General features: G+C 51.4%; 119 protein-coding genes, 4 tRNA genes, 1 rRNA gene, 1 other RNA gene and 9 pseudogenes (1 of these 134 running past the window's edge). 90 read left to right on the top strand and 44 right to left on the bottom strand.

Going from position 1 to position 111793, the window contains the following annotated elements; all coding sequences use genetic code 11:
- Positions 1 to 173: 173 nt before the first annotated feature.
- Both tnpA and VSQ30_RS20030 read right to left on the bottom strand, forming a co-directional pair.
- Positions 174 to 500 (bottom strand): annotated as a pseudogene (gene tnpA / locus VSQ30_RS20035) (IS200/IS605 family transposase); the annotation flags it as partial.
- Positions 501 to 691: 191 nt separating this feature from the next.
- Positions 692 to 925, bottom strand: a complete 234-nt coding sequence (locus VSQ30_RS20030) for a cysteine-rich KTR domain-containing protein (protein WP_160580207.1) — start codon at positions 923 to 925, stop codon at positions 692 to 694.
- A 213-nt stretch (positions 926 to 1138) separates the two neighbouring features.
- On the opposite strand from VSQ30_RS20030, the gene VSQ30_RS20025 reads away from it, so the two are divergent.
- The 3 genes and pseudogenes from VSQ30_RS20025 to VSQ30_RS20015 all read left to right on the top strand — a co-directional run bounded on the left by VSQ30_RS20025 (position 1139) and on the right by VSQ30_RS20015 (position 2321).
- Entirely contained in the window at positions 1139 to 1318 is a 180-nt protein-coding gene (locus VSQ30_RS20025) for a hypothetical protein (RefSeq protein WP_334466937.1), read from the top strand.
- Between the two features lie 269 nt (positions 1319 to 1587).
- Positions 1588 to 2031, top strand: a pseudogene (locus VSQ30_RS20020) (VirD4-like conjugal transfer protein, CD1115 family); the annotation flags it as partial.
- 100 nt (positions 2032 to 2131) lie between these two features.
- Positions 2132 to 2321: pseudogene (locus VSQ30_RS20015) on the top strand (cysteine-rich KTR domain-containing protein).
- A gap of 325 nt (positions 2322 to 2646) precedes the next feature.
- On the opposite strand, the pseudogene VSQ30_RS20010 reads toward VSQ30_RS20015, so the two are convergent.
- The 5 genes and pseudogenes from VSQ30_RS20010 to VSQ30_RS20835 form a co-directional block, all read right to left on the bottom strand.
- Positions 2647 to 2775, bottom strand: a pseudogene (locus tag VSQ30_RS20010) (alanine racemase); the annotation flags it as partial.
- Positions 2775 to 3245, bottom strand: coding sequence for a serine O-acetyltransferase (locus VSQ30_RS20005; protein ID WP_334466934.1), 471 nt, complete (start codon positions 3243 to 3245; stop codon positions 2775 to 2777). The gene VSQ30_RS20005 and the pseudogene VSQ30_RS20010, both read right to left, overlap by 1 nt.
- On the bottom strand, positions 3242 to 3778 hold the full coding sequence (locus VSQ30_RS20000; protein WP_334466931.1) for a M15 family metallopeptidase: 537 nt from the start codon (positions 3776 to 3778) through the stop codon (positions 3242 to 3244). Before VSQ30_RS20000 ends, VSQ30_RS20005 begins: the two co-directional genes overlap by 4 nt.
- Complete coding sequence (vanG, locus tag VSQ30_RS19995; protein WP_502876334.1) at positions 3775 to 4839, bottom strand: D-alanine--D-serine ligase VanG; 1065 nt, start codon at positions 4837 to 4839, stop codon at positions 3775 to 3777. Before vanG ends, VSQ30_RS20000 begins: the two co-directional genes overlap by 4 nt.
- Positions 4825 to 5133 (bottom strand): annotated as a pseudogene (locus tag VSQ30_RS20835) (M15 family metallopeptidase); the annotation flags it as partial. The pseudogene VSQ30_RS20835 and the gene vanG, both read right to left, overlap by 15 nt.
- A 212-nt stretch (positions 5134 to 5345) precedes the next feature.
- Here VSQ30_RS20835 and VSQ30_RS19990 point away from each other — a divergent pair.
- A complete protein-coding gene (locus tag VSQ30_RS19990) occupies positions 5346 to 5759 on the top strand; it encodes a hypothetical protein (RefSeq protein ID WP_334466925.1) in 414 nt (137 codons plus the stop codon).
- A 76-nt stretch (positions 5760 to 5835) separates the two neighbouring features.
- On the opposite strand, the gene VSQ30_RS19985 is transcribed toward VSQ30_RS19990, so the two are convergent.
- From VSQ30_RS19985 to VSQ30_RS19960, 6 genes are all read right to left on the bottom strand, one after another.
- A complete protein-coding gene (locus VSQ30_RS19985) occupies positions 5836 to 5988 on the bottom strand; it encodes a hypothetical protein (RefSeq protein WP_334466922.1) in 153 nt (50 codons plus the stop codon).
- A gap of 13 nt (positions 5989 to 6001) precedes the next feature.
- Positions 6002 to 6090: hammerhead ribozyme type II (locus VSQ30_RS19980), an RNA gene on the bottom strand.
- Between the two features lie 2 nt (positions 6091 to 6092).
- Positions 6093 to 6248, bottom strand: coding sequence for a hypothetical protein (locus VSQ30_RS19975; protein WP_166542245.1), 156 nt, complete (start codon positions 6246 to 6248; stop codon positions 6093 to 6095).
- A gap of 163 nt (positions 6249 to 6411) precedes the next feature.
- The gene (locus VSQ30_RS19970) at positions 6412 to 6624 is read right to left on the bottom strand and encodes a hypothetical protein (protein ID WP_334466918.1); all 213 of its coding nucleotides are present in this window, start codon (positions 6622 to 6624) and stop codon (positions 6412 to 6414) included.
- Positions 6605 to 7084: a gamma-glutamylcyclotransferase family protein gene (locus VSQ30_RS19965; protein WP_334466916.1), complete on the bottom strand. Its 480-nt coding sequence runs from the start codon at positions 7082 to 7084 to the stop codon at positions 6605 to 6607. The genes VSQ30_RS19970 and VSQ30_RS19965 overlap by 20 nt, the downstream gene beginning before the upstream one ends.
- Before the next feature lie 150 nt (positions 7085 to 7234).
- Positions 7235 to 8188, bottom strand: coding sequence for an amidoligase family protein (locus VSQ30_RS19960; protein ID WP_334466914.1), 954 nt, complete (start codon positions 8186 to 8188; stop codon positions 7235 to 7237).
- A gap of 167 nt (positions 8189 to 8355) precedes the next feature.
- Between VSQ30_RS19960 and VSQ30_RS19955 the strand changes: the two genes are divergently transcribed.
- Positions 8356 to 8604 carry a helix-turn-helix domain-containing protein gene (locus tag VSQ30_RS19955; RefSeq protein ID WP_334466911.1) on the top strand — a complete coding sequence of 83 codons (249 nt, stop codon included), beginning with the start codon at positions 8356 to 8358 and terminating at the stop codon, positions 8602 to 8604.
- 265 nt (positions 8605 to 8869) lie between these two features.
- Here VSQ30_RS19955 and VSQ30_RS19950 read toward each other — a convergent pair whose 3' ends face one another.
- Positions 8870 to 9208 carry a hypothetical protein gene (locus tag VSQ30_RS19950; RefSeq protein WP_334466909.1) on the bottom strand — a complete coding sequence of 113 codons (339 nt, stop codon included), beginning with the start codon at positions 9206 to 9208 and terminating at the stop codon, positions 8870 to 8872.
- Positions 9209 to 9879: 671 nt separating this feature from the next.
- Between VSQ30_RS19950 and VSQ30_RS19945 the strand changes: the two genes are divergently transcribed.
- The 14 genes from VSQ30_RS19945 to rfbC all read left to right on the top strand — a co-directional run bounded on the left by VSQ30_RS19945 (position 9880) and on the right by rfbC (position 22363).
- Entirely contained in the window at positions 9880 to 10437 is a 558-nt protein-coding gene (locus tag VSQ30_RS19945; RefSeq protein ID WP_334466906.1) for a replication initiator protein A, read from the top strand.
- 250 nt (positions 10438 to 10687) lie between these two features.
- Positions 10688 to 11032 carry a plasmid mobilization protein gene (locus tag VSQ30_RS19940; protein WP_334466904.1) on the top strand — a complete coding sequence of 115 codons (345 nt, stop codon included), beginning with the start codon at positions 10688 to 10690 and terminating at the stop codon, positions 11030 to 11032.
- A gap of 87 nt (positions 11033 to 11119) precedes the next feature.
- Positions 11120 to 11734 carry a recombinase family protein gene (locus tag VSQ30_RS19935; protein WP_160580023.1) on the top strand — a complete coding sequence of 205 codons (615 nt, stop codon included), beginning with the start codon at positions 11120 to 11122 and terminating at the stop codon, positions 11732 to 11734.
- A 163-nt stretch (positions 11735 to 11897) separates the two neighbouring features.
- A complete protein-coding gene (locus VSQ30_RS19930) occupies positions 11898 to 12488 on the top strand; it encodes a hypothetical protein (protein WP_334466900.1) in 591 nt (196 codons plus the stop codon).
- 22 nt (positions 12489 to 12510) lie between these two features.
- On the top strand, positions 12511 to 12738 hold the full coding sequence (locus tag VSQ30_RS19925; RefSeq protein ID WP_334466898.1) for a carbon storage regulator: 228 nt from the start codon (positions 12511 to 12513) through the stop codon (positions 12736 to 12738).
- A 142-nt stretch (positions 12739 to 12880) separates the two neighbouring features.
- Positions 12881 to 14593 carry a flagellin N-terminal helical domain-containing protein gene (locus tag VSQ30_RS19920; RefSeq protein ID WP_334466896.1) on the top strand — a complete coding sequence of 571 codons (1713 nt, stop codon included), beginning with the start codon at positions 12881 to 12883 and terminating at the stop codon, positions 14591 to 14593.
- 124 nt (positions 14594 to 14717) lie between these two features.
- The gene (locus tag VSQ30_RS19915) at positions 14718 to 15038 is read left to right on the top strand and encodes a hypothetical protein (RefSeq protein ID WP_334466895.1); all 321 of its coding nucleotides are present in this window, start codon (positions 14718 to 14720) and stop codon (positions 15036 to 15038) included.
- Positions 15023 to 16198, top strand: coding sequence for a glycosyltransferase family 2 protein (locus VSQ30_RS19910; protein WP_334466893.1), 1176 nt, complete (start codon positions 15023 to 15025; stop codon positions 16196 to 16198). Before VSQ30_RS19915 ends, VSQ30_RS19910 begins: the two co-directional genes overlap by 16 nt.
- A gap of 17 nt (positions 16199 to 16215) precedes the next feature.
- The gene (gene rfbF, locus VSQ30_RS19905; protein ID WP_334466891.1) at positions 16216 to 16992 is read left to right on the top strand and encodes a glucose-1-phosphate cytidylyltransferase; all 777 of its coding nucleotides are present in this window, start codon (positions 16216 to 16218) and stop codon (positions 16990 to 16992) included.
- A gap of 1 nt (position 16993) precedes the next feature.
- Positions 16994 to 18064, top strand: a complete 1071-nt coding sequence (gene rfbG, locus VSQ30_RS19900; RefSeq protein WP_334466888.1) for a CDP-glucose 4,6-dehydratase — start codon at positions 16994 to 16996, stop codon at positions 18062 to 18064.
- A 478-nt stretch (positions 18065 to 18542) separates the two neighbouring features.
- Positions 18543 to 19481, top strand: coding sequence for an NAD-dependent epimerase/dehydratase family protein (locus VSQ30_RS19890; RefSeq protein WP_334466885.1), 939 nt, complete (start codon positions 18543 to 18545; stop codon positions 19479 to 19481).
- A gap of 64 nt (positions 19482 to 19545) precedes the next feature.
- Positions 19546 to 20877 (top strand): lipopolysaccharide biosynthesis protein RfbH, encoded by a 1332-nt coding sequence (gene rfbH, locus VSQ30_RS19885; protein WP_334466882.1) that lies wholly within the window; start codon positions 19546 to 19548, stop codon positions 20875 to 20877.
- An 18-nt stretch (positions 20878 to 20895) separates the two neighbouring features.
- A complete protein-coding gene (locus tag VSQ30_RS19880) occupies positions 20896 to 21834 on the top strand; it encodes an NAD-dependent epimerase/dehydratase family protein (protein WP_334466880.1) in 939 nt (312 codons plus the stop codon).
- Entirely contained in the window at positions 21821 to 22363 is a 543-nt protein-coding gene (gene rfbC / locus VSQ30_RS19875; protein WP_334466878.1) for a dTDP-4-dehydrorhamnose 3,5-epimerase, read from the top strand. The genes VSQ30_RS19880 and rfbC overlap by 14 nt, the downstream gene beginning before the upstream one ends.
- Positions 22364 to 22965: 602 nt before the next feature.
- Here the strand turns inward: rfbC and VSQ30_RS19870 are convergent.
- Complete coding sequence (locus tag VSQ30_RS19870) at positions 22966 to 23109, bottom strand: hypothetical protein (RefSeq protein ID WP_334466875.1); 144 nt, start codon at positions 23107 to 23109, stop codon at positions 22966 to 22968.
- Positions 23110 to 23508: 399 nt separating this feature from the next.
- Between VSQ30_RS19870 and VSQ30_RS19865 the strand changes: the two genes are divergently transcribed.
- Entirely contained in the window at positions 23509 to 24264 is a 756-nt protein-coding gene (locus tag VSQ30_RS19865; RefSeq protein WP_334466873.1) for a ParB/RepB/Spo0J family partition protein, read from the top strand.
- A gap of 79 nt (positions 24265 to 24343) precedes the next feature.
- Here VSQ30_RS19865 and VSQ30_RS19860 read toward each other — a convergent pair whose 3' ends face one another.
- The 10 genes from VSQ30_RS19860 to VSQ30_RS19815 all read right to left on the bottom strand — a co-directional run bounded on the left by VSQ30_RS19860 (position 24344) and on the right by VSQ30_RS19815 (position 33729).
- A complete protein-coding gene (locus VSQ30_RS19860) occupies positions 24344 to 24844 on the bottom strand; it encodes a hypothetical protein (protein WP_334466872.1) in 501 nt (166 codons plus the stop codon).
- Positions 24845 to 24911: 67 nt separating this feature from the next.
- The gene (locus tag VSQ30_RS19855) at positions 24912 to 25322 is read right to left on the bottom strand and encodes a hypothetical protein (protein ID WP_334466871.1); all 411 of its coding nucleotides are present in this window, start codon (positions 25320 to 25322) and stop codon (positions 24912 to 24914) included.
- On the bottom strand, positions 25319 to 26023 hold the full coding sequence (locus VSQ30_RS19850; protein WP_334466868.1) for an ABC transporter ATP-binding protein: 705 nt from the start codon (positions 26021 to 26023) through the stop codon (positions 25319 to 25321). The genes VSQ30_RS19855 and VSQ30_RS19850 overlap by 4 nt, the downstream gene beginning before the upstream one ends.
- A gap of 16 nt (positions 26024 to 26039) precedes the next feature.
- Entirely contained in the window at positions 26040 to 26675 is a 636-nt protein-coding gene (locus tag VSQ30_RS19845) for a hypothetical protein (protein WP_334466866.1), read from the bottom strand.
- A 17-nt stretch (positions 26676 to 26692) separates the two neighbouring features.
- Positions 26693 to 28015: an ABC transporter permease gene (locus VSQ30_RS19840; RefSeq protein ID WP_016217827.1), complete on the bottom strand. Its 1323-nt coding sequence runs from the start codon at positions 28013 to 28015 to the stop codon at positions 26693 to 26695.
- An 11-nt stretch (positions 28016 to 28026) separates the two neighbouring features.
- Positions 28027 to 29460: an ABC transporter permease gene (locus tag VSQ30_RS19835; RefSeq protein ID WP_016217826.1), complete on the bottom strand. Its 1434-nt coding sequence runs from the start codon at positions 29458 to 29460 to the stop codon at positions 28027 to 28029.
- A gap of 305 nt (positions 29461 to 29765) precedes the next feature.
- Positions 29766 to 30143: a hypothetical protein gene (locus VSQ30_RS19830; RefSeq protein ID WP_172544024.1), complete on the bottom strand. Its 378-nt coding sequence runs from the start codon at positions 30141 to 30143 to the stop codon at positions 29766 to 29768.
- Between the two features lie 271 nt (positions 30144 to 30414).
- A complete protein-coding gene (locus VSQ30_RS19825; RefSeq protein ID WP_334466862.1) occupies positions 30415 to 31863 on the bottom strand; it encodes a sensor histidine kinase in 1449 nt (482 codons plus the stop codon).
- Positions 31860 to 32525 carry a response regulator transcription factor gene (locus tag VSQ30_RS19820; RefSeq protein ID WP_172544023.1) on the bottom strand — a complete coding sequence of 222 codons (666 nt, stop codon included), beginning with the start codon at positions 32523 to 32525 and terminating at the stop codon, positions 31860 to 31862. Before VSQ30_RS19820 ends, VSQ30_RS19825 begins: the two co-directional genes overlap by 4 nt.
- A 154-nt stretch (positions 32526 to 32679) precedes the next feature.
- Positions 32680 to 33729: a relaxase/mobilization nuclease domain-containing protein gene (locus VSQ30_RS19815; RefSeq protein WP_334466859.1), complete on the bottom strand. Its 1050-nt coding sequence runs from the start codon at positions 33727 to 33729 to the stop codon at positions 32680 to 32682.
- Between the two features lie 264 nt (positions 33730 to 33993).
- Between VSQ30_RS19815 and VSQ30_RS19810 the strand changes: the two genes are divergently transcribed.
- The 3 genes and pseudogenes from VSQ30_RS19810 to VSQ30_RS19800 form a co-directional block, all read left to right on the top strand.
- Complete coding sequence (locus VSQ30_RS19810; RefSeq protein WP_004083357.1) at positions 33994 to 35241, top strand: site-specific integrase; 1248 nt, start codon at positions 33994 to 33996, stop codon at positions 35239 to 35241.
- The gene (locus VSQ30_RS19805; protein ID WP_300850551.1) at positions 35238 to 36212 is read left to right on the top strand and encodes a tyrosine-type recombinase/integrase; all 975 of its coding nucleotides are present in this window, start codon (positions 35238 to 35240) and stop codon (positions 36210 to 36212) included. Before VSQ30_RS19810 ends, VSQ30_RS19805 begins: the two co-directional genes overlap by 4 nt.
- Positions 36200 to 36487 (top strand): annotated as a pseudogene (locus VSQ30_RS19800) (site-specific integrase); the annotation flags it as partial. The gene VSQ30_RS19805 and the pseudogene VSQ30_RS19800, both read left to right, overlap by 13 nt.
- Here VSQ30_RS19800 and VSQ30_RS19795 read toward each other — a convergent pair.
- Both VSQ30_RS19795 and VSQ30_RS19790 read right to left on the bottom strand, forming a co-directional pair.
- A complete protein-coding gene (locus VSQ30_RS19795) occupies positions 36422 to 37003 on the bottom strand; it encodes a DUF3849 domain-containing protein (RefSeq protein ID WP_334467029.1) in 582 nt (193 codons plus the stop codon). The pseudogene VSQ30_RS19800 and the gene VSQ30_RS19795 sit on opposite strands and share 66 nt — an antisense overlap.
- Entirely contained in the window at positions 36943 to 37125 is a 183-nt protein-coding gene (locus VSQ30_RS19790; RefSeq protein ID WP_334466855.1) for a hypothetical protein, read from the bottom strand. Before VSQ30_RS19790 ends, VSQ30_RS19795 begins: the two co-directional genes overlap by 61 nt.
- A 269-nt stretch (positions 37126 to 37394) precedes the next feature.
- On the opposite strand from VSQ30_RS19790, the pseudogene VSQ30_RS20705 reads away from it, so the two are divergent.
- Positions 37395 to 37568, top strand: a pseudogene (locus tag VSQ30_RS20705) (hypothetical protein); the annotation flags it as partial.
- Between the two features lie 82 nt (positions 37569 to 37650).
- Here VSQ30_RS20705 and VSQ30_RS19785 read toward each other — a convergent pair.
- Positions 37651 to 37724, bottom strand: a tRNA-Gly gene (locus VSQ30_RS19785).
- 162 nt (positions 37725 to 37886) lie between these two features.
- On the opposite strand from VSQ30_RS19785, the gene VSQ30_RS19780 reads away from it, so the two are divergent.
- The 4 genes from VSQ30_RS19780 (at position 37887) to VSQ30_RS19765 (ending at position 40159) form a co-directional block, all read left to right on the top strand.
- Complete coding sequence (locus tag VSQ30_RS19780) at positions 37887 to 38279, top strand: helix-turn-helix domain-containing protein (protein WP_334462517.1); 393 nt, start codon at positions 37887 to 37889, stop codon at positions 38277 to 38279.
- Complete coding sequence (locus tag VSQ30_RS19775) at positions 38242 to 38814, top strand: IS630 family transposase (RefSeq protein ID WP_334466852.1); 573 nt, start codon at positions 38242 to 38244, stop codon at positions 38812 to 38814. The genes VSQ30_RS19780 and VSQ30_RS19775 overlap by 38 nt, the downstream gene beginning before the upstream one ends.
- Before the next feature lie 317 nt (positions 38815 to 39131).
- A complete protein-coding gene (locus VSQ30_RS19770) occupies positions 39132 to 39647 on the top strand; it encodes a hypothetical protein (RefSeq protein ID WP_334466849.1) in 516 nt (171 codons plus the stop codon).
- Positions 39648 to 39685: 38 nt separating this feature from the next.
- Positions 39686 to 40159 carry a hypothetical protein gene (locus VSQ30_RS19765; protein WP_334466846.1) on the top strand — a complete coding sequence of 158 codons (474 nt, stop codon included), beginning with the start codon at positions 39686 to 39688 and terminating at the stop codon, positions 40157 to 40159.
- A 409-nt stretch (positions 40160 to 40568) separates the two neighbouring features.
- Here VSQ30_RS19765 and VSQ30_RS19760 read toward each other — a convergent pair whose 3' ends face one another.
- On the bottom strand, positions 40569 to 40997 hold the full coding sequence (locus VSQ30_RS19760) for a GNAT family N-acetyltransferase (protein ID WP_160642920.1): 429 nt from the start codon (positions 40995 to 40997) through the stop codon (positions 40569 to 40571).
- A gap of 244 nt (positions 40998 to 41241) precedes the next feature.
- On the opposite strand from VSQ30_RS19760, the gene VSQ30_RS19755 reads away from it, so the two are divergent.
- From VSQ30_RS19755 to VSQ30_RS19745, 3 genes are all read left to right on the top strand, one after another.
- Positions 41242 to 43149 (top strand): cadherin-like beta sandwich domain-containing protein, encoded by a 1908-nt coding sequence (locus VSQ30_RS19755; protein ID WP_161879981.1) that lies wholly within the window; start codon positions 41242 to 41244, stop codon positions 43147 to 43149.
- Positions 43150 to 43496: 347 nt separating this feature from the next.
- Positions 43497 to 44498 (top strand): glycoside hydrolase family 130 protein, encoded by a 1002-nt coding sequence (locus VSQ30_RS19750; RefSeq protein WP_160641753.1) that lies wholly within the window; start codon positions 43497 to 43499, stop codon positions 44496 to 44498.
- Positions 44499 to 44873: 375 nt separating this feature from the next.
- Positions 44874 to 45260 carry an IS110 family transposase gene (locus VSQ30_RS19745; RefSeq protein WP_334466841.1) on the top strand — a complete coding sequence of 129 codons (387 nt, stop codon included), beginning with the start codon at positions 44874 to 44876 and terminating at the stop codon, positions 45258 to 45260.
- 196 nt (positions 45261 to 45456) lie between these two features.
- Here VSQ30_RS19745 and VSQ30_RS19740 read toward each other — a convergent pair whose 3' ends face one another.
- The 3 genes from VSQ30_RS19740 to VSQ30_RS19730 all read right to left on the bottom strand — a co-directional run bounded on the left by VSQ30_RS19740 (position 45457) and on the right by VSQ30_RS19730 (position 47726).
- Positions 45457 to 45816 (bottom strand): hypothetical protein, encoded by a 360-nt coding sequence (locus VSQ30_RS19740; protein WP_334466838.1) that lies wholly within the window; start codon positions 45814 to 45816, stop codon positions 45457 to 45459.
- Between the two features lie 504 nt (positions 45817 to 46320).
- Entirely contained in the window at positions 46321 to 47295 is a 975-nt protein-coding gene (locus VSQ30_RS19735; protein WP_334466835.1) for a M56 family metallopeptidase, read from the bottom strand.
- Positions 47292 to 47726 (bottom strand): BlaI/MecI/CopY family transcriptional regulator, encoded by a 435-nt coding sequence (locus VSQ30_RS19730; protein ID WP_334466832.1) that lies wholly within the window; start codon positions 47724 to 47726, stop codon positions 47292 to 47294. The genes VSQ30_RS19735 and VSQ30_RS19730 overlap by 4 nt, the downstream gene beginning before the upstream one ends.
- Positions 47727 to 48225: 499 nt before the next feature.
- Here VSQ30_RS19730 and VSQ30_RS19725 point away from each other — a divergent pair, with 499 nt between their 5' ends.
- The 12 genes and pseudogenes from VSQ30_RS19725 (at position 48226) to VSQ30_RS19670 (ending at position 61236) form a co-directional block, all read left to right on the top strand.
- The gene (locus VSQ30_RS19725) at positions 48226 to 48426 is read left to right on the top strand and encodes a hypothetical protein (RefSeq protein ID WP_334466829.1); all 201 of its coding nucleotides are present in this window, start codon (positions 48226 to 48228) and stop codon (positions 48424 to 48426) included.
- 65 nt (positions 48427 to 48491) lie between these two features.
- Positions 48492 to 50000 carry an ABC transporter substrate-binding protein gene (locus VSQ30_RS19720; protein ID WP_334466827.1) on the top strand — a complete coding sequence of 503 codons (1509 nt, stop codon included), beginning with the start codon at positions 48492 to 48494 and terminating at the stop codon, positions 49998 to 50000.
- Positions 50001 to 50824: 824 nt separating this feature from the next.
- Positions 50825 to 52150 carry a radical SAM/SPASM domain-containing protein gene (locus VSQ30_RS19715; protein WP_334466824.1) on the top strand — a complete coding sequence of 442 codons (1326 nt, stop codon included), beginning with the start codon at positions 50825 to 50827 and terminating at the stop codon, positions 52148 to 52150.
- 45 nt (positions 52151 to 52195) lie between these two features.
- Positions 52196 to 53263 carry a TIGR04066 family peptide maturation system protein gene (locus VSQ30_RS19710; protein ID WP_334466821.1) on the top strand — a complete coding sequence of 356 codons (1068 nt, stop codon included), beginning with the start codon at positions 52196 to 52198 and terminating at the stop codon, positions 53261 to 53263.
- A 260-nt stretch (positions 53264 to 53523) separates the two neighbouring features.
- A complete protein-coding gene (locus VSQ30_RS19705; RefSeq protein WP_334466818.1) occupies positions 53524 to 55284 on the top strand; it encodes an ABC transporter ATP-binding protein in 1761 nt (586 codons plus the stop codon).
- Positions 55265 to 55411, top strand: a complete 147-nt coding sequence (locus VSQ30_RS19700; RefSeq protein ID WP_334466815.1) for a hypothetical protein — start codon at positions 55265 to 55267, stop codon at positions 55409 to 55411. The genes VSQ30_RS19705 and VSQ30_RS19700 overlap by 20 nt, the downstream gene beginning before the upstream one ends.
- A 42-nt stretch (positions 55412 to 55453) precedes the next feature.
- Positions 55454 to 56122 (top strand): carbohydrate ABC transporter permease, encoded by a 669-nt coding sequence (locus VSQ30_RS19695; protein WP_334466812.1) that lies wholly within the window; start codon positions 55454 to 55456, stop codon positions 56120 to 56122.
- 12 nt (positions 56123 to 56134) lie between these two features.
- Positions 56135 to 57007: a carbohydrate ABC transporter permease gene (locus VSQ30_RS19690; RefSeq protein ID WP_334466810.1), complete on the top strand. Its 873-nt coding sequence runs from the start codon at positions 56135 to 56137 to the stop codon at positions 57005 to 57007.
- 14 nt (positions 57008 to 57021) lie between these two features.
- Entirely contained in the window at positions 57022 to 57444 is a 423-nt protein-coding gene (locus VSQ30_RS19685) for a hypothetical protein (protein ID WP_334466807.1), read from the top strand.
- Positions 57445 to 57456: 12 nt separating this feature from the next.
- Positions 57457 to 58626 (top strand): annotated as a pseudogene (locus VSQ30_RS19680) (ABC transporter ATP-binding protein).
- Positions 58627 to 58916: 290 nt separating this feature from the next.
- Positions 58917 to 59687, top strand: a complete 771-nt coding sequence (locus VSQ30_RS19675) for a hypothetical protein (protein WP_334466805.1) — start codon at positions 58917 to 58919, stop codon at positions 59685 to 59687.
- 199 nt (positions 59688 to 59886) lie between these two features.
- Positions 59887 to 61236, top strand: a complete 1350-nt coding sequence (locus VSQ30_RS19670) for a relaxase/mobilization nuclease domain-containing protein (RefSeq protein WP_334467025.1) — start codon at positions 59887 to 59889, stop codon at positions 61234 to 61236.
- 169 nt (positions 61237 to 61405) lie between these two features.
- On the opposite strand, the gene VSQ30_RS19665 is transcribed toward VSQ30_RS19670, so the two are convergent.
- The gene (locus tag VSQ30_RS19665; protein WP_202183457.1) at positions 61406 to 61771 is read right to left on the bottom strand and encodes a helix-turn-helix domain-containing protein; all 366 of its coding nucleotides are present in this window, start codon (positions 61769 to 61771) and stop codon (positions 61406 to 61408) included.
- A 321-nt stretch (positions 61772 to 62092) separates the two neighbouring features.
- On the opposite strand from VSQ30_RS19665, the gene VSQ30_RS19660 reads away from it, so the two are divergent.
- The 7 genes from VSQ30_RS19660 to VSQ30_RS19630 all read left to right on the top strand — a co-directional run bounded on the left by VSQ30_RS19660 (position 62093) and on the right by VSQ30_RS19630 (position 67489).
- On the top strand, positions 62093 to 62764 hold the full coding sequence (locus tag VSQ30_RS19660) for a response regulator transcription factor (RefSeq protein ID WP_101871230.1): 672 nt from the start codon (positions 62093 to 62095) through the stop codon (positions 62762 to 62764).
- A complete protein-coding gene (locus VSQ30_RS19655) occupies positions 62761 to 63255 on the top strand; it encodes a HAMP domain-containing protein (RefSeq protein ID WP_334466801.1) in 495 nt (164 codons plus the stop codon). The genes VSQ30_RS19660 and VSQ30_RS19655 overlap by 4 nt, the downstream gene beginning before the upstream one ends.
- A 12-nt stretch (positions 63256 to 63267) precedes the next feature.
- Positions 63268 to 64017, top strand: coding sequence for an ABC transporter permease (locus VSQ30_RS19650; RefSeq protein ID WP_101871227.1), 750 nt, complete (start codon positions 63268 to 63270; stop codon positions 64015 to 64017).
- Between the two features lie 441 nt (positions 64018 to 64458).
- Positions 64459 to 64881: an RNA polymerase sigma factor gene (locus VSQ30_RS19645; protein WP_101871226.1), complete on the top strand. Its 423-nt coding sequence runs from the start codon at positions 64459 to 64461 to the stop codon at positions 64879 to 64881.
- A gap of 492 nt (positions 64882 to 65373) precedes the next feature.
- Positions 65374 to 65577 (top strand): hypothetical protein, encoded by a 204-nt coding sequence (locus VSQ30_RS19640; protein WP_101871225.1) that lies wholly within the window; start codon positions 65374 to 65376, stop codon positions 65575 to 65577.
- Between the two features lie 137 nt (positions 65578 to 65714).
- The gene (locus VSQ30_RS19635; protein ID WP_023348874.1) at positions 65715 to 65891 is read left to right on the top strand and encodes a hypothetical protein; all 177 of its coding nucleotides are present in this window, start codon (positions 65715 to 65717) and stop codon (positions 65889 to 65891) included.
- 89 nt (positions 65892 to 65980) lie between these two features.
- A complete protein-coding gene (locus VSQ30_RS19630; RefSeq protein WP_101871224.1) occupies positions 65981 to 67489 on the top strand; it encodes a recombinase family protein in 1509 nt (502 codons plus the stop codon).
- A 49-nt stretch (positions 67490 to 67538) separates the two neighbouring features.
- On the opposite strand, the gene VSQ30_RS19625 is transcribed toward VSQ30_RS19630, so the two are convergent.
- Complete coding sequence (locus VSQ30_RS19625; RefSeq protein WP_334466794.1) at positions 67539 to 68240, bottom strand: phosphomethylpyrimidine synthase ThiC; 702 nt, start codon at positions 68238 to 68240, stop codon at positions 67539 to 67541.
- Between the two features lie 215 nt (positions 68241 to 68455).
- On the opposite strand from VSQ30_RS19625, the gene VSQ30_RS19620 reads away from it, so the two are divergent.
- From VSQ30_RS19620 to VSQ30_RS19605, 4 genes and pseudogenes are all read left to right on the top strand, one after another.
- On the top strand, positions 68456 to 69592 hold the full coding sequence (locus VSQ30_RS19620) for an AAA family ATPase (protein WP_334466791.1): 1137 nt from the start codon (positions 68456 to 68458) through the stop codon (positions 69590 to 69592).
- 220 nt (positions 69593 to 69812) lie between these two features.
- A pseudogene (locus VSQ30_RS19615) lies at positions 69813 to 70397 on the top strand (VirD4-like conjugal transfer protein, CD1115 family); the annotation flags it as partial.
- Between the two features lie 117 nt (positions 70398 to 70514).
- The gene (locus VSQ30_RS19610) at positions 70515 to 70874 is read left to right on the top strand and encodes a TnpV protein (RefSeq protein ID WP_334466788.1); all 360 of its coding nucleotides are present in this window, start codon (positions 70515 to 70517) and stop codon (positions 70872 to 70874) included.
- Positions 70875 to 70886: 12 nt separating this feature from the next.
- Positions 70887 to 71180, top strand: a complete 294-nt coding sequence (locus tag VSQ30_RS19605) for a hypothetical protein (RefSeq protein WP_120390060.1) — start codon at positions 70887 to 70889, stop codon at positions 71178 to 71180.
- Between the two features lie 43 nt (positions 71181 to 71223).
- Here the strand turns inward: VSQ30_RS19605 and VSQ30_RS19600 are convergent, their stop codons facing one another.
- Complete coding sequence (locus tag VSQ30_RS19600) at positions 71224 to 71583, bottom strand: helix-turn-helix transcriptional regulator (protein ID WP_334466785.1); 360 nt, start codon at positions 71581 to 71583, stop codon at positions 71224 to 71226.
- 175 nt (positions 71584 to 71758) lie between these two features.
- Here VSQ30_RS19600 and VSQ30_RS19595 point away from each other — a divergent pair, with 175 nt between their 5' ends.
- From VSQ30_RS19595 to feoB, 10 genes are all read left to right on the top strand, one after another.
- Positions 71759 to 72424: a response regulator transcription factor gene (locus tag VSQ30_RS19595; protein ID WP_334466783.1), complete on the top strand. Its 666-nt coding sequence runs from the start codon at positions 71759 to 71761 to the stop codon at positions 72422 to 72424.
- Complete coding sequence (locus VSQ30_RS19590; protein WP_334466780.1) at positions 72421 to 73518, top strand: sensor histidine kinase; 1098 nt, start codon at positions 72421 to 72423, stop codon at positions 73516 to 73518. Before VSQ30_RS19595 ends, VSQ30_RS19590 begins: the two co-directional genes overlap by 4 nt.
- 135 nt (positions 73519 to 73653) lie before the next feature.
- Complete coding sequence (locus VSQ30_RS19585; protein WP_334466778.1) at positions 73654 to 75090, top strand: ABC transporter permease; 1437 nt, start codon at positions 73654 to 73656, stop codon at positions 75088 to 75090.
- Between the two features lie 13 nt (positions 75091 to 75103).
- Positions 75104 to 75739 (top strand): ABC transporter ATP-binding protein, encoded by a 636-nt coding sequence (locus tag VSQ30_RS19580; RefSeq protein ID WP_334466775.1) that lies wholly within the window; start codon positions 75104 to 75106, stop codon positions 75737 to 75739.
- Positions 75739 to 76002 (top strand): hypothetical protein, encoded by a 264-nt coding sequence (locus VSQ30_RS19575; protein WP_334466772.1) that lies wholly within the window; start codon positions 75739 to 75741, stop codon positions 76000 to 76002. The genes VSQ30_RS19580 and VSQ30_RS19575 overlap by 1 nt, the downstream gene beginning before the upstream one ends.
- Before the next feature lie 363 nt (positions 76003 to 76365).
- Positions 76366 to 76791: an RNA polymerase sigma factor gene (locus VSQ30_RS19570; protein ID WP_502876327.1), complete on the top strand. Its 426-nt coding sequence runs from the start codon at positions 76366 to 76368 to the stop codon at positions 76789 to 76791.
- Between the two features lie 87 nt (positions 76792 to 76878).
- Positions 76879 to 77160, top strand: a complete 282-nt coding sequence (locus VSQ30_RS19565; protein ID WP_334466769.1) for a DUF3847 domain-containing protein — start codon at positions 76879 to 76881, stop codon at positions 77158 to 77160.
- A gap of 615 nt (positions 77161 to 77775) precedes the next feature.
- Complete coding sequence (locus tag VSQ30_RS19560; protein ID WP_334466766.1) at positions 77776 to 77988, top strand: FeoA family protein; 213 nt, start codon at positions 77776 to 77778, stop codon at positions 77986 to 77988.
- A 32-nt stretch (positions 77989 to 78020) separates the two neighbouring features.
- On the top strand, positions 78021 to 78242 hold the full coding sequence (locus VSQ30_RS19555; RefSeq protein WP_160644551.1) for a FeoA family protein: 222 nt from the start codon (positions 78021 to 78023) through the stop codon (positions 78240 to 78242).
- Between the two features lie 74 nt (positions 78243 to 78316).
- The gene (gene feoB, locus VSQ30_RS19550; RefSeq protein ID WP_334466764.1) at positions 78317 to 80704 is read left to right on the top strand and encodes a ferrous iron transporter B; all 2388 of its coding nucleotides are present in this window, start codon (positions 78317 to 78319) and stop codon (positions 80702 to 80704) included.
- On the opposite strand, the gene VSQ30_RS19545 is transcribed toward feoB, so the two are convergent.
- A complete protein-coding gene (locus VSQ30_RS19545; protein WP_334467019.1) occupies positions 80619 to 81038 on the bottom strand; it encodes a cytidylate kinase-like family protein in 420 nt (139 codons plus the stop codon). The genes feoB and VSQ30_RS19545 overlap by 86 nt on opposite strands.
- A 234-nt stretch (positions 81039 to 81272) precedes the next feature.
- Here VSQ30_RS19545 and VSQ30_RS19540 point away from each other — a divergent pair, with 234 nt between their 5' ends.
- From VSQ30_RS19540 to VSQ30_RS19495, 10 genes are all read left to right on the top strand, one after another.
- Positions 81273 to 82040, top strand: coding sequence for a nucleoside phosphorylase (locus tag VSQ30_RS19540; RefSeq protein ID WP_334466761.1), 768 nt, complete (start codon positions 81273 to 81275; stop codon positions 82038 to 82040).
- Between the two features lie 36 nt (positions 82041 to 82076).
- Entirely contained in the window at positions 82077 to 82901 is an 825-nt protein-coding gene (locus VSQ30_RS19535; RefSeq protein ID WP_334466758.1) for a sugar phosphate isomerase/epimerase family protein, read from the top strand.
- A gap of 289 nt (positions 82902 to 83190) precedes the next feature.
- Entirely contained in the window at positions 83191 to 85491 is a 2301-nt protein-coding gene (locus VSQ30_RS19530) for an ATP-dependent Clp protease ATP-binding subunit (RefSeq protein WP_334467017.1), read from the top strand.
- 316 nt (positions 85492 to 85807) lie between these two features.
- Positions 85808 to 86347: a phosphoribosyltransferase family protein gene (locus tag VSQ30_RS19525; RefSeq protein WP_160642777.1), complete on the top strand. Its 540-nt coding sequence runs from the start codon at positions 85808 to 85810 to the stop codon at positions 86345 to 86347.
- 3 nt (positions 86348 to 86350) lie between these two features.
- Positions 86351 to 88528, top strand: a complete 2178-nt coding sequence (locus VSQ30_RS19520) for a ComEC/Rec2 family competence protein (RefSeq protein WP_334466756.1) — start codon at positions 86351 to 86353, stop codon at positions 88526 to 88528.
- 1 nt (position 88529) lies between these two features.
- Positions 88530 to 89588, top strand: a complete 1059-nt coding sequence (gene holA / locus VSQ30_RS19515) for a DNA polymerase III subunit delta (RefSeq protein WP_334466754.1) — start codon at positions 88530 to 88532, stop codon at positions 89586 to 89588.
- Positions 89585 to 90223 (top strand): ribonuclease M5, encoded by a 639-nt coding sequence (locus VSQ30_RS19510; protein ID WP_334466751.1) that lies wholly within the window; start codon positions 89585 to 89587, stop codon positions 90221 to 90223. The genes holA and VSQ30_RS19510 overlap by 4 nt, the downstream gene beginning before the upstream one ends.
- Positions 90210 to 90572, top strand: coding sequence for a DivIVA domain-containing protein (locus tag VSQ30_RS19505; protein WP_160642781.1), 363 nt, complete (start codon positions 90210 to 90212; stop codon positions 90570 to 90572). The genes VSQ30_RS19510 and VSQ30_RS19505 overlap by 14 nt, the downstream gene beginning before the upstream one ends.
- 12 nt (positions 90573 to 90584) lie before the next feature.
- Positions 90585 to 91157, top strand: a complete 573-nt coding sequence (locus tag VSQ30_RS19500) for a GNAT family N-acetyltransferase (RefSeq protein WP_334466747.1) — start codon at positions 90585 to 90587, stop codon at positions 91155 to 91157.
- Positions 91158 to 91316: 159 nt separating this feature from the next.
- Complete coding sequence (locus VSQ30_RS19495) at positions 91317 to 91886, top strand: uridine kinase family protein (protein ID WP_334466745.1); 570 nt, start codon at positions 91317 to 91319, stop codon at positions 91884 to 91886.
- A 47-nt stretch (positions 91887 to 91933) separates the two neighbouring features.
- On the opposite strand, the gene VSQ30_RS19490 is transcribed toward VSQ30_RS19495, so the two are convergent.
- Positions 91934 to 92554, bottom strand: a complete 621-nt coding sequence (locus VSQ30_RS19490) for a Crp/Fnr family transcriptional regulator (protein WP_334466742.1) — start codon at positions 92552 to 92554, stop codon at positions 91934 to 91936.
- 152 nt (positions 92555 to 92706) lie between these two features.
- Between VSQ30_RS19490 and VSQ30_RS19485 the strand changes: the two genes are divergently transcribed.
- The 15 genes from VSQ30_RS19485 (at position 92707) to VSQ30_RS19415 (ending at position 109154) form a co-directional block, all read left to right on the top strand.
- Entirely contained in the window at positions 92707 to 93813 is a 1107-nt protein-coding gene (locus tag VSQ30_RS19485) for a Gfo/Idh/MocA family protein (protein WP_334466739.1), read from the top strand.
- A 259-nt stretch (positions 93814 to 94072) separates the two neighbouring features.
- The gene (recA, locus tag VSQ30_RS19480) at positions 94073 to 95245 is read left to right on the top strand and encodes a recombinase RecA (RefSeq protein WP_160642786.1); all 1173 of its coding nucleotides are present in this window, start codon (positions 94073 to 94075) and stop codon (positions 95243 to 95245) included.
- Entirely contained in the window at positions 95245 to 95856 is a 612-nt protein-coding gene (locus VSQ30_RS19475; protein ID WP_160642787.1) for a regulatory protein RecX, read from the top strand. The genes recA and VSQ30_RS19475 overlap by 1 nt, the downstream gene beginning before the upstream one ends.
- A 58-nt stretch (positions 95857 to 95914) precedes the next feature.
- Positions 95915 to 96790: a sugar phosphate isomerase/epimerase family protein gene (locus VSQ30_RS19470; RefSeq protein ID WP_334466735.1), complete on the top strand. Its 876-nt coding sequence runs from the start codon at positions 95915 to 95917 to the stop codon at positions 96788 to 96790.
- Between the two features lie 600 nt (positions 96791 to 97390).
- Positions 97391 to 97837: an arsenate reductase/protein-tyrosine-phosphatase family protein gene (locus VSQ30_RS19465; RefSeq protein WP_334466732.1), complete on the top strand. Its 447-nt coding sequence runs from the start codon at positions 97391 to 97393 to the stop codon at positions 97835 to 97837.
- Complete coding sequence (rimI, locus tag VSQ30_RS19460; RefSeq protein ID WP_334466729.1) at positions 97816 to 98286, top strand: ribosomal protein S18-alanine N-acetyltransferase; 471 nt, start codon at positions 97816 to 97818, stop codon at positions 98284 to 98286. Before VSQ30_RS19465 ends, rimI begins: the two co-directional genes overlap by 22 nt.
- 4 nt (positions 98287 to 98290) lie before the next feature.
- Positions 98291 to 99313, top strand: coding sequence for a tRNA (adenosine(37)-N6)-threonylcarbamoyltransferase complex transferase subunit TsaD (gene tsaD, locus VSQ30_RS19455; RefSeq protein WP_334466726.1), 1023 nt, complete (start codon positions 98291 to 98293; stop codon positions 99311 to 99313).
- 220 nt (positions 99314 to 99533) lie between these two features.
- Positions 99534 to 99986: a D-aminoacyl-tRNA deacylase gene (dtd, locus tag VSQ30_RS19450; RefSeq protein WP_160642792.1), complete on the top strand. Its 453-nt coding sequence runs from the start codon at positions 99534 to 99536 to the stop codon at positions 99984 to 99986.
- 21 nt (positions 99987 to 100007) lie between these two features.
- Positions 100008 to 100919, top strand: coding sequence for an acyltransferase domain-containing protein (locus tag VSQ30_RS19445; protein ID WP_334466724.1), 912 nt, complete (start codon positions 100008 to 100010; stop codon positions 100917 to 100919).
- A 246-nt stretch (positions 100920 to 101165) separates the two neighbouring features.
- Positions 101166 to 102023 carry a sugar phosphate isomerase/epimerase family protein gene (locus tag VSQ30_RS19440; RefSeq protein WP_334466722.1) on the top strand — a complete coding sequence of 286 codons (858 nt, stop codon included), beginning with the start codon at positions 101166 to 101168 and terminating at the stop codon, positions 102021 to 102023.
- Positions 102024 to 102045: 22 nt separating this feature from the next.
- Entirely contained in the window at positions 102046 to 103050 is a 1005-nt protein-coding gene (locus VSQ30_RS19435) for a Gfo/Idh/MocA family protein (RefSeq protein ID WP_334466719.1), read from the top strand.
- A 131-nt stretch (positions 103051 to 103181) separates the two neighbouring features.
- Positions 103182 to 104243 (top strand): A/G-specific adenine glycosylase, encoded by a 1062-nt coding sequence (gene mutY, locus VSQ30_RS19430; RefSeq protein WP_334466716.1) that lies wholly within the window; start codon positions 103182 to 103184, stop codon positions 104241 to 104243.
- Between the two features lie 250 nt (positions 104244 to 104493).
- The gene (locus tag VSQ30_RS19425) at positions 104494 to 106167 is read left to right on the top strand and encodes a putative polysaccharide biosynthesis protein (protein ID WP_334466713.1); all 1674 of its coding nucleotides are present in this window, start codon (positions 104494 to 104496) and stop codon (positions 106165 to 106167) included.
- A gap of 213 nt (positions 106168 to 106380) precedes the next feature.
- Positions 106381 to 107892 carry a phosphohexomutase domain-containing protein gene (locus tag VSQ30_RS19420; protein WP_334466710.1) on the top strand — a complete coding sequence of 504 codons (1512 nt, stop codon included), beginning with the start codon at positions 106381 to 106383 and terminating at the stop codon, positions 107890 to 107892.
- Positions 107893 to 107912: 20 nt separating this feature from the next.
- Positions 107913 to 109154, top strand: coding sequence for a glutamate-5-semialdehyde dehydrogenase (locus tag VSQ30_RS19415; RefSeq protein ID WP_334466707.1), 1242 nt, complete (start codon positions 107913 to 107915; stop codon positions 109152 to 109154).
- Positions 109155 to 109271: 117 nt separating this feature from the next.
- On the opposite strand, the gene VSQ30_RS19410 is transcribed toward VSQ30_RS19415, so the two are convergent.
- The 3 genes from VSQ30_RS19410 to VSQ30_RS19400 all read right to left on the bottom strand — a co-directional run bounded on the left by VSQ30_RS19410 (position 109272) and on the right by VSQ30_RS19400 (position 110543).
- Positions 109272 to 109619: a hypothetical protein gene (locus VSQ30_RS19410; RefSeq protein WP_334466704.1), complete on the bottom strand. Its 348-nt coding sequence runs from the start codon at positions 109617 to 109619 to the stop codon at positions 109272 to 109274.
- A gap of 128 nt (positions 109620 to 109747) precedes the next feature.
- Positions 109748 to 110242, bottom strand: coding sequence for a hypothetical protein (locus VSQ30_RS19405; protein ID WP_334466701.1), 495 nt, complete (start codon positions 110240 to 110242; stop codon positions 109748 to 109750).
- Between the two features lie 40 nt (positions 110243 to 110282).
- On the bottom strand, positions 110283 to 110543 hold the full coding sequence (locus VSQ30_RS19400) for a hypothetical protein (protein WP_334466698.1): 261 nt from the start codon (positions 110541 to 110543) through the stop codon (positions 110283 to 110285).
- An 82-nt stretch (positions 110544 to 110625) separates the two neighbouring features.
- Here VSQ30_RS19400 and VSQ30_RS19395 point away from each other — a divergent pair, with 82 nt between their 5' ends.
- Positions 110626 to 111093, top strand: coding sequence for a metallophosphoesterase family protein (locus VSQ30_RS19395; RefSeq protein WP_334466695.1), 468 nt, complete (start codon positions 110626 to 110628; stop codon positions 111091 to 111093).
- 125 nt (positions 111094 to 111218) lie between these two features.
- Here the strand turns inward: VSQ30_RS19395 and VSQ30_RS19390 are convergent.
- From VSQ30_RS19390 to VSQ30_RS19375, 4 genes are all read right to left on the bottom strand, one after another.
- Positions 111219 to 111294, bottom strand: a tRNA-Asn gene (locus VSQ30_RS19390).
- A 6-nt stretch (positions 111295 to 111300) separates the two neighbouring features.
- A tRNA-Glu gene (locus tag VSQ30_RS19385) sits at positions 111301 to 111375 on the bottom strand.
- A gap of 29 nt (positions 111376 to 111404) precedes the next feature.
- Positions 111405 to 111480 (bottom strand) — tRNA-Lys (locus VSQ30_RS19380).
- A gap of 69 nt (positions 111481 to 111549) precedes the next feature.
- Positions 111550 to 111793, bottom strand: a 23S ribosomal RNA gene (locus VSQ30_RS19375) (it continues 2594 nt past the right edge of the window).

Raw genomic sequence — 111793 nt, 5'->3', positions numbered from 1 at the left:
AAATTTCTGTAATTATTTTTTGCCTCCTTCCCATCTATCCACGCAAAAAAGCCGCCCGGTTTTGATGGCCGGACGGCCTTTCAGCGTAATGTGATAGATCAAATATTATTTTTGTTGTTGGTAGGCTCCGAAAAGCCTTGTATTTGCGGTTTTCCTAATTTATATGGCCCTTAATATCCTTTGGCCCAGAATACTCTACGCCCATATTTGTATTTCAAGTTCGCATGTCTCTCAAATATCATCAGGGTACTCTTCCCTTTCAGATATCCCATAAATTCTCCCACGCTCAACTTTGGCGGTATAGAAAGCAGCATGTGGATATGATCGAGCATTGCATGGGCTTCTATGATTTCCACATGCTTGTATTCACATAGCTTCCTCAGGATTTTCCCTATATCTGCCCGCAGTTTCCCATATACTACTTTCCTGCGATACTTTGGTACGATCACAATGTGGTATTGACATTTCCATTTTGTATGTGATAAACTTTGCTCGTCCATTTGGACTGACTTCCTTTGATTTTTGTGCGGTTGGCGTTACCCGCTTCCATTATATCAAAGGAGGTCTTTTTTTATAATCAACGCTATCGCTTTCTTCGGTCTCCGCCGGCATAGCCGGTGGTTGCTCTTATAACAGAAAAGAGCCCGTATCCTCGATAGAGGATGCAGGCTCTCCATATAATACGATTGGCTCATTTTTTAACAATCATCTTGAATTGTACAACATCTATCAGCATTTCTTTCCTGCATTTTGGACAGAATAGGGGGAAGTTCACAAGGACGGTGTCCTGATACACTTTATTGCGTGTTTTGCCTCCACATGAGGGACAATGTATCCATCTCGATTTCTGCTGTTTCTTCTGCAAGTGTACATCCCCACTTTCTCTTTGCGCAGCTCTGCGACTAAGCGACTGGCTTTTGCGCATTACATTTTATTAAAAAATCAAGTAAATGAGCAACTATCCCCGCAAAATAAAGCATTTCCCCGCATTTCTTGAGGATTGCACCCCCTATTTACTACTTATTTACTACTGGGGAATGAGCCTTGATACGGTAAAATACCAAGAAATGCAAAGTTACAGTTTTGACCGAACTTCCCCATAACGGTATAATGAAGCCAAGAAAGGACGGTGGACGGAATGAGGGAAAAGACCACTCACTTATATGTAGACAGCAGGGAGCGGACATTACTTTTACATAGCCTTGTGGAGCTGAAAAACCAGCTCATACAGCAGGGCAGATATGGGGACTGCGTTGACGAGCTTATCTTCAAGGTAGCCAACGCCCCGATAAAGAAAGTGAAAATCGAATATGTCTAAGGCACATCACCATGAAGCCGCTTATTCTTATGGATTTTAAGAGTAAGCGGCTTTTTTGCGTCCTGCGTCCTCTGGTACAGTTACATAGCCGCCTTGACAAAGCGGCTAAATCTATGCGAAAGGAGGACGCACCCTATGTCAAATTGCAAAGTAATCGCTTTAACCAACCAGAAAGGAACGCCCCACCGACCCCGTGGACGAGCTGATTGAAACGGTGGCTACGGCTAAAAGCAAAAAGGTAAAAGTCGCACCCTGCAAGTGCCGATGCCATGAGGAACGGTGACGACCAGAAAACAGCCGTAATCCTTGCCGCCTGCGGCATCATCCCTGTCGTGTGGCTTGCCCTGCTGACCGCACCCTATGTCAGCGGCGGCATCGTGGAGATAATGAACGGTCTGACCGTGGCAATCAATAACCCGTTTTCCATAACGGTGTGCGAGGACAGTTTAAGGACTGTCCTTATTTTTCTGCTTGCCTACGGCATGGGCGTCGGGATTTATCTCTCCACACGCAGGAACTACCGCAAGGGCGAGGAACACGGCTCTGCAAAATGGGGCAATGCAGGTACGCTCAACAAGAAGTACCGAGATAAGGACGCATCGGAAAACAAGCTGCTGACCCAGAATGTCCGCATCGGGCTGAACGGGAAGAAACACAGGAGAAATCTGAATATCCTCGTGTGCGGCGGCAGCGGTGCGGGAAAAACACGCTTTATTGCTTGTATCGTAATGGGACTAATTATTTTAATTATGGCAGCTCTAAATGGATATGTTGGCTTAAAAACTCCTGTTTTGTAATATGGGAGGTGATGTAATGGCAGATACTCAATGGATACTATGTCCAATTTGTAAAAACAAAACCCGCATTATGATACGGAAAGATACAGAGCTTAAAAACTTTCCACTCTTTTGTCCAAAGTGCAAGCAAGAAAGTTTGATACGAGTAAAAAAGTGTCATATTACAGTCATTAAAGAGCCAGACGCATAAGACGCAGAGCCGATGAACAAGTGAGCAATCACAGGTTCATCGGCTCTGTTCTTTATATGAATATAAATTGGACAAGCCCACCGAATAAAAAAAACGATGTTTCGGTGAGCCGTTTTGCTATGCCTTAAGCACTCTCCGACTTCGCTTTTGAAGTTTGGAGGGATTTTTATTGTCTGCAAGCAACAACTTCTACTTACATATACCATACCAAGGATGGGCGGATAACCTGCTAAAAAAATCCTCGTCAACATATGGGGGCTTTGTACCTCGAAAGTAGAAATCAAATCTCTATACAATAGAAATATATTCTCCTTAAACCGTAAAGGTGTGGTAACGGCCCCGTGTCCATATGCGTTGGCCTTGAGGACGGGCATCAGCGCGCAGCCGGGGGGCAGGCGCTTTCTCAGGGCTTCCACGTTGTGGCGCAGGGCGGCGCGGTCGAGCTCTATCCAGGCACGGCTTTTCTCCATCATCGCTTGCCCTCCTTTACAATCACCCTGGCGGGCTGGGCCACCACCGTGGCGCGGCTGGGGATATCGGTACTGACCACCGCACCCGCGCCTATTTTTACATAATCTCCGATTTTAATACTGCCCACCAGCACGGCCCCGGCCCCTATCAGGCAGTGTTCGCCGATCTCTGGCGCTTTGCCGTCCACCTCGCCGATAGTGACGTTGTGGTAGATGCAGCAGCCCCCTCCGATTTTTGCGTACCGGGAGATATACACCCCGTGTAGCCCGTGGGGCAGCAGCGGCTCCTCCCAGAATTTGGCTCCGTTGCCGATATAACCCCCGTGGCGGTGGGCCATCCGGTTCAGGAGAAAGGTCAGGATATCCCGGCAGATTTTGCCTTCGCACCGCTCCCGCCACCAGAACAGCGACCAATAAAAACCCATATAGTCCCCCTTTGACCATGCAGCAATTTTTTCCCGTGTACTCATGCCAGGTATTCCTCCAGGCAGAGCCCCTGTTGGGCCATGCTTTCCGCATGGGGTGCGCCCACATAGCGGAAGTGCCAGGGTTCGTGGGCGATGCCGGTGACGTGTTCCTTCCCCGCCGGGTAGCGCTCAATAAAGCCATAGGCAGGGGCCAGCTCCCGAAAGCGCTGGCAGATACCCTCATAAGGAAAGTCGGGGCGGATGAAATCTACACTTGCTCCCCGCAGGCCCAGGTCGATGGCAAGGCCGGTCTGGTGCTCACTGTGGCCGGGCAGGGCCACGAATTGCCTTGTGAACTCCCGCCCGTTGTCCCGAAGGGAATCCAGGTATATCTTCCGCTGATCCGTAAAGGAGCGCCAGCCGCTTACCGGGACGATATCTCTCCAGCAGCCCAGCTTTTCCATAAGCCGGGAGAGAGCGTTGACTGCCTCCCGCTCCAGGAGGATGTGGGCGAAAGCCGGGAAGACGGGGGCCAGATCCTGCCGGATGCTCATGGTATAGGGGTTCTGCCGGTTTACTAAAATCAGGCTGTTCATTTCCCCACCGCCAATCCAATCACTGTGGAGACTACCTGTCCCAAGTCCAGCCCCACCGCCTCCATCATGCGGGGAAACCGGCTGTGCTCGGTAAAGCCGGGGATAGTGTTCACCTCGTTGAACACTATCTGTCCGTCCGGGGTCAGAAACATATCCACTCTTGCAAAGCCCCGGCACCCCAGGGCCCGGTAGACAGTCTGGGCGGTCTGCTTCACCTGCTCCGCCGTGTCTCTTGGGATGCGCGCTGGGACGTGGATAGCGGAGGTCTTGAGGGTATACTTCTCCGTGTAGTCGAAGAACCCGTCCTCCAGCTCTATCTCATCCACTTCGCCCACGGTGAGGCTGTCATTTCCCATGACGGCGCATCCCACCTCGAAACCGGGAACGGCTTCCTCCAGGATGATTTCCCGGTCGTACTGGCTGGCAAGGGCCACGGCGGCGGGAAGGCTCCCCCTGTCTGCCACCCGCGTAATGCCAAAGGATGACCCAGCCCTCACGGGCTTTACAAACAGCGGGTAGCCGATCTGCTCCGCCAGAGCGTGTGCGGCCTCCATTCCCTGGTCCCTTCCCAGCACCAGGGAGTGGGGAACTTCTATCCCCGCCGCCCGGACTATCTGGTGGGCCCGGTGCTTATCCATGCACAGGGCTGAAGCCAACACCCCGCAGCCCACGATGGGAACGCCCATCAGCTGGGCCAGCCCCTGCACCGTGCCGTCCTCGCCGTTTTTGCCGTGGAGGACGGGGAAGGCCGCGTCTACGTGAATCTCTGTGATATGGTTGTCCGTGCATTTGTAAAGCACAGGCTCCCGGCGGTCTGGAGAGATGGTAACCGGGGCACAGTTCTCCCCAGTATGCCAAGTGTTGGCAGCAATCTCCTGGGCGCTGCCCTCAAAGCAGTACCAGTCCCCCTGCCGGGTGATGCCGATGGGGATGGGTGTGTACCGCTCCCTGTCCATGTTCTTTATCACGGCAAGGGCGGATTGCAGTGACACCTCATACTCCGGCGAGCAGCCGCCGAACAGCACAGCGATGTTTAACTTCCCTACTTCTCCCCCTTTCATTTCCACATATTCCTCCAAACAAAGCCCCTGCTCATACATCTCCGTGGCGGCCTCCACCCCTACATAGCGGTAGTGCCAGACCTCCTCCACCGTGCCGGTAGTATCTGTCTTATCCCCCGGATAGCGGAAGATAAATCCATACTTATAGCTGTTCTCCTGGAGCCAGATGAATACATCATAGGTTGCCCCCTCCACGTCCACCGCCAAGCCAAGCTGATGCTCGCTGGTACCCGGGACAGCCACCCACTTGCCCGCTTCAGCTTTAGCCTCCTCCTCTGAATAGCCCCGGGATTTGTACTTGTTTACCTCGGCGTCATTCCGTGGCTTTCCGCAATGGTGGGACTGCCCTGGACAGCACATGGCGTGGTGTGTTCGTTCTACCTCAACATGGCGAAGTCCGATCATAAGGAGGGCGGCATCACCTTTGAGAGCGCAAAAGCTTCAAGCTTTGCTAATAGCTTTTTGACAGACGAAAACAACAGCCCCGTGGGCTAGGAGGTATCTGTATGAATGAATTTTTGACAACCCTGCTGCAAGCGATCCTGGTGGCCGCCGTGCCGGTGTGCGCGGCGTTCCTGGGCAAAGGGCTCAAGGTCCTTGCCAACTACCTGGGCCAGAAGTCCGAGAGCGACACAGTGAAAATGTACATGGAGGCCATAGCTGACGCGGTGGCCACCGCCGTGACGTACACCAGCCAGATGTATGTGGACAAGCTGAAGGAGACCGGGCAGTTCACCAAAGAGAACCAGCGGGAGGCCCTGGGAATTGCGGTGGCCCAGGCTAAGAACCTGTTGACCGCCGAGGCTGCGGCCTTTCTTGAGAGCGCCTATGGTGATTTGAATGAGTACCTGCAGAGCCGCATCGAGGCGGAAGTACGCAACCAGAAGATGGGCGTGGGCACTTTTACGCTGAGCGCATAAGGACATACGAAAGCCCCCGGCTTTCCCGGGCCGATATTTCGGCGGGGAGGGCCGGGGGCTTTTTTATTTTCCGGGCCTATTTCTCAAAGTAGATGCTATACACGGCCTCGGCTATTTCATTGTAGCAATTCCTCTGGCCGCGCTCAATCGCGTTTTGAAGCATTTTAGTCGCCATCTCGGAAGCCTCTTTGTGCTCACAAATTTTTGTGATTTTTTCATACGTTGTCATGATATTCATCCTTTCTGGCCTGCCATCTTCAGCACCGGGAGGCCGTCCCTCAGTGGACGCCCCTTGACGTTGGCTGCGCCAAGTCGGGGGAGCGTTTCGGCGTTTTATTTTCTATAGGCGAGTTTAAAAAGGTCGTTTTCGTGAAGTTCCCGGTCTTGCTCCTCCTGTTCAAAAAGGATTGCCCTCAGTTCCCGCACGGTTAGATTCTGATTGTCGATTTCGGTAAGGGCCTGCCTCAATTCGCGGATTGTAACTTTCATTCTTTGTGTTCCCCTTTCCTTTAGCTTGTCCCTATATTACCATACACATGCATAGAATGCAAGAGGCTAAGGCGCACAAACATTCGCCGGGTTTCCTGGTGGTAATGGCAGCAAAAAAGGAGCGGCCCACGAGTTGGCTCGCCAACTCGACCGCTCCATGCCTTTACTCCTGCTCCTCCTGATATCGGTGTATATTCCCCAGAATGTGATCCTGCTCCTCTTGGCTCAAGCCCAGCCCCTCCAGGGCCTCGCGGGTGCCGCAGTCCGGGCAGATAAGCTGTGTGCTGTCCCGAGAGATCGCAGGGGCGCCTCGGTAGGGCTTGCCGCATTTGGGGCAGACGGTTAGCTGGAACACGTTATCCATTTCTTCTTTCAAGCGCCATCACCTCCCTTGTGTACGCCCTGGCCTCCAGCAGCGCCTCGGGGTTAAAGCCAAAGTCCCGGTAGCCTACCTCGCAGATGTCCATATACCGGGTGGTAGGCAGTCCCGCCAGATGCCCATCGTTCATGAGATAAACAAAAGCCTCCACTTGCCGCTCCTGCGCCGTTTTAAGACCGGTATAGGCGATGGCAAGGGTTTCTTTGCGGTAGAACACAGGATAGCCCTCGTAGCGGTCCAGAGCCGCCTCGTCGGCCTTTGTGACAGTCCACACGGCCACCGGCACAGTGCAGCCGGGGGCGGGTTCGATGGTGAGGTAGTTCCCGGATCCGCTCCCACGGAAAAGCAGCCGCCAGCCCTCCAGCTTGGCGGTGCCCACAGGCCGGGCATTGGGGCAGCGGTATTCCATCTGCTCCCGGTTCAGATTGCTTCCATAAGCAAGGTAGTATTTTTTCATGATTCAACATTCCTTTCAAGTTTATTATATCATACTTGCCAAAGTTGAAAAACGGAGTTTTTCAATCTTTTTACCACGTCGAAAGCCCGCTCTTAGGCGGGTTCTCGGCATGGGCATAGCAGTTAACTACGTTAACTGCACCTAAGTCCTTCAAGCGGCTGGGCGGCTGGTGTGCCGGAAAGCGGTATCGCCGCTCAAGCGCCGGGTGAGGATTTCCCGGGCCGTTTTGAATTCCTCACCGATGAAGCCCAGGCGGAGCAGCCAAGTCCGCATTGCGTACCGGGGGTTTTCGTTCTGTTGGGGCCGGGGGCTGGCGCTTTTCGCTACCTTAGCCATCTGGCTCAGGGCCAGGCACAGCTGGATGTAGGTCTTTAGCTGGCCGGCGTGGATCCCGCCCTTACGGCCCTCGCCAGGGTTGTCGAACTGGAAAAGCCGGAATTCAACCGTGCCGTGGGTGAAGGTGGCGTGGAGGTTCAGCATATGGTAGCGGCTGTCGTTGTAGTGGGCGCTGCGGCGGTAATCAGCATTCTGGCTTTTATACCACACATCGGACAGAGCTGCCATCGTGCTGGGCTTTTCCCGGTTGAGCCGCTCCAGGAAACGGGGGTCAACCGTTTTGCAGTAGGTGCCCATCCGATAGTGGTCGAGATTCAGGGCGCTGGCCAAGAGGCCCTCGTGGCTGGCCATCAGGTTCGCCAGGTTCCGCAAGGTAGCAGCATCATGGCCATTGGCTCCGATATGAATGTGCACTCCGCAGCCGTGGGCCGGGTTGCTGACCGCCCCAGCGTGGCGAAGCTGGCGGGCGATTTCCTGTAGGTCCTCCAGGTCGTCATAGGTAAGGATGGGGGTGCCAAGTTCGGCCTTTTTGATATCGGAGCTAGCGCTGATGCTCACGTCCCGTGTGATTTTCCACACCCGGCCCTGCTGGTCTTGACAACTCCAGGAATCGTAACTGCCGCAATCGTGCCGAACAGTGCGCTCGGTGCCGAAATATTTTGCTACCACCTTAGCGGCATTCTGCCGGGTGATCCCCGCCATTTCGATTTCCACGCCGATGGTTTGTTTCTTCATGTCCTCGACCATTTTAGCAAGTTTCGCGTTCATTTTGTTTACCTCCGTGGTTTGATTGTGTCTGTATATTGCCATACACACGCACTGAATACAAGCCGCTAAGGCGCACAAACATTCGGTTAGTTTCCTGGTGCATATGCCGGCTTGACTTTTGCCATACATACGCATATAATAGAGTGAAATGGGAGGAGGGGGCCTTTATGCCAAGACTGTCCGCAGCCGCAAACACAACGCCTATAGGCAAGAAGTGCCTGGAGATGGGGATCTCCCGGTCGGAGCTTTCCCGCCGGAGCGGGGTGCCTTTGCCGACGCTGGACGCTTGGGGCCGTAGGACGCGGCTCCCCAGAGACGTGTATCAGCTTTACAAAGTGGCCCAGGTGCTGGGGTGCCGCATCGAGGATATCATCGAGCCGAAGCTTGCTGAAGCAGAGGAAAGCAGAGACGAATAAAGGAGGAAACAATTCACATATGGATGAAATAGCCACCAGAGGTGTGTGCGGCGCGGAAGGGCCATCCTGGCCCTGGTGTGTAGACTGCATACACCAAAACAAAACCTATATTGGAGGAAAAACTTCAAAAGAAATCGAGTATGACGGGAGACAGTGTGAGCTTAGATATAGACGGGAAGAAGGAGCGCCGTATCCTGATGATTTTTGAAAAAGATACAGGATAAGTAAAGGGGGAGTCAAAATTGACTCCCCCTTATGCGTTTCTTTAGGCTGTCATATAGTCGTAGAGTTTGGCCTTAAGGGCAATCACCTGGGCCTCTGCCGCCTCGGCCCTGGCCTTGTATGCGTCCCTCTCTTCGGCCAGCTGGCCGGCCTGCACCGTGCGCTGGGCCAGCTGCTCCCCCAGCTCCTGGGCCTGCTCCACCGGGTTCCCGGAAAAGTCGTTGTCGATGTTCTCCTCCGCGATGTCGAACACGCCGCGGAAAGCGGTGGCGATGTAGCTGTCCGGCCCCAGTTCGGCCACCATAGCTTTGATCTGCTGCAGGACTCCCCGCTCCTGGTCTTTGGTGGCCATTGCGGCCTCGGTGGTGTTTTCGATGCACATTTTATATTTCCTCCTTGATTTTTGGTTCCTGCTCTGTTAAAATCAAGGTAGCCGAGGGAAAGACATTGGCTGCCGCCAAGTCTGTTTCCCCGGCCCGCCTTGTTTGAGGCATCGGAGGATAGCGGGGTAACATTGGCGTGTGTACCGCTATCCTGGTTTTTTCACTCCTTCCCGCCTCGGGATTATATGCAAAAGAAAAAGCACCCGGTTTTTACCGAGTGCTTTTCGATTTGGCGAAGCCAATATCGTGTTGCCCTCATTCTTTGGGCAACATCATGGCCAACACGAACGCCGGGCCTACAAAGTAGATTGTGGCGGGGTTCGTATGACTCTGGTATGGCTGGGGCAGAAGGACTTGAACCCTCGGCACGCGGTTTTGGAGAACGGTAATAACAATTTATCTCATTTCAAGGAGTTTTACCAATTGTTATGAGATACTGGAAAATGGCTTAAAACCTGGGCTTTTGACACTTTTCAATTCCAACTGCCGTTCTGAATCTGCAAATTTCCTGCACATCTGATAGAAAAATTGATAGATAAAAACTAAAAACTTGATAGAAGGCTTCCAACACGCTTTTACCTGATTTTAATAATTAGATATTGCCTGTGCCCTGATAACAGCCATTATCAGGGCTTTTTTATGCAGTTTTATCCATAAAGGAGATGATCTCATGGGCAAATTTGAACTGGAATATATGTGTCCCCGGCCTGCTAAAGGCTACCGCTATCTGTCTGTTCCAAAAGAACTTCTGGAGAACCCGATTTTCTCCAGGCTTGACTATGGAGCAATTATCTTGTTCGCCAAAATGCTGGAAAGAGCCAGTTTATCCGCCCAGCATGAGGATAAATTCACAGATGAAAGCGGGAGGCTTTTCATCATTTACACGGTCGAACAGATGGAAAAAGACCTACAGCGTTCACACCCAACGGTAATCAAATTCACGAAACAATTAGCTGATATTGGGCTGATTAAAAAAGTACACCAAGGCCAGGGGAAGCCAACGAGAATTTACATAAAGGATTTCACTTCCGTGGATTCTGACGGTCAAAAGCCGCTGGTGGTTAACGTCCGCAAGTCAGAAGATTTGATTTCCAGTAGTCAAGAAACTGAACTTCTGGACGTTAAAAATCTTTCATCTATAGAACTTAATCATAAAGAACTTGAGAATAAAGACCTTCTTCCTTCCTGCCTTCCAGAAGACGGGGCGAGTGAAGGCAAGGAAATATAGAAAGGGGGAATCTCTCATTTATGTCCGCAATTTTTGTTTACTCAGCATGAATATGGACGTCATTTTAGCGCAGTTTGCGAAGAAAATAGGCCCGAAGGGCCAAAAATTCTGAGCGCCGAAAAAACGGCGTTCAGAGCACGAGCCAGCATCGCATTTGTGCAGACCCTTGTGCGGACAAGTGTGCAGACAAATGCCCGGACAAGGGAGAATCCCTTGCAACCCTTAAAATTAAAAATGAGAGGATGATTTTTTGGAAAGACAAAGAAAGTTTGACATGAGATTGAACGAGAAGGACTTCAAGCTGTTAGAACGCCGGGCGCGAAAATGCGGGCTGAGCAAGTCCGCTTACATACGGCAGCTGTTCCACGGCTACAAGCCCAGGGAAACCCCGCCCGCTGACTACCACGCCATGAGGCGAGAACTGTGTGAGATTGGCAATAATCTGAACCAGGTCGCGTTTATGGCCAACGCCACAGGGCTGGTGGATGAGGCCGCATACTATGAGAACGTGGTATGGCTGCGGGATGCTATCCAGCGCATTGAGAACGCGGTAGCAGGTGATGGTTTGGAGGGGAATTCACAGACAACTGAATAACAAAAAAGCACTGACGCGCGGAAACGGCCCAGTGCTTTTTTGTTTGCCTGCTTTCGTGTAAACTCATGGGAAAGGGAGTGTGAAAAAATGAACATATACGGCTACATCCGGGTTTCCAGCACAGAACAGAACGAGGACAGGCAGCAAATCGCCATGGACAGGCTGGCAGTGCCCCGGAAGAACATCTATCTGGATAAGCAGTCCGGCAAGGATTTTGCGCGGCCCAACTATATGAAAATGGTAAAAAAGCTACGCCGGAACGACCTGCTCTACATAAAAAGCATCGACCGGCTGGGCCGCAATTACAAAGAAGTCCAAGAGCAGTGGCGCATCCTCACTAAAGAAAAAGGGGTGGACATCTGCGTGATAGACATGCCCCTGCTGGACACCCGCACGGCAAAAGACCTGATGGGGACCTTTATTGCCGACCTGGTGCTGCAAATCCTCTCCTTTGTGGCGGAAAGCGAGCGGGACAACATCCGCCAGCGCCAGGCCGAAGGAATCGCTGCCGCCAAAGCCAGAGGGGTACGCTTTGGCAGGCCGCCCCGGCCCTTGCCGGAGAATTTCTGGGCTGTCCGCTGCGCGTGGAAGCGGAAGGAACTCACCCTGCACCAAGCCGCGCAGGCCTGCGGGATGCCCGACACAACCTTCTATGACACGGTGAAAAGGACTGATATGGATGAAAGCAATCCGCAAAAATAAAGGCACTTCGGAAATGTACGAATAACCGATGTGCCTTTTTGGTGCGCTATTTTGTGTCTTACACCATGGAAGTCGGCATATTTGCGAAAAAGATAAGCCCAAATCCGAAAAAACTTCACTTCGTAAACCCGTAGATTTACGGTTTTTAAGGGGGTGGCGGCCTGTGTCTGTTCTGGATTTAGATCTGATTAGCGGCGCAGGGAATAGCCCTGCGCCGGGGCAAGGGATAACAGAAGAAAAGCTGCGGCGGCACCTCCATGATTTAGCAGAGGAAATCGTGTGCGATTTGAATGAGCACGCCCCTGCTGGCAGCCAGGAACTGCTGAGTGCCTTTGTTTCCGAACTGTTCCTCGCCGCTACGAAACAGGCTATCCGGGAGGAACGCAGGAAGAAGCAGGCCGAGGGCATCGCCAAGGCAAAGGCCAAAGGCGTTAGCTTTGGCAGGAAATCCAAGCCGCTGCCGGACAATTTCGAGGAGGCCCGGCAGCTGTGGCTCAGCCGGGAGTTGAATCTGAAGGACGCCGCTAAGCATTGCGGCTTGCCGGAAAGCACTTTCTACGATGCCGTGCGGCGGATGGGGGAGCCGGTCAGTGTGAACCCCCGGAAACCGCTGCCGGAGAATTTTGAGGAATCCCGTCTGTTGTGGCGCAGCCACAAGTTGAAGATGAAGGAGGCTGCGGAGCGTTGCGGCATGGCCGCGACTACCTTCTATGATGCGGTGCGGCGGGTGGAAAGCGCGGAAGCCCGCGACTGAAAAAATTGGGAAGGAGCCCAACATGTTATCTTTACGATTAAAATCTGGTGAATATTTAACCATCGGCGAGGACATCACGGTGCAGGTTTTCCAAGACCGGGGCAACTCCATTGAGGTTGCCATTGACGCGCCCAGAGAACTGCCTATCCTGCGCGGCAGGCTGTTCGAGCAAACAGAAAAGCGCCCGGAGGGGCTTCACGATAAAGATTACAAGCGTGCGTCGGAAGTGCGGCGCAACACAAAACGATAAATTTGATTTCTGCTGATTCCGGAATCAGTTGAAATATACAGTGCTGGGCGGGAAAACTTGGCCAGTTTGACGAACCAGCGCAACCCCACGATGAACGTGGGTGAGTCCGAAACGCAAAAAATAATTTTAAGGAGAAAAAATTATGCGTATTCAACACAACATCCTGGCGATGAACGCTTATCGCAACTACAACACCAACACCTCTGCCCTGGCGAAGAACCTGGAGAAGCTGTCCTCTGGCTACAAGATCAACCGCGCTGGCGACGACGCTGCCGGTCTGGCCATTTCCGAGAAGATGCGCGCCCAGATCACCGGCCTGAGCGCTGCCCAGAAGAACGTAAAGGACGGCATTTCTCTGGTGAAGACCGCCGAGGGCGCCATGCAGGAGATCCAGGACATGCTCAACCGCATGGACTACCTGGCCACCCAGTCTGCCAACGGCACCTATGACAATGATGTTGACCGCAAGAACCTGCAGAAGGAAGTGGATGCTCTCCGGAGTGAAATCAACCGTATTGCTGACTCCGCCAACTTCAACGGCATCAAGCTGCTGGACGGTTCGTTGGCAGGCAGCGATACCACCATGGCTACCACGTCCACCTCTTTGGTGACTGAAGATCACATGCAGCTCCATGAAGCGGGCAAGGAAGAACAGGAACCCAGCTTTACCATTGATTTCTCCCAGATCTTTGATCAGTTGAAGGCGTCTGCCACACTTGCAGTTGGCGACACCTTTACCATCAACGTAAAAGTCGGCGATCAGACAATTGGGGTTACCGCTTCTGTAACCGGCTCTATTGCGGCTGGCGCACTGATTAGCGCCAGCAAAGTGAGCTTCAGCCTTGGTACAGCTACACAGACTATCAACAATGTCGACTTTACAGCTAGCTGTGCATCCAGTGGTACAATTACTTTCACCTTTAAGGCATCGGGAACCAATAACACTGCCGGCGTCCCAGACTTTGAGTCCTCTATGGACGTTACGATTGAAGCCACTGGCGCAGCTCTTGGAACCAAGTACTTTACCAACTGCAAGACCCAGAATGTGCAGGATGGTGTTGCGAAAACTGCTGACCAGATGGCCCATACCCAGTTTAAGCTGACAGCAGACATTGTGAATTCTATGATTAATGGAGATTCCATGACGATTGGTAATCAGACATTCACAGTGGATGTAAAGAAGAATATTGCCAGCAGCACCGGTACTGTAATCGGTGTGAAGGATCTGCTGGGTTCTGATGGCAAGATTGACGCCGCCAAGTTGAACCAGGTTGCGGATGCTATTACCCGCTTGGGTTCTGGCAATAATACCTTCCATATTGGCGCTGGCGCTGATAATGTCATCAACCTGCATGAAAAGGCCAACTACTATAATTCTTCTAACGAAGACACTTGGCTGAACAGTAAGAGCAAGCTGGACGAAGTGGTGAAGATGAGCTCCGGCGGCGCTGCGGGCAGCACCCTGACCCTGCAGATTGGCGACACCAGCGACAAGTTCAACCAGTTGGAGGTTAAGATCGGCAATATGCACACCAGTGCTCTGGACATTGACGGTGTTGACATCAGCAATCCCACTGGCGCAGCCGCAGCTATTGAGAAAATTCGCAATGCTATCAACACTGTTTCCGGTGTCCGCGGCGATCTGGGCGCTGTCCAGAACCGTCTGGAGCACACCGCTAACAACCTGAGCGTCATGGCTGAGAACATCCAGGACGCCGAGTCCACCATCCGCGACACCGACGTGGCCGAAGAGATGATGGCTTACACCAAGAACAACATCCTCATCCAGTCCGCACAGGCTATGCTGGCCCAGGCCAACGCAGTGCCCCAGGGTGTTCTGCAGCTGTTAGGCTAATCTTTATAATTGAATTAGCATTACAGGCAGACTGTTGTTCTATAAGTAAATCCCATGCACGAAACGAGGGGGCGGGCATGTGCCCGTCCCCTTTTTGTGTGGGGATGCTGAAAGGGTTTCAAGGATGAAAGCGATTGAGATAGCGCAGCGTTTGGCGCAGTTGAACGAGACAGAGGACGCGTTGAAGGCGTACAAGGTGGCTCTGACGGAGGAGCCGGACCCTACCACGAAAATGGAGGCGGCGGCCTACATTTTACAGTTCGGCAAGGGCGATGATTATAAGATTTCATACACTTTTTTTCGGGATTTATACAACCAGGGCGTTTTCCAGGAAAACATCCTGGAGATTATGGACGAGGCCTTTTTCCAGCCTAATTTGCGGATTTTGAAGTCCCGTTATGAGCGCAACTGTAAGGAAACGACTACATTATGGTGTGTGATTTGATAAGCATTGTTGTGACCGCATTCAATACAGAGGATTTTTTAAGTGAATGTATAAATAGCATCCGGAACCAATCTTATTCTAATCTTGAAGTGATATTAGTCGATAATGGTTCAACAGATGGAACAAGTAAAATGATGGATTACTATAAAGAGAGGGACAATAGAGTGAAAGTAATTCACAAAAAATATGGAACACCCTATAGTGGAAGAAAAGCTGGTGTTATGTTGGCCACTGGAAAATATCTTGGTTTTGTTGATTCAGATGATTACATTGATGAAGATATGTATAAAAAACTGTCTGAAACTATTGAGGGATATGATATAGTAACATCAGGATATAAGAAAGAAATTGCTGGAAAAATGTATGAATTCTTTGATACGCTTCCTTTTGGTTCTTATAAAAGCGAAACTGAAATGAATTATTTAATGGAACACATGATACTTTTGCCGTATACAGATAAAGAGGGGATTAAAGGTCGCGTGTCGGACAAACTTTTTAGGACAGATATTCTAAAAACTGTATGTACGGAAATCGAAGAATCAGGTTTTCCTGATGATTCTGCTATTGCTTATAGTTATATAAGTAAGTGCAAAAATGTGTTTGTTTCTGACATATGCGGATACACTTACCGAGTGAACCCGTTGTCTGTTACTCATGCCTATTACGACAACTATTTATCCGACTTAAACATATTCTACAAAAATATGCTTTTTATATTTTCCAAAAATAAAAAATCTAAAGCTTTGGTTCGACAATTAGAAGAATTTGTTTCGATTCTGTTATCTGATGCGGGCAGTCGAATGAATTTTGGCCTATACAGCCGAGCTAAGAAATATATATTCCCATTTATCAATATTCTTGACGATAAGAAAATTGTTTTATATGGTTCCGGCGATGTGGGACAAGACTATTATTCTCAGATTCAAAAACTCAAAATGTGTAATATAGTTTTATGGGTTAGTAAGAACAGAAAAGTTTTACAAGGATCAAATCTTGAATTGTCTCCGCTTAGTAGTTTACTTTCTGAGCAGTTTGACTATGTAATTATAGCTGTTAGCCGAAAGGATATGGCATTAGATATTAGAAAAGAACTGGTTGAAATGGGGGTAAAAGACAATAAAATATTGTGGTTGCCACCGATTTATATGACTGATTTATAAGGAGAAGTAATTATCAAATGAAAACTCTAATCCTCGCCGGTGGCTACGGCACCCGCATCTCTGAAGAAAGCCAATTCAAGCCCAAGCCCATGGTAGAACTGGGCGGCATGCCTATCCTATGGCACATCATGAAATTGTACGGCCACTACGGCTTCAACGAATTTATAATCTGTGCAGGCTACAAACAACACATTATAAAAGAATATTTTGCCGATTATTTCCTACACACCTCAGATATTACATATGATTTCACTCATGGTAAAAACGAGATGATAGTACACAAAAACACCTCGGAACCCTGGAAAGTCACCATTGTGGACACGGGCCTGAACACCATGACCGGTGGCCGGGTAAAACGTGTGCGGGATTATGTAGGCAACGAACCTTTCTTCTTGACTTATGGGGACGGCGTTTCTGATGTAAATATTGCCGAGTTGGTAAAGTTCCACCAGTACCACGGAAAGATGGTGACGATTTCCGCCTATAATGCCGGCCAGCGTTTCGGGATTTTGGATGTTGGTGAAGACGGCCATATCAATGAGTTCCGCGAAAAAACGCAGGGCGACGGCAATCTTATCAATATTGGGTTCATGGTCTGCCAGCCGGAGTTTTTTGACATAATTGTGGGAGATGACACTGTGCTGGAAAAATCCCCGCTGGAAAGTGTCGCCCGGATGGGTCAACTGATGGCGTATAAACATACAGGATTCTGGCAATGCATGGATACGGTGCGGGAAAAGGAATTGCTGGAAAAGCTGTGGGCGGACGGACATGCCCCGTGGAAGGTGTGGTAAGATGAAAAATTTTTCTCTGGATTTTTTCCGTGGAAAGCGGGTATTTGTCACTGGGCATACGGGTTTTAAGGGAAGCTGGCTGTGCAGGATTCTGATAAACGCAGGCGCGGTTGTGACTGGCTACTCTTTGCCGCCGCCCACAGATCCGAACCTGTTTTCCATAGCTGGATTAGAAGGGAGTATGACTTCCATCATTGGGGATATCCGGGATAGAGACAAGCTGATGCAGGCATTTTGTCAGACTCAGCCAGGCATGGTTTTCCACTTGGCTGCACAGCCTATTGTTCGCGATAGTTATAAAGACCCCGCTGGTACATATGAGACAAATGTGATGGGGACAGTGAACCTTTTGGAGTGTGTCCGCACCTTACAGGCACCTGTAAGGTCAGTGGTGATTATCACCACTGATAAAGTCTATGAGAACAAAAACTGGGCTTGGGGCTACCGGGAAAACGATCCTCTGGACGGACGCGACCCTTACTCCAACTCCAAGTCCTGCGCAGAGCTGGTAACCCATAGTTATGTGCAGAGTTTCTTTGCCGATTCGCCCGTAGCTGTCTCTACCGTGCGGGCTGGCAACGTGATTGGCGGCGGCGACTTTGCCCACGATCGCATTATTCCTGACTGCGTGCGGGCCGCTCAAGCCGGATATCCCATCATTGTGAGGAATCCTTTTTCCGTCCGTCCTTACCAGCACGTTTTGGAAGCATTGTTCGCATATCTGCTGGTCGCGCAGCACCAATATGAAAATAGGAATCTGGCAGGATGGTACAATGTGGGGCCAGATGACAGCAGTTGTGTAACTACGGGAGAGCTGGTGGATATGTTCTGCCGGGCATGGGGGGACGGCTTAACTTGGGAGAATCATGCTGAACCAAATGCACCACATGAGGATATTTTTTTGAAACTGGACTGCTCCAAATTGAAAAAAGCTTTTGACTGGAATCCCATATGGGATGTAAAAACGGCTGTTGAAAAAACGGTGGAGTGGACAAAAAGTTGGTTAAAAGGTATGAAGCCAGGTGGAATTGGGGATCAGCAGTTCTTAGAATATATTCAAAAAATGATATAATTTAGACAGTATTGTCAATAAACTAAGAACCGAATTGCAATACAATGGATTTAGGCAGCAGTAACGAAAAAAGTAATGTTTTTGCGTAACGTGTAGCGATATATACAACGCCATCTTTTGTGAAGCCGGAACACATTCTTAACGAGATGGCGGAGCTTGTGGAGATATTCGTCGTATTACCGCAAATATTTTCGATTTCTTCGTGAGGGAATATGTCACTAAGATATAAGATATGTGAATGCGGTTTCACTGAGTGCGTATACTTCGGAAGTCAAACCAATGGAACGAGGCACGGGGTTGTTTGGCGGATTTTATTGGTTTCTGTGTTGAAGATCTTAAAAATCTAGCGAGCTTTCTAAATGCAATATGTATTGACAGTTCGCCATCTTGAATTATCCGGATTTCTTTCGAAAATCTTCACATCGTTTCTATTTAGTTCAGTTTCTCAATTTACACGTAAAGAAAGTAGGTGTTAAATTTGACAGCTATCGTTACAGGCGCTGGTGGTTTTATAGGGAGATGGTTAGTTGAACAGCTTGTTTTTGATGGATACTCTGTCTTGGCAATTATTCGGCCCCAAAGCTTGAGCTTTCCATGGATGGGATTACAAACAGACAAAAGTGTTGAAATAATTTGTTGTGATATAGCAAATTATGACGATTTACCTATGCTTATAGGCAGACGAAATGGAGCAGTATTTTTTCACTTGGCATGGGCAGGTGTATCTGGCCACGATCGAGAGAATTTGGATATACAAATTCAGAATGTAAAGTCTTCAATCTCTGCTGTCGAGGCTGCTGCACAAATCGGTTGTACAAGATTTGTGGGTGTAGGTTCCATGATGGAAGAGGAGTCCTTTATTGCAACTAAAGGAGATGGTTTATTACCCAGCCCGGGCTATACATATGGGGCTATGAAATATTTGGCCCATTTGCAAACAAAAATTGCAGCTATTCAAGTTGGTATAGAGTATCTTTGGCCCGTTCTGACAAATGCATATGGGGAATATGAAAACTCCCCACGTTTGATTAATACAACATTAAGAAAAATAATAAATCATGAGCCGTTAAACTTTACTTCAGGCTCACATCTTTGTGACTTTGTTTACGTCGAGGATGCAGTTCGGGCTCTGTCCATACTTGGGACTGAGGGTAAACCATTCTGTGATTATGTAATTGGTAGCGGTCAGCCTGCAACTGTGCGAGAATATATTGAAAGGATTGGGGAAATTTTCAAGGTAAAAGAAGATCTCCTTTTTGGTATAATTCCATATTCAGGAGTGCATTTGCTGGAAAGCAGCTTTTCTATTGAGAAGTTAAAACAAGATACAGGGTTCTTTCCAAAAGTATCGTTTGTCGATGGAATTGTAAAAACTATGAAATGGATAAGTAAGCAAGCTGATGTAGATTTAAAATGAGATTGTTCTGTTTAAAATAATTGAATCTATTATATGATGATTTGGGGGTTCTGGAGGAATACATATGCGCACAACTGATGAAATCAAGCAGGAAATATTTTCGCTTATCCGGGAGTACCGGCAAATAGAAGATGCCTCAAAAAAGCCCTTCGTACCGGGCGACCGCATCCCCTATTGTTCCCGTGTCTACGATGCTGAGGAGCAGATAAACCTGGTAGACTCGGCGCTGGAATTCTGGCTGACCGCCGGGCGGTTCTGCCAGGAATTCGAGCATGGCCTAGGCGAATTCCTAGGCGTGAAGCATGTAGCGGCAGTGAACTCTGGATCCTCCGCAAATCTGCTTGCTTTTATGACGCTGACTTCTCCCCTATTGAAAGAGCGGGCAATCCAGCGGGGAGACGAGGTGATCTGTGTGGCGGCGGCGTTCCCCACCAGCGTGACGCCAATTTTGCAGTTTGGGGCGGTGCCCGTGTTCGTGGATGTAAAGCTGGGCACCTACAACATCGACGTTTCCCTGCTGGAAGAAGCGCTTTCGGAGAAAACAAAGTGTGTTTTCCTGGCGCACACACTGGGCAACCCGTTTAATCTGAAAGCTGTCAAGGATTTCTGCGACAAGCATAATTTGTGGCTGGTTGAGGACAACTGCGACGCCCTGGGCGCTGCTTATGACATGGGCAATGGATACCAGAAAACAGGCGCAATCGGTGACTTGGGTACTTCCAGCTTTTACCCGGCCCACCACCTGACCACCGGCGAAGGCGGAGCCGTCTACACAAATAACGACCTGCTGGGCCGCATTATGCTCTCCATGCGGGACTGGGGCCGGGACTGCGTATGTCCGTCTGGCGTGGACGATTCCTGCGGGCACAGGTTTGACGGGCAGTATGGGCAGCTCCCCAGGGGGTATGACCATAAATATGTATACTCCCATTTTGGGTACAATTTGAAGATGACGGACATGCAGGCGGCGGTAGGCTGTGCGCAATTGAAAAAGTTAGAAGGCTTTATCCAGCGGCGCAATGAAAACTGGGAAACATTGCAGGCGGGCCTTGCTGGGGCAGGAGACAAACTGCTCCTGCCTTACCATGAGGAGAAAGCCCAGCCCAGTTGGTTTGGTTTTTTGCTGACTGTCCGGGGGGGAATTGACCGGGAAAGGGTTGTACGGTACATAGAAGAGAAGGGCGTACAGACCCGCATGCTGTTCTCTGGCAACCTGCTGCGGCACCCGTGCTTTGACGAGCTGCGCAAAGCGGGGACAGGCTATCGGGTTGTGGGAGACCTGCCCAATACGGACAGGATCGTGCAGGATACCTTCTGGGTTGGGGTGTACCCTGGGATGACGCAGGAGATGCTGGAGTATATGGTGCAGACGATATTGGATTCCATCAAACAATAGGGTTGTAGGAGGGAAGGCATGGGGACAGCTATTGTGACAGGCGCGGCCGGTTTCATTGGGCGCTGGTTGGTGAGGGAATTAGCCCAAAACTGTGATAATGTAATAGCCGTTGTCCGGCCAGGCGGCCACCCGGAATGGTTGGACAACCGTGCGGGAGTCAAAGTTATAGAATGCGGTCTGCATGAATATGGCAGACTGCCTGCCTTGGCCGGTCCCCAAAAACAGTCCGTGTTTTACCATCTTGCATGGGCCGGCATTGCAGGGCCTTCCCGTTCTGACCCAGTGGTACATCTGGGAAATGTGGAGGCCGCTGGGCAGGCTGTGCAAGCAGCTATAGGAATAGGCTGTTCCCGTTTTGTTGGCGTAGGGTCTTTGCGGGAATATGAAGCGTTGGCCGAGCTGGATGCGGACAGGCTGGAAGTCAGCCCCAGTTGCATTTATGGCGAAGGCAAGCATTTTGCCCGGTTTTACACAAAGGCCCTTGCCGTCCAAGGGGGCCTGGAACATGTATGGACCGTCCTCTCCAATGTGTATGGGGAGGGGGACACCTCCCTACGGTTTATCATAAATACAACGCTGCATAAAATTCTGCATCATGAACCCCTGGAATTTACGTCCGGCACACAGTTGTATGATTTTATTCATGTGGAGGACACAGCGAGGGCTTTAGCGGCTATAGGGAAGTTTGGCGTGTCCGGATACAGTTATATTGTAGGAACTGGGAAGCCAAGGCCTTTACGGGAGTATATCGAGAAAATGGGAACGCTTTTTGCACCAGAAAGAGAATTGCGGTTTGGGGATATGCCATATTCAGGGATATCCTTGCCTGCTGACCGTTTCTCGATAAAAAAGCTGACAGAAGATACAGGGTTTGTGCCGAAAGTCCTCTTTGGAGAAGGGATAAAGCGCACCATGGAATGGATAAAAAATAGGGAGGCTGGGAATGAGAAAATTTGAATTTATTGGGTCGGCGATTCCTGGCTGCTTTGAAATAAAATCGTTTTTTGCAGATGATGCCCGGGGCCGATTTGTTAAGGAATATAACCAGGCGGAGTTTGTAAAACACGGTATACAGGATAATTTGAAAGAAGTTTTCTATTCCACTAACAAAAAAGGCGTACTCCGTGGGCTGCATTTTCAGCGTGGAAAAATGCAGCCCAAACTGGTAAGTTGCATCTCTGGGCATATATGGGATGTAGTAGTAGACTTGCGCAAGGACAGTCCGATGTTTAAGCATTGGCAGTCTTTTAACCTGACAGGGGATGGATGCAACCAGGTGTACGTGCCGGTGGGCTGTGCCCATGGCTTCCTGACGTTGGAGGATGCCATCGTCCTTTACAAATGCGGGGAGGTCTTCTATCCGGAGGGAGATAGTGGGATTAGATGGGATGACCCGGACATTGGGGTGGGGTGGCCCTTAGATAAGGTTGAGGGAGCAGGAAAAGTTGTTCTGTCTGAAAAGGACAGAAGTCTCCCGTTTTTGTAAATGTAACTCTTGTGAAGATGAAGGAAGAGGCATAAAATGGGGGTAAGAAATTCGAAAAGATAGCATAACGTTCTACATACGAAGTTCCGAAGAATAGCCGGGGTAAAGCGAGCAAGCAGACAGAGCGACCTCCGGAAAATCCAGCAGAGACTATCAATCACCGTACAAGTCAAAGCAGTTGTGGCATTACCATGGCTGCTTCGACTTTGTACGGCGTTTTTGCTTGCCCTAAAATATGGATGCCAGCTCTGTCGCTACCCCAAAGAGGGGTACAAAAACAACCCAAAGTACCCTTACAAGGGCGTTTTCAAAGGGCATGATCTCTGTTAAAATTATCTTATCCCGTCTGGACGGCAGCGCACCCGGAGTCACCAGTTCCTCTATTTATGGAAAAAGCGGAGCTACAAGAGCCTAAAAAAACTTATGCGGTTATGCTAGAATTATGTTATCGGACAGAGTTTTCGATGCGAACCTTGCTACGAAAATAAGTAACAAGGAAATGGACCTTGACAAACAGGTTATCAACGCCTCATGAAAAATCATCGCAGCACAAAAAGACGGCAGACAAAGGCCTGTCGTTGCCCAGAGGAAGTGGAAAAGAATCAATCAGGAGCGACCACAGAATAACCCAGCTTTTGGAGTTCGTTTACCATGCGGTTGGCACGTTTGCGTTCACTCTGTTTCCTGCGGGTTTCAAAACATTCTTCATCATAAGGTGCTTTGGTTTTTAAAATGGTATAGATCAAAGCCAACAGCTTTCTGGCCAGGGCAATGGTTGCCCGTTTTGCGCCTTTACGCTGCTTGATCCGCCAATACCAACCGGAAAGATATAAGGACCGCTTAGTGTATCAGATTCTGCCCCGCCGCGCACCAGCTTTATTTTCATTCCCAGCTGTGATGGCTTTTCATGAGGCGTTGAAAATTTAATAACAGGCCACAAGCACCGCTCCCCGACACCACAGCGCAGACGCCATGACGATAAAACTCCGAGCGCCCCCTGCCCTGTTGACCGATACTGGCACTATCCGAAGCGCTGGGGAGCATCCGCACCACCCGTACCGCAGGGTCAAAGGGGGACATCATGCCGCGCCATCCGCCAGGATGGGCTTGTGGGCTGCATCTATAATCCGGAAGGAGGGAAGCCGATGCGTATCCCCATTAACGAAATCAAACTGAACCCTGGCAGGCGGGAAGCCGAGCCGGAGGATATAAAAAATTTGGCTGACAGTATAGCCGAGCTGGGCCTGCTGAATCCCATCACTATCAACCAGGGCCACACCCTGATTGCGGGCCGTCACCGTCTGGAGGCGGCAAAGTTGTTGGGCTGGGCGGAAATCGAGTGTACCGTCACAGACTTGCAGGGCTTGCAGGCGGAGCTTGCCGAGATAGATGAGAATTTTGTCCGTAAGAACTTGCCTATCATAGATTTTGGCAACCTGCTCTTGCGGCGCAAGGAAATTTACGAGACGCTGCACCCAGAGACAAAAGCCACATACGAGGGTGGCGCATATCGAGGAAATCAGCACAGGGAGGTGGGCGAAAAAATTTCGCCCACCTCAAAAGGCTTCGTTAAAGATACCGCTGAAAAATTAGGTGTATCACCAAGAACGGTGGAAATCCAAATACAGATAGCCAAAAACCTTACCTCCGCAGCAAAAGAAATGATTCGCGGTTCAGATGTAAAAATCAACAAGACAAATGCTCTCAAGCTGTCCCGGCTGGAACCGGAGCAGCAGGAGGACGCTGCTTCTCAACTCGTGTCAGGCGAAATCAATTCGTTGGACGAATATAAGCCCTATTCTGTGGGCAACAAGGTTTATGCGACCTTTCCCGGTTCGCTTATCCCTAAGAAATCCTGTGTCACATATTCAATCTCGATCCGGTCTCCCGGAAAGATATAGACCTTACTGATAAGCCTGTCAATCAGGGCTTGCGTCAGTGTGTCGGCGCTGCCTACTTCCTGAACGATCTCACGCTGTTTCAGCTTTGCTTCATAATCGCTCTGTATCTGCCTGGTCTGTGCGGTAATGGCGGCATGGACATTCCTTGCTTGCACCAGTTCCGCATCATATACCGCCTTGCGCTCCTGATATCTTCATTCTTCTTTACCACATTATAGTCAATTACAATACTACGAGAATCTGTTGGCATGGTTCCCGCTGTCAGAGCTGCTTCAACGGTCGCATAATTCTGGTCGGTCAGCATATCACACATACCACCAGTAACAAGGCGCTGTTCCAAGCAGAAGTACAAATCGCCCTCCTGGATCTCTGTTAATGGCTGATCTGATTGCCTTGGAATGGAATACTGACCATAAAAGGCAGGATAGCATGGAGAAAGGACACTATCAGATTTAGAATTTTTACTTTCTGAAATAAAACGCTCCAATTCTTTTTGCTGTGTCTTTGTGAGAAGCGCAAAAAGTTTCCTGCCTATTTTTTCACCGGATTCTGTTAAATCAAATACTGCGAAATGCCCCATACTATCACCCCCTGTTCCTCAGTGTCAATCAAAAAGAATCTGAGCTATCCTTCTTTACAGTCGATTTTTATTCTTCCTTTTCCCGGAATCCCCAAGCCTCAAAATCCGTATCTTCATCCTCCGGCTTAACTTCCTCGGCATAATCGGGACCGATGGCCTCTGCCGAGGCGTTGAGCATATAGGGCGTGACCGGTACCGGCGCTTCGCTCTGGATTGCCAGCCCCCTGCGGGCAGCCTTGCCGCAAAACACCATGGCGGCGGCAAAGGCAAAATACTGCACACAGCTTGTTAAGTAGAGATTCACAATGGCCAGTTCATTTCCCTGCACAGGGACGCCCTGCTCAAGCTGCCGGGAAATGTTTTGATGACAAACCGCCAAGGAAATAAAGGCCGTAATCAACAGCACCACAGCAAAAACGTAGCAGGCCACAGCGAGGATGCTGCCCTTTTGGGAGGGCTTAGAAAACTCGTCCATCATTTTGCCCTCCTCTCGTTGCGGGGAGCATTGTTTCTGCGGCATTGGGGTTGGGCGTTTCCATCCTGAGTACGCTCCAGCACCTGCAGCTCACCTTTTTTCAGCCGGAACACCACATCGGCCTGCTTCGCCAGCTCATTGGAGTGGGTAACGACCACCACACACTTGTTCATCTTGTGGGCGCTCTCTTTGAGAATTTCCGTGATGTCCTGGGCAGTGTCCTCGTCCAGATTGCCGGTAGGCTCATCGGCCAGGATCACCGGGGCCTCACTTGCCAAGGCACGGGCGATGGCTACACGCTGCTGCTGGCCGCCGGAGAGTTTCAGCACATTTCGCTTGGCTTCTTCTTTCGTCAGGCCCAGGCGCTCCAGAATGGGCAACGGCGGCAGCTTGGAGGTCAGCGATACATTCTCTGCGGGGGTCAGATAGTCGATCAGGTTATACGCCTGAAAGATAAATGCCACATGGTTTTTCCGATGATTAGACAAACCGGTTTTGGCAATATCTTGTCCTTCAAAACAAATTTGGCCGTTGCTGGGGCTATCCAGACCACCGATCAGGGAGAGCAGGGTGGTCTTACCGCAGCCGGAAGGCCCCAGGATTGCGTAGAGTTTGCCCTGTTCCAGTTGTCCGCTCACGCCCCGAAGGACAGGCTGCTTGCCGTCATAACTATATTTCAAATTGGAAAATTCTAAAATGCTCATATCAACATACATCTCCTTACATCCAGTCATCAAAAAAATCGTTCATCCATTCTTCGGAATCTAAGCCCCCAGAAGGAGAATCCACGCTTACATTGTTTATATCGCTTAAAGTGACTTCACACGATCCGCTTGTGCCATCCTCAACAAGTATGATTCTTGCTGTACCCTTTTTCAAATCGACGGAAGTGCTTTGCGTATCATCACCTTCTAAAAGGGTGGTAATTTTATTGTCCTCGGAAACAAGCAGGACTTTGAATTTACCGCTGGACAAATCTGCCGAAAGGTCAATAGAAATAGATGTATCTTCTGCTGCATTGAGCATCCAAATGGTGTCTTTTCCGTTGAACCCTTGAAATTCTCTTTTCAGAGAAGTGTCCGTACTTCCGGTGTCTACACATTTTTGGTAGGTATAACTATCCTCATTAGAAAGGATCAAGTTGCGATCATTATATGAGGAATTTCCACAGGCAGATAAGATCAATGTGAAAATCAGAGCCGAACAAAGCAGCATAACTATTCTTCTTGTGCGCTTCATAGTAGTCTTTCCACATCCAGAAAGGCCGGAAACGGCATACCTTTTTCCCGCTCCGATTTGGGAGCTGCTTGTTTTATCAAATGAATTTGACAATTCTGGTAATTCCGAAATGCTCATAATCTTAAATCCTCCATTTAGCTCATTTTGCTTAATATCTCTTTGGGCTGTAAGCGAAACACTGGGATGTTAGACATTCCCACAGAGAAGGCTACAACTAAGGTTCCAATTCCACAAACAGCCGCAAAGTTACGAACAGTTATTTCCACTTCCAGAGAAGAGGCGGTATCGCTGGCGATTGTTTCGGTTTGCGCGGAGACATTTTGCAGGAGAAGATCACCCGTTACATCCGCAACGACTTGGCCAGCAAAGAAAGAAATGCCAAATGCCAGCACAGCGATCATCATGACCTCTGCAAAATGTTGCAGAAATATCTGCGTCTTTCGGTATCCCATAGCCAGCAATATACCTGTTTCATGAATACGGCCCTTAATCCAAAGACTTAGAATTAAAGACAACACCAGGGCACTGCCAATAATTAAGCAGGTCAACAAGGACGATACCAGGGCAGACATATTTTCCAAAGGTGCCGCTGTTCGCTGATATTCTTCATCGGCAGTTTCTACCGCAAAATCATCCCATGCAATATTGGCGTTTTCTTTTGCAGATTCAATGGTATTACTAAGCTGAGCCGGATCTTTCACATAAAATTCCAGTCGTTGATATTCTCCTGATTCCCCATTGGAATCGTCAATGAAAATTCGGTTCTGATAAAGAGAGGGTGGCGGTACAAGCCCCGCATTAAGTTGTGGTTCCTTGATTTCGTAGATACCTACAATAGAGAAGGGGCTGGATGTTTTTTCTTGCGAAGATTGAAGCCAGATTTGATCTCCAACTTCTAAATTGTTAAGTCCTGCAAGTTCTTTACTTATGAGAACAACATTTTCATCTGTCGGCAGAATGTGACGCCCTTCAGTGATCTGAAAGGTTCCTTTTGAAAAAAACATGCTTTTTTCAGAGTCCGTATTCATTTCACTGGTAACAGTATGAAGTAATGTTTCATCATCATCGTATTGATTATTGGTCTCTACCAGTTCCAGATATTCTCCATTGGCATTGGTCAGTATTGCCTCTCCAATTTGAGAAGCATTGTAGCTTTCAATATTAGGAGTTTTTAAGACTTCTTCAATCACAGAATCATCTAACGGCGCACCGACATATTGAACACCACTGCTTTGATTTTCACTGGCTATAAAGTTTTCAGATTTAGATTTGTCCACCACTAACCCAAAACTACCACCAAGAGAGTGCCTTAGTTCTTGTGCTGCTGTATCGGCAGAATATTTAATCGAAAGCCCTACCAAAACAAAGGTTGAAACGACAAGCAGCACCATGAACAACACAATGCTTTTTCCCTTTTTACGGTGTACTGATAAAAAGGCTCTGCTTAAAGTGTTCATTATGTGACCTCCTAATCCATCTTTCCAAGCAGCTCTTTGGGCTTCAAACGGAAAATCGGAATAGAAGCTACCGTTACGGAGGCTATAATCAGCACCCCACCAATACCAAACACCCAAAACAGTGTTTGTGGCACAACTGTGACTGTCAATTCAGTGACAGATGTTGTGTTTGTAGGGATTTCAGGCAACGTATAACCAAAGGAACCATCCTCACCAATCTCCGGTTCTTGTGTAACAGAATTAGTGGTATCGGTGTCCAAGAGAGCATTTCCCATTCCTTGTGCAACTGCTGTACTGGCAAAAAAAGAAAGGCTGAACGCTAATACGGCAACAATAAGAACCTCGGCCAGATGTTGCATTAAAATCTTTGCCTTACTAATACCAATAGAAAGTAAGATTCCGGTTTCATGAGTACGGCTCTTTGTCCACATGGTCAGAAGCAAAACTAATATGGCAACGCTTATGGCTGTAGTAATCACAATAAGCGTCGTAATCAAACCTCCCAGATTGTCCAGCGGCAAAGCTGCAGATTCGTAGGATTTATTTTCTTCGGCCAACGTAAAACAATCCCAATCTATGGAATCCAGATTTCTTACATCTTCCATAATATTGTCCAACTTAGCCGGATCATCTACCTGATAATGAACTTTGTAATAGCCCTCAGATGACCAGGATAACAGTTCTACGCTTGTTTCCACATCCATCAAAACTGTATTTTCCAGCAAATCTCCCGGTGTTGAAAACATGGAAACTTGTTGTGTTATCCTAGAATCAAAGATACCGACAATGGTAACTGTTTCTTGCAATTTTCCAGCTTCTTCATCTCCGCCTGTAATTTGTGGATTCATAGCGATTACAAATTGGTCGCCTAATTTCAGATTGTTTGATTCCGCCAACTCTTTATGGATCAGCACAGCGTTGTGATCCTCGCTGGTAATCTGGCGTCCTTCAATCAACTCAAGGCTGCCACCAGTAAACATATCAGCTTCCGCTGTATTGGTGTAGCCATAAATATTTGCCTGTTTACTCAGTACCGGCTCATTGGCAAACATACTTCCTTCAATACTCTTTAACTTCAAATACTCGCCATCCATCGTTTTCAGATTTGCGGGGCCAATATTCTCTGCATTATATCCGCTTACGCCGGGAACCTCTGCCACTTTATCCGCAATTTCTTTTGTCAGGGATTCTCCCACATACGCCATCGCATAGGAACCGTTCCCAAGATCACGGCGTTCATATTTGCTCTGGTCGCTGTGATCTTCTTTCATGACAAATCCACCGCCTAAAGACTGACGCACATTTGCAGCCGCCTGGTCAGCGGCCTTGCGAATAGATACCCCGGAAATTACAAGTGTACCTACGACTAAGAAAATCATAAACAGCAAGAGCGTCTTGCTCCATTTTCGGACAAGATACAAAATTGTCCTTTTTCCCACATTCATAGAAGTGCCTCCTTTGCTTTGTTTTTCAGTATTTTAGCAGGCATATTTCTCATGGGTATGGAACATAGTTGTCATGGAGTTGTCAAAACACTGTCTGTATATTGATAAACAGATTTTTCGTTTTCTTGGTCTTTCGGCAAAAAAGGCGGCGGCTCTAAAAAGCCACCGCCAGATCAAATAAGCGTGTCAGTATAGCTGCTGTACGACAGCTTTTTTGCCATCGTGCGGTAGCTAATCACTTATAGCCTGATTGTCTCATGAATATTCAAATCAGGAAGTCAAAACACTCCATGGGTCGTTCTATTTTACGTCCAATCATTATAAAAATCATCCATCCATTCTTCGGAATCTAAGCCATCAGAGGGTGAATCCACACTTACATTGCTTATATCGCTTAAAGTGATTTCACACGATCCGCTTGTGCCATCCCCAACAAGTATGATTCTTGCCGTACCTTTCTCCAAATCAATGGATGTATTCTGTGTACCATCACCTTCTAAAAGAGTGGTAATTTCGTTCTCCTCGGAGACAAGCAGCACTTTGAATTTTCCGCTGGACAGATTTGTCGAAAGGTCAAGGGAAATAGAAGCATCTTCTTGGACATCGAGCATCCAGATGGTATCTTTTCCATTGAACCCTTGAAATTCTCTTTTCAGAGAAGCGTCCGTACTTCCGGTGTCCACACATTTTTGATAGGTATAGCTGTCCTCGTTAGAAAGGATGGAATTGCAGTCATTATATGAGGAATTTCCACAGGCAGATAATACCAATGTAAAAACCAAAGTCAAACAGAATAGTTTAATGATGTTTTTGTGTATCTCAATGTAATCTCTCCTTATTTTATATTAGAACTTCTGTATAGCGGATAAATACACCATACACCTCCATTTTATCAATGGGTCAACCCTATCTTGTTTAATGAAGTCCTCTTTGTATTGGTACGTTGAGATAACTTCATTTTACGAAGCGGTTATTTGTGGGGCAGTTTATTGTAAATCTCATTCCATGCTCATACGGCATAAAGGAGTAAGGGATTTTGTAAGTATCCAAAAGTTTATGGGTGATATATAATCCAAGGCCATTTCCACCAGTTTCCCTGCTGCGAGAATAATCAGGCCGGTAAAACGCTTCAAACAAATGATTTAGGTCTTTCTCTGAAATCGGGACGCATTCATTTTCTACTATGATCGTGCCTTCTGAACAGATAACAGAGACTTTTCCACCACTGTTTGTATAATTCACAGCATTAGAGATAACATTGGAGATTGCCCGCTTTACAGCTTTGACCGGAATATGAACCACCCCGGCTCTTTCTGTTTCAATATAAAATACAATTCCCTTTGAATCTGCAATCAAGCGGTAGGAATTACAGACCTCATGGAGCAACTCAGAAAGCTGGACTTTCTTGATAGGTTCTTCTGGCTGCCCTGTCAATTTAGAGGCGTCAAGCACCTCTTGGATCATAGAAGAAAGCTGCAGCATTTTTTCTTTGCATACAGGGAGATAAGTATCTGTATCTTCAAATTTCCCCACACCTAAGATCATGCTGTCCAGCATAGTGCAAACTGCCGATACAGGCGTTTTCAACTCATGCGAAGCAGCTCGCATGAAGTCTATTTTTGATTGCTCCACTTCGCTAACATGGGCGATTTCTGCGTGCAGATGATCTATTGATGTCAAAAGTTCCTTATAAAGTGCGTTGATATTTTGAGATAACTGTCCGATCTCATCCTTTGTGCGAATTTCACAGACAGCATTTCTCTTTAATAACCTCATTTGCTCTGTAGTTTCTGATATTTTCTTGATTGGTGTAGAAAGCCGTCTGGAATACAAAAACGCCACAATAGCAGAAATAATAAAGCAAATCAACAAGTTAATAGGAAGGATCTCAAGAACAATGCCTTTTGTTTCATTTACCGGCTGCAATGTAACAAGAATAAGCAACGTACAATCTTCGTTATCTGCATTTTGAAACGAAAATTCCCGCTTTACAAATTGTGCTGTTAAGTAGGGAGCCAGGCCATCAATCCCTTGTTCAGCGCCCGTAACATTAGACTGAGCATCATTCGCTTGATCTCCGGGAGAGGCTTGAAAAGAATAATCTTTCCCGTTTCCATTCAGGGCATCTTCAATATAAAAAGAACCATAGACATACTGTTTATCTCCGCAGGTCAAGTTCACAAATGCCTTATTCTTAGCATACCGCTCCAAAACCTTATCTTCCGATAATTCTGAGGATTGTTGAAGCTGCTGTATTATTTCCTCCCCTATGCTTTCCGCAAGACTTTCTTTTTGGTTTGTATAAAAAGCAGGTATCAGAAAATACATCAACCCATGCCCAATTAACGTAATGATAATCATTAACATAAGGGTATAACAAAAAGTTTTTGGAAATAGTTTCATCGCACAGCCTCAAATTTATAGCCGATTCCCTTTACTGTTACAATACAGTCCAATCCTAACTTTTTACGAAGTCTGCCGATATATGTGTCAATCGTCCTATCATTCAATGGAACATCTGTCCCCCAAATAGAATCGAGAATTTGATCTCTGGTCAACACAACTCCTGTATGATCCACCAGAATTTTCAGCAACTGCACTTCTTTGGGTGAAATATCAATCAGCTTTCCTGCCTTTTCTGCTGAAAAGCCGGAGAAGTCCACTATAATATCTTTATAACTCCAAATATTTGCTGGTTCCGTTTTTCCAATACGCCGAAGAAGCGCCGTAATCCTTTTTCCCAGTAAAACGATGGAAAACGGTTTCGTTACATAATCATCTGCCAGATTGTCAAAACTCATAATCTGTGTATCCATGTCGTCCATCGCTGTGAGCATAAGAATTGGTATGCTGCTTGCCTGACGAATCTTTTTCAAAACATTCAGACCGTTTATTTGGGGAAGCATGATGTCCAAAACAACCAGGTCTATCTCTTTGCTATTGAACAACTCTAAAGCCTGTTCTCCATCGTATGCTGAAAACACGATGTGGCCCATATCCTGCAAATACTCACAAACAGATTCGTTTGTCAGGACATCATCTTCTACTATCAATAAGTTTGCCATTTCATCACCCTTTTTTATTTAGATATTAGCATTCCAATGTGTCATGTATATGAATTTTCCATGGATAACGAGAAACTTTGTCAAGTAAGGCAGTAGACTCCACACAGACACGCCAATAAGTATATCAAATTTTCTGAATAATTTCCATATATGCTTATGAATGTTCTTTTTCCTGTTTCCTTTCCGCAGACGGTCCCAGCAGATAGTCAATATTGGCCTTCACATTCTGCAGCTCCCGCATTTCTTCCCGTACCTGCTTATATTCCGCATAGGCTTTTCTCTTGGCCTCCAGCACTTCGGCATATTCTTCCCGCAGAGTCTTTACGGTAGGCAGCTTCTCCACTCCCAGGCTGTCAAAATATTTCTTCGCTGCCTGGTGGATCAGGATGTCAGCCTCATGCTCGGCCCGGAATTTTTTGCTGTAACCGGCTTTTCGATACGCAATGTAGACAGATCTCGTCTTAGAGTAATTGACGATCTGTTTCTGCAATTCTCCATTTTGAGATAAACGGCTTTCCATATCCTTGATCTGCGTGGAAAGCTCATTAAACCGGGAAGTCGTAGCCTGGGCCTTTGCTTGAAGGTCCTCATAGCTCATATCCCCATGCTCTTTCAGGTAAGCCACAGCTTTCGCAAGCTGCTTCACATTGAACACTTTGGCACAACGCTCATAACCGGCACCTTTACCGGCCCGCATTGCGGCGTCAATATCAATCAGCATCCTCACCGAAGAATTGGACCGTTTGGGCTGAACAGAGGGAATATAGGTTCCGGCGATCCTTTCCCGTATTGCCTGTTCAGTATAATCTCCTTTTAGCGTATTGCAGCGGGTTCGGCTCTTTTGCCCTGGAACACGGAAATTGATAGATTTCCCGCGCCGGGTGACTTCCACACCGGACGCTTCCAGAATTTTCAGGAAATCCTCAAAGGTGGAGGGGTGCTGCTCCAGGGCGGCGTCAATGGCCTGACGGATCTGATTCTGAAAGGAAAGCGGTTTGTTTCCATCACCCAGCCATTTTCCATAGTGGCCGCGGCTGGGCTTGGGATCTTCGACAATAGAAAGGCCATGCTCCAGACACAGCTTATCGCTGATCCGGCGCAAAGCCCAGGAGGAACCCCAAAAGTTGCGGAATTTCCTGGTAGACTCCAGATTTACCGCACTCACGATGATGTGATTATGGACATGGTGCTTGTCTATGTGCATGCAGACAATACCTAAATAAAGGTTCTCAAAACTACTGGTTATACCGAAAGTCAGATTATCCCGAATACATCAAAGAAAGCCAGTAATAGCGGCATTTCTTAGAGAAATATTCGGGATAACTTTTTGTGTCTGTCTAAGCTGTCAAATAGAATCCATATATGAAAAGCCGAAAAATTCGGGATAATTTTATGGTGTCCATAGAGGCATTTGCTGATAATGGTGTCAGCAGGGATTTCCCTGACTATACCAAAGGAGGCATCTGCCATGAATGAAAAGAAAGTAACCATCAACGAAATGATTGCCCGGATGGTCGCGGAAGCCAGGAGGCTCGGCTACAGTGAATCCAGCATATGGACAAACATCCAGCCGGGGCTGCGGGCCTTTGCAATCTACTACGGCAAAAAGGGCATCTCCCTCTACGATCCCGAAATCACAAGTGAATATGTAGGGTTCCAGAAGGAACGGCTGTCCAGAAATGAAATCTCAGACTATTACTACAGGAATATCCGCTCTGCCGCGAACCGGCTGAATGAGTTTTATCTGACAGGGACGATCCACCTCAAAATGCCGAAACACGGAACAAAATATCTGCTCAAAGCTGAAAACGAGCGGCTGATCGACCGTTTCCTGGATTATAAGGAGTATGGTCCGAATACCCGTGACGATGTGGTCTGGGTGATCCGCAGATACCTTTATCACTTTGAAGCCCTCGGCCATGAATCGTTAGAACTTGTCTCTGTCGATGATGTGAGGGAGTTTATATTAAAAACTGCGGAAGAGGTCAGGACATCCAGCCTGCACAACATCCTTCTCTATCTTAAATATTTCCATATTTTCCTGAAAGAGACAGGGGTTCCGGCTCCGGACTGTGCCGGCCTGTTCTCCTATAAGGTCTACCGTGACATGCCGATACAGGGCTATGTGACGGATGAAGAGCTGGACCGCATCCTTGCGGTGATCGATACAGAAAGCGACATGGGAAAAAGGGACCGCGCCATCATCCTGACGGCTGCGACAACCGGCCTGCGCGCCTGCGACCTTATCCGTCTGAAACTGTCCGACATCGACTGGAGGAAGGGAGAGATCCGGCTGTGCCAGAAAAAGACCGGCAGGACGGTCTATGTCCCTCTGGTAAAACAGACCGGAGCTGCCCTACAGGATTATATCCTGAATGCACGCCCTGCTTCTGACTGCCCGGAAGTGTTCCTGAGGGCCGTGGCTCCCAAAACAGCCATCGCCAATGCGGTCTGCATCGGAAGTATGTTCCAGCAGTACCAGAAGAAAGCCGGTATTGCCAGGCATGCATTTGACGGGAAAGGATTCCACGGCCTCCGCAGGCGTCTTGCCAAGAAGCTGCTCGTTACAGGCACGCCCCTCACAACGATTGCCCAGATCCTCGGACATGACGACCTGAAATCTTCACGCCAGTACCTTTCGCTTGACACCGGGAACCTGAAAGAGTGTGCACTTGATTTCAGAGGAATCCCGTTGGAAAGGAGAGAGCTGCTATGAGCCGGGGATTTACCAGCATATTTGCAGACGACCTGGACAACCTGATCAGCCTGAAAGTATCGCTCGGCTATTCAGAGAGCACTTATCTTGGGAGGGCACGCCAGTTTGACAGGTACTGTTCTATGAAATACGAAAAAGCAGACGAGCTGACAGAAGGCATCGTCCTGAACTGGCTGAAACCTGAGCCGGGAGAAGCCGGAAGCGTGATCCATGGCAGGGCCGCTTTCATTAGGGGATTCGGCACTTATCTGAAATCCGTTGGAAAGAACGCCTTCATCCTGCCGGATAAGTTTACTGCTGGAGGAACAGTTTTTGTTCCGTACCTGTTTGGGGACGATGAACTGGCGGCGCTTTTCCGGGAGATTGATACATACAGATATCCCAAAGAGCCATTCCGTCCGCTCCTGCTCAGCGCTTACTTCCGCATGACTTATACCTGCGGGCTGCGTCCGAATGAGGGCAGGAACCTTAAGAGAAATGAAGTGGACCTGAATACCGGGGAGCTGCGTATCATTGAAACGAAGAAGCATAAAAGCCGCAACATCGTCATGTCAGATGAAATGAATTTTCTGGCAAAATCCTATGCGGCTGTCCGTGATGCGGCGTTTCCCGAAAGCGAATTTTTCTTCCCCTCGCCATCCGGCGGCCCCTACTCCGCCGGATGGATGCAGGGAAAGTTTAAGAGATTTTTTGCCTTATCGAAACCGGATGTTCCAAAAGACCTTCTTCCCTCAGTAAGAGTATACGATCTCAGGCACCGATTTGCCACTGCTGTTTTGAACCGGTGGCTTGACGAAAAGAAAGACCTCGGTTCCCGTTTGCCTTACTTACAGACATACATGGGACACAGGGATCTGGAAGCGACGGCTTATTACATCCATCTTCTCCCGGAAAATCTGATAAAATCGGCAGGGATTGACTGGGAAGGCATGAACCATCTGATTCCACGGGTGGAACTATGGGAAAAGTAAAAGACGAGCAGTTATTCACACTTTTGCGTGATTTCCTGTTGGTCTACCTGCCGAACCAACGGAAAGCGAGCAGTAATACCGTAAAGGCTTACAGGACAACCCTGAACCAGTTCCTTAAATATACAGCCGAGCAAAAAAATATCTCTGTACTGTCCGTCACCTCCGGGATGGTCACATATGAAATGGTGAACTCGTATCTTGACTGGCTTTCAGCAGAGAAGAACGCCGCTCCGGCTACGCGCAACAACAGGCTGGCGGCCATCCGGGCATTTATTTCCTATGCCGCAGCCTGCCGCCCGGAATATATCAGCATTGCAAGCGGGCTGGCAGCTATCGGAATCCAAAAAAATGACCGGTTTGCGAAAGTGGATTATATGTCGGAAGAAGCAGTAAAAACGCTTCTTGCAGAGCCGGACACCAGGACGGAGATCGGAGTGCGGGATCAGTTCCTGATGATCTTTCTGTATGATACCGGGGCGCGTATCCAGGAAGTTCTGGATGTGAAAATCTGCGACATTAAGTCCGGGATTGCAGCGGTCTACAACAAAGTAAACATTCCGGTCATATCCGAAACCGTCCTTATCTTCACAGACCGGGACCGTCTGCGCCCATGCCTTGTTGTCCCGTGAAATGCGCCCGTCGTGATCTTTCTGCCGGACCGTGTTGGCAAGGACATAAAAAATCCGGCCATAATCAAACTGCTGTAATACCTGCTGCACACATGCCGGGCCTAAACGGTTATCCCGGTAGTTGTCCGCAATGGCCTGTTCGATTGCCTCCCTGCACGCAATGTTTGCTTTGTGGGAAGCGTGGTACTGATCCAGTTCCCCATGTGGAGCTCGTTCAGGACTTTGTATTGATAGTCGCCCTCAACCTGAAACAGCAGCCGTTTTTCCATTTCGTTTAATTCCATGTGAATCTCCTTTCTCTTGAAAATGGGTATAAAAAAAGGGCGCCCACCTATAAAAGTGAAACGCCCACGGCAACCAGCGGTCAGGCAATACACCGGACCGCTGGCACTATTAAATTTTGTCGTTAATGAAACAGCCTCCTTTTTTCGATATTTTTCTCGTCAGATTTCAACTTGGAAAAGGAATTGAATAAATGACGGCAAACGCTCAAACCCCTTGAAAATCAAGGCTTTTTCCGTTTGTCGTTATTATACCGTAACGGCACAGCGCGGCATCAAATCTGCTGAATATGGGCTTCTCCATTGTCCAAGTCCAGCAATGGCTAGGCCATGGCAGCGCCTCTACCACACTGAATTTTTACGCCCACGTCGATAAAAATTCCAAGCTAGATATGGCAGCGGCGATGGAAAGGGCTATCTATCAGCCTACTGTGCAGGAGGGCTGATAGAAAAATGATAGAAAGCCCCCAAAAAGCTGATAGAAAGAAAAAAGAAAAAGCCCGGAACCCGCATGATTCCTGGCTTTTTTGGAGCGGGCGAAGGGAATCGAACCCTCATATTCAGCTTGGGAAGCTGATGTTCTACCACTGAACTACGCCCGCATTTATTTATATCATAGATATTATATCTCATACAGGCGACAATGTCAATCCTTAGTTGCAAATTTTTTCAGAAGGGGCGGATGTCAAAATTGATTTATACCACCCCAATAAAATAACAGTGAATTGACATGAGGTGTAGAATGATATCAGAAGGTGATAGCAATGTTACACAACGAGGCGAGAAGACTACTGGTGCAGGCATACGAAAAGACCCACGACGCGCAGACAGTGGCAAAGTATTTCCAGGTGAGTACAAGCACAGTGTATCGTTTAAGCGGACAAATGAAGAAAACTGGCAGTGTAGAACTTCAAACCAGTCAGCGAGGAAGGAAACCAGCACTGACAGAAGAAGATTTGCAGGATAATGACCAGCTGATCACAGCCCAGCCGGATATCACGATCGACGAGATCATCGAAAAACAGGGACTGTCTGTCAGCAACGAAACGGTGCGAAAGGCCGTGATCAGACTGGGTTATGTTTACAAGAAGAAGTCCTTTTACGCGGCAGAGCGGGAGCGTGTTCGATGTTGTAGCAGCGAGAGAAGCCTGGAGTGAAATGATAACGCAGTGCGAAGCAGACAAACTGGTATTCCTGGATGAAAGCGGCGTAAACACGGACTTGAGCCGCCGCTATGGGCGGGCCATTGGCGGGGAGCGGTCAGTAGACAAGACTCCCTTGAATACACCTGCCAATACCACGATCCTTTCGTCAGTAAGACTTAATGGTGAGACGGCTTATACGATTTACAGCGGTGGAACGACCCGTGAAAAATTTCTGGACTATCTCAAAAACACGCTCATTCCCACGCTGCACGAAGGGGATATTGTCATCATGGATAATATGCGCACGCATCATGTCAAAGAGGTCCAAACGCTGTTGCAGGGGGCTGGCATGAAATTACTGTACTTGCCAGCGTACAGCCCTGATTTGAATCCAATTGAAAATATGTGGTCTAAAATCAAGGCCATTCTTCGCAAGCTGAAAATCAGATTATTACCCCAGCTCCCGCATGGTATTGCTCAGGCTTTCTCTCTGATTCGTCCATCCGACTGTGCTGGTTGGTTTTCTGCCGCTGGCATTCCTTGCTAATTTCTTGGATTGATATAGGGTTTACTTGCAGATTTATCTATCAATCTGAATTATCAAAACTCCAATTTCGCATTGGAAATATGACTATCATATCCCGCTAAAAACACTTTGGCATGAGAGCACTTATAAAATCAATCTCGAAACCGGAAACCCTGCCTTTCGTCACAAACAGTTTGAGAGTAGAAAAATATCATGGCAGGAAGTTATTGATTATACTATAAATGAGCAAATTCGCAAAATGACAAAAAAGGAAGGCATAGCCCAAATGTGTTATAATGGAAGCGCAACCACCCATAAAACACAAGAGGGAATGCCTTGTGGAGATTATAACACCGAAAGAGCAGATACGCAAATCCTTTTTTGAGAAGCACCTTGATTTTTTGACCAGCGTGGCCCAGCGGCGGCTCCAGGAGATGATCCTGTCCAGCTGCGTAAAAGGGAACAGCGGCAAAATGACGGACTACGCAGAGACTGGCCCGATCCACCGGACGACCTACAGCCATTTTCTGTCAAAGGGGAAGTGGGATGATGTCCGGCTGGAAGAAACGCAAAAACGCGAGAGCTTCCAGACGGTCACAGAGCTTGCGCAGACAAACAGGACGCCGGTGTTTGTCTGCATTGACGACACTGTCCTGCCCAAAACGAAGCCGTCCTCCAAGGCGAAACGGCCAACGCAGGGTGCCGGATGGCACTATTCCCATCTGGAGGGGAAAGTGATCTACGGCCACCAGATCCACGCGGCAATGGTGGGGACGGGGGAGACGCTCCCTTCCGGAGGAGCCGGATGCCTACGTCCTCGTGGACAGCTGGTATACCAGCCACGCCGTTCTTGATGCCTGCCGGGAGAAGGGCTGCCATCTGAATCGGCGCAATGAAAACCAACCGTATCCTGTACCCGGAGGGAAAGCGTATCTCCGCCTCCGACCTGGCTTCCTCTCTCGACATCGGCTGTTTTCACCCTGTAACGGTGAAAGGCCGTACCTATATGGTGTATCACTACGAGGGGACCCTGAACAAAATTGATCATGCTGTGGTGCTGTTTTCCTATCCGGCGGAGGCTTTTGGCAAGAAAAAGGCCCTCCGGGTATTCCTGTGCTCCGATACCTCCCTCTCCGATGAAACAATTCTGGATTATTATGCTCACCGTTGGTCTATTGCGGTATTCTTCCGCTCTCACAAACGCTATATGGGGTTGAACGCTTTCATGGTCAGGGCTGCCAAAGCGATTGACCGGCTGTTGCTCGTCCTCGCTCTGGCTCATTTCTTCTTTTCCTCTGGCCTTGATCGTATTTTGCCCTTTTGCTGTGGCCTTCGTCTTTGTAGGTCCTCTCTCGGTGCTTTTTGAATTTGCTCATTTATAGGAGATAATCTAAATTCACCATAAATTTTCTCCGAAAAAATCCAGCAAAAATCTTGGCTATCCTCTGTTATATGTATGATAAAACCTTGAGCAAATTTCTGAACTATCTTTTCATAATCCCGGCAAATAGCAATACGTTATGGCTTTACTGTGATAAGGAAGTATTCGCGGCAACTTATTATCAACGCTGATAAACAGAGTGCAGACAAAAGCAGAGAACACATCGCTTTCATTAGTGATGTGTTCTCTGCTTTTCTGTTCTGCAATAGAACACCGTTTTTGAGAGCAGATATATAAAACCTTGCCCTATCATTGGCGGGAAAAGGCTCCCGGCCTCTTTGTGGGATTTGACTGGCGCTTCTTGACCGGGGCCGTAAGAACAAAAGCGCGCTGCTTATAAAGCCATGTGCAGCTCTCCGGTAGGGCTGAAGCCCAGGCTTTTATAAAAGGCCTGGGCTGTGAAATTATCGTCCCCGGTGAGGAGGGTAAGCTCGGAAGCGCGTTGGCCCTCACAGAACTTGACGGCGGATTCCAGCAGGGCGCGGCCTGCCCCCTGCCTGCGCCAGGCGGGATCCACAAAAAATTCCGTGATCTCCCCAGAAGGCTCCTGGTAGCAGAAGGAACGCTTGAGCAGACAGCAGCAAAAGCCGATTAAAGCCCCGCTTTCTTCTGCTTCTGCCACGAAAACCTGTTCAGGGCCGGGAGCCTCCAGGGCAGCCCGGATGCCCTCTGGCGTCTGATCCCCAGGGCCGTTGAAGGCCTCATTCAGGCGCAAAAGCTGGGGCGCATCTTTTGGCTGGGCAAACCGGATAGTGATAGGCATAAAGAGCCTCCTTCTCAATCCTATTTTGGGTATAGGGCGCAGTGCCCGGGAAGTAAGAAAAGTATAGCATTTTCAAAGGGTTTCCACAAGAGAGACTGCGGATTTCTCAGGTTCAGTCCTGGCAGATGGCCATCTTTGGGAAGAAATTTCACATTCCGGCAGACTTAATTGCTTTCCTTCGGGAAGAATGGTATAATTTATCATATTATTACAGTACAAATTGAGGGGAAAGGGGCGCGGCTATATGAGACGCTGGTTACCCGGCCTGTTTTTGGCTTTGCTCCTGTTGCTCTTTTCCCTGCCTGCCGCTGCCCAGGAGGAGTGTGCCTTTCGCGGGACGCTCTCTGCAAAAGAGGGCCGGGGCGGCAGTACGGTTGATCTAACAGTATACTATGATGGAAGCTTAGGCCCTTTAGGGTCTTTTGTTTTTTGGGTAGATTTTGATTCCCAGCGTCTGGCCTGCCAGAAAGTGAGCCTGGGCGAGGGGCTGCGGGGGCATTACACCCTTGATGATACAGTGGGGGATGGGCAGGCAGCCGCAGTCTACACCCAGAAAACGGCGGACACAGCCTACGGGGATGCCGGAGAGGTTCTGAAGTGCCGTTTCCAGGTGCGGGAGGGCGCGCCGGAGGGGGACGGGGATTTCCGGCTGCGGACAGCCCAGGTCTATTCCCCTCAGGGAGAGCCTCTATGCCCGGACAGGGAGGAGGCTTTGCCCTTTGCTGTCCTGGGGCCTGTCAGTTCCACAGCCGCTTTGTTGGATTTGGCCCCTTCCCAGGGGGCTTTGGATCAGCCCTTTTCCCCAGAACAGTTTTTTTATACCATGACAGTGCCCTATGAGGTGAAAACCCTCACTTTTACGGCAACTCCGGCGGAGGGGGCTTCCTGCCGGGTGAACCGGAAAAACCTGGGGGCCGGGGGCAGCGAAACAGAGTTTCAAATTACGGTGACAGCGGCAGACGGGAAAACAAAGCAGGTGTACCGGGTTACAGTCTACCGGCAGGAAAAGGAGCCTTTAAGCGGGGAAGCGTCCCTCTTGGAGCTTGCCCCTGACACAGGGAAGCTGGAGCAGACCTTTTCCCCGGACAGGCTCTCCTATACCATGACAGTGCCCTATGAGGTAAAAACCCTCACTTTTACGGCAACCCCGGCGGAAGGGGCTTCCTGCCGGGTGAACCGGAAAAACCTGGGGGCCGGGGGCAGCGAAACAGAGTTTCAAATTACGGTGACAGCGGCAGACGGGAAAACAAAGCAGGTGTACCGGGTTACTGCCTACCGGCAGGAAAAGGAGCCTTTAAGCGGGGAAGCGTCCCTCTTGGAGCTTGCCCCTGACACAGGGAAGCTGGAACAGGCTTTTTCCCCGGACAGGCTCTTCTATACCATGACAGTGCCCTATGAGGTGAAAACCCTCACTTTTACGGCAACCCCGGCAGAAGGGGCTTCCTGCCGGGTGAACCGGAAAAACCTGGGGGCTGGGGGCAGCGAAACGGAGTTTCAAATTACGGTGACAGCGGCAGACGGGAAAACAAAGCAGGTGTACCGGGTTACTGTCTACCGGCAGGAAAAGGAGGACAATCTGGAAAGCGGGACAGGGGAAGCGCTGCTGCTGTCCCTTGTCCCGGAAACAGGGCAGTTGGATCAGGCCTTTTCCTCTGACAAGCTCCGTTACACCATGACAGTGCCCTTTTCCGTTACAGCGGTCACCTTCCAGACCCAGCCTGCCCCAGGGGCTTCCTGCCGGGTAAACCGGAAGAATTTAGGGGCCGGAGGCAGTGACACGGAGTTCCTCTTTACCGTAACGGCGGCAGACGGAAAAACTAAGCAGGTATATAGCGTTACTGTACACAGGGAAGAAAGGGAAAGCAGCAGCGCTTCAGGAAAGCTTTCTCCCTCCCCTGGGCAAAGCCCGGCACCCTCCCCGTCCCCGCCCCGGGAGGGTGAGGATGGCCCATACCCCACCAGCGTGCCGGTGCCTGTAGAAGGAGAGGAAGGGCAGGAGGCCGCCCTGCCGGAAATACTGGTGGAAAACCAGGACAGATCCCTTGCGTACACCCTGGCGCTGGCAGCTTTCCTTGTCCTGCTGTATGTTTCCGGACCGGTTTCCCGCTGGATTTTTCAAAAGAAAGAGAAGGCCGGGAAGGACAAGAAATAGAACGGCAGGCAGCGCAAAAGAACACCGGAAATGCAAAAAAGCCTGAGGCGGATTTTTTCCGCCCCGGGCTTTTCGTCTATCTCTTTAGCGCAAAGAACCCCCGGCTAAGCCAGAGGGTTAAAAAGCTTTAGCATAAAGCACTGAGCGAAGCGAGTTGAGAAATAACAGGTGCAGAACACAGATGCAGTCAATAGAGAAACAAGGTTTGACCCATTTGCCTTGGACACTCCTCACTTTTTCCCTCCCCGTCTTGCTTTTTAGGCCCGGGAGGGATATAATACATAGTGACGGCGGGCTTCCGGGAAAAGGGGCCTGCTGGGAATGTATTGAAAAGGAGCGTATGCAGTATGGCAAAAATTATCGGCAGGCCCGCCCTGCCCAACATGCCCTGGCAGGACAAGCCCGCGGGGTACGAAAAGCCTGTGTGGCGGTATGACGCGAACCCCATCATCAAGCGGGACGCCATTCCCACCTCCAACAGCATCTTCAATTCCGCCGTGGTGGTCTTTGGCGATGCTTACGCGGGCGTGTTCCGGTGCGACAACCGGGGCGTGGAGATGGACATCTTCGCCGGGTTCTCCAAGGACGGCGTACACTGGGACATCAACCATGAGCCTATTGTCTTTGAAGGGGAGAAGGACGTTATCCGCAAGGAGTACCGGTATGATCCCCGGGTGTGCTTCATTGAGGACAGGTATTATATCACCTGGTGCAACGGCTATCATGGCCCCACCATCGGCGTGGGCTACACCTACGACTTCAAAACCTTCTACCAGCTTGAGAACGCATTCCTGCCCTATAACCGCAACGGCGTACTGTTCCCCCGGAAAATCGGCGGGAATTTCGCCATGGTCAGCCGTCCCAGCGACACAGGCCACACGCCTTTCGGGGACATTTTCTACAGCGAATCCCCTGACCTGTGCTATTGGGGCAAGCACCGCTTCCTCTTTGGCACAGCAAACGGCTGGCAGTCCAAAAAGGTCGGCCCCGGGCCTACCCCCATTGAGACGGACGAGGGCTGGCTGATGATTTACCATGGCGTGCTCAATTCCTGCAATGGTTTTGTGTACCGCTTTGGCGTGGCCCTCCTGGACATTGACCGCCCCTGGATTGTGAAGGAGCGGGGCAGCTTTTATGTGTTCGGGCCTGAGGTGGACTACGAGCTGACTGGGGACGTGCCCAACGTCACCTTCCCCTGCGCCACCCTGACGGATCCGGAAACCGGGCGCATCACCATCTATTACGGCGCCGCCGATACGGTTACGGGCCTTGCCTTCACTACAGTGGACGAGCTGCTCTCCTATATGCGCCAGTATCCTATGGACGTGGGCGACCAGGAGAACAAATAAAACCTGCGGGCGAAGCAGAAAGCGTTCCGAAATAAGCAAGAGCGGCCTGCGTAAAAACGGGCTATGAGCGAAGCCCTCCTGTGCAGATGCCCGTCCGCACAGGGGGCATTTTGGTACTATAAAAGCGTAAATGGAAGGCATCGACGGATGTTGGACATTTGCGCTTATTTAATTACAATAGGGGAGTAATTGGCGGGACGAGGGGCTTTACTGGAGCGCAGCCTCCGAAACAAAAACAGTCCGCCATCCCTTATTGTAAACATTCGGTTAAGCAGGTTGGACCCAGGGAAAGGCATCCGCGTAACGAGCCAAACAGAATCGCAATAAGCGCAGATGGGATTCCAATTACAAAAAACCATATGGAGGAATCCGCAGATGACAAGCGTAGGTATTGATGTATCCAAGGGAAAAAGCATGGTGTGCATTTTGAAACCGTATGGAGAGATGCTGGTCGCGCCATATGAGGTAGTACATACCATGCCGGAATTAGACCGGCTGGTGTCCCTCATCCAGTCTCTGGAGGGGGAAGTGCGGATCGTGATGGAAGCAACAGGGGCGTATCACCTGCCGCTGGTTTCCCGGTCCAAGGAGGCTGGCCTGTTTGTGAGCGTTGTGAATCCGTACATCATGAAAAAGTATGCCCAGTCAGAATTCCGCAAGGGGAAGACGGATAAAATGGATTCCATACCAGAGTCATACGAACCCCGCCACAATCTACTTTGTAGGTACGGCGTTCGTGTTGGCCATGATGTTGCCCACTGAATGAGGCAATTAGAAAAGCACTCGGTGAAAACCGGGTGCTTCTTCTTTGCATATAATTCCGAGGCGGGAAGGAGTGAAAAAACCAGAATAGTGGTGCCGGAGGGGTGCTTCTATGTGGTGGGGGACAACCAGGAAGTGTCCGATGATTCAATGAGTTGGAAAGATCCATTTGTAGCTATAAGCAGAGTTATAGCTATCATTTAATATTTAGGTTTTTATCCTCGGAATTCAAAATAATTTTCTGTATGATTTTTCTTTGTTCAGCCCTTTCAAACCGATTTAGGTAATGCGAGCCACAGGTGAACGGGCTTACCTTTTTGGCCCAATGAAGCTGATCCCACTCCCGAGATGAATCCGTGGTGGCAATATACCAGCCAGATCCTTGAGTTGGTTGAATAATCTGGTTCTTCCGTTTCATCCGCCATAATGAATACCGGGCTGTAAAGCGGAAGGAAAAAAGATGGTCGCTGAGGACAGTATCCAAGCTGAAGGGGCGGCCTGTCTGCCAATAGTTTTGAAGGATTCTGCGTTGTGAAGCGGACAAAGTAAATTTCATAAAAACACCTCAGATAGAAGGGCAAAGGAGACAGCGTGAGCTTGGACATTGATACGGGCTAAACCGGCGGATGCACAGGAGATAGAATTATATTGTATTCAAGAAGGACGGCGCAGGAAGCCTTTATTCCTGCGCCGTTCTTTCGACTTATTTTGCATTTGTCAGTTCATATCGATCCAGTAAGGGTCTTCCCAACGGTGTCTTGTCACGTTCCAGCGGCGGTACTGCATTTTGCCGTTATAAACCCGCGTTCTAACTTCAATCACATCAGCAAGTGGCATAAAACCCATAATATTATTCCCTCCAACGAGTTATTCTGTTATCTGTTTATATCCAGAATCTATTAAAAAATGGGCAGACTCTTTTGAAATTGAGGCCACAATATCCCCGCCATGTATCACAGAATAAGTGCCATCTTCATTGTCAACAAGATAGCAATTATCTTTAGAAAGCCCAGTATAGTGTCCATCCCCCACTGGTTCTTCAATTTCTTCCCGAGGTGGCTCATAGCACGGCTGAACCACAAAAGAATAAGAAAAAAGCCATAAGCGCCGCCATGATGATACTGGTAACAGCCATAGCCAAGGTGACCCGTTTGGGCTTATGTTCATAGTTCAGTATGGCATCCGCACGCTGCAGCAGGTTTTTCTCTTTGTTATGAGCCAGCTCCGCCACAGCAAACATGGAAAAGTCAAGTGCATCTTTTTTGTCAGCAAAACAGATGGTCTTTTCCATTGTCCGCAAATAACTGACTCGATCTTCCAATTCCCTCTTGCTGGCTATAGTTAAATCGCATTTCAGTTCCAGCGTTTGGTTCAAGTCATGCTTGAGCAGATAGACAAGCGGGTTCCACCAAAAAGCATCCCGCAGCAGTTCCACCAAAAACTTTACCCAAATGTCATGGTTCTTCCAATGAGTAAATTCATGCTCCAGTGCGTTGCTAAAATCTTCGCTGGAATAAGGATAAGCAGGGAACAGTACAATGGGATGGAAAAAACCTGTTACGGCGGGTGATTGTACAACATTGGTCACATAGATGGTGAACTTTGGTATATGCAACCGTGATGCAGCTTCCTGCGCTTCTGCAAAAGGTTCGTCCTCTTCCTCGACCGGGACAAAGGATGACAAAAGCCGCCTGAATCTTCCATATGTCCTAAGAAAACGGACAAGAAAGAATAGGGTGCCAAGACCCCACAGTATACCCAGAATCTGGATGGGCATAACGGTAAGCCCATCCACTGGAGAGGTTAAGAAATAATCCACCGTGTTAATCAGGTCAATCCCCGTTACAACACGGGTAAATGACAGCATTTCAAGCGGGATGAAGCAACGGAGAAGGGCGCAGACAATCAGACAAACCAGCGGCCAAACGCCAAAGCACACGACCAGGCTCCGGGTCCTGCGGCAAAAACACAACAGTGAGATAAATATGCTGCTCCACAGCACAGCCATCGAGAAAGAGTAAATCGAAAAGGTCACTCTTCATCGCTCCCTTTGTTTTCTTCCCGCTTCTTTTTTATGAGTTTCTCGATCCCAGCCAGCACGGGTTCCGTGCCAGCGTCAGGGGAGAGCTCCATCAGAGCGGCAAGAATTTCCGGGATGTCTGTAGCCTGATAATCCTGCGTGGTATGAACCTGTAGGGCCAAAAATTCATTGCGGGAAACGGTGGGCGCATACCGCCGTGCGTTTTTCCGACCCATGCCCAGGTTATCCACAGGGACAAGATACTCTTTTGCAATCAGTTCGTTAATGAGGATGTGGAAAGAAGCCTTAGCGAATAAAGGGTTCTCCACATCCTCATTGGCTTTCTCCAGAATCTCCTGCTTGTTAAGGGGCCTGGGGGAATTCCAAAGAATCTGCAAAAGAGCAAGCTCAGAAACAGTGACCGATGAACTTGGACGTTTTGGCATAATTTCACCTCCTTAACTGCCAAAATAGCGTCTAGAAAAATATTATCAGACGGCGAGTGACTTGTCAAGAAGGTTTTTTTGCAATAGTCTTTTGAAATTTGGAAATCATAAAATAGAATACTTTTTTTACCTTATATTGACAACTAAGGAAAATTTTGATATAATCACCATCAACAGAATCTTCAAAGCAGTTTCCACATGGAGGTCAATTTGATGATGTGCATAAAGGAGAAATCGCTTTAGCCTTGGACCCTCTAGTATTTATGTTGTCTATAGTCAGCCTGTGGGCTGAAATCAGAGCAGGACAAGATTTTTGACGAACTAACAAAAAGCAGCGTCGCGCCAGAGAGCGAGGCGGAAGCCTCTTCCCAGGCCGCGCCGGAGGACGACAGTGCTGATATCAGTGGCACCTTGACCCTGAAAGCCCCCGGATAGTTTTTATTGGGAGAGATGGATTAAGCATTTCAACAAGAAATACCCCAACGTAGAGGCAAACCTGGTGGGAGCGGGCACAGACCGCACTGTTTACGCCCAGCAGACCATTGTGGAATTGATGGGCGGCGAAGCCCCGGCGGACTTGGTGGATTTGAACTATTTGCCCTATTATGAATGCGTGGAAAGCGGCATGTTTGAAAACCTGTTGATCTGGATGGATACAGCCAAAGCAAAATCCATTGACAAAAGTGACTGTGAGTCCTAAAATTTTGGCAAATAAGAGTTTTAATTGACAAAAAAGAGTATTCATACCCATAAGGAGGCATTACGATGCGTGTCAAACCTCTCATGTCCATTTTGCTGTTAGCCTTGCTACTGGCAAATATTTTATTGGGATGTCAATCCGAGCAAGACAAAATATATGATGAACTGACAAAAGATTCAAGCAGTGCAGGTCTGTCCAGCCAAATAGAAGAATTAAGCAGCCTTGAGGAGGACGATTTGAAGGGAGAACTTACCCTTATAGATACCTACACAGGAGACAGAAATGTGGGCTTGCCAGCCATCGCACAAGAATTCATGAAACTGCACCCGAAAGTTCAAATAAAGATAGAAGCGGGCATCCCGGTCAGCGAGCTTGAAACGCCGGGCGCGTATGAGAATTTCATGCAGCAGATTGCCGTGGAGCTTATGAGCGGTGAGGCTCCGGATATAATGGGCACGCTAGGGAACCTCACACCTCGTGATTGCGCATCCGCAAACCTGCTCTATGACCTATACCAATGGATGGAGCAGGATGAGAATTTTGTTTTGGATGACTACTATCGAAATCTATTTGAGGCTTTAGAGTATGACGGGAAACTGTTCACTCTGCCCATTGGCTTTTCCTGCGATGTAGTCTTTTTGAACCAGCACATTTTAGACGGCTTGGGAATAAAGCTGGAACCTTGGGATTCACTTGACTATACAGATATTCTGTCCATTTCCCGACAGGCAGAGGAGGAGGGGCTGGTAGCGGAAGACTATACCTTAGAATATATGGGTCTTAATAGCGGGTATTCGCTTTTTTATCAGGTTGAAATTCCGGATTTTATTAACATGCAGGAGAGCACTGTTCGTTTTGACTCCCCGGAATTTATTGATTATCTAAACGCCACAAAAGGAATTCTCTCTAGCCAAGAAATGGATGGCAGTGTAGTAACTTTAAGCGGCTCAAAATTTGTGAATGAGTTTGCGGAATCCAATGAATCAAGTAATACCTCCCTCTTTTTTAAGACAAGCATTGGGTTGGAAGATTTGACAACACTGGCTTATCCTCCTGAGGGCTGTGTCGGACCACTTTTGCTGACATCCCGACAAGGCACAGTTGCCTTTTACCCATCGCCTGCCCTCTCTGTTCCCACCAGCTGTAAAGATCCAGAATTGGCTTGGGAATTCCTGAAATTCTGCATCGCACCAGTAGAAAAGGCCGCCTACTGGAATCAATATCGACCGGATGGCAGCGTGGACATTGCGCGCGGTGTGTTGCCTGTCGCAAAAGAAAACATGCGCGCTTACGGCGATTTGTATGCACAGATTTGTGCGGCAAGGGAAGAAAAACAGAGTGGCGGGACAACAAGCTTTGCCCCCAACACATCCGACTCTCCATTGGTACAGCCTTTTTGGGATAACTTTTCTGAGTTTGTCTCTTCTGCAAACGCTACTAAGGGATATTACTTTGGGCTGTCAACTATAGTTGACCCGATTTTATTGGATTTTTACAGAACGGATTCCCTTTCTCCTGAGAATTGCGCAAAATTGATGCAGGAGAAAGCAGGACTCTATTTTGGAGAGAGATAAAACGCCAACTATTTGGATATGACGTGCTTACTGCAGAGTAAAACGTGTAACAAGACCTTACTCTATCTGCAGTGAAAATAGGATAGTAATGAACAACTGAACAACCGTTGTATGGATCATTGGTCAATTTCTCTGGTCAATTTCTCTGCTGTATTAAATATCTTTAGGGGAAATGACAAAAGCACGTTCTCATATTTTGCGGGGTCAGATAACGTAAACTGAGAGATTCATATGGCTATGTTCAAAAAGTAAGAACGGTAACTTGAATAATAATGTTAACCAATTTTACTTGTATTAAAGAACAGAAGGGAGGATGATGTATGAAAAAGCTTAACAAGGCAATCGGGAAAGCAAAGGTCAAAACATACTTTGACCTCCGCATTGTAGCGTGTGAATGCTATTATAACTGCGGTGGGTGTATTTGTTACTGCCCCACAAATAGCGTTGCAACGACTGTCAGTGGTACCACTAGTGTTCGTTATCAGCAGAGTGCCTTACAAGAAACGCTTGCAAGGCAATAAGCAGAAATATTTGCGCAGATCCTTAATTAGGAATTTCTTGACGATGTACTCATGTTCATAGGGGAAGTTATTCATGATAATGAGTAACAAGTTTTGATTTCGTGCATAAACTGCTTAAATTTTATTTGTTTACTGCAGAATGGGGAGGATCTTGCTTATATGGTTCTCCCTCATTTTGTGTTTCTAATTATAAAAAACTGTACAGCCCTTTGTGGATTTGAAAATGTAATGGATTTGAAAATGTAATTGTAACTCTATTCAATCCACTATAACTGAAATTCTAATGAAAAGGTAGTCGTAATTATGTTAAAAAAGTATATTTCCCTTCCCATAGGTGATTTCTGCTACGATGCGGGTGAGGGTACTTTGAGTGTTGCCAAAGGCAAGGAACCAAATGAGGCAACGGATTCCCTTGCGTTAGTTAGGTATATTGAACATCCTGCAACACAAAAGGTTGAAGAACTTTTGAAAACCTCATTATCCACACTTGTTCTCCAAGTAACACAGAACTGCAATTTACGTTGTGATTATTGCGCATACTCAGGAAAATACTATAATCGTGTTCATTCTATTAAGAGGATGACCCTAGATATAGCTCAAAGGGCTATCGATTTTTTCTTTTCCCATACTCAAGATTCGAGAGATGTTGTTATTGGGTTTTATGGCGGTGAACCGCTTTTAGAAATGGCTTTGATTAAGGAATGTGTTGCTTATATAAAAAGTGCATATTGGGGCAAAAGTGTTAGTTATATAACAACCACGAATGCAACTCTATTAACAGGAGAAGTTGTTGATTTTCTTGTAAACAATGATGTAAGTGTCATGGTCAGCTTTGATGGGCCCAAAGAAATTCATGACATAAATCGACATTTCGAAAATGGGAGAGGCTCCTTTGATCTCATCATGAAAAATTTGATGCAGATTAAGGAAAGATATCCCGAGTTTTACGCTAAGATACAGACGAACACTGTTCTCGCTCCAGAGGAAGATTACTCCTGTGTAAAAGAGTATTTTGATGCGGACACTATTATATCGGAATTATCGTCTAAATTGTCTTTGGTTCGTCCTGATGACTCAAAAGTGGTTGTAAAATATTCAGATAGATTGTTAGAAATACAAAATGAAGAAATCACCAAAGTGCTTTTATGGATGTTAAAAAAGATTAGGAAAGATCAAGTGTCAAAACTCTATCATTCGTATAATTTGTCGCTTCGGCAAAAATACAACCATCTATATCTCTATCGACATAAAAGGGAAGTTGGGCATCCGGGCGGGCCTTGCATACCTGGATACAAAAAGGTTTTTGTTGATGTTAGTGGAAACTTTTATCCTTGTGAAAAGGTGTCGGAATGTGAAGAAACTAGGATTGGATCGATAATGAACGGTTTTGATTACGACAAAATTGTGGATATGCTCAATATTGCACGCCTAACAGCGGATGAATGCAGCAAGTGCTGGTGTTTTACATTTTGCAATCAGTGTGTTGCATCCAGTATGGAACATAACAAGGTATCAAGGGATAAAAAACTTAGTATGTGCGCTGCCGTTCGGGCGAATACGGAACAATTTTTAAAGGAAATAGCTTTTCTACGGTATTTTGGATGTGATTTGGAAAGAGCGGAAAAATAGAAATAGTATACCGCAGAGCCATTTAGAAAGGTGTGGTCATGTATTATGAAACTAGCGGTTTTCCCTGTAACGAAAGATATAGCTGCACTTGTTCGACACAGCGACTTTTTGCAGAAGTATAAAAGTATCCATTTTATTTCACCTCCCGGCTTGATAAAGGAAGGCTCGGATTTATCGGAAGTGGATTTCGGCGTACCTACAGGAATCATGATTACAAATGATCTGCCTGCAGCATTGGCTGACTCTGATAGCATTCTCTTGAGTTACTCTGAACATGTAATTGACCCGATTGTTTATTTAAATGTGACAGAGCTTGCGCGGGAGAAGAAGAAAAGTATATTGTTTACTTCGGAACTTCTTGAATATTTAGGTGAAAAATATGAGCTCCAGGAAACTGATGCAATCATTGACTCGCAGCCAGAACAATTTGGAGATGAGGATAAATTAGACGAGCACCTTTATCGTATTCCTGTCCCGGTAGTTGCAGTGGCTGGAATTGGATTTAACTGTGATAAGTTTAGCATCCAGATGAAATTAAACAGTTATTTCAAAACTGAAGGATACAAAGTGCTGTGCTTTGGCAGCAATGCTCTCTCCCCACTTGCAGGGATAAATTCTTTTCCTAAATGTGCTATATCGAGTAATTTAGGCATCAAACAAAGGATTCTTGCGTTTAACCATCATGTATATGATACAGCTCTAAAGGAAAACCCGGATCTGATTATTATCGGCGTTCCAGGAGGTATAATGGAATGCAATCCCAGACTGTTTGAATTTTGGGAAGAAATTCCATTGATCGTTTTTTCTGCACTGGAAGTTGATGCTTCTGTGATAAGCTTATATTCTTATCCATATTCCAACAATTTTTTTGAAGAAATCATGAAAACCTGTAGATACAAATATGGGTTTCTTCCGACTGTATACAATATTTGCAATATGGATTATGATTTCTCTACCGAATCAGAAAGAAACATTTTCTCTAGGATCCCACGTGATGCCTTTATGAAAAAAATCTTTTCTAAAATTGAAAAGAATAAATTTAATGTTTTGTCAACAGAACTTGTCGGAAACGACGAAATGATGTTTCGAAAAATTCTTGCAGAATTGGAGTGAGGAAAACATGCTATCCAAGGCCTCAATACAAAGAGATGTATGTGACTGGCTTTGTAAAAACAATTCAAAAGCAGTTACATCTTTTGAAACGAGTTTGTGTTCTAGAACCAATGATTTTGAACCTGTTCAAGTAGCATATGCCATTTTGATGTGTGAACAGGAATATGGCATTTCGATAGAAAAAATGTTTGACACGATTAAGGTAATTTCTGTGAATTCAATTGTTGATTTCATTTTCATGAATGGGAAGTCGCACTGCAATGAGAGCAATGAAAAATAAGACAATTTGCGATGCTGGATCTGTATCAAGAATGCTTGTTGGAAATAAAAAAAACAGACATACATTTAAACGTGTTTTATCATATCTCAAGCCTTTTAAAAAAGAATTCGTACTGGTTGGTTTAACAATGCTGGTTTCTGTCGTTATAGGTTTCTTCCAGCCGCTAGTCATCCAAGCCATCACTGATGACGGTATGCTCCAGCAAAATATGATTGTAATTGTGCGTTCTGTCTTTGTGCTGATAGTACTTATAGTGGTGAACCAAACTATTGATCTCTGGCAGACTCGTATTTTCGTAGACGTACATAATAAGTCCTACTATGCTGTTTTCCACCAGATTTTTGAGAAGCTCCTGCACCTAAAAAAAACATATTTCGAGGATAAAAATAACACAGAAATTTTGAGTTTCCTACAGATGGACGTATCTCAGGTCTCCTCCATTACCGACCGTTATATAGCTATGAGTGCAAGCTATATTTTCTGGATCATCAGCGGTTTAGTGGGCCTTTTCGTCATCAGTTGGAAGCTGGCCCTGGTAGTGCTAGCCATGGTACCTGTGAAGTTTTTTCTGGTGAAGGGTATGTCAAAGCGCCGGGAAGATGCGATGGACGAATTGTTAGATTCCAGTAGGGATTTCTCCCGCTGGTTCGGGGATAACCTTAATGGTGTGGATGAAATCAAACTTTGGAACTTGTTCCAATCTAGGGAGAAAATTTTCTCGGAAAAACAATGGGAACTGCTGAAGTTAGAGAAAAAAGGCACAATGATTGATGGGTGGAATACTTTCTGGGAAGTGCTGCTGGAGTGGTCAGTGACCATTGTGCTATATTTGTTGGGCGGCTGGCTCATCTGCACAGGCAGTTTGACCATCGGTGCAGTGTTTGCATTTTCTAGTTATTCTGTCTATGTGACCGGGCCCGTGTCTGCGCTCATCAACCTGAAAATGTACTTTGCGCGCATCGCGCCCTCGGCCCGCAGGCTGTTTCAGTTTTTGGATATGGAGACAGAGCTGGATTCCGATAGAAAACATATTGAAAACAAGCCGCCAAAATTGGAGTTTCGGGATGTGGCGTTCTGTTATGAGGAGAACCGACCTATCCTGCAAGGGATAAATTTTACGGTGGATCCGGGTGAAAAAATCGCCATTATCGGCCAGAACGGCAGCGGAAAATCAACCATCCTTAACATACTTCTGCGCTTTTACCTGCCTGACGCAGGACAAGTGCTGGCGGACGGGATAGATGTGAATTCCCTGTCTTTGGAGAGTTACCGTAGCCTGTTTTCCGTGGTCAGCCAGGAACCTTATCTGTTTTTGGGTGACATCCTTGAGAATGCAGATTTGACCGGGAAGGCAACACCGGAACAGTTGCGTGCTGCCTTAAAAGATAGTGGCGTGGCAAGCTACATAACCCGTATGCCCGACGGGGAAAAGACCCAAATTGGGCGTAACGGAGCAAAGCTATCTGGCGGAGAGAAGCAAAAACTGGCGGTGGCCCGCGCCTTGCTGAAGGATGCACCTGTGGTAATTTTAGATGAAGCTACCTCTGGGTTCGATGTGGAATCGGACGCCTATCTGCATGACATCATCGTGAACCAGATGCGGGAAAAGTCTGTGATTATGATAACCCATCATTACAATAATTTGGAGGGGATGGGCAAGGTGTATCGGTTAAATGACGGTGTGTTGACGGAAGTCCGTGCAACAGAAGGAGAGGCTAATCTTGATGAGAAAGAAAAGTAGTGTCTACTGGTTCTTCCTGCTGCCCAGCCTGCTGGGGGTGCTGCTGTTCTACGCCATCCCCTTCCTGTTCTCCCTGTACTACGCTCTGGTAGACAACATGGGGGCCCAGAAATTCGTAGGCTTGTAGAACTTTATCGACACCCTGACGAACTCCCTGTTCCAATCGGCGGTGCTGAACACCACCATCTTCATCGCCCTCTCTGTACCTTTGGGCATGGCCCTTTCCCTGTTTTTATCCCTGTGCCTTCAGGGCATGAAAAGGGGCCGCGCCCCGGCCACCATGCTGATGCTTTTGCCCCTAGTAGTGCCCTCGGGCGCCATCGTGTATTTCTGGAAGGTGCTTTTTGACGCCAACGGCCTTGTGCAGAAGCTACTTTTGCAGATGGGCTTCGAGCACGAGGTGGTAGCCCAAAACGGCTGGGCCATGGGTGTGCTGGTGGCCGTGTTCCTGTGGAAGAACGTAAGCTATAATATCGTGCTGTTTTGGTCGGGCCTCAACTGGATACCCAAAACCTACTACGAACAGATGGCCCTGGAGGGCGCGGGGAAGTGGAAGCAGTTTACGAACGTGACGTGGATCTACCTGAGCCCCACTACCTTCGTCGTGCTGTTAATGAGCATTGTCAACTCATTCAAAGTGTTCAAAGAGGTCTACATGCTCTACGGCGCGTACCCCAGCCCGAACATCTATATGCTGCAGCACTACATGAACAACCAGTTCCTGTCGCTGAACATGCAGAAGCTCTCCAGCGCGGCATACATCTTGTTCTTAGTCATCGGCATCGTGCTTCTCATCGTCTTCTACGCCCAAAAACGCGTCACCGACGCCTACCAGTAAGGGGGTGTTCACATGAAAACCCGACACATTCCCTCTATGATCTGCATCATGGTCTCGGCGGCGGTGGCCGTGTTCCCCATCGTGTTCATCTTTGTCAATTCCTTCATGAGCGGCAGCGAGATCGTCAGCCGCTATTCGGCCGAGATTTTGCCGACAAATGCAGATGATTTTACTTCCCACGGCATCCACTTCGTGCGCTTTGGGCTGCTGCCCCGCGAGTTCACCTTAGACCAGTACAAGCAGCTGCTCCTGCAGAGCCCGGGGTACCTGCGCATGTTCTGGAACTCGGTGCTGCTGGTGGTGCCGGTGCTCATCGGCCAGTGCGTCATCGCGCCGCTGGCGGCCTACGCTTTCGAGAACATCAAGTGGAAATATAAAGAAGCTATCTTCTTCATGTACATCATCGTCATGCTCATGCCCACGCAGATATTGCTGGTGCCAAACTTCATCGTGGCGGGGTGGCTGAACATCCGGGAGTCGTACCTGGCCATCATCCTGCCGGCGCTGTTCCACCCGCTGGGGGTGTTCCTCATCCGGCAGCAGCTGAAAAACTTTCCGAAAGAGTGCCTGGAAGCCGCCGCCCTGGACGGGGCGGGGCCCTGGCGCACCTATTGGTACATCGTGCGGTCGAACCTGAAATCGGTGGTGGCGGCGCTGGTGGTGCTGCTGTTCGCGGACAACTGGAACATCGTGGACCAAGCGGTTGTTTTTATTAAAAACACCTTCGATAATCCCCTGTCCGTGTACCTGGGCAACGTGGTGACGGGCGACCCGGGCATGTTCTTCGCGGTGTCGGTGTTCTACCTGATACCGGCGCTGCTGGTGTTCCTCTTAGGCCAGGATTATCTCACGGAAGGCATCGCGCTGTCCAGCGTGAAGTCGTGAAAGGAGGGGTTTTTGTGGCGAACAGTGGCAAGCATCATGCGGAACCCGTGAAAAAGGAACAAAAAGTGAAAACCTCCCGGATGGTGTATTTATGCATAGCGGCTGTATATTTCCTGGTAGTAGTGGGGGCCACAGCCTACAGCCTGACCGCCTATCAGGACAGTCTGCCTCGTGTGAAGCTGGTAAAATCCGCCGGGGGGCGGCTGCCCCCGGAATGCCTCATAGACGGGCCAGAGGGAAAAATCATGAACACCGTGGAGCGCCAGGACGGCCCCTGGGGCAAGCGATATGTGATAAAGCAGTTGACCATTTACGCCTGTCAGGAGCTGCCGGACGGGGGTTTCTTTATGTACGAAGCCATCAATGGCGAGAATCCCGTTGTGCGCGGCACTACTGCGGATTTCCTCTGGGACGGCATGGAAGTCCGAATCGCGTAGGAGGGGAAAGAAATGGCAAGTTTGCAGCTAAAAAATTTGAAGAAGATCTATCCGCACAGTGCCAATACCCGCAAAGGGACAGAGAAGGAGACAAACCTTCAGATCACCGATGAGGGCGTTGTAGCGGTGCAGGAATTCAACCTGGACATCGCCGACAAGGAGTTTGTGGTGCTGGTGGGGCCCTCGGGCTGCGGCAAGACCACCACTTTGCGCATGGTGGCCGGGCTGGAGGAGATCACCGCCGGGGAGCTCTACATCGACGGCAAACTCATGAACGATGTGGAGCCCAAGGACCGGGACATCTCTATGGTGTTTCAAAGCTATGCCCTGTACCCACACATGAAAGTCTGGGAGAATATCGGCTTCCCCCTGAAGCTGCGCAAGGTGGATAAGGCCACTATCCGCAGGCGTGTGAAAGAGGTGGCAGAAATTTTGGATATTTCCGAATACTTAGACCGCAAGCCCAAGGAGCTTTCCGGCGGGCAGAAGCAGCGAGTGGCTATCGGTCGGGCCATTGTGAGGGAGCCAAAGGTGCTGCTGATGGACGAACCTCTCTCCAACCTGGATGCCAAGCTGCGCAACCATATGCGCACGGAGATTATCAAGCTACGACAGAAGATAAACACCACATTTATCTATGTTACCCACGACCAGACGGAAGCTATGACTCTGGGCGACCGCATCGTCATTATGAAGGACGGCTTTATCCAGCAGATCGGCACGCCCCAGGAAGTCTTTGACCACCCGGCGAATTTATTTGTGGCAGGCTTTATCGGTACGCCGCAGATGAACTTCTTTGAAGGCGAGCTGCTGCAGGACGAGGACGGTTACAGCATCACCGTGGAGGGCCAACCCATGGCGCTGCCTCTGGAGAAGCAGAACCGTCTGGCTGCAGGGAGTGTGCAGCCCCAGAAGATAAAAGCGGGAGTGCGGCCCGACTACCTGTACCCCGCCGGGGACGGGAAGGGTCTGGCCGCCAAAGTCGAGGTCACAGAAATGATGGGAAGTGAGGTGCACGTACACTGCTCGGTGGACGGGAAGGAGGCGGTGCTCATTGTGCCTACTGTGAATAAGGATGGCCGGCACTTCTAGCCGCCTGGGGTGGGGGAACAAATCTCCATTGGCTTTAGAGCAGAATTGTGCCACTTGTTTGGCGAGGACGGACGGAATTTGGAGTTGTGAAGAATTTAATTCTTAGCACTGCTCTATGAGAAGAGGAGGCAATAGATATAGACATTGTAGTGATCGACAACTGGATCTCCCCCACAAGCCTACATGAAAAAACTGGACGAAACATTCGGGTAATGCAGATACAGGACGGAAAGTGCATCCCCCAAACAGATACAGGCAGTAGCAACTCACACGGCACCATCTGCGCCTCCATCCTGGCCGAAGCTTTGCCGGAACATATCCATCTCACAGGCTACTCCTGCCTCGGCGATGATGGACGGCCTTCGTTGGATGGGGTTTGCATGGCACTTGAAATCTGCCTGGGGAAACGGCCTGCATATATCAGTATGAGTATCGGTAGCGAAAACTGGCTGGAAACGGAAGAACTAGCTGAATTGACAAAAAAGCTCGCTGGTGCGGGTACTCATATCTTTGCCGCCTGCGCCAACAAAGGGCATATCGCTTTCCCGGCAGCATACCCGTGGGTGCTCGGCGTGCGCTACGAGGCTGGCATTTCTGGGCTTTATCGGGAGGAAAACTCGCCCATTGGGTGCAACATTGTCGTAGGCGATTTTTCTTCCTGCGTGCTGGACAAAATGGCCGAAGAAAATCCTTTCTTCGAGTGCCGCACTAATAGTATGGCTACTCCGTATGCCTTGGAAAAAATAGTCTCAGAGGCTGTTCCTCTGTCTGATCTTCCACGAAGGGCAGGCCAGAAAATGGCAGAGATTCCAAAGAAACTGCTCATGCCGGTTGTGGCGGTCACTGGCCCTGTGGGAAAAATGAAAGAACTTCTGGCCTTGCTCCAGAAGGAAAGCTATCAGGCAGCGCTGCTCACAGACCGGGCGGAAACAGATTGGGTGGATATGGTTTTACATGTTGAGGTCGAGGGTTTTGCATCATGGGTAAAGCCACTGGCAGAAGCCGGAATTTTGCTGTTGGACGTGTCGGGAGAGTTGGCAAAGTTGAAACATTTCAGCGACTATGATGTTGATTTGGGGCAAAAAGACACGCAAACAGCATACATGGAGATCCTACAGTTTTTTGGAACTGCCGAGGAGAAAGGAGGATGAGTCAGATTGGCGGCAATGGTATCCTCCATGTGCTGGGGAGCCTGCCGCCGCAGGCGGGACACCTCCCGGTCTGTTATGAATTTTTGGAATGAATAGCTGTCACCCATCGCCGTTGCCATCGACAGCCAGCAGTCCTCCCCGTCCCAGGCGCAGGCAAAGCGCATGAGGGAGCTGGACGAGAAGAAGCTCTTAAACGGGGATCCGTGACTGCCTGGACTATGGGAAGAACCCGGAGAAAACCGAAGGTAAATATCTCTCTGCCTATGAGTGCGACCCGGCCACGGTGGCGGAAGAATTTCTTCTTGCCAAAGCCAGCTACAAGGCCGCAACGGGACGGGAGCAGAAAAAGGAAACGGACGTACTCTGTTACCAGATACGCATGGCCTTCTATCCCGGCGAGATCACACCGAAAGAGGCAAACCGTATCGGCTATGAATTGGCTATGCGCTGGACGAAGGGCCGCCACGCCTTCCTTGTGACGACCCACACGGACAAGAAGCATATCCACTGTCACATCTATTACAATTCCACTTCCCTTGACTGTTCCCGGAAGTTCCGAAACTTTTGGGGCTCCAGCTTCGCCCTCCGGCGGCTCTCTGACAGGCTGTGTCTGGAAAACAGCCTCTCCATTGTGGAGAACCCGAAGCCCCGGAGCAAGAGCAAATACAAACATTATGGGGAGTGGCAGAAAGAGCGAAAGCGGCCTCTAAACTTTCAAGAACGGCTCTGTCTTGCCATAGACAGTGCACTTGCGAAGCGTCCCTCCAGTCTGGAAGAATTTCTCGACCTGATGAAGCAGGCCGGGTATGAAGTAAAGAAAGTCCGGGGCGGCGGTCTTAGCTTTCGCCTGCCCGGCGGAGGGCAGGACCGCTTTACCCGGCTGCGTGCTTCTACGCTGGGGGAAGGCTACGACCTGAAGGACATAATGGCCGCTATTGAGGGCGGAACCGGGCGGCGTGGGCCGGAAAGAAAAATCAGCCTCGCCGTGGATATACAGGCGAAGCTGGCCGAGGGAAAAGGCCCGGGCTATGAGCGGTGGGCGAAGGTGTTCAATCTCAAACAGATGGCCGCCGCCCTTGCCTACTTGCAGGACAACGGCCTGACAGAATACAGCCAGTTGGAGAAAAAAGCGGAAGAAGCCTCTGACCGTTTCCATGCCCTTTCCTGCCAGATCAAGCAGACGGAAACGGCGCTGAAAGCCAATGCGGAATTGAAGGCGGCCACGGTACAGTATGCGAAAACCCGTCCTGTCTTTGATAAGTACAAAGCGTCAAAGTACAGTCGGAAATTCCTTGCGGAACATGAGGCAGATATAGAACTCTACCGGGCGGCGCAGGCCGATATGCGGCGTCTACTTGGAGGGGCAAAGCTCCCGAAGATGGAGGCGCAGAAAGAGGAAGGGCGAAAGCTGGCCGCAAAGAAAAAGCGGCTCTATGGGGAATACCAGAAAGCCCGCCGGGATATGCAGGAGGTCTTGACGATCAAGGCGAACATTGACTGCCTGCTGGGCTACTCGGAGCCTGCAAAGAAGAAAGAAATGGAGCGTTGAGGGTATGAGAAATAAGGAGCAAAGCGACGCGATCACTTCGGGCCAACATGGCCCGAAGTTGCCGGGTTTGGGGCGGGCCCCAACAAGCGGCGTTTGTGGTCTGTGGCCACAAAGGCATTGCTTGCCATTTAGCGACACCCCCGAAAACAGCACAAAAAAACAGAGGCTCTTACTCCTGAACCTCCGTTTCTCTGGCTTTCTTGAGCCCTTCGGCTGTAGCCTCCATGACAACAAGCTCTTTTTCGTTCATGGAGTCTAAAAGTACATCAATGTGTTTCCGGCAACTGTCTCCGCCACGGTTGCCCTCCGTATAGAAAAACTGGTCTACGGATATATCGAACAGCGTGACGAGCTTAAAAAACAGGTTGAAGCTGGGGTGCTGGCCTTTGTTCTCGATGTTCATAATGGTGCGGTCAGTTTTGCCAACCAGTTCCGCAACATAGGCTTGCGTCCAGCCCTTTTCCTCTCTGGCCTGTTTCAGTGCCAGACCGAGCCCATGAAAGTCAAACCTTCTTTCATCTTGGTTCATTTTCATATCACCCTATATCATTGTACATTTCAGGTTGTGTTATGAGAATGTAATGAAATTTGATGTGAAGTAATATTTAATTTCATCTATAGAGCGATATGAACTTGTATTCTTTCAGCAATAGAAATATAATGGAAGGGATATGTGCTGTGCAAAGACAGATTATATGGCCCAAAAAGGAGTAAGTAGATATAGAACATTTCAGTTCGACAGCTAAATTATTATATTGTAAGTCGTGTTTTCGGTACCGTAAAAATAACAACGCTATGGTTAAAATCCCAAAAACGAACAAGAATTAGTAGTTGACAAAACAAGGAGGCTAAATAGATGGCTGTACTTTTAATAGCAGAAGATGAAAAAGATATGCAAAACATTATTGTCGATTTTATGCAACAAGGCGGACACTCTTGCATTTTAGCTAATGATGGAGTAGAGGCACTTTCCATTTTGGAAAACAATACGGTTGATCTCATCATTTTAGATATTATGATGCCACGATTAGATGGATTTACTGTATGTAAATTTGCGCGGAATATATGCGATGTACCCATTATTTTTCTTACTGCCAAAGGCGAAGAAAATGACAAACTCAAAGGCTATGAATATGGTGCAGATGATTATGTTACCAAGCCCTTTAGTCCCAAAATACTGTTAGCCAAAGTCAATGCGTGGTTGCGTCATGCAACTACGGCTAATTCACAGAACATTTTATCTGCGGGAGAAATATTGCTATATCCATCAGCTCATACAGTCATTGTGTCTGGTAATGAAGTTGAGCTTACTCATAAAGAATACGAACTGTTGCATTTGTTCTTGCAGAATAAAAATCAAGTGTTCTCGCGTGAGCAGTTGTTAAACCGTATTTGGGGATTTGACTTTGAAGGAAATACACGAACTGTCGATTCACACATCAAAACGCTTCGTCAAAAGTTAGGAACCGAAGGGCGTCATATTGTGACACTAATTCGTTCTGGCTATAAGTTTGAGGTAAAACCATGAGCAATTCATTTAAGTCAGTTGAGAAAAAATATTTTGCTTTCTCAAGAACTATACGCTTTGTTATTACAGTTTTGTATCCTATTATGTTCCTCATAGCACCGATAGAGTATAAATTCCTGCTGCCTTTTATTTGGCTGCTTTTATTTCTTGGCGGTGAATGGCTGCAAGAGATTTACTTACATCGCATTATTGTGGTTCCACTGGGGAGCATTACTGATATTGCACAGAAACTTGCAAATCTTGACTTTATGACGGTGTGTGATATTCAGTCTAATGATGAATTAGGCAGTTTATCAAATAGCCTAAATACTTTGGCCTCAAACTTGCAAAATGCTTTGGACGAATTAAATAAAGCCAACAGACAGTTAAAAAAAGATGTCCAACATGAAAGGATACTGTTAGAACAACGAAAGGAATTAGTGGATTCTTTATCGCATGAAATGAAAACGCCTCTTGGCTTAGTTTGGAGGATTACTTTAATTCGATTATAGGAGGTGAGAAAAATGACTAATCTGCTGCGGTCCCAGATTTACAAATTATTTCACAATACAATATTTTGGGCGGGGGCCGGCTTAACTATTTGCTCGGTACTGTTTTATGCTGTGTTTGAGAGCATGAAAGCCGAAACAGTTGCTAACGGAATGCCCCTATTTCAGTATTATAGTATCCTTTTCCAGAATTACAGCACAGGGCTTCCCGTTTTGATTTTCTGTGTGGTATTTGCTTCGGATGATTTTATGAGTGGCGCTGTTCATTACTATATTTCAAAAGGAATTTCGAGAACTCAATACTATTTGTCCAAAATGACAACCTGTGCATTTGCTGCCACTCTATATGTCGTAATTGCGGGCATAAGCGGAACTATAATCAGTCAAATACTATGGCATAATCTTGATGGCTTACTTCAAATAAATACATTACAGTTGTTATTTTTCTTCTTTAGCCAAATCATACTCCATGCCTCTTATGCGAGCTTTCTGGTGTTTACCTGTTTTTTATTTAGGAGCAGCGTAATTTCTAGTGTAGTCAATATGTTTTTACTGATTTTTGGGTTTTACATTGTTCATCGTATTGAAGATGCAATTTGGAACAGTTATGTGATTTCGATGTATTGGCCGGTAGCAATGTTCCAAAGAGTGCAAGTAATGACGGTGGCTGAATGGTTTTCTGTTGTCGCAGCTATTTTTGTAATATACGGAGTGCTGTTGACTTGTATTGGAATTATCATTATGAAAAAACGAGATATAAAATAAGCAATCTGCCGGACGACGGCAAAAGAAAAAAAGCCGTCGTTCAGCAGGCAATCACCATGCCCTCTATTGCGGCGGCTTTCAAAAGCCGCCGTTTCTTTGTCTTTGGAAGGAGATGACGACTAAGGCATAACCAGCTACGGCGGCCTGTGTGGAGGTGCCGCCGTGGTTTCTATTTCTAAGCGACATTTTTTGACAGGATATGACCTGTCAAAAAAATCCCTGTGTCTTTACAGGGACGTTGCGGCACTGCACGCGAAATTTGTCTTGACCTGACAGATAATGTGATTTCATGTACCTGTACGGCTATGTGCCGTCCGGGTACTTTTTGTTTCCCTGCGTATGACTTCGGGCCAACATGGCCCGAGGTCATTCCCCGGTGTCGTTCTCCACCACCTTCGTTTCGGCTACCCGTCAACCCGAACACCCGAAACGGAGGTATTTATGAAAGTTATCAATCTGCGGGATATTTACCCTCATTATACACAGGATTGTTTTATTGAAGTAACTGACGAAGTGGCCGATCTGTTTTCCGAGTTCGACCACAAAGAGGCGGCTTACCGTCTGCGTACATACCGGCACAAGGCGTACTACTCCCTTGACCGGAACGACGGCATTGAGCATGAGGCCCTTTTCGTCGCTCTTTCTCCGCATGAGCTGTATGAGCGTAAGGTAACTATGCAGGAACTTCATACCGCCATTTCCCGGCTGCCGGATAAACAGGCGAAACGTATTTACGCCCATTTCATTCTCGGCATGACCAAAAAGGATATTGCCCGGGCAGAAGGCGTCCATGAAAAAGTCGTGCGGGTTGCCATTGAGCGCGGTCTGCGGAGCCTGGAAAAAATTTTGAAAAAAGTTCTGTAAGGCGTACCGATTTAGACCCAAAAATGAAATGGTATATGAGAGGCAGTCAAAGCCTCGGGCCACATTGGCCCGAAGTTCGGACAAGCCTTACGTAGCTTGAAAACTGAATAAAAAGATACCCGGATACGAAGGGTGCTTGTGTCCAGCGACAGGCCCGCCATGATCTCTATTGTCAGAGGATAGAGGGAGCGATAAGGCCCATGCCGCAGGCGGGCCTTGGCAGGTCTGCCGGATAAAACACAAAATCCCGGATACTTGCGATTAGTCACAATCCGAGCGTGCAGCGGTGTTGCGAACCGTGAGCCGTCGCAGGTAATGAGATCGCCTTGCCATCAGAATGGGGAGAGCTGAAATGCTATGGGGCGGAACGCCAGCCGCCCGTCCGGTCTATCTGAAAAGCACTTTTGACCTGTGGGGCCTCGCCGCTATTCTGTCTGATGATAGAGCGACCTTTCCGGCGGGGCCCCATACTTTTATGAACAGGAGAACCTTATGAAGAAAACTTATCCGTCCATTCCGGGATTGGAACCGGACGCATGGAGCAACGACGCCTGCCGTGGTTATGTGATTATGGCAATGCAGGACTGTGGCTTCTCCCATGAGGATATTTGCCGCGTGGTACGGCAGCTTCACGAAGTCTTTGACTTCCATACCATCAACGAGGCCAAGCAGAAATATTATCACGGCGACTATTGACCTCGGGCCATGTTGGCCCGAAGCTGGGGAAAGCTCAATGAGCGGCACCTTCCGGGGTGCCGTTTTTTGACGTTTCCCCATTCGGACAAGAGGGAGACTGGTCGGCATTAACCTATACTGGAAAAGGGAGGTTTTCAATGGTTCAAGCTGTTACATACCAAAGCGACAAGCAATCTGTTTATTTTCAAGGCAAACTCATTGTGCTGGAAAACCTGACGCCGGTACTCTCCCCGGAGGAAAAAAAGAAGCGGAAAAGAGAAATCGAAAATAACCTGTACGATATATTCAGCAAGTACGGGGACAGGTTTCGCTAATCAATCGCAACATTGTTGTCCGGGGCTGCTAATGGTATAATATAGTTGTAAGGTTGGTAGCTCCATTCCAACAAGGAAAGGAGCCCAATATGGACATTATCAGAGAAGATTGTATTTACGCAAGGCAGTCAGTAGACCGCAAGGACAGTATCAGCATTGAAAGCCAGATCGACTTTTGCAAGTACGAACTGAAAGGCGGGAGCTGTAAGGTATTCAAGGATAAAGGCTATTCCGGGAAGAACACGGACAGGCCGGAGTTTCAAAAGCTGCTGGGAGAAATCCGAAAAGGCAGGGTACGGCGGGTAATCGTCTATAAGCTGGACCGGATCAGCCGCTCCATTCTGGATTTTGCGAACATGATGGAGCTGTTTCAAGAGTACGATGTGGAGTTTGTTTCCTCCACCGAGAAATTCGATACCTCGACCCCGATGGGCCGGGCCATGCTGAATATATGTATCGTATTCGCACAACTTGAACGTGAGACAATCCAGAAGCGCGTGACGGACGCTTACTATTCCCGGTGCCTGAAAGGCTTTCACATGAGCGGGCAAGCCCCATACGGTTATCAGTTGGAGCCGACAGTGGTTGAAGGTATCCGTACAAAAAAGATGGTTGCCGACCCCGTAGCCGCCGACCATGTACGACTGATGTTTGAGATGTACGCCGAGCCGGAAACCTCTTTCGGAGACATTACCCGCTACTTTGAGGAACAGGGTATCAAGATTTACGAAAAGTCAATGGTTCGGAGTTTCCTTTCACAGCTTTTACGGAACCCTGTTTACGCACAGGCCGACTTGGAACTGTACGAGTTTTTCAAAAGCCAGGGTGCGGCGATTGTCAATGACGCTTCCGATTTTGCCGGAACCAACGGCTGTTATCTCTATCAGGGCCGTGATGTAAAGGAGGATAAGGACAGGTGCCTGAAGGACCAGATACTTGTGATTGCTCCGCATGAAGCACTCATACCGTCTGATGTTTGGCTGAAATGCCGGAAGAAGCTAATGATGAATAAGACCTTTCAGCAAGGCCGCAAACCGAAAAATACATGGCTTGCTGGAAAAGTCAAATGCGGGCGTTGCGGATATGCCTTGAAAGCAACCCATGTTCCGAACAGTCCGGGATATTTCCGCTGTACAAAACGGGCAGAAAATAAGGGCTGTCCGGGATGTGGGAAAATCCGAAAGACTGAATTTGAAGAATTTATCTTCAATGCCATGCGGGCAAGATTTAAGAATTTTCAAGTCCGGCACGACAAAGAGGAAAAAGCAAATCCGAAACTGACCGCCTATCAGATTGAGCTTGCACAGGTCGAGGCTGAAATTGAAAAACTGCTTGATACACTGACCGGAGCCAATGCGACACTGCTTGCCTATGCCAACAAAAAAATTGAAGAACTGGACACTCGCCGCCAGACTATTTCAAAGGCGATTGCAGAATTGTCCGTTGAAACAATGTCACCCCAGAAGGAACAGGAGCTTTCCTATTTCCTTGACCACTGGGACAGCATTGACTTTGAGGACAAGAGAAAAGCCGCTGACGGCCTGATTATTTCAATCAGCGCAACCAGCGACCATGTTCAAGTAGAGTGGAAAATCTGAACACTCTTGATTTTGCCACTCTACTTACTTTCAAATCTAACATTTCTTTTTAATCTTGTTTGTACCCCTTGTACACCGATGCTTCCTTTATTCGAGCAGGACGGAAAGTGGTTCCTATATCGCAAGTTACATTATATTTTTTTAGAATTTTTAAAATATCATCAAAATATTCTGCCACAATATTAGACGTTCGATTGTTTATTAACATATCATTATAAAGTAGTGTGCCCGTCCACGATGTTGATGGTTTAATTCTATCACGACTGGCAATAGCCCAGATTTCACGGTTGGTCGTTGGATGAAAGAGCATAAATCGAACCCCGCATACTGCCATATGCTCTATAATCTCAAGTAGTTCTTTGATATCAATTCCTTTATCCTTTTGGAATGCAACCATGATAGGTGCAGTTGCAATGACAACACGAGATCCATATTCTTTAGCAATGTGAGCATACAAGTTTTCATCTAAACTGCGTTCCCCAACCACTCCGCGAGAGGTATGATCAAAAATCATATCAGGCGCATACGGCAAAGAAACCAATTTTTCTAACTTTTTTAGTTCCGCAGAAAGTTGTCTTCTAGAAGAAATCCCTGTATTACTCACTACTTTAATAAGTGCGGATCCATTTTGAGATTGCCCAAGGAGTTTTGAACAAGCGCCATTGTCAATAAAGCTAAGACCATAATGGTGTTTATGAACAAAATTATTATGCCATCGAGAGCATCGCCCGCAGGCAATCAGGACAGGCACCAACGCTTAGATTTTGGAATGCTGAAAGCCGCGCACGGGGTGCAGGTTATATCCAACTTCCTGTTTACTTTTTAAGTCTTAGCCGACTTTTCCCTATTGGGGAATCAGGAAAAACGAAAGCCGTACCATCTACACTTACTGCCGAAGAACTCAGTTATTGTATCACAAATTATAGAACAATCTTATCTATTCAGCATATGGGTGACAATTCGGATGTGGGACTTGAAAAGGGGGCTTCTTCAAAAACCTTTGCAGGCGTCAGTGATGATACCCATGACATTTTTACAAATTCTGCCGGTGAAGGTAACATTACAAGGATTATATTAGCGGTTCTTTCCTTCAAGAGATTGAAGGAGCAGTATGGACGCAATTATAAAGGGGGCATTCTACTTATTGATGAGCTTGATGCTACCCTGTATGGCTTCTCGCAAACTAAGTTGGTAGACTACCTATGGAAGGCAGCAAAAGATTATAAAATCCAAATTGTCTTTACAACGCATTCCCCCATTATTCTAAAATGTGTAAACAAATACCAGCGTAAAGAGCGACTCGATAAAGGTATAGAACTTCCAATTTCTGCATATGATAGTTCCATAGTATACTTGGAGCCGAAGTATGATCGGGAGGGAATGCGTACGATTGCGCCTAAGAATATATCAACCAGTACCGAGTTGAGCCAGATTCTTAACGATATAAACCTTTCAATTCCTTCAGGGAATAGCAAAATCAATGTTTATTGTGAAGACACTCGGGCTATTTCTTTCTTGCAATATGTTCTATCTGCTGCATTAAATATCAATCTGGACCTGTATATGTCGTTTGTTGATATTAACTTGGGGTGGCCAAATTATGTTCAGCTTGCAGAGAAAGGTGTTCCTGAGTTTAAGAATAATATAATCGTCCTAGATGGTGATGTTCCTCAAAAGCAAGAATATCGTTCTAAAGCACAGGTAATTCAGGATGCGAGAAACTTCATCTTTCTTCCGCTCGTGATAGAGGAAGGGGTATTCAGGTTACTCAAAGATCACGGAGCTTTTTCAAGATTTCAAGAGTCATTTTCACGGGTTCCAGGGTTTACCTACGATGTGTGCTTCAACAGTTGGCCGCTTGACGCAGATAGCTATGACACCGATGATTTTAAGCATTGGTACGCTCAATCTGAAAGTGCATTGGGGGATCAAACAATTTTGTTTGCTTTCTGGTGTAGTGAGCATCACAATGAAGTAGCGACATTTGTCGGAAACTTTATTAAAACATTCAATGAACTCGCGGAAAAAAATGATGTTGACGCTATACCGCCGACCACACAAAATGGTAGCGATGAAGAAGACGATGATTTGACAACAGAGTAAATCAAATGTTCGGGAGCATAAGCAACAGGTAGAACTGTGGCTTATGCTCCCATCTTTATGTCGATGCATTGTATTTGATGCTCCACAAGGAAATCGGACAGATGATGGCCGATAAGTAAGCATAGCATAAGCAGTCCGGGAACCGTAACAGGCTCCCGGACTTTTTTGACAAGAATTTATGAACAATCCGTAAATATGATGAAAAAGTCCTTGACAACAAGCAACAGGCAAAACCGCGAAGTCGATTCTGATTTCCTGCGGCGCGCGGCTGGCGGTATTTGATATTGCCGAGCTGCGGGAGGTCACAGCCTACGATGAGCTGGAACTGGACACCCTGGGGGACCGGAAAACCGCCTTATTTCTCATTATGAGCGATACCGATGACAGCTTTAACTTCCTGATTTCCATGTGCTATACCCAGCTGTTTAACCTCCTGTGCGAGAAAGCGGACGATGTGTACGGCGGCAGGCTCCCGGTCCATGTGCGCTGCCTGATTGACGAGTGCGCCAACATCGGGCAGATCCCAAAGCTGGAAAAGCTGGTCGCCACCATCCGAAGCCGGGAGATTTCCGCCTGTCTGGTATTGCAGGCGCAGTCCCAGTTAAAGGCCATCTACAAGGACAACGCCGACACCATCATCGGAAATATGGACACTTCCATCTTTCTGGGCGGCAAAGAACCCACCACCTTAAAGGAGTTAGCCGCCGCCCTGGGAAAAGAAACCATTGACACCTATAACACCGGGGAGAGCCGGGGACGGGAAACCTCCCACTCTCTCAACTATCAGAAATTGGGGAAAGATGTGCCATAATACCTTGTGACGAGTTCGGTTGCCCAATAAAATTCACGAACAGGGACACGATCAACTGGACTTTTCGTGGAAAGAATAGGACAGTAGGACTTGAACACAAGGAGGTTCATTATGGCAGAATTAACCTATACGAGAGTAGGCGACTACTACATCCCTGATCTGATACTTGACGAAGAACCGGAGCAGGATGTATTCTATGGCAAGTACGGTGATCTTCGGCGCGACTACCTTCGGGAGCATAAGCCCAAGCTGTGGATGGTGCTGGTGAACAGTGGTAAGCTGGCCGACCATCTGAAAGGCATCGAGCGGATGGCGGAGCAGCGCATGGACACGCTCCTGCCGCAGTTGATGAAAGCCGCTGGCGTGACCGAGGAATTGAAGGCCCGTGACCAGATGGCGTGGGTAGGACTGGTCAATAACTGCCGGGCGCGAGCCGATGAAATCATTCTGTCCGAGTTGGTCTATGTTTGAGGGGGCGGTCTGATGCTGACTTTTGAGAAAGTCTTTTCAGTGTTCGAATCGTTCCTCGCCGAAAATGGAATATATGAGGCCGTTCAAACCTCCCATGGCCACACAATACTGGAATGGGATTCATGTTCCCAGGAGTGGATCAGCGTGAAGCTGTGTGCCACGCCAGGAGAGCTGGCGGAAACATTACTGGACGATTTGACCGGCTATCTGGAATATAAGGCCACGTTAGGCCGCAGAGATCTTACCTATGAGGATATGGCCCAGGTCAGCGCCCAGCGCCAAGAGTATATTGCAAAACTCGGCTAACGCAACAGCAGCACAGGCTATCCCTCAGCGGGTGCCTGTGCTGCTATTTTCCAGATTCAATTTCTCTTGATTTTTTCAGTCCTTCCGCAGTTGCTTCTATGACTGATAATTCCCTTTCATCCAGCGAATCGAGAAGCATATCTATCCGCTGCCGGCGTTCGCTTTTTTTGCTGTACCGATTGGGGAAGAAGAACCGATCTACTGAAATATCCAGCAGAGTGACAACCTGATAAAAGACGTTCAGGCTGGGATGCTGGCCCCGCGTTTCCATATACATCACGGTATGCGAAGTGCGGTCTATACGTTGGGCAAGGTATTCCTGCGTCCACCCCACACTTTCCCGTTTTCGTTTGATTTCCCGACCAAGAGGACGAAAGTTGAATCGGATTTGTTTGTCGTACATTGTCATATCACCCTATGTCATTCTACATTGTATGGGCGGATATGAAAACAAAATGAAATTCTATGTCTGGTACTATTTCATTCTATATCGCTGTTGCTGAAGAATTGAAAAACGGCAAGTTATTTCACACACATTCCACATTCCCATGTTATACTGCCCCAAAGGAGGTGCGCCAATGGCAACACTATTGATTGTTGAGGACGATCACAAGACGAACAACGCGATCTGCGAATATCTCAAGCCCACGGGCCACTCGCTCATTCCGGCCTATGATGGCAGCGAGGCCCTTCAGCTTTTCCGGCAGAATCATATTGACCTTGTAGTGCTGGACATTATGCTGCCCCACGTCAGCGGCCTATCTGTTCTGCATGAGATACGGCAAACAAACGCAACACCTATTCTGATGCTCACAGCTATTGAGGACGAATATACCCAAGTCAGAAGTTTTGACGAGCAGGCCGATGACTACATGACAAAGCCCTTTTCTATGGTATTGCTGGGGAGGCGGATTACCGCCCTTTTGCGTCGAAGCGGGCAGGCCCCGTTACCCCAAACGATAACCTTTGGCGACGTGACCGTGGATTTCTCCGGCTACACCGCCAGCGACAGCGCCGGGAAAATCGACATCATGCCCAAGGAAATTGATTTGCTCCGGCTGCTGGTGGAGCATAGGGGGCTGGTGCTGACCCGTTCGCAGATTTTGGACGAGCTGTGGGGTGCTGACTATCCGATCATCGACCGAACTGTGGACACCTACATCAAAAATCTGCGGAAAAAACTGCGGCTTGACTGCATCGTAACAGTCAAGGGTATCGGCTATAAATATGAGGTGCAGCCATGAAACGCTTAAAATTGTTTCCGAAGATATTTCTCTATACCATGAGCATCATGTTATTTGTCGTTGTTGTCACGCATGGGCTAATCTATCTGCTTGCCCCACAGATGCAGCTTGCATTGAGTACCCAAGATGATGTTGTTGTCAGCATCCGGCAGGAGCAGTTTGTGACCGAGGCAGTAGAAAAAGCCCTGCCTATCTCGTTAATCTGTTCCCTGCTGATTTCCGTTGTCTGTTCCCTCCTGTTTTCCAAAGCGATTGCCGACCCTATCAAGAAGATTTCTGCGTCAACCGAGCAGATGATGAAATTAGACCACGGAGCAAACTGCTTTATTCATACCAAGGATGAAATTGGTACACTGGCGCAGAACGTCAATGATCTGTACTCTAATCTGCTGTCTACCATTGAACATTTAGAACGGGAAAAAGACGCTGTGCGTGATATGGAGCGGGCCAAGGTGGACTTCCTGCGGGCGGCGTCCCATGAACTGAAAACACCTGTGACCGCATTGAACGCCACACTGGAAAACATGATTTTAGGCGTGGGAAAATATCAGGACTATGCTACCTATCTCCCGGAGTGCAAAGAAATGGTCGAGCAGCTTTCTGGGATGATACATGAGATTTTGGAAACCTCCAAACTGAATTTGGCCACTGAACCGCCAAAGCAGATTGATGTGTCTGAACTGCTGGCGGAACTGTGCGAACCCTACCAACTGATTGCGGCGGCACATCAAATTACATTCTCTCTTGACTTGCCGGAGCAGTTTTCCGCTGTGCTGCCTGTTGGCCCGTTCAGTAAAGCGGTGTCTAATATCCTCGCAAATGCTGTCGCTTATACAGAGGCCGGGAAAAATGTTTCCGTCTATATGGAGGGGCGCAGCCTTGTGGTCGAAAACGAGTGCAAGCCTATCCTTGACGATGAAATCCGCCGCCTGTTTGAACCGTTCTATCGTCCAGACTTCTCACGGAGCCGTGAAAGTGGGGGCAACGGTCTGGGCCTCTATATCGTGGATACACTTTTGACCTCTATGGACATTCCCTATTCTTTTAAGCCAATGAAGTCCCCGACTGGGATGTGTTTCACAATTCATTTATAAATGCGAAAAACTCCCCGACTGGGGAGTTTTTCATTTCTACCATAATTCCATATACGTTTCATACCCATTCCACATTGGGGTGCTATTCTACGGGTGCGTTCAGAAGAACAGCACAACAATATGGAGGTATCGACCATGAGCATTTTCAAAAGGGCGTTTTTATACGTCACGCGAAAACGGGGGAAAACACTTCTCCTGTTCGCCATCCTGCTGATTATGGCAACCTTTGTCCTCACGGGCCTTTCCATCTGGAAAGCATCGGAGGCCGCGCAGCTTGACCTGCGGCAGAGCTTGGGCGGAAAATTTGACGTTTTTGTGGATTGGAGCAACAGCCCCTATGTAGTGAAAGAACCCGTCAAAGATGAAGTGGACGAGGAAACTGGCAAGACATCAAGCAGTTTTCTCATGTATTCTACCGTACAATTTACCCCGGAAAATATCGCGGCCATCAAAGGCGTTTCCGGCGTGAAGTACTGCGGCGCAAGGCAGGACAATCTTCTCCCGTTTGACGGGCTTTCCCTGTTCCCCGGAACGATCTCAACCGATGCGAAGTATCAGGGCTACACAAAGGCGCTGGGCGTTTGCAGCACGGAGGACGATGAACTATTCACCACCGGCACACTGACGCTGGCGGAAGGGCGACATATCTCCACCGATGATACCCATGTGGCAATCATCAGCCAGGACTTGGCGGAAAGAAACGAGTTGAAGATCGGGGACTATCTCACCGCCCACAGTTACAGCGTGGAAGATCAGGGCTTTACCGGGCTGGAAATCAGGATACAAATTATTGGACTGTTTACCCCTCATGCGGTGGAGCAGTTTGGTGAAACTGTCACCACCTACGACAAAATCCAGAACCGTGTATTTGTGGATTTGCAGTCCTCAAAAGAATTTGACGGCGGAGAAATCAACTACGGCTTTTCCGCACTCCACGTCACCATAGACGACCCGCAGGACATGGCGCGGGTGGTAGCCGAAGTCAAGGCGCTGCCGGGTATCGACTGGAAAGCCTTTACCGTGGAGGTGGACAATGAAACCTACGAAAATGCCGCTGCTCCTCTGGCTACGCTGAATGAATTGGTCGTGACCCTGCTGGTGGTGATTATCGTTGTCAGCGCCATCATTCTGGCCCTGATATTGACCCTCTGGACAAAGACCCGTATTCACGAAATCGGCGTGTTCCTGTCCGTGGGTATCAGAAAGTCGGCCATCATCGGGCAGTATCTGATTGAGGTGCTGCTGATTGCCGTTCTCGCCTTTGGCCTGTCCTATTTCACCAGCAACGCCATAGCGGGACAGATTGGCAACCACCTGTTGGAGCAGAGTATGCAGACCGAGCCGGAGGACGATAACGATGTTGTAACTGCCGCCGCTGCGGTTGATGTGGGCGCGGATAATCTGCTTCAAAAGCCCCTGCCTACAGAGAGCGGCATCCAAGTGTCCGTTGGGCTGGACAACCTTGCACAACTCTACCTGATCGGCCTTGCCATTGTCATTGTGGCTGTCAGCGCATCGTCTATCACGGTCATGCGGCTGAACCCCCGTGAAATCTTGTCGAAAATGAGCTGAAGGAGGGACTATCATGCCTACACTGGAATTGAAAAATGTTTCTTACGCCTACGAAAAGGGCAAGGCGGTTTTGCAGAACGTCAGCGGGTCACTGGAAACCGGGAAAATGTACGCCATCCTCGGCCCGTCCGGGTCGGGCAAGACCACGTTACTGTCCCTGCTGGGTGGGCTGGATGTGCCGACACAGGGCAGCGTCCTGTTTGACAGCGAGGACATTACGGCAAAAGGACTGGAACACCACCGCAGGAACCATATCTCGCTGATATTCCAAAGCTATAATCTGATTGACTACATGACCCCCGTTGAAAATGTGCGGCTTACTGCCAAGCTGGACGCCGCCCCCATTCTGGAACGACTGGGGCTGGAGCGGGACGAGATCACCCGGAATGTACTGAAACTGTCCGGCGGACAACAGCAGCGGGTGGCGATTGCGCGGGCGCTGGCCTCCGATGCCCCGGTCATTCTAGCAGATGAGCCGACCGGGAACCTGGATGTCGAAACCGCCGAGGAAATCACGGTGGTTTTGAAAGAGAGCGCCCATGCGTTCGGGAAGTGCGTGGTGGTCGTGACGCACTCTGGCGAGGTGGCAAAGCAGGCGGATGTGGTGCTGGAAATCAAACGGGGACATTTGAAAGAGAGGGAAATGTAATGAAAAAAATTATGATGATTTTGGCCTGTGTTCTGGTCTGTTTCTCGTTGTTTACTGGCTGTACCAATCAGAAAGGCAACGACGATCAGGACACAAATTTGGGGAACTCTGTGGAAATTGATGATACAGACATTGAGATCGACACCAAACCGGGGCTGGACACCGAGGACAATTCCGACAATGTAACCTTACCTGACGGCTTTACTTACAGCTTCCGCGACCCGGATAATGCGGACGGTATTGTAGTCACGCCGAGGGAGTAAGAAAAATTTCCCGTTTCACACAGGTTCCATATTGGCTTTATATAGGTTCCACATGGCGGCGGTACTTTGGCAAGTGCCGCCGCCTGTTGTCTATTCAAAATTGGCGGCTCTAGGAGGTAGCCGCTGTGCCAAGGACATTAACAAAGTTGGATAAAGCGTCAAAAAAATTCTTTCCCCTTTGACGGCAAAATCCAGCCTTGAAGGTACAACAATTTCTTATGTAGCTGAATATTGCATTTTAATCCGTGTGGCCTTTTGCCATGCGGATTTTCTCATTTTCAGAGCGAATGGAAAACGGCCCCTGTGTCGCTCCCCGCCCTCCTGTTCAGATTTCGCAAAATCCAATCTGAACAGGAGGAAAGCATGATGGAGATCACCATCAAAATCAACGGGCGTATGGTGTCTGTTGAAGTCAATGACGAAGTAGCCGAGTGCTATGACCAGGGCAGACGGAAAGCCGAGAACCTCTATCACGAAAAGCGGCGGCATTGGGATGATCGGGAATTTGACGAGTACACAGCTGCCACCGAGGGCCTGCTGCCCTATCAGCCCACCCCGGAGGACATCGTATGCCAGAGGGAAACCCTGGCTCTGCTGCTGTCCATTCTGGACACCTGCACGACAATTCAGCGGGAGCGGTTTTTGCTCTATGCGCTGTATGGTTTCGGTTATACGGAGATTGGAATGATGCAGGGCTGCTCCAGGGAATCCGTTTATGAGAGCATCCAGGCCGTCCGCAGAAAGTTTCTAAAATTTTTCTCAAACCACCCTGACAACGGGCTGTTTTGAGGCTTACCCAGTGAGGGGCATTTGCTCCATCACCGCCAGGGGACAAGCGCCAACTTGTTCCCTGGCAGAAAGGAGGTCTATCACATCATGGATAAAAAAGAATCCCTGTTAAAACAGCGTGACGAAGCAAAAAAGGAAGCCGCCCAATACGAGAACCAGGTGAAGATTTTGCTGAACAAGCAGAGGGACGCAGAGCGCCACGCCCGGAACCACCGCCTGATCGTACACGGTGCGATTATGGAGGGCGTGTTCCCCTTCACCGCCAGCATGGATGGCGAATCGCTCAAGGCGTTCCTGATTGAGCTTTCCCGCCTGCCGGGAGCAGCGGAAACAGCGGAAAAGGCGCAGAAAATCGCCTCCACAAACTAAAGTCCGTTCTTAACGGCGCACTTATACACCGTGTCCGGTGCCGTGCGCCCTGCCGGGGGCTTGTTGCGTCCTTCGGACGCGATGGGGAAGTACCTTCCCCAAACCCCAAGTGCGCCAGCAAAAACGGAACATCCGCTTTGGAAGGTTATGGCAATGATAACCCCTCTCCCTCTGACAGAGAAGCGGCTAGCATTGCTGCATAATGAGACGCGAAAACTACTGGCAGAAGCATATGAACAGGCCCGCAATGCATAGACAGTGGCAAAGTGTTTCCAGGTGAGTACAAGCACAGCGTATCCGTTTGAGCAATCAGATGAAGAAAACTGGGAGTGTAGATCTACAAACCATTCCGTCCGTTTTTACCTATGCCCCCTTTCTCCTTGAATTGCGCCATCATACCCCTCTGGCAATTGTCTGTCCAACCGAAGGCTTTGTTAGCCAGTAATTTTTTGTTCTATCCGGCAATTCTCCAGGTCTGTACTGGGCAGCAAATTAGTCTCTTCTAACCAAAAGGCAGTTTTTTCTTCACGCGGGCTTGACAAGAGCGGTTAGTCGTGTTAAACTATGTTCGTTTGAGTTAGCAGTTGCTAACCATCTTATTGAGGAGGTGAAGAAATGATGCCGCTTACAATGGCAAAAATCGGAGAGACTATTACTATCCGCAAAATCTCCGGAAGGGATGAAGTGCGCCAGCATTTGGCGGAGCTGGGCTTTGTGGTAGACAGCGATGTAACGGTAGTCAGCGAGATAGGAGGGAACATTATCGTGCAGGTAAAGGACAGCCGGATTGCGCTGGATAAAACGATGGCAAACCGAATCATGGTCTAAGAATTAACTCATAGAAAAGGAGGAAGATCGATATGAAAACACTGAAGGATGTTAAGGTGGGTGAAACGGCGATTGTGGCGCGGATCCACGGAGAAGGCCCGGTGAAACGCCGTATTATGGACATGGGCATCACCAAGGGTGTAGAGATTTTCGTGCGAAAGGTAGCTCCCCTGGGCGACCCGATGGAGTTGAACGTTCGAGGCTATGAGCTGTCCGTCCGCAAGGGCGACGCGGAGATGGTCGAAGTCCAGTAAGCCAGCGCGGCGGAAGGCCGCAATTATTTCCGCCTTGAGTTAGATGTGACTAATACACGAAAGGAGATCATCAAATGGATATCAAAATTGCATTGGCTGGCAATCCAAACTGCGGCAAGACCACTCTGTTCAATGCCCTCACCGGTTCCAGCCAGTATGTGGGAAACTGGCCCGGTGTGACCGTGGAGAAAAAGGAGGGCCGGCTGAAGGGCCATAAGGATACAATAATCCAAGACCTGCCTGGCATCTACTCCCTGTCCCCATACACCCTTGAGGAGGTAGTGGCCCGGTCATATCTTGTAAAGGAAAAGCCAGATGCTATCCTCAATATCGTGGACGGCACCAACATTGAGCGCAATCTTTACCTCACCACTCAATTGATTGAACTGGGCCTGCCCGTGGTGGTGGCGGTAAACATGATAGACCTGGTGCGGAAGAACGGCGACGCCATTGACCTCGCCAAGCTGGGGAGTGCCCTGGGCTGTGAAGTGGTGGAGATAAGTGCGCTCAAAGGCGAGGGCGGCATGGCCGCTGCTGAAAAGGCTGTGGATCTGGCGCAGAAGAAGCAGGCCGGGGAGCTGCCCCATGTGTTCACCGGCAGCGTAGAACACGCCCTGGCCCATATTGAGGAGTCTATTCAGGGCAAGGTGGCCGGCGGCTACCTGCGCTGGTACGCCATCAAGATTTTTGAACGGGACGAGAAGGTTATGGAGGAATTGAACCTCCCCTCCGACTTGAAAGCACACCTGGAAGAACATATCGCGGACTGCGAGCAGGAGATGGACGACGACGCGGAGAGCATCGTCACCAACCAGCGGTATTCTTACATCAACACGGTGGTTTCCAAAGCGGTGCGAAAAAAGGCCGCAAAGCACAGCTTATCCGTTTCGGACAAAATTGACCAGGTTGTTACCAACCGCATCCTGGCCCTGCCCATCTTTGTGGCTGTCATGTTCCTGGTGTATGCCCTTGCCATGGGCGGCTGGGGTGTCTCCATCGGCACAGCCGCCACGGATTGGGCCAACGACGGCCTGTTTGGGGACGGCTGGTTCCTACCCTTTTCCGGCTCGGACGCAGATGGCTATGACGAGGCGTCTGGTGCGTTTGAAGAGGCTTCCGCCATTATAGAGGCATACGAGGGCGGGGAGCCTGTGGCATACCTCTATGACGCCGATGCCGGTGAAGTCAGTACCCTGGAAGTGACAGAAGAAAGCTATGCCGAGGCCCTTACGGTGGAGGAGCCGGACCCCGCCAGTTATGGGACATATGTCCCCGGCCTGCCCGTCCTGGCAGAAAACCTGCTGAACGCCATGGGGGTCAGCGGGGTGCTGGCCTCCCTGATTCTGGATGGCATCGTGGGCGGTGTAGGCGCTGTCCTGGGTTTTGTGCCCCAGATGCTGGTGCTGTTCCTGCTGCTTGCCATCCTGGAGGATGTGGGCTATATGGCCCGGATCGCCTTCATCATGGACCGCGTTTTCCGTCGTTTTGGGCTGAGCGGCAAAAGCTTCATACCCATGCTGGTAGCCACTGGCTGCGGCGTTCCTGGCATTATGGCCTCCCGTACTATTGAGCAGGACCGGGACCGCAAAATGACAATCATGACCACCGGCTTTATTCCCTGCGGGGCAAAGATGCCCATCATCGCCCTGTTTGCCGGGGCGCTGTTTGGAGGCTCTGCCCTGGTCGCCACCTCTGCTTACTTTATCGGCATAGCCGCTGTGGTGGTTTCCGGCATTATGCTGAAAAAATTCAAAGCCTTTGCCGGGGAGCCCGCTCCCTTTGTCATGGAGCTGCCCGCTTATCATGCCCCTTCCGCCAGCAACGTCCTTCGCTCCACGTGGGAGCGGGGCTGGTCCTTCATCAAGCGGGCTGGCACCATCATCCTCTTATCCACCATCATCCTTTGGTTCCTCAGCAGCTTTGGCTTTACGGACAGCGGCTTCGGCTGGGTAGAGGACAGCGACGCCTCTCTGCTGGCCGCAGTGGGCAGTGTAATCGCTGTGATTTTTGCCCCTTTGGGCTTTGGCACATGGCAGGCTTCTGTGGCCACCATCACAGGTTTGGTTGCCAAAGAGGAAGTGGTCAGCACCATGCAGGTGTTCTACCCCGGGGATCTGGTTGCCAATATCGCCATGGCTTTCACCGCCGCATCCGCATACTCCTTTATGGTGTTCAACCTGCTGTGCGCCCCCTGCTTCGCGGCTATGGGCGCTATCAAGCGGGAAATGAACAACGCGAAATGGACCTGCGCCGCTATTGGCTATATGTGCGGCTTTGCCTATGTAATCTCCCTGATTGTCTACCAGATCGGCGGGCTGCTTACCGGAACGGTGGGCTTTGGCCTGTGGACGGTGGTTGCCTTGGCTGCCCTGGCCGCTATAATCTATCTGTTGGTGCGCAAGGGATATCAGGGCGAAGGGAAGTCGCAAAGCCTGAGTTCTGTGGCTGCGGCCTCAAAATAAGCGGAAATCTATCTGAAGAGCATCCCTGATTTGGAAATGAGCGAGAGCCGAAAGCTGTTCTCCTCCTTTTCACCCGTAACGCAGTTTTCTTCCCCACGGCAGAGCTGTTCAAGCCGAGATGATAGTTTTGCGGAGCGCCCCATACCTGGTCTGTGTAATGGGAATAGTAAATCTTCCTGCGCGTATCCTTCTCTTCGATTCGCTTCTGAACGGGCTTGCCATTATCCCCGTGCCGATCAAGTATCCGCTGATCCCGGCTGGTGGAGTCAGCGCAGATAAATACATGGAGGCAGTCAAGACGCTCATGGAGAATATGATCCGCACAACGTCCAATAATATACCTCTTGCGAAAATGAAATAGTGCGATAAAACAGAGGCAAAGATAGCGGAATATTCGGGAGTGTAGGGAGTGTCCAAAACAAGTATTTTAAAAAGCGGGGAACCCCGCCACCTTTGAAAAGGTGGCGGGGTTTTTCAGGGGCAAAGCCCCTAAAACGCTTCACTTGACAGAAAACACCCTTTCTGCTATAATAAGACAATTTTATATTGCAAAGGGAGGCATGCGGCAATGTTGTGCAACGAATTCGATCCCAACCCGGTGGCCATCATCAACCCCTCCCACCAGGAGCCAATCCCGGACTTTCCTGCCATATGCGTGGGCATATTCTCTAAAACTATTGTGGACGAGCTTTTGGAAAAGTATAGCGGCGAAGTGATGGGCTATTCTAAATTCTGCACAGGCTGGGCGCCCCTTTACCGAGTGCGGGCGTTTGACGCGGAGGTGTGCCTGTTCATGCCCCTTGTGGGTGCGCCCGCCGCCGCAGGCTTTATAGAAGATTTAGTGCCCTGGGGCGGCAGGCATTTTGTGTTCTGCGGGGCGGCGGGAACCTTGCGCCGGGATATCGCCCACGGGCATTTGATCGTCCCTACCGCCGCTGTCCGGGACGAGGGACTTTCTTACCACTACCTGCCCCCGGCGGACGAGATAGAGCTGCAGCCCCGCTGTGTAGAGGCCTGCCGGGAAGCACTGGACAGCCTCCATTATCCCTACATAGAGGGCAAAACCTGGACGACAGACGCTTTCTTCCGGGAGACAGAGAAGAAGGCCCAGCGGCGGCGGGAACAGGGCTGCGTCAGCGTGGAGATGGAGTGCGCGGGCCTGGCGGCTGTGGCCCAGTTTAGGAACGTGGACTTTGCCCAGTTTTTCTATGTTACCGACACCCTGGACGGCCCGGAATGGGATGAGGGCATTTTACCCCAGGGCGGCGCGGGCCTTACGGACATCTGTTTCAGAGCCGCCGTGGAGACAGGCAAACGCCTGGCGGCCCGTACATAAAAGCCGCAAAACTGACAAAAGAAAGGACTGCTCATTATGCAGCTTGCCACATTTTATGACCACATGAAGGACATGGCCCGGGAGGAAAAAATCAGCCTGACCGAAGCCCTCCAATACATCAAAAGCCTGGGCATCACCCATATGGAGGTATCCCAGAACAACCTGCTGGGCCGGGAGGACGAGGTGGGCCGGGAGCTTAGCTTTGTGGGCCTGGAAATCTCCTCCATCCCCGCTTATTTCGATTTTGGCAGGGACGATAACGTGGACAGGCAGAGCCAGCCTGTCCTGGAGGCCGCCCGGTATCTGGGGGCAGGGAAAATCCTTGTCATCCCCGGGTTCTTCCAGGAAGGGGATTCCCCGGAGGAAAAAAGCTGCCAAATGGAAAGCATGGCCCGGTGCCTGAACCGCCTGGGGGAAAAGGCGGCGGGATACGGGGTGTCCCTGGTGATGGAGGATTACGACAGCCTGCTGGCCCCCTTCTCCACAGCGGAGGGCCTGGAATACTTTTTAAGCCGCTGCCCTGCCCTTTCCTGCTGCTTTGACACAGGCAATTTCCGCTTTGCAGGGGAGGACGAGCTGGCAGCCTATGAGAAGCTGAAAAACCGGATTTCCCACGTCCACCTGAAAGACAGGGCCTATTCCCCCCAGTGGGGGGAGCACGCCGCCGCTGCCGCCGATGGGCGGCTTTTATACCCCGCCCCGGTGGGCAAGGGGGAAATCCCCATAGCCGGGCTTTTGTCCCGGCTTGCGGCAGACGGCTATGAGGGCGTTTGCACCATCGAGCACTATGGCGCGAAAAGCATGCGGGCCGCTTTGCGGGAGTCTGCCGCATGGCTGCGGGAAAATTTTCCTTTTGCGTGAAAAAGCAAACTGCGCCCCATTTCCAAAAGTTTTCACCCCTATGCCCCGTATCTGCGTTTTTGCGGGGCATACTATGTTTTGTCCCCTCTTTTCACAGCTTTCCAATTGAAAATGTTTTGTTAATTTTTGGACTTACCCCCACAATGCACTTGCGTGGGGGCCTTTTCGTTAGTATAATGAAAGGTGCGGCGCTGCGCCGCGGCAATCAAGGAGATTTACCAGCCGGCCTGCTTCCGGTTTGGCGCATGTAAGGCCAAAGCAGAAAAAACAGAAAGGAACAAACGCCATGATGATGTGTACGCGATGCCACAAGCGTCCGGCCACCGTATTTGTTTCCCAGGCGATGGACAGCAAGGAGATAAAAGGATATTGCTTTGTGTGCGCCAAGGAACTGGGCATACAGCCTGTCAACGACTTTATGAACAACATGATGTCCAGCTTAAAGGAGCAGACAGGCATGAGCGAGGAGGAATTTGCCGAGGCCACCGAGCAGATGGCCCAGATGCTGGGCATGACCGGAGGCGACGGGGAGGAGCAGGGGGAGGAAACCAGCCTGTTCACTCCTGGCGGCGCTCAGACCCTGCCTGCGGAGATGATGCTGGGCGGCGCTCCCGGGGAAAACGGGGGACGCACACAGCGCACCCGGGAGAATCGGGAGAACGTCCACAAGAAAAAGCGCAAGCACATCCAGAATTTCTGTACGGATCTCACTGCCAAGGCCCGGGCAGGGGAGCTTGACAATATTATCGGCAGGGAAAAGGAAGTGCAGCGGGTGGTGCAGATCCTCTCCCGCCGCACCAAAAACAACCCCTGCTTAATCGGCGAGCCTGGCGTGGGCAAAACGGCGGTGGCAGAAGGCCTTGCTTTGCGCATTGCCCAGGGGAATGTGCCCGCAAAGCTTCAGGACAAGGAAGTGCAGCTTTTAGATTTAACCGCCCTCATTGCGGGCACCCAGTTCCGGGGCCAGTTTGAAAGCCGCATTAAGGGGCTTATCGACGAGGTGAAGGCTGACGGGAACATCATCCTGTTTTTAGATGAAGTCCATAACCTGGTGGGCACCGGGGACGCGGAAGGCAGCATGAATGCCGCCAACATCTTAAAGCCCGCCCTGTCCCGGGGGGAAATCCAGATGATTGGGGCCACCACCTTTTCCGAGTACCGGAAATATATTGAAAAAGACGCGGCCTTAGAGCGCCGCTTCCAGCCTGTCACTGTGGCAGAGCCTTCCCTGGAGGACGCGGCGGAGGTGCTTCTGGGCATTAAAAAGTATTATGAGGATTACCACCGGGTCACCGTCTCCGATGCCATTGCCCGGCGGATGGTGGTGCTTTCCGAGCGGTATATCAGCGACCGCTATCTCCCTGACAAGGCCATCGACCTTTTAGACGAGGCCTGCGCCTGCGCTGCCCTGCGCAACAAGCGCCTGGAGGAATATGAAAGCAAGGAGCGCGCCCTGCAAAAAGAGCGTGTCCGGGAGCAGGACTTGACCGCCCCCACAGGCATGCAGATAGATTACGAAGAGCTGGCCAAAACCCATTACCGCATTGCCACCCTGGAAGAGGGCCTGGATAAGCTGCGGCAGGAAGGTGTTTTCTCCGCGGTGGAGGAGCAGGACTTGGCCTATGTGATAGAGCTTTGGACGGGTATCCCCGCCGCCCGGGTGGAGGAAAACGAACTTTCCAAGCTTGCAAACCTGGAGGAAGTGCTCTCGAAAAAAATCTTGGGCCAGGAGGAAGCCATTGGCGCTGTGGCAGCGGCTGTGCGCCGCAGCCGGGTGCAGATAAGCCCCCGCAGGCATCCGGCCTCCTTCATCTTTGTCGGCCCCACAGGCACCGGCAAAACAGAGCTGGTGCGGGTGCTGTCCCAGGAGCTTTTCGACGCCCCGGAAACCCTCATCCGCCTGGATATGTCGGAATTTATGGAAAAGCACTCCGTGTCGAAAATCATCGGCTCGCCCCCGGGCTATGTGGGCTATGACGAGGCGGGGCAGCTTACGGAGAAAGTGCGGCGCAGGCCCTATTCTGTGCTGCTTTTGGATGAAATTGAGAAGGCCCACCCGGACGTGCTGAACATCCTTCTGCAAATCCTGGACGAAGGCCGCATTACAGACGCCCATGGGCGAACCGTAAACTTTGAAAACACGGTCATTGTCATGACCTCCAACGCAGGCAGCGACAAAAAGGAAGGGGCTTTGGGCTTTGCCAAAACTACAGCGGATCTAAGCCGGGAAAAGGCCATGAAAGCCCTCACCGATTTCCTGCGCCCGGAGTTTTTAAGCCGTATCGACGAGGTGGTGGTGTTCCGGCCCCTGGACGTGGAGGATTATAAGAAAATCGCGGCCTTAATGCTGGACGAATATAAAGGCTCCCTCAAGGAAAAGGGCATCGCCCTGGCCTATGACCAGGCGGCCTGCGCCCTGCTTGCGGAAAAATCCATCCATGGGCACAGCGGCGCCAGGGATCTGCGCAACAACCTGCGGCGCATGGTGGAGGATAAGCTGGCCTCCCTGCTGGTGCAGAAGGGGGAGGGCGCTGTTTCCGGCATCGCCCTGTCGGCAAACGGGGAAGAGCTTACGCTGGAAACCCTGTGAGGGAGTCCTCCGGCGGCTCAGGGGCTTTGAGTCTCGCCTGCCGGCTCGATCGGTCCGCACATGTGTGCCACTGGCACACGCTCACCCCCTGAGAACCCTACAACCCCTTTTAAAAGAAGGGTAAACATTCCCTTTGGGAATGTTTTGATCCAAAAACTAATTTTATAAATTATTGGTTTTGGGCGCTTCCTTCCCAGGGGCTTCTGACAGGGAGAGAGTGAAAGTTTTTGCGGATTTTTAAGAGGCTTTTTTCAAAAAGCCCCTTAAAGCAGGTACGGGCGGCAGCCCGTCCAAATAAAGAAAGGATGTATGGGAAATGAGCAAAACATACGACATGGAGATAGCAGGCTGCAAGCGGTCGCTGCCTATCTGCCCTATCGACGAGAAGCTGGACATAGCGGGGTTTGTCATGTTCAGCGACGTGGAAATCACCGAGCGGACGGCAGCGGAGCTGCTGAAAAAGTGCCCGGCCCATGATGTTATCGTCACGGCAGAGTCCAAGGGCATCCCCCTGGCCTATGAGATGGCCCGCATTGGCTGCCGCAATTATGTGGTGGCCCGCAAGGGCGTGAAGGCCTATATGGAGGATCCCATCCACGTGGAGGTGAAGTCCATCACCACCGACCACGTGCAGAAGCTATACCTCTCCAAGGCCGACTGCGAGAATTTAAAGGGCAGGCGCATCCTCATTGTGGACGATGTAATTTCCACCGGGGAGTCCCTTGCCGCCATGGAGGAGCTGCTCCACACCATTGGCGGGCAGGTGGTGGGCAAGGCCTGCGTGCTGGCTGAGGGCGACGCCAAGGACAGGGAGGACATCATCTTCCTGGAGCCTCTGCCCCTGTTCTTCAAATAATCCATGGGCAGGCCCTTTGCCCTGTGGGGCTTTTCCGTTTATGGCGCGCTGGCGCTGGCGGCCCTGGGCGGGCCAAAGGCCGCCGGGGTGCTGCTGTGGATCTGCCTGGGGCTGGGGCTTTGCGCCGGGCTTCTGGGCTTTTGGGCGGCAAAGAGGCAGGCTGCTAGAAGGCTTTCGCTGCCCGCAGGGGCGCTCGGGGAACGGGCGCCCTTTTTCGCGTGCGCGTTCCTGCTGGCGGCCTTGGGCCTGTCCCTGTTTTTGTCCCGGTATGAAAGCCAGACGCTGCCCTCAAAGCAGTGGGCGGAGAAAAAGGCGGACATACAAGCCCTGGTGCTGGATTATCCGGAAAAGCGCTATTCCCGGTATTATTACCGCCTGCGGGTGGAGCAGATAGACAAAATGCCGGTAAAGCCCTTTATCCTGCGGCTTTCCGCCGCCAGCCCCCTGTATTGTTCGCCATACGACCGGGTGGAGTGCCCCGTATCCTTTTCCGCCTTTACAGAGGGCGGGCTTTATTCCCAGCGGAACAGCCTTTTAGCAGACGGCTATCAGTTAGGAGGCTACCTTGCCGGAGGCGGGGCCAGGCGCATCCCCTGCGAAGGGAACCCGCCTGGGAAGGCCCTGGCTGTATTCCGGCGCGGGCTTTCCCGGGAATTTGCCCGGCTGCTGCCCCAGGAGGACGCGGCCCTTTTGCAGGCCATGCTGTTAGGCAGGCGGGACGGCCTGCCGGAGGACGCCAATGAAAGCTTCCGGCTGGCAGGCTGCTCCCACCTGATGGTGGTTTCGGGCCTGCACATGGGGGCGGTGGCAGGGCTTATCCAGGTATTGCTGCGGAAAACCCGCTTAAAGCGCCTGCCCCAAAGCCTCCTCACAGCAGGCGTTTTGCTTTTATACTTGTGCCTGATTGGCTTTCCCCCTTCGGCTGTGCGGGCCTATGTGATGTATGCCGCCTATCTGCTGGGCGGGTGCCTGGGCCGCAGGGCCGACGGCCTGAATTCCCTGGGGCTGGCCCTGGTGGTCATCTGCCTGCAAAATCCCTTTTCCGGCGGGGATCTAAGCCTGGCCCTTTCCGTTTTCGCCACCCTGGGCATCCTGGTGCTGGCCCCGGGGATAACCAAAGCCCTCCTGCGCCCCTTCGGGAAGCGCCCCCAGCTTAAAGCGGTTTTCACCCCTGCCGCCGGGGTGCTGGGGGTCACCTTTGCCGCGCTGGCAGGCACTGCCCCCTGGCAGATCTGCGTGTTCCGGAGCCTTGCCCTTTTGTCTCCCCTGGCAAACCTGCTCCTGTCCCTCCCCTGCACCCTGCTATTGTACTGCGCCCTGTTTGCGCTCCTGTTTTCCCTGCTGCCAGGATTGGGGCCTTTGGCGCAGCCCTTTGCCCTGTGGGCGGGATGGCTCAGCCGGCTTGCAAGAAGCATAGCCAAAGCTTTGGGAAGCCAGCCGGGTGTCTATATCCATCTGGGACAGGCGGAAATGCTGGCCCTTTTAGGCGTGCTGTGCCTGCTGGCCTTTCTGTCCTTCCCAAAGCTTACGCCCCTTTGCCGCCGGGCAGGGGCGGGGATTCTGCTGGCCTTCATCCTGGGAACCTATGGCTTTTCCCTGTACAGCGGGCAAGGCTTTGCGGTTCTGGCAGTGCAGGGGGAAGAGGAAACCGCCTGCGCCGCTTTCATACAGGACGGCAAAGCCGCTGTGCTGTGTCCCGGCGGCAGGGCCGGGGACTGCGTAAGCCTCCTGCGGCGCAATAACGTCCGGGAGGTTTCCAGCCTGTTTCTGCCAAAAGCGGACAGCCGGGAAAAGCGCAGCGCCAGGAAAATCCTGGAGTCCTTCCCGGTGGGGGAAACCCTTCTGCCAGAGGGGGCTTACGCAGGCCGGGAGCTTTCGGGAACCGTCACGTTCCTGCCTTCCGGCAGCGCCTATCAGGCCCTGCCGGGAACAGAAATCCGGTACAGCCCCCTGGGCACTTATCTGGGCTTTACGGTAAACGGCGCGGCCTTTCAGGCGGAGTTTCAAACAGGCGGCCTGCGGATACACTGCCTCCCCAGGGAAAATTCGGGATTTACTGTTGTGCTGTCAGGTGATATAATAGATGAAACGCCAGGGACATACCTTCTGCCCAGGCGGGAGGATGGCCTGGGGCTGGCGGTAAGCCCCCAGGGCGAAGTGACGGTGAGGGAGGGAAGCTAAGGTGTCCCGGATAACGGAAACGGAAGCAAAGCGGCAGTTGGAGGAGGGCGGCCTTTCCTCCCTATACGTGGTGGCGGGAGAGGAAAAGCACATGGTGCGAAAGGCCGCCCAAAAGCTTATCACCCAGGCGGCGGGGGAAGCCTTTCCCGAGTTTAACCGGAACGAGCTGGACAGCGGCTGCGATATAGACGCCCTGTGCGATGCCTGCGTGGCTCTGCCCTTTATGGCAGAACACAAGTGCGTGGCTGTGCGGGATTTCGATCTGTTCGGGCGGGATCAGCGGGAACTGGACAAGCTTTATGAATTGATGGAAGCCCTGCCGGACACCACCACCCTGGTGCTGTGGTTCCCCACCCTCTCCCCTGGCGGCAGGCAGGCCCCGCGCTGGAACAGCTTCTTAAAGAAAGCGGAAAAATATGGCAGCGTGCTGCTGCTGGGCAGGCGATCCCCCGAAGAACTGCGGGGGGAGCTTGCAAGGCAGGCCAAAAAGGCAGGCTGCACCCTGCCCCCGAAATCCCTCAGGCTGCTGCTGGACTATGGGGGCCAGGATATGAACCGGCTGCTGGGGGAAATGGAAAAGCTCTGCGCCTACACCCTAGGCATGGGGGAAACAGAGATAACTCCCGCCGCCATAGAGCGCCTGGTGCCCAAAAGCACGGAAATCACAGTGTTCCTTATGGTGGACGCATTGGTAGAGGGGAATTACCAGCGGGCATACAGCCTTTTGGAAAACCTTTTCGCCCAAAAGGAAAAGCCCACCATGATTCTGGGGGCCATGGCCTCTGCCTATGTGGACATGTACCGGGTGCAGGGCGCTTTGGACAGCGGCCTGCAGGCAGACGCACCCCTCGCTTACGGGGACTATAAGGGCAAAGACTTCCGCCTGCGCCGGGCACAGAAAAACCTGCGGCGCATCAGCGGCCCCACCCTCTGCCAGTGCCTTTCCCTGCTGCTGGAGGCAGATCTTTCCTTAAAAAGCTCCCGGCTCCAGGACAGGCTGGTGTTAGACGGGCTTATTGCCCGGCTGCTGCTGTGCTGCACCCAGGGGGCGGACAGATGATGCGGGTGCGGGAGGCCATCGTGGTGGAGGGCCGGTATGACAAAAGCCGCCTTTCTTCCCTGGTGGAAGGAGTTATTATAGAGACAAGGGGCTTCGGCATTTTCCAGGACAAAGAGCGGCTGGCCCTTTTGCGCAGGATGGCCCGGGAGCGGGGGCTTATCGTGCTCACAGACAGCGACGGGGCCGGGTTCCTCATCCGCTCCAAGCTTTCCGCCTGCATCCCCCCGGAGCAGATAAAGCATGCCTATATCCCCGACGTGTACGGCAAGGAGCGCCGCAAGGCAAAGCCCTCCAGGGAGGGCAAGCTGGGGGTGGAGGGCCTGCCCCTGCCGGTGCTGCGGGAAGCCCTGCTGCGGGCAGGGGCGCACATTGCCGGGGAGGAACAGGAAAGCCCCTCTGGGAAGGAGGGGCCTGTAACCAAAGGTGATTTTTACGATTTAGCCCTAAGCGGCGCCCCGGACAGCGGGGAAAGGCGCCGGGCACTGCAAAAGAAGCTGGGCCTGCCGGAGCGGCTTTCGGCAAACGGCCTGCTGCAGGTAGTAAACGCCCTGTACGGGCGGGAGGAATTTACCCGGCTGGCCCGGAAGACGCTGGCCGCAGGGGAGAAGGAGGAAGCGGAAGATGGAGCTGACTAGACAGGTGCTGGACGACGTAAAGTTTGAGACAAAAGGCCGCTGGTACAATGCCGACCAGGTGGACGAATTTTTGGAGGAGCTGGCGGAAAGCGTGGAGCAGGCCCAGGCCGAGGTGGCCCGGCTGCGCCAGGAGGTGCGGGGGTTAAAAAGCGAAATCCGCACGGTGCGGGCGGAAAAAAGCCAGCTAGAGCACCGCCACGATTACGAGCTGGAGCGGGAGCAGGCCCGGCTTTTAGAGGACGTGAAGGCTTTAAAGCAGTTCCGGGAGCAGTTTAGGCGGGCAATAGAACAGGACGCCCGGCAGGTGCTGGATCAGGCGCGCTCCATGGGCTCTGACAGGCTGCTGTAAGGAGGGAAGCTTATGCCCATTGAAACAGAACGCCTCATCCTGCGCCGGCCGGAGATGGCAGACGCTCCTGCCATGCTGGAAATACGCAACAGCCCTTATGTGCTGCGGTATAACCCCATGAAGCCCTGGGAGCTGCCCCGGATGGAAAAGCAGGTGGAAGAGGAAATAAAGGCCCGGCGCACCTTTTACATAGAGGAAAAGGGAACCTCCGCCCTTTTGGGAGGGGTCTGGCTGGAGCCGGACGATCTGCGCCATGGCCTTGCCTCCTTCACCCTGTCCTATTATCTAACGGAATCCGCCGCTGGCAAAGGCTATATGACCGAAGCCCTTTCCGCCCTTATCCCCTATATCTTTCAGGAACTGGGGGCGCAGGTGCTTGCCGCCCGGGTTTTTTCCGAAAACAGGCCCTCTGCCCGGCTGCTGCAAAAGCTGGGCTTCACCCATGAGGGAACCCTGCGCCAGGCTGTAGCCACACCCAGGGGCGAAATCTTTGATGACATGATCTTCTCCCTTTTGCGGGAGGAGGCACAGCCGCAGGAGTGTCTAAATCACAGAGTTTATAAACAGAACCCAATAAATTTGTAAAATTAATTTTAGGATCAAACCCTTTTTAAAAGGGTTTGTGGGGTTTGCAGGGGCAAAGCCCCTGCACCGCCGGAGGCATAAAACGCGCGGTTGGTCACTCCCCGCAGCCGCCCCGGTAAGGGATATTTTCCCATTTTCAAAAGAGAGGAATGTATTGCGATGAGCAAGCCCTATGTTGTGGCTATTGCCGGGGGCACCTGCAGCGGCAAGTCTACCTTGACAGACCGCCTGGAGGCTGTCTTTGCCCCCAGGTGCAAAACGGCGGCCTTCCACATGGATTCCTATTTCAAAAAGGAGCCGCCCCATACCATTGCCCCCATCACCCGCAAGGAATATGTGGAGCACAACCACCCCGATACCCTGGAGCTGCCCCGCATGTATGAGGACTTTGCCCGGGTTACGGCCGAGGGCAGCGATGCCCAGCTTGTGCTGGCAGAGGGCCTTTTTGCCCTGTACCTGGACGATATCCGGGAGCGGGCAGACTTGAAAATTTTCGTCGATCTTGCCAGTGACGAGCGCCTGGCCCGCCGCATTGTCCGGTTCATGGCCTGGGGCCAGACCTTTGAGGAGGTAACAGAGCGGTATCTGGACACCGTGCGCTTTCGGCACAACGAGCTTATCGAGCCTACCCGCTGGCACGCGGATCTGGTGGTAAACGGCACCCTGGACAACTCCCAGGCGGTAGACGTGGCCGCCTGCTTCATCGAAAAGAAAGCTGGGCTGCTGTAAGCGCAGCCTTCCCCCTTCAGAGGCGTTTCCCTCTGCAGCGGAAGCGCTTACCGCAGTTGATATTTCCCCTTTCCCACCTTTTTTAAAATCCCGTCCTCGCACAGCTTTCTCACCACCCGCTGAAGCTGCCTGCGGCTGCAGCGGAACTGCAAAAGCCCCGCGTTAATGCTGTACAGGGTGTGATCCGGCTGGACGTCCCGGAGAAAGGCCACCACCTTCTCCGCCAAACGCTGCCCCGGGCGCCCTGCCATAGCGGACAGCATAACCAGCCGCACAGAATACTCCAGCAGGCGCCGCAGGAACAGGCTGTCCTTTTCCAGGACAGCCCTGTTTTTTTCTATGGGCAGCGCTATGCAAAGGGTGTCCTCCAGGGCCTCCGTATAGAGGGCAGGCTGGCTTTCCCGCACAAACTCCATCATGCCCAGCATATCCTGCTCCGCGCCCTGGGCCACGGAATAATCCCCGCCGTCCTCCCGCAGGCCGTATACCCGCACAGAGCCTTCCAAAATAAAGAGGAACTCTTTCAGCGGACGGTCGGGGGCTGCCAGCAGCTCGTGCTTTTTGTAGCCCACCAGCCGGAACCCCTGGGGGCTTCCGGAAAAGAACCCTCCTATGCCTTTTTCCTCCATCAGCCGTTCCAGCAAAGCCTTGTCCCGGATTTGTTCCATATGCCCGCCGTCCCTTTCCCCATATATTTTTGCACAGCCCGGTAAATTTTTTCTTATTGTGCCATATGACACAATAAAAGTCAAGGCAGATATGGTATAATTTCCCTGAGAATACGGGTACGCGATACCCATCCCTACAGGAGGAGCAAATTATGAGCAAAAAACTGAAAATCGGCATTGTAGGCTGCGGCGGCATTGCCAACCAGAAGCACCTGCCTGCCATGAAGGCAAACAGCGACCTGTGCGAGGTAGTGGCTTTCTGCGATATCATCCCCGAGCGGGCAGAGAAGGCCGCCAAGGAGTATGGCACAGAGGGCGCCAAGGTCTACGAGGATTACCATGACCTGCTGGCAAACCCGGAGGTTGAGGTTGTCCATGTGCTGACCCCCAACGTGGCCCACTGCCCCATCACAGTGGCTGCTTTTGAGGCTGGCAAGCATGTCTATTGCGAAAAGCCCATGGCCCATAACACCGCCGACGCGGAGAAGATGATCGACGCCTGGAAAAAGTCCGGCAAGCAGTTCACCATCGGCTACCAGAACCGCTTCCGCCCGGAAGTGCAGAACCTGAAGAAAGCCTGCGACAAGGGCGAGCTGGGCGATATCTATTACGGCAAGGCCCATGCCATCCGCCGCCGGGGCGTGCCCACCTGGGGCGTGTTCCCGGACAAGTCCAAGCAGGGCGGCGGCCCCCTCATCGACATCGGCACCCATGCCCTGGACATCACCCTGTGGTGCATGAACAACTATGACGTGGAAAGCGTCACCGGCTCTGTGTTCTACAAGCTGGGCGAGCTGGAGCAGGCCACCGAAGGCAACCTCTTCGGGCCGTGGGATCCCAAAACCTTTGAGGTAGAAGACAGCGCCATGGGCTTTATCCGCATGAAGAACGGCGCAGCCATCTCCCTGGAGTCCTCCTGGGCCATCAATATGCTGGAGTCCCGGGAAGCCAGCACCACCCTGTGCGGCACCCTGGCAGGCGCGGAAATCCGCTCTGGCATGAGCTATGCCAAGGACGAGCTGATTTATAACCGGGGCCGCAACGGCCAGCTTATGGAGGAGAGCATTTCCTCTGCAGGAGCCATCGCCTTCTTCGACGGGGCCGCCGGCAGCGCAGGCGTTGCTGATAACCGCCAGTGGCTGGAAGCAGTCCTGAACGGCACCCAGCCGCTGGTGAAGCCTGAGGAAGCCCTGGTGGTCACCAAGGTGCTGGAAGCCATCTATGAGGCTGACAGGACAAAGCAGGAAATCCGTTTCTAAAAAGCGGGAAATCCGTTTCAGCAAAGAAGGGCCGGGAGGGCATTCCTCCTGGCCTTTTTCCTTTTGCCGCGTTATGGCTGTGCAAGGGGCAGGGGGTTTTTATAGGTAACGCACTTGAAAAGAGGTGTTCTACCTCTGTTGAATTGCGTTACCTATATTTAAAACATTTGTTCGTGAATTTTCCGGAAACACATTGCTTTTGGAGGGAATATGGAGTATAATCAGCAATAGAAATCAAGACAGAGGAGTGTTTACGCATATGGCAGAAAAAAAGCAGGCGCCCATCAGCACCCGGGCCTCTGACGTAAAGCCGGAGGAAAAGGCCAAGGCCCTGGAAACAGCCCTGGCCCAAATCAAGAAGCAGTTCGGGGAAGGGGCTGTCATGCGCCTGGGCCAGGACAGCGAACTGAACGTGGAGGCCATCCCCACCGGTTCCCTGTCCCTGGATTTGGCCCTGGGGATAGGCGGCCTGCCCAGAGGGCGCATCATCGAGATGTACGGGCCAGAGTCCTCGGGCAAAACCACCCTGGCCCTGCACTGCATTGCCGAGGGCCAGAAAATGGGGGGCAACGCCGCTTTCATTGACGTGGAGCACGCCTTGGATCCTGTCTATGCCGGGCACCTGGGGGTGGACGTGGAAAGCCTGCTGGTGTCCCAGCCGGACACCGGGGAGCAGGCCCTGGAGATTACGGAAGCCCTGGTGCGCTCCAATGCCATCGACGTGATTGTGGTGGACTCCGTGGCGGCCCTGGTGCCCCGGGCGGAAATCGAGGGGGACATGGGCGACACCCATGTGGGCCTCCAGGCCCGGCTTATGAGCCAGGCCCTGCGCAAGCTGGCAGGCGCCATCTCCAAATCAAACTGCGTGGCCATCTTCATCAACCAGCTCCGGGAAAAGGTAGGCGTGGTGTACGGCAACCCGGAGGTCACCCCTGGCGGCAGGGCGCTGAAATTCTATGCCTCTGTGCGGGTGGAGGTGCGCAAAGGCGAGGTCATTAAAAACGGCACAGACATGATTGGCGCCAGGACAAAGGTGAAAGTGGTCAAGAATAAAATCGCCCCGCCCTTCCGCACAGCAGAGTTCGATGTCATGTACGGTACAGGCATTTCCCGCACAGGGGAGCTTTTGGATATTGCCGTACAGCTTGAAATCGTCCAGAAAAGCGGGGCCTGGTTCTCCTATAACGGGGAGCGCATCGGCCAGGGCCGGGACAAGTCCAAGGACTACCTGGCAACCCATCCGGAGGTGTCGGCGGAAATTGAAAAGCTGGTGCGGGAAAATGTCAGCAAGCTGTACGACAACGGCCCTGCAAAGGGCGGCGTGAAGCCGGTGGCGCTGCCGGAAGCCCCTGCCCTGGAAGCGCCACCTCCGGCCCCCGCCGCTAAAAGCGCCCCGAAAAAGCCCAGCATTGACATTACGGTGGACGACTGATGGAATTGACAGCAGCAGAACCACGCCGCCACCGCCTGACCCAGCTTTACATAGACGGGGAGCAGGCTGTCAAAGTGGATACGGAAACCTTCCTGCGCTCCGGCCTGCGTCTGGGGGATGAGCTGGACGACGAAGAGCTTCACCAGTTGATACAGGCTTCCGATGCCCACAGGGCCAGGGAAAAGGCCCTGTACCTGCTGGAGCACCGGGCGCACTCCAAAAAAGAGCTGACGGAAAAAATCGCCCGCACCGCCGCCAGCCGGGAGGCCGCAGAGGCCGCCGCAGACCGCATGGAGGAATTGGGGCTTTTAAATGACGAGGAATATGCCCGCCGCTATGCCCAGGAGCTTTTCACCCGCAAGCGGTACGGCGTTATGCGGGTAAAGCAGGAATTGCGCCAAAAGGGCATAGATCCAGAGCTGATAGGGGAGCTTCTGGCGGAATATGCAGACGAGGACGCGGCCCTGGAGAACATGCAGGCCCTGCTCTTTAAAAAATATCCCGGCTGGCAGGAGGACGAAAAGGTGCGCCGCCGGGCCTTTGCCGCCCTCCAGCGGCTGGGATACGCTTACACCGACATCCGCCGGGCCATGGAGATAGAGCCGGAATAAAGCGGCCCCCGCCCCAAAAACCACGATACACATGTATGATGAAAGAAGGGATTCAGCCATGATATTATCCACGCAAACCGATTTCCTGGGCCGCGCCTATGGCGAGGCAGAAGCCATCCGCATGCTGGCAAAGGCAGGCTTTGACGCCTATGACTTCAGCTTTTTCCCCATGTTTGAAAACCCCGAGTATCCCATAAACGGCCCGGACTTCCGGGAATATGCCCAGTCCCTCCGGGCTGTGGCGGAGGAAGCCGGCATTGCCTGCAACCAGGCCCACGCCCCCTTCGCCTCCTCCACCGGCGACCCCGAGGACGACGACCGCCGCTTTAAGGCCATTGTGCGCTCTATGGAGGCCGCTTCCATCCTGGGGGCCAAGGTGATTGTGGTACACCCCAAGCACCACCTGCCCTATATCACCCACGCGGCAGAGCTGCAAAAAATGAACGAGGAATTTTACAAACGCCTTGTGCCTTACTGCGAAAAATTCGGCGTCAAAGCAGCCTGCGAAAACATGTGGCAGGAAAACCCTGTGGCAAACCGCATTATCGACAGCGCCTGCTCCCGGCCCCAGGAGTTCTGCGCCTATATCGACCAGGCAGACAGCCCCTGGATAACAGGGTGTCTGGACGTAGGCCACACCGCCCTGACAGACGAGGACTTAGGCGGCTTTATCCGGGCCATGGGGCCGAAGCGCCTGCAGGCCCTCCATGTCCACGACAACGATTTCCTGGAGGACTCCCACACCATGCCCTTCACCTGCAAGATCGATTTCTCCGCCCTGGTCACAGCCCTGAAGGAAATAGGCTATGAAGGGGACTTCACCCTGGAGGCAGATCACTTCCTGGAAAAATTCCCCCTGCCTTTGGTGCCCGACGCCCTTGCCCTGCTCTATAAAACTGGGCGCTTCCTGGCAGACCAGTGCGAAAGGCCTTAAGGCAACACCGCACCATTCCCTGCTTCCGCCTTAGGGCTTGTTTGAAAATAGAGAAAGTGCCGAGTTTTTGAGACAAAACAAGGCGGTTTCAAGGCGGAAACCGCAAGACAGGCTGTCGCCTGTCGAGGATTTCCAACACAGAAAACGCACGTTTTGGACAAAAAGACGGTGTTTGCGATTTTTCAAACAAGCCCTAGGCGGTATTGCCTTAACAGCAGTAAAACCAATTGCGCACCACAGGCATTTATCTGTAATTTCAGAGCAAAGCCGCCTGCCGGGACGAAGCCTGGCAGGCGGCTCTTTCTGTCTTAATTTTTAAGAGGATATGGAAATGCATGGCTGGATATGGTATAATGTGTTCTGACGAACACTTGGGAGTATCCCTCTCGCGCACAGCGCTCGCCCCCTGCTTCGCAGGGGTATCGGGAACTCCGGATAAGGTTATGGTATAATAGCTGTAAGCTATTATATTTGATTATAAAATTGCCCCGCCCGGTTCTTCCCTCCGGTCAGGCGGGCGATGGGCATATACCAGCGCGCTTTGCGCATACAGCGGGAAGCATTTAAAAAACCAAGACTGAATAAAGGAAACAAAGCGGCATGATAAAAATTTTATTCATATGCACAGGCAACACCTGCCGCAGCCCTATGGCGGAAGGGCTGTTCCGGCAGATGGCAGAGCAGTCCGGCACAAAGGGGCAGGTACTGTGCCAGAGCGCGGGGCTTTCCGCGGTGGAGGGGGAACCTGCGGCGGAAAACGCGGTGCTGGCCTGCCAAGAGCTGGGAATAGACATTTCCGGCCACAAGGCCCGGCGGGTTTCCGGGGAGGAGATTCCCATATGGGACGTGTTCTTCACCATGTCCAAAACCCACGGGTACATTTTAGAGCAGGCCGGGGCGCTGCCGGAGCGGATATACGTCCCCGGCTTTATTGCCGATCCCTTTGGGCAGGATCTGCAGGTTTACCGCCAGTGCCGGGACAAGCTGCGGGACGAGCTGCAAAAGTTCTGGGGCAAGCTTGCCCCTTGGATAGAAGACAGGCCATGAGCCTGGAGGTGCGCCCTATGGAAAAGGGGGACTTGGAAGCTTTGGCGGTCTTGGAAGCCCTGTGCTTTTCAGAACCCTGGAGCCAGGAATCCCTGGGAGAGGAGCTTTCCAACCCCAACGCCTGTTTCCTGACGGCAGCAGAGGGCGGGGAAGTTTGGGGCTATGGGGGAATGCACTTTGCCTGCGGGGAGTTTTACCTGGACAACCTGGCGGTTTTCCCCCAGCACAGGCACAAAGGCGCGGCCCGGGCCATCCTGCTGGCCCTGCGGGACTTTGCCCTTGCCCAAAAGGGCGCTTTCCTCACCTTAGAGGTGCGCCCCTCCAACACCGCCGCCATCGCCCTGTATACAGGGCTGGGATTCCGGGAAACAGGCAGGCGGAAAAATTTTTACACCCGCCCTGCAGAGGACGCCCTGCTTTTGCAGTTGGATTTAACAGGGGAGGCATAGGCATATGATTCTTTTAGGCATTGAAAGCTCTTGCGACGAGACTGCCGCCGCTGTGGTGGAGGACGGAAGGCAGATACTTTCCTCTGTGGTGGCTTCCCAGATTGAGCGGCACCGGGTGTTCGGCGGCGTGGTGCCGGAAATCGCCTCGCGGCTGCACAGCGAAGCCATTACAGGGGTGGTGCAGGAGGCCCTGTCCCAAAGCGGGAAGCAGCTTTCCCAGATAGACGGCATAGCCGTCACCTGCGCCCCGGGGCTTATCGGAGCGCTGCTGGTGGGGGTGAATTTCGCCAAGGGGCTGGCCCTTTCCGCCGGGCTGCCCCTTGTCCCGGTACACCACCTGCGGGGCCATGTGGCCTCCAACTATCTCACAAGCCCCAGCCTTACGCCTCCCTTCCTGTGCCTGGTGGTGTCAGGAGGCCACTCCCACATTGTGGCGGTGGAGGATTACACCTGCCTGCGGGTGCTGGGCCGCACCCGGGACGACGCGGCAGGGGAGGCTTTTGACAAGGCCGCCCGCGCCATGGGTATCCCCTATCCAGGGGGAGTGGAGCTGGACAAAATCGCGGAGGGGGGCAACCCCCAGGCCTATAAGCTTCCCCAGCCCCATGTGGCGGGCGCGCCCCTGGACTACAGCTTTTCCGGGCTGAAAACAGCGGTGCTGAACCTGCTGCACAACGCCAAACAGAAAGGGGAGGAAGTCAGTATCCCGGATCTGTGCGCCAGCTACAGGCAGGCGGTGGTGGCCAGCCTGACAACAGCCTTTATGAAGGCGGCAGAGCAGACGGGCATGAAGAAACTGGCTGTGGCCGGCGGGGTGTCTGCCAACCGCCTGCTGCGGCGGGAGCTGGGGGCGCTGTGCGAAAAGGCAGGGAAAGAGCTGTACCTGCCTGCCCTGCCCCTGTGCGGGGACAACGCGGCCATGATAGCCAGCCAGGGCTACTATGAATATCTGGCGGGGAACCGGGCGGGAGCCGATTTGAACGCCTCCCCCAACATGCCCATAGACTTTCCGGCGGGACAGCCGTAAGGCCTTCGGGGCGGCCCCATTTTGCAGGATGGGGCTGGGTTTCTTGCAAAACCGATTGTGAACAAAGTGTTAAAACTGGTAAAATAAAGCAAAAACCTGCTGTTTTGTAAACAAGTTGTCACACCTGTAACAGGATTGTCCCTTGACAAAAAGCGGCAAAAATCCAGAAACCAGCGGGGGATTTTTCCCGGGCAGCCGGGAGCAAAAAAGGGGGATAAATATGCGGGTTGTATTGCAGCGGGTAAACCGGGCAGTCCTCACAGTGGAGGGCCTAAGCCCCCGGAGCATCGGGGAGGGCCTTGTAGCCTTTCTGGGGGTGCTGCAGGGGGACGGGGAGTCCCAGGCAGACTTCCTGGCAGAGAAAATCTGCGGGCTGCGGATTTTCAAAGACGAGGCGGACAAGATGAACCGCTCCCTGCTGGACGTAGGCGGGGAGCTGCTGGTGGTGTCAAACTTCACCCTGGGCACAGACTGCAAGCGGGGGCGCAGGCCCTCCTTCGACATGGCGGCCCCGCCAGAGCTGGCAAAAGCCCTGTATGAGCGGGTGGTGGAAAAGGCCCGGGCTTTGGGGGTGCGGGTGGAAACCGGGGAATTCGGGGAGCACATGCACGTGCTGGTGGAAAACGACGGGCCGGTGAATATCATTATCGACACAGAGAAAATAGGAAAATAAAACTTTTCGGGAGGTACTTGCGTGAAAAACTTGGATTTGGATTTTATGGCGCTGCTTATGGACAAAACCGGCTTTCCCCAGGAAGCCAAAGCAAGCCTGCTGGAAAGCGCCCGGGCAATGGAGGACAAGGGGCAGGCTCCGGCCCTTTTAGAGGCCCTGGACGCTTTTTACCAGAACGGCTTTTCCACAAAGGATGCCCAGCCCGCCATTGACGCCATGGCAGAGAAAGCCGCTTTAAGCCCTTATACCGTTTGGATGCTTTTCCTCATGCAGGGGGCCAAGCGTGCCAAAGGGGACTATGAAAAGAAGGGCGTGGGCGAGGACATTTTCTGGGCCACCTTCTCCGACTTGCGCTATAAAGCATTGGAGTGCAAGGAAAACCACGATGTGTGGGGCACCTTTGTGGCCTTCTGGTATCCCATTTTCTATTCCTGCGACATTGTGAAGCTGGGCCGGCTGGAGTATGAAAACCGCGCCTACGACGGCCCTGCCTATGAGAAAAACGGCTTTTCCCTGCGCCCCGGGGACAAGGTGAAAAGCATCCACATCCCCTCCAGCGGCGAGCCGTTTAACAGGGAGGCCCGGATGGACTCCTACCGGCAGGCCTATGCCTTTTTCAAGGAAGAGCTGGGAGGGGGGCCGCTTTTCTGCGTGTGCCATTCCTGGCTGCTGTACCCGGAGTATAAGAAAATCCTGAAGCCTGGCTCCAATATCGTAGATTTCCAGTCTGATTTTGACATCATCAAGGCGGACGCGGAGGAATTCGGAGACGCCTGGCGGGTGTTCGGGCCTCAGCACACCCTGCCTGCCGCAGATCTTCCAGAGGACACCTCCATGCGCCGGGCCTTTAAGCAGCACCTGCTTTCCGGCGGCACCACCGGGGAGGGGCTGGGGATCCTGATTTTTGACGGGGAGGAAATTGTGAACGTGTAAGACCTCGGGGCTGTCTCGCCTGCCGGCTCGGTCGGTTCGCATCTTGTCTGCCACTGGCAGACGCTCACCCCCGCACCCCTGCGAGCCTTTTTGAAAGAAAGGTAACCATTCCCCAAGGGAATGGCTGACCGAAAAACCGAGAAAGGGCATTCGTGTGAAAAATACAAAGGAAAGGAAAGATACCGGGCACAAAAGGTTGATATTTCATCTCTTTTTGTGCGTATTCTGTATCGCATGGCGATTTTTATGGAAAAAATTATTTTATCCGGGTTCTCAGATGAGATTGCCCCGGGCTTTGACCAGCAGCTTGCGGCTGTGAAGGAATTTGGTCTGGGCTACATAGAGCTGCGGGCCGCAGACGGCATCAATGTTTCCGATTTCACCCCGGAGAAGCTGCGGGAGGTGAAGGGGAAGCTGGCGGAGGCCGGAATCAAGGTGTCCTCCATTGGCTCGCCCATTGGGAAAATCAACATAGCGGACGATTTCCAAGGGCACATGGAAAAGTTTAAGCGCACCCTGGAAATCCAGAAGGAGCTGGGCGCGCCTTTCCTGCGGATGTTCAGCTTTTACCTGCCGGAGGGGAAATCCCCGGCGGACTGCAAAGAGGAGGTTTTCAGCCGGGTGGGCGCCCTTGCGGAGGAAGCGGGACGCTGGGACGCGGTTCTGCTCCACGAAAACGAAAAGGAAATTTACGGGGACACAGCCCCCCGGTGTTTGGAGTTGATGAAAGCCTTTTACGGGCCGCATTTTAAAGGGATTTTCGATTTCTCCAACTTTGTGGAGGTGGGCCAGGACACCCTGGAAGCTTACCAGATGCTGAAGCCCTATATTGCCTATATCCATGTGAAAGACTGCCTGGCAGAAGAAAAACGGGTGGTGCCCGCCGGAAAGGGGGACGGGCACGTGAAAGAGATTTTATCTGATTTGATTGCCGGGGGCTTTGCGGGCTTCCTCTCCCTGGAGCCGCACCTAACAGACTTTATGGGCCTTGCCGCTCTGGAGCAGCACGCCCAGAAGCGGGAGGAAACCGACGGGAAGGTCGCCTGGAAAACCGCCTTGGACGCGCTGCGGGGTATTTTACAGGAAATACCGGCGGCGCAATAATGGAAAACGGGAGGGACAGCTTGTGGAAGGAAGGTTGAAAAGCGCGGTTATCGGCTGCGGCGGCATTGCCCAGGTGCATGGGGCTGTGCTGCGGGACATGGAGGAAGCGGAGCTGATTGCCTGCGCAGACATTATCCCGGAGAGGGCGCAAGCCTTTGGGGAGAAATTCGGGGCCAGGGCTTACAGCTCTTTAGAGGAACTGCTGGAAAAGGAGCAGCCGGAGGTGGTGCATCTGTGTACCCCCCATTACCTGCACACCCCTATGGCAAAGCTTTGCGCCCAGCGGGGCATCCACGTTTTCACGGAGAAGCCCCCGGTGATAGACCGGGAGCAGTGGCAGGCGTTTTCCAGCCTGGGGGATATCCCTGGCGTGCGCGTTGGCGTGTGCTTCCAGAACCGCTATAACCCAAGCGTCCGGCTGCTCCGGGAGCTGCTGGAAGGCGGCAAACCGGGAAAGCTTTTAGGCGGCAGGGCTTTTGTCACCTGGAGCCGGGACGCGGCCTATTATACGGAAAGCGGTTGGCGGGGGAAGCTTGCGACAGAAGGCGGCGGCGCGCTGATTAACCAGTCTATCCACACGCTGGATTTACTGGTGCAGTTTTTCGGCAAACCCAGCGGGGCGGAGGCCTCCATGGCAAACAGGCACTTAAAGGGCGTTATCGAGGTGGAGGATACCCTGGAGGCTGCCATTGACTTTGCGGGGCGCACTGCCCTGTTTTACGCCACCACCGCCTATTGCGCCAACTCCCCCGTGATGCTGGAGCTGGTGTGCGAAAACGCCACCCTGCGCATGGAGGAGGAGAACGTCACCCTGCTTTGGGCAGATGGCAGGACAGAGCACCGCTCTTTCCCCCAGGGAGGCGACCCCGGGGCTGGCAAGGCCTACTGGGGCAACAGCCATGGGCTGTGCATTGGGGATTTTTACCGCTGCGTGCAGGCAGGAGAGCCTTTCCCCAACGACATCCCCGGGGTGCGGGACACGATGGAGTTGATGCTGGCGGTGTATCAGAGCGCCCGGGAAGGATAGAACCGGGCCGCAAACCGCCGTTTTTTCAAAACGGCGCCGCGGCAAAGGCGCGGAGAGGGGGCATGGAACCATGCCCCCTCTGTTTGCGGGCCGGACGCGGCGGGCAGAAGGTTGGGAAAGGAGGGGCAGGGATGGAGGATATACTGGGGCAAGCGCCTGGCCTGCTGCTTGCCTGGTATGAAAAAAATGCCAGGGTGCTGCCCTGGCGGGAGGATCCCAGGCCTTACCGGGTGTGGGTGTCGGAAATTATGCTGCAGCAAACCCGGGTGGAGGCGGTGAAGCCTTATTTCCAGCGGTTTATGGAGGCGCTGCCCACAGTGGAGGCACTGGCAGAGGCCCCGGAAGAACAGGTGCTGAAGCTATGGGAGGGGCTGGGCTATTACAGCCGGGCCAGGAACCTCCACAGGGCGGCAAAGCTGGTGGCGGAGCGATATGGCGGGGAAGTCCCCGGCACTGTGAAAGAGCTGCTGGCCCTGCCGGGGGTGGGCAGCTATACGGCGGGGGCTGTGGCGTCCATTGCCTTCGGGGCGCAGGCCCCGGCAGTGGACGGCAATGTGCTGCGGGTGGTATCCCGGCTGCTGTGCCGGGAGGAGGACATCCTGTCCCCTGCGGTGAAGAAAAAGACGGAGCAGGAGATAGCCGCCATCCTGCCCCAGGGCCGGGCAGGGGATTTTAACCAGGCCATGATGGAGCTTGGGGCGCTTATCTGCCTGCCGGGAGGGAACCCCGCCTGCAAAAGCTGCCCCCTGGAAGGAATTTGCAGAGCCAGGGCCTTGGGGGTGGAAGGCTCCCTGCCGGTAAAGGCCCAGAAGAAGCCCCGGCGGGTGGAGGAGTGGACGGTGTTCCTGCTGGTTTGCGGGGGCCGGGCCGCCCTGCGCCAAAGGGACGAAAAGGGGCTTTTGGCGGGGCTGTGGGAGCTGCCGGGCGTGCAGGGGAGGCTTACGGAAGAGGAAGCCCGGGGGGTCCTGCTGGAGTGGGGCGCGAAGCCCTGCCCCCTGGAAAGGCTGGAAAGCGCCCGCCATGTGTTCACCCACCTGGAGTGGCGCATGACGGGCTGGGCCGGGGAAGTGGATGCGCCATGCCCTGGTTTTTTCTGGGCCTGCGGGGCGGATTTGCGGCGGGATATCACCCTGCCTTCCGCCTTCAAAGCGTACCGGGCGGAGCTTTTCCGGCTGCTGGGAGAGGAGCCATAAAACCCCCGGGCGCGGAGGGGGCTGGCCTTCCGGATAAAGGCGGCGCATGGTTCCCGCCGCTTTCAGGGCTGCATCCCCCTGCCGGCAGGCTTTGGGAAAAACTATCCTGCCCTGCAAATTTTCCGCTTCCCTGCGAAAACTAATCCCATAAAGATTGACCTTTTTCCAGGTTTGGGGTACAATATATCCAATGCAAACACAAGTCCAGCGCAAGATTTGGGCGCAACCCTTTAAGACGGCAGGAGACTTTATGGCACAGGAAAAGAAACAAAGCTTTATGAAAGGGGCGGCAATTTTGTCTGCCTCTACTTTGCTTGTAAAAATATTGGGGCTTTTGTTTTCCATTCCCCTTGCGAACATTATAGAGCCTTCCGCCATGTCCTATTTCTACACAGCCTATGATATTTTCGCTGTGTTTCTCATGCTTTCCACCGCGGGCCTGCCCATTGCCGTTTCCCGCATGGTGGGCACCGCCTATGCCCAGGGCCGCAAAAGGGAGGCAGACCGGGTGTTTGCCGTAGCCTTCTGGCTGTTCTTCTCCATCGGGCTGCTGGGCGCCCTGCTGATGGTTTTCTTTTCCAACCAGATAGCCGGGTTCTACAACAACCCCCGGGCCAGCTATACCATTGTTGCCCTGGCCCCCACCCTGTTCTTCCTGTCTATTATGTCCGCCCTGCGGGGCTATTTCCAAGGGCGCTCCAACATGGTGCCCACAGCCATTTCCCAGAGCATTGAGGCCATTACCAAGGTGGTTATCGGCGTGGGGCTGGCGGTGTTCATCCTCCGGCAGTATGACTCCCACATGTGGGCGGCAGTGGGGGCCATTGTGGGGGTTTCGGTCAGCGCTTTTTTAGGGATGCTGTACCTGGTGTTTTCTAAAATCCGCCAGAAGCGCCGGGACAGGGCGGTTTTAAGCCAGGACGACTCCCCTATGCGCTCCCGCAAGGAGCTGCTTATCCTCCTCACCCGCTTTGCGGTGCCCATCACCTTAGGCTCCTGCTTTTTAAGCGTGCTGGACTCTGTGGATTCCGCAGTGATTATGGACAGGCTGCAAAACGCGGCGGGCTTCACCCAGGAGGCCTCGGAGAGCCTGCGGGCCATGCTGGGCCATGCCCGGAAATTTTTCGATTTGCCCGGGGCCTTTGTGATCCCCATTGCAAACTCCCTGCTGCCTGCCCTTTCCGGGGCCATTGCCTCTAAGGACAGGCGGTCGGTGGATTTGATTTCCTCTGTGTCCATGCGGGTGACCCTGCTGATTTCCATTCCCGCCAGTGTGGGGATGGCCATTTTCGCGGAGCCTATCTGCGGCCTGCTTTTAGCCGGAAGGCCGGAGACAGCCGCCGCCACAGCGCCGCTGCTTTCCATGCTCAGCGTAGCCATTGCCTTTAACGCCACCCTGTATACGGGAAACGCCATTTTGCAGTCCTTTGGCAGGCCTGTTATCCCTGTGTTGAACATGGCGGCAGGCGGCATTATCAAGATAGCCCTTTCCTATGCGCTGGCAGGCATCCCGGAGATTAACGCCATGGGTTCCGCCATCAGCACAGCGGCGGCTTACTTTGTGATGATGGTTTTAAACTTCATTGCCATTAAGGGAAGCCTGCCCAACATGGACAGCGTGATTGGCATCTCTTTGCCCATCCTGCTTTCCTCCGCTGTGATGGGCCTTGTTTCCTATGGCTGTTATTATGGCCTGTGCCTGCTTGTAAGCCCCCGGATTGCTTTGCTGCCAGCCATTATGGTGGCTGTGGGGGTATATGTCCTGTGCATTGTGGCGTTCCGGGCGGTGAGTTATGACGACGTGGCCATGCTGCCCAAGGGGGAAGCCCTGGCCCGGATGCTGAAGGTGAAAAAGAAGGTGCGGCCCCGGCACATGCGGCAAAAGCCTGCGAAAGGCCCCAGGGGCGCGCGGCATGGGCAGTGAGGGGATGCAAGGCCACTGGCGATTTTCGCCCCCCACATCCCACAAGGGGCCTGTCTCGCCTGCCGGCTCGGTCGGCCCTTGACCGCGCAACTTTTCTATATTTTTATGTTTTATAATATTTTAAACATAGTTTTCAGATCAACCCCTTTTTCAAAAGGGGTTGTAGGGTTTGGGGCAAAGCCCCAAGGTCTTGCAGGAAAAAGGAGGTTCCATATGGAATACAGCAAACTGAAAAGCGGCACAGACATCCGGGGGGAGGCGTGTGAAAATCCCCAAGGGCTGCCTGTCACCCTGACAGACGAGGTAGTGGAGGCCATTGCCGGGGCCTTCCTCAAGTGGTGCGAAAAGCGCCTGGGCCATCCGGCAGAGGGCCTGCGGATAGCGGTGGGCCGGGATTCCCGGATTTCCGGGCCGCGGATATTGGAGGCGCTGAAAAGGGTTTTCATCCGGTATGGCGTGCAGGGCTTGGACTGCGGCCTTGCCTCTACCCCCTCCATGTTTATGGCGGTGAAAAACCTTCCCTGTCACTGCTCGGTGCAGATAACCGCCAGCCACCATCCCTTTTACCGCAACGGCCTGAAATTCTTTACAGAAGAAGGAGGGCTGGACAGCCCGGACATTTCGGAAATCCTGGCGTATGCCCAGCAAGGCCTGTGCCCGGAAAAGGAGTGCCCCGGCGCCTGGGAAGAGGTTTGCCATATGCAAACCTATGCCCTGGGCCTGCGGGAGCAGATTAAGCGGGAGGTAAACGGGGAGGACTATGACCATCCCTTACAGGGCCTGCACATTGTGGTGGACGCAGGCAACGGGGCCGGGGGCTTTTATGCCGGGGAGGTGCTGGAGCCTTTAGGGGCAGACGTTTCCGACAGCCAGTTTTTAGAGCCGGACGGCATGTTCCCCAACCACATCCCCAACCCCGAGGACAAGGAGGCTATGGCATCCATTTCCCAGGCTGTGGTGCGGGCAAAGGCAGACTTGGGCGTGATATTCGACACAGACGTGGACAGGGGCGCGGCAGTGGACAGCACAGGGCAGGAAATCAGCCGGAACCGCCTGGTGGCCCTTGCTTCCGCCATAGCCCTGGAAAAGGCCCCGGGGGGCACCATTGTCACTGATTCCATCACCTCCGACGGCCTGAAAACCTACATTGAGGAAACCCTGGGGGGACGGCACCACCGCTTTAAGCGGGGCTATAAGAATGTGATAAACGAGGCCCTGCGCTTAAACAAAGAGGGCACAGACTGCCCCCTGGCTATCGAAACCAGCGGGCACGCCGCCATGCGGGAAAACTATTTCCTGGACGACGGGGCCTATCTGGTGACGAAAATCATCATCAAGCTGGCGGCTTTGCGCAAAGAGGGGAAGGATTTAAAATCCCTGCTGGCCCCTTTGCGGGAGGCTGTGGAGGAAAAGGAAGTGCGCCTGCCCATTCTGGCAGAGGATTTCCGGGCCTGCGGCCAGAAGCTGATTGACAGCCTGGAGGCATATGCCAAGGCCCAAAGCTGGCAGATTGCCCCGGACAACCGGGAAGGCCTGCGGGTCTCCTTCCCCAAGGGGGAGGGGGAAGGATGGTTTTTGCTGCGGCTTTCCGTTCACGATCCCATCCTGCCCCTGAACATAGAGAGCGACGCTTCCGGCGGGACAGAACAGATAAAGGAGAAGCTGTTAGGCTTTTTCCGCTCCCATGGGGAAGGCGTTGACATATCCCCCCTGGAGCGGGCGTGAACCGGCAAGGAGGAAAGCGGATGACAAAGTTGGAGGAAATGGGGGCGCTGGCCAGGAAAGCCGCCCGCACCCTGGCAGTTTTAGGCCCGGAAAAGGAAGCGGCCCTGATGAAAGCCGCCCAGGCGCTGCTGGCCCATGAGGAGGAAATCCTCATAGCAAACCGGGAAGATTTGGCGGCGGGGGAGGAAAAGGGCCTCACCCCCGCCCTTCTGGACAGGCTCCGGCTGACCCCGGAGCGCATCGCCTCCATGGCGGCGGCTATGGAAGAGGTGGCAAAGGCGGCGGATCCCATTGGGCAGGTTCTTTTCGGGGAAAAGCGGCCCAACGGTTTGGAAATCCAGAAAATTACCGTACCCCTGGGGGTGGTGGGCATTATTTATGAGGCCCGGCCCAATGTGACCAGCGACGCCTGCGCCCTGTGCCTGAAGGCGGGAAACGCCGTTATCCTCCGGGGCGGCAAGGAGGCCCTTTGCTCCAACAAGGCCATTGTGCGGGTGCTGTGTGACGCCCTTACAGGGGCAGGCCTGCCTTTGGGCAGTTTGCAGCTTGTGGAAGACCCGGGCCGGGAGGCGGCAAGGGAACTGATGGGCCTTACCGCCTATTTGGACGTGCTTATCCCCCGGGGCGGTGCGGGGCTTATCCGGGCTGTGAAGGAGCAGGCAAAGGTGCCTGTAATTGAAACCGGGGTGGGCAACTGCCACGTGTATGTAGATGAATCCGCCAACCTGGACATGGCGGCGGAGATTATTTTTAACGCCAAAACCTCCCGGCCCTCGGTATGCAATGCCATTGAAACTGTGCTTGTCCACAGTGCCATTGCGGACAAGGCCCTGCCCCTCATGGCCCGGCGGCTTTCCCAGAAGCAGGTGGAGCTGCGGGGCTGCCCCCGGGTGCGGGCTATCCTGCCGGAGGCTTTGGCTGCCACAGAGGAGGACTGGGCCACAGAATATCTGGACTATATTCTGGCTGTAAAGGTGGTGGATTCTTTGGAGGAAGCTCTTGACCATATTGCGGCGTATTCCAGCGGGCACAGCGAGTGCATTGTCACCGAGAGCTATGCCAATGCCCAGCGCTTCCTCCAGCAGGCGGACAGCGCTGCCGTATATGTAAACGCCTCCACCCGCTTTACGGACGGAGGCGAATTTGGCCTGGGGGCGGAAATCGGCATTTCCACCCAGAAGCTGCACGCCCGGGGGCCTATGGGTCTTCAGGCCCTTACCTCCCACAAGTTCCTCATTCGGGGAAGCGGGCAGGTGCGGTAATCTTGCTGGGGCGCGCTTTTTGCCTCCGGCGGGTCAAGGAACTTTTTTAAGGAAAAAGTTCCTTGACAATCTTCAAAAACCTTTCAGTGCCCGTCCCTGCCCGCGCCGCTGGTTTTTTCACATGAGCAGGAACAGCAGGGCAAACAGCAGCTCCTGATTTCCCTCCTCGCTGCCCAGCAGGATCAGCAGGGCCAGGATGATGGTGCGCTCTTTATCCTTGAACAGATTTTCCAGCAAGCTGTTTGCCCCCTCTGCCTGGACAGGCCGGCCTTGGGGGGCAGGGGCTGGCTCAGGTGGCGGGGGCGCTTCCGCCGGGGCCTTGGGCGGCTCTTTGGGGGATTCTTTTGAGGGCCTGCCCTCTCCCTGGGTGTGCCGGGGCTGGGGCATCCGCGCCCGGGACTGCATTTCCCTGGCCCGCCGGGCCGCCTCCTCCTGCATCCGCCTCATGTCAAATTCACCGGGCATAGCCCCTCACCTGCGCTTTCATCTGGAATTTTATAAAAAGCAATAAAGGAACATAAAAGCTTCCTGCCATGCGCTAGTTTCTGCGTACAGGGGCGCAGAAAGGCCTTTGAAGATTGGTAATGCGCCCACTAGATCAGCCCGGAGAGCAGGCCGGAAAACACGCCGCTCTCTTTTAAGAGAGGCAGCAGGCGCATCATTTGCAGGATTTTCAAAGCTTCGTCCACCTTCTTCTGGCGCTCTGCCCCCAGGAGCGGGCGCAGGGCATAGAGCAGGCGGGTGGAGTCATCCTCCTGGTTCACCTGGCTTAAAAGGGGCGCAAGCTTTGTGAGCATACCCAGCATTTGGGTGTTGCTCCCAAGGCCCCCCAGGCTTGCCAGTGCGTTTTGGGGCTGGCTCTGCTGGCTGCTTGCAGCCTGATGATTGCCCAGCGCCCCCAGCATTCCTGCCAGGGCAGAAAGGTCTGGCGTACTGCCAGCGCTTCCTGTGGCTGGCTGCTGAGTTGGCGCCTGCTGCTTTTGCTGCCCGGTGTCCCCCAGCCCCAGGGAACTGATGACGCTTTGTATCTGCTGCATACTGTTAGGGTCTGACAAAATATTGTTAATCTGCTGGGAAAGATCTTCCACAGGGACGCCTCCTTTCCTGCCCCGGTTTTTCAGGCTGCTTTTATTTCTGTTTCCCGCCGCCTAAAAGGTTTAAAAGTGCCTGCGCCTGGGGCGTGGAAAGCAGCTTTTTTGCCGCCTCCGGGTCAGTAAGCACTTTCTGCATGGCGGCGCTCTCCTTCGCGCCCATGTTCCCCATCATCCGGGACAGGTCGCCGTTCTGGGCGGCGGTTTTTAAGTCCTCCGGGGTGGTGCCCATGCGCTGGGCTGTAACCTGCAAAAGGTTTTCCAACTGTTTGTTTTGCGTATTGTGGGGCTTATCCATAAGCCTTCCCTCCTTTCCCATACTTTCTATACTATGCGCAGGGTGGGAAATTGATGAATTTCAAGTGAAAAGGTGTGACGTTATGCGTGTTTTAGTAGTATCAGACTCCCACGGGGACAGCATCTCCCTGCGCCGGGCTATCCTTGCCCAGCCCAAGGCGGAAGTGGTTATCCACTTAGGAGACGGGGAGGTGGAGGCGCAGCGGCTTAAAGCCAGCTTTCCGGAGAAGATGTTTTTGCAGGTGCGGGGCAACTGCGACTGGGGTTCTGAACTGCCTGTAACCGGCCTCTGGGAGTTTGAGGGTGTAAAGGTCTTTTATACCCATGGACATGCCTACGGGGTGAAATCCGGGCTTTATAACGCTGTGTGCGCCGCCCGGGAGCAGAAAGCCCAGGTGCTGCTGTTTGGTCACACCCACCGCGCCTTGACAGACTATGAAGAGGGGTTGCATATTATGAATCCCGGCTCTCTAAGCGGCTGGCAGGCAAGCTACGGCACCTTGGACATTACCTCCCAGGGAATTGTGACAAACCTTATAAAGCTGCCATAAAACAAAAAATCCGGTACAGCTTGGAAAGGCCCAGGCGTGCCGGATTTTTTCACTGCATATTCGTTCTTCGAGAAACTAAAATGCTCGTTGGCAAATAAAAAAAGCTGGAAACAAAATTCCAGCTTTGGCTCCCCCTGTTGGACTCGAACCAACGACCCTGCGGTTAACAGCCGCATGCTCTACCGACTGAGCTAAGGAGGAAAATATTGGTGACCCGTGCGGGAATCGAACCCACGTTAACGGCGTGAGAGGCCGCTGTCTTAACCGCTTGACCAACGGGCCATAAACTGGCTTTCGCCAGCTTTTCAAAATGGTGCACCATCAGGGACTCGAACCCGGGACACCCTGATTAAGAGTCAGGTGCTCTACCAACTGAGCTAATGGTGCAAATTGTACCCTAAAAACTGAATAAAGCTGGAAGCTGAGGCACCAGAGTAGGTGCTCAAAAAAAAGACTATGGTCAAGCCCTCGGCCTATTAGTACTGCCAAGCTGAACATGTTGCCATGCTTACACACGCAGCCTATCAACCTTGTAGTCTACAAGGGGCCTTACTAGCTTGCGCTATGGGATATCTAATCTTGGAGGCGGCTTCACGCTTAGATGCTTTCAGCGTTTATCCGTTCCACACATAGCTGCCCAGCCGTGCTCCTGGCGGAACAACTGGTGCGCCAGAGGTGTGTCCATCCCGGTCCTCTCGTA

It is taken from the genome of Acutalibacter sp. JLR.KK004, assembly GCF_036941085.1.
Taxonomy (GTDB): Bacteria; Bacillota; Clostridia; order Oscillospirales; family Acutalibacteraceae; genus Acutalibacter.
This window is presented reverse-complemented; position numbering and strand designations above follow the sequence as displayed.

Bases quoted from the DNA above. Each gene is read 5' to 3' on its own strand.
- VSQ30_RS19475 (WP_160642787.1), top strand. From the start codon at position 95,245: ATGGAATTGACAGCAGCAGAACCACGCCGCCACCGCCTGACCCAGCTT.
- VSQ30_RS19585 (WP_334466778.1), top strand. From the start codon at position 73,654: ATGAGCATTTTCAAAAGGGCGTTTTTATACGTCACGCGAAAACGGGGG.
- VSQ30_RS19505 (WP_160642781.1), top strand. From the start codon at position 90,210: ATGGAGCTGACTAGACAGGTGCTGGACGACGTAAAGTTTGAGACAAAA.
- VSQ30_RS19790 (WP_334466855.1), bottom strand. From the start codon at position 37,125: ATGGAATTAAACGAAATGGAAAAACGGCTGCTGTTTCAGGTTGAGGGC.
- VSQ30_RS19710 (WP_334466821.1), top strand. From the start codon at position 52,196: ATGAAACTAGCGGTTTTCCCTGTAACGAAAGATATAGCTGCACTTGTT.
- rfbF (WP_334466891.1), top strand. From the start codon at position 16,216: ATGAAAACTCTAATCCTCGCCGGTGGCTACGGCACCCGCATCTCTGAA.
- VSQ30_RS19665 (WP_202183457.1), bottom strand. From the start codon at position 61,771: ATGAAAATGAACCAAGATGAAAGAAGGTTTGACTTTCATGGGCTCGGT.
- VSQ30_RS19805 (WP_300850551.1), top strand. From the start codon at position 35,238: ATGAGCCGGGGATTTACCAGCATATTTGCAGACGACCTGGACAACCTG.
- VSQ30_RS19395 (WP_334466695.1), top strand. From the start codon at position 110,626: ATGCGTGTTTTAGTAGTATCAGACTCCCACGGGGACAGCATCTCCCTG.
- VSQ30_RS19845 (WP_334466866.1), bottom strand. From the start codon at position 26,675: ATGAGCATTTCGGAATTACCAGAATTGTCAAATTCATTTGATAAAACA.
- VSQ30_RS19865 (WP_334466873.1), top strand. From the start codon at position 23,509: ATGCGTATCCCCATTAACGAAATCAAACTGAACCCTGGCAGGCGGGAA.
- VSQ30_RS19610 (WP_334466788.1), top strand. From the start codon at position 70,515: ATGGCAGAATTAACCTATACGAGAGTAGGCGACTACTACATCCCTGAT.
- VSQ30_RS19955 (WP_334466911.1), top strand. From the start codon at position 8,356: ATGCCAAGACTGTCCGCAGCCGCAAACACAACGCCTATAGGCAAGAAG.
- VSQ30_RS19470 (WP_334466735.1), top strand. From the start codon at position 95,915: ATGATATTATCCACGCAAACCGATTTCCTGGGCCGCGCCTATGGCGAG.
- VSQ30_RS19705 (WP_334466818.1), top strand. From the start codon at position 53,524: ATGAGAGCAATGAAAAATAAGACAATTTGCGATGCTGGATCTGTATCA.
- VSQ30_RS19925 (WP_334466898.1), top strand. From the start codon at position 12,511: ATGTTATCTTTACGATTAAAATCTGGTGAATATTTAACCATCGGCGAG.
- VSQ30_RS19520 (WP_334466756.1), top strand. From the start codon at position 86,351: ATGGGCAGGCCCTTTGCCCTGTGGGGCTTTTCCGTTTATGGCGCGCTG.
- VSQ30_RS19910 (WP_334466893.1), top strand. From the start codon at position 15,023: ATGGTGTGTGATTTGATAAGCATTGTTGTGACCGCATTCAATACAGAG.
- VSQ30_RS20025 (WP_334466937.1), top strand. From the start codon at position 1,139: ATGAGGGAAAAGACCACTCACTTATATGTAGACAGCAGGGAGCGGACA.
- VSQ30_RS19810 (WP_004083357.1), top strand. From the start codon at position 33,994: ATGAATGAAAAGAAAGTAACCATCAACGAAATGATTGCCCGGATGGTC.
- VSQ30_RS19570 (WP_502876327.1), top strand. From the start codon at position 76,366: ATGATGGAGATCACCATCAAAATCAACGGGCGTATGGTGTCTGTTGAA.
- VSQ30_RS19820 (WP_172544023.1), bottom strand. From the start codon at position 32,525: ATGGCAAACTTATTGATAGTAGAAGATGATGTCCTGACAAACGAATCT.
- VSQ30_RS19760 (WP_160642920.1), bottom strand. From the start codon at position 40,997: ATGCCTATCACTATCCGGTTTGCCCAGCCAAAAGATGCGCCCCAGCTT.
- VSQ30_RS19555 (WP_160644551.1), top strand. From the start codon at position 78,021: ATGAAAACACTGAAGGATGTTAAGGTGGGTGAAACGGCGATTGTGGCG.
- VSQ30_RS19985 (WP_334466922.1), bottom strand. From the start codon at position 5,988: ATGACAACGTATGAAAAAATCACAAAAATTTGTGAGCACAAAGAGGCT.
- vanG (WP_502876334.1), bottom strand. From the start codon at position 4,839: ATGAAAGGGGGAGAAGTAGGGAAGTTAAACATCGCTGTGCTGTTCGGC.
- VSQ30_RS19975 (WP_166542245.1), bottom strand. From the start codon at position 6,248: ATGAAAGTTACAATCCGCGAATTGAGGCAGGCCCTTACCGAAATCGAC.
- VSQ30_RS19580 (WP_334466775.1), top strand. From the start codon at position 75,104: ATGCCTACACTGGAATTGAAAAATGTTTCTTACGCCTACGAAAAGGGC.
- VSQ30_RS19755 (WP_161879981.1), top strand. From the start codon at position 41,242: ATGAGACGCTGGTTACCCGGCCTGTTTTTGGCTTTGCTCCTGTTGCTC.
- VSQ30_RS19540 (WP_334466761.1), top strand. From the start codon at position 81,273: ATGTTGTGCAACGAATTCGATCCCAACCCGGTGGCCATCATCAACCCC.
- VSQ30_RS19490 (WP_334466742.1), bottom strand. From the start codon at position 92,554: ATGGAACAAATCCGGGACAAGGCTTTGCTGGAACGGCTGATGGAGGAA.
- VSQ30_RS19495 (WP_334466745.1), top strand. From the start codon at position 91,317: ATGAGCAAGCCCTATGTTGTGGCTATTGCCGGGGGCACCTGCAGCGGC.
- VSQ30_RS19535 (WP_334466758.1), top strand. From the start codon at position 82,077: ATGCAGCTTGCCACATTTTATGACCACATGAAGGACATGGCCCGGGAG.
- VSQ30_RS19485 (WP_334466739.1), top strand. From the start codon at position 92,707: ATGAGCAAAAAACTGAAAATCGGCATTGTAGGCTGCGGCGGCATTGCC.
- VSQ30_RS19440 (WP_334466722.1), top strand. From the start codon at position 101,166: ATGGAAAAAATTATTTTATCCGGGTTCTCAGATGAGATTGCCCCGGGC.
- VSQ30_RS19720 (WP_334466827.1), top strand. From the start codon at position 48,492: ATGCGTGTCAAACCTCTCATGTCCATTTTGCTGTTAGCCTTGCTACTG.
- VSQ30_RS19510 (WP_334466751.1), top strand. From the start codon at position 89,585: ATGATGCGGGTGCGGGAGGCCATCGTGGTGGAGGGCCGGTATGACAAA.
- VSQ30_RS19815 (WP_334466859.1), bottom strand. From the start codon at position 33,729: ATGCACATAGACAAGCACCATGTCCATAATCACATCATCGTGAGTGCG.
- VSQ30_RS19600 (WP_334466785.1), bottom strand. From the start codon at position 71,583: ATGTACGACAAACAAATCCGATTCAACTTTCGTCCTCTTGGTCGGGAA.
- mutY (WP_334466716.1), top strand. From the start codon at position 103,182: ATGGAGGATATACTGGGGCAAGCGCCTGGCCTGCTGCTTGCCTGGTAT.
- VSQ30_RS19675 (WP_334466805.1), top strand. From the start codon at position 58,917: ATGGCACTTGAAATCTGCCTGGGGAAACGGCCTGCATATATCAGTATG.
- VSQ30_RS19650 (WP_101871227.1), top strand. From the start codon at position 63,268: ATGACTAATCTGCTGCGGTCCCAGATTTACAAATTATTTCACAATACA.
- VSQ30_RS19425 (WP_334466713.1), top strand. From the start codon at position 104,494: ATGGCACAGGAAAAGAAACAAAGCTTTATGAAAGGGGCGGCAATTTTG.
- VSQ30_RS19825 (WP_334466862.1), bottom strand. From the start codon at position 31,863: ATGAAACTATTTCCAAAAACTTTTTGTTATACCCTTATGTTAATGATT.
- rfbG (WP_334466888.1), top strand. From the start codon at position 16,994: ATGAAAAATTTTTCTCTGGATTTTTTCCGTGGAAAGCGGGTATTTGTC.
- VSQ30_RS19935 (WP_160580023.1), top strand. From the start codon at position 11,120: ATGAACATATACGGCTACATCCGGGTTTCCAGCACAGAACAGAACGAG.
- VSQ30_RS19410 (WP_334466704.1), bottom strand. From the start codon at position 109,619: ATGCCCGGTGAATTTGACATGAGGCGGATGCAGGAGGAGGCGGCCCGG.
- VSQ30_RS19960 (WP_334466914.1), bottom strand. From the start codon at position 8,188: ATGAACGCGAAACTTGCTAAAATGGTCGAGGACATGAAGAAACAAACC.
- VSQ30_RS19640 (WP_101871225.1), top strand. From the start codon at position 65,374: ATGAAGAAAACTTATCCGTCCATTCCGGGATTGGAACCGGACGCATGG.
- VSQ30_RS19575 (WP_334466772.1), top strand. From the start codon at position 75,739: ATGAAAAAAATTATGATGATTTTGGCCTGTGTTCTGGTCTGTTTCTCG.
- VSQ30_RS19780 (WP_334462517.1), top strand. From the start codon at position 37,887: ATGTTACACAACGAGGCGAGAAGACTACTGGTGCAGGCATACGAAAAG.
- VSQ30_RS19750 (WP_160641753.1), top strand. From the start codon at position 43,497: ATGGCAAAAATTATCGGCAGGCCCGCCCTGCCCAACATGCCCTGGCAG.
- VSQ30_RS19690 (WP_334466810.1), top strand. From the start codon at position 56,135: ATGAAAACCCGACACATTCCCTCTATGATCTGCATCATGGTCTCGGCG.
- VSQ30_RS19880 (WP_334466880.1), top strand. From the start codon at position 20,896: ATGGGGACAGCTATTGTGACAGGCGCGGCCGGTTTCATTGGGCGCTGG.
- VSQ30_RS19420 (WP_334466710.1), top strand. From the start codon at position 106,381: ATGGAATACAGCAAACTGAAAAGCGGCACAGACATCCGGGGGGAGGCG.
- VSQ30_RS19860 (WP_334466872.1), bottom strand. From the start codon at position 24,844: ATGGGGCATTTCGCAGTATTTGATTTAACAGAATCCGGTGAAAAAATA.
- VSQ30_RS19715 (WP_334466824.1), top strand. From the start codon at position 50,825: ATGTTAAAAAAGTATATTTCCCTTCCCATAGGTGATTTCTGCTACGAT.
- VSQ30_RS19730 (WP_334466832.1), bottom strand. From the start codon at position 47,726: ATGCCAAAACGTCCAAGTTCATCGGTCACTGTTTCTGAGCTTGCTCTT.
- dtd (WP_160642792.1), top strand. From the start codon at position 99,534: ATGCGGGTTGTATTGCAGCGGGTAAACCGGGCAGTCCTCACAGTGGAG.
- VSQ30_RS19740 (WP_334466838.1), bottom strand. From the start codon at position 45,816: ATGAAATTTACTTTGTCCGCTTCACAACGCAGAATCCTTCAAAACTAT.
- VSQ30_RS20030 (WP_160580207.1), bottom strand. From the start codon at position 925: ATGCGCAAAAGCCAGTCGCTTAGTCGCAGAGCTGCGCAAAGAGAAAGT.
- VSQ30_RS19415 (WP_334466707.1), top strand. From the start codon at position 107,913: ATGACAAAGTTGGAGGAAATGGGGGCGCTGGCCAGGAAAGCCGCCCGC.
- VSQ30_RS19525 (WP_160642777.1), top strand. From the start codon at position 85,808: ATGAGCAAAACATACGACATGGAGATAGCAGGCTGCAAGCGGTCGCTG.
- VSQ30_RS19400 (WP_334466698.1), bottom strand. From the start codon at position 110,543: ATGGATAAGCCCCACAATACGCAAAACAAACAGTTGGAAAACCTTTTG.
- VSQ30_RS19605 (WP_120390060.1), top strand. From the start codon at position 70,887: ATGCTGACTTTTGAGAAAGTCTTTTCAGTGTTCGAATCGTTCCTCGCC.
- VSQ30_RS19850 (WP_334466868.1), bottom strand. From the start codon at position 26,023: ATGAGCATTTTAGAATTTTCCAATTTGAAATATAGTTATGACGGCAAG.
- VSQ30_RS19660 (WP_101871230.1), top strand. From the start codon at position 62,093: ATGGCTGTACTTTTAATAGCAGAAGATGAAAAAGATATGCAAAACATT.
- VSQ30_RS19635 (WP_023348874.1), top strand. From the start codon at position 65,715: ATGGTTCAAGCTGTTACATACCAAAGCGACAAGCAATCTGTTTATTTT.
- VSQ30_RS19855 (WP_334466871.1), bottom strand. From the start codon at position 25,322: ATGATGGACGAGTTTTCTAAGCCCTCCCAAAAGGGCAGCATCCTCGCT.
- VSQ30_RS19645 (WP_101871226.1), top strand. From the start codon at position 64,459: ATGAAAGTTATCAATCTGCGGGATATTTACCCTCATTATACACAGGAT.
- VSQ30_RS19465 (WP_334466732.1), top strand. From the start codon at position 97,391: ATGATAAAAATTTTATTCATATGCACAGGCAACACCTGCCGCAGCCCT.
- VSQ30_RS19530 (WP_334467017.1), top strand. From the start codon at position 83,191: ATGATGTGTACGCGATGCCACAAGCGTCCGGCCACCGTATTTGTTTCC.
- VSQ30_RS19950 (WP_334466909.1), bottom strand. From the start codon at position 9,208: ATGTGCATCGAAAACACCACCGAGGCCGCAATGGCCACCAAAGACCAG.
- VSQ30_RS19835 (WP_016217826.1), bottom strand. From the start codon at position 29,460: ATGAATGTGGGAAAAAGGACAATTTTGTATCTTGTCCGAAAATGGAGC.
- tsaD (WP_334466726.1), top strand. From the start codon at position 98,291: ATGATTCTTTTAGGCATTGAAAGCTCTTGCGACGAGACTGCCGCCGCT.
- feoB (WP_334466764.1), top strand. From the start codon at position 78,317: ATGGATATCAAAATTGCATTGGCTGGCAATCCAAACTGCGGCAAGACC.
- VSQ30_RS19840 (WP_016217827.1), bottom strand. From the start codon at position 28,015: ATGAACACTTTAAGCAGAGCCTTTTTATCAGTACACCGTAAAAAGGGA.
- VSQ30_RS20005 (WP_334466934.1), bottom strand. From the start codon at position 3,245: ATGAGTACACGGGAAAAAATTGCTGCATGGTCAAAGGGGGACTATATG.
- VSQ30_RS19590 (WP_334466780.1), top strand. From the start codon at position 72,421: ATGAAACGCTTAAAATTGTTTCCGAAGATATTTCTCTATACCATGAGC.
- VSQ30_RS19565 (WP_334466769.1), top strand. From the start codon at position 76,879: ATGGATAAAAAAGAATCCCTGTTAAAACAGCGTGACGAAGCAAAAAAG.
- VSQ30_RS19500 (WP_334466747.1), top strand. From the start codon at position 90,585: ATGCCCATTGAAACAGAACGCCTCATCCTGCGCCGGCCGGAGATGGCA.
- VSQ30_RS19765 (WP_334466846.1), top strand. From the start codon at position 39,686: ATGAAAACCAACCGTATCCTGTACCCGGAGGGAAAGCGTATCTCCGCC.
- VSQ30_RS19560 (WP_334466766.1), top strand. From the start codon at position 77,776: ATGATGCCGCTTACAATGGCAAAAATCGGAGAGACTATTACTATCCGC.
- recA (WP_160642786.1), top strand. From the start codon at position 94,073: ATGGCAGAAAAAAAGCAGGCGCCCATCAGCACCCGGGCCTCTGACGTA.
- VSQ30_RS19915 (WP_334466895.1), top strand. From the start codon at position 14,718: ATGAAAGCGATTGAGATAGCGCAGCGTTTGGCGCAGTTGAACGAGACA.
- VSQ30_RS19595 (WP_334466783.1), top strand. From the start codon at position 71,759: ATGGCAACACTATTGATTGTTGAGGACGATCACAAGACGAACAACGCG.
- VSQ30_RS19920 (WP_334466896.1), top strand. From the start codon at position 12,881: ATGCGTATTCAACACAACATCCTGGCGATGAACGCTTATCGCAACTAC.
- VSQ30_RS19630 (WP_101871224.1), top strand. From the start codon at position 65,981: ATGGACATTATCAGAGAAGATTGTATTTACGCAAGGCAGTCAGTAGAC.
- VSQ30_RS19655 (WP_334466801.1), top strand. From the start codon at position 62,761: ATGAGCAATTCATTTAAGTCAGTTGAGAAAAAATATTTTGCTTTCTCA.
- VSQ30_RS19990 (WP_334466925.1), top strand. From the start codon at position 5,346: ATGAATGAATTTTTGACAACCCTGCTGCAAGCGATCCTGGTGGCCGCC.
- VSQ30_RS19745 (WP_334466841.1), top strand. From the start codon at position 44,874: ATGACAAGCGTAGGTATTGATGTATCCAAGGGAAAAAGCATGGTGTGC.
- VSQ30_RS19945 (WP_334466906.1), top strand. From the start codon at position 9,880: ATGGGCAAATTTGAACTGGAATATATGTGTCCCCGGCCTGCTAAAGGC.
- VSQ30_RS19965 (WP_334466916.1), bottom strand. From the start codon at position 7,084: ATGAAAAAATACTACCTTGCTTATGGAAGCAATCTGAACCGGGAGCAG.
- VSQ30_RS20000 (WP_334466931.1), bottom strand. From the start codon at position 3,778: ATGAACAGCCTGATTTTAGTAAACCGGCAGAACCCCTATACCATGAGC.
- rfbC (WP_334466878.1), top strand. From the start codon at position 21,821: ATGAGAAAATTTGAATTTATTGGGTCGGCGATTCCTGGCTGCTTTGAA.
- rfbH (WP_334466882.1), top strand. From the start codon at position 19,546: ATGCGCACAACTGATGAAATCAAGCAGGAAATATTTTCGCTTATCCGG.